Raw genomic sequence first — 93322 nt, 5'->3', positions numbered from 1 at the left:
AGCTGGGAACACCGGCGACCCGGATGGCCTTCGACGCCGAGCACGAGGCCGTGCTGGCCACCCTGGCACGGCGCGACCGGTTGGATGCGGCGATCACCGCGATGGCCGCCGACTCCCCGTTCACCCCGGTCGTGCACCGGTTGTGCTGCCTGCGCGGGATATCGACGCTGACCGGGTTCGGACTGGCCGTGGAGATCGGTGACTGGGACCGCTTCACCGGCAACACCATCGGCGCCTTCCTCGACCTGGTGCCCTCCGAGCACTCCTCCGGGGCGAGCAGAGCACAAGGGCCGATCACCAAGACCGGCAACGCCCACGCCCGCCGCCTGCTCGTGGAGGCCGCCTGGCACCACCGCCCCGCCTACCGCATCGGGGCCACCATGCGCGCCCGCTGGGACAACGCCCCGGCCGCGGCCCGGGCCCGAGGCGACGCCGGCAACCGCCGGCTGCACGAACGCTGGGTGCGGATGCTCGAGCGCAAGAAGCGACCCACCGTGGCTAATGTGGCCATCGCACGGGAGCTGGCCGGGTGGTGCTGGTCCCTGGCGGTGATGGAGGACTGATCCGCCACCCCTGAGCTGGTCCCTCGACGCTGATCCTCAGGCAGCGCGTGGAGCGATCCGCGATACACCTATGAGCAGCCCCGCAGTGCCCTGTTGCGGTGCGACGCTCGATGCTAGACACGCGGTCCGCTCCAGCCGAACACCGTCCTGCGGTACCCAACCCGCGCATATCAGTCTGACCGCGCGTCGCCACCGACACCCTTGCCGGACCAGTGCCGAGACGGACCAAGAAGAGGCGCCGCCCGGAAGCCATCCGGACGGCGCCTCACCCTGCCCTCTTGACAGGAAACCCCTACATATCAGGTGTACTGGCCCGCGACGGCGGGTGCCCCCGGTGCGCCGGGGGCACCCGATCTCATTGCCGGGAACGTCTACAATACGGCCTCGTCCTCAGCCCGCCATGCCAGGTCGGCCGCGGCCCGAAGAGCCAGCACGGCGGCCCTCGTCCACGTCTCCGAAGTGTCCGCAGCTCGCTCCGGAGAAGGCCCTACTGCCCGTAGAATAGCCGGTCGAAGACCGCCCGTGCCTTGCGGGTGGTGCGCAGGTAGTCCTCCTCGAGCTGTGCGGCCCCACCGTGCGGGTAGCCGCACCAGCGGGCCACCGCCTCCAGGTCCGCCCGCTTGGCCGGCAGCACGTCCGAGCTGCGCCCGGTGCGCAGCACGTTGCCGTTGCGCGCGGCCGTGGCCAGCCGCCACGCGGCCGTCAGCGCCGACGCGTCCTCGGCGGTGATCAGGCCCGCCCGCTCCGCCGCCCGCAGCGCGCCGAGGGTGCTCGTGGTGCGCAGCCCCTCGACCCGGTGCGCGTGCTGGAGCTGCAGCGTCTGCACGAGCCACTCGACATCGGAGAGGCTCCCGCGGCCCAGCTTGAGGTGGCGCGACGGGTCCGCGCCGCGGGGCAGCCGCTCGTTCTCCACGCGGGCCTTCATCCGCCGGATCTCCAGGAGCCGGCGCTCGGGGAACTCCTCGGGGTAGCGGTGCCGGTCCACCACGCGCCGGAACGCGGCGGCGAGGTCGTCGCTGCCGGCCAGCGGCAGGGCCCGCAGGAGGGCCTGGAACTCCCAGGTCTCGGCCCAGCGCGAGTAGTACTCGGCGTAGGAGGCCACGGAGCGGACCATGGGCCCCTGCTTGCCCTCGGGCCGCAGGTCGTTGTCGATCTCCAGCACCCGCTCCGCCACGATGGGCGGGGTGCACGGGGCCTTGAGCAGCTGGACCATGCGCTGCAGCAGCGTCTCGGCCTGCTTCCGGGCCTGGTCCGGGTCGGCGTCGTCCACGGGCTCGTAGACGTACATGACGTCGGCGTCCGATCCGTAGCCGATCTCCCGTCCGCCCTGCCGGCCCATGGCGACGACGAGGACGTCGGCGAGCCGGCCCTGCTGACCGTAGACCTCCCGCTCCGCGACGTGCAGGGCGCCGAGGATGCAGGCGCGGTCGATGTCGGACAGCGCCGCGACGACCTGCTCGACGTCGAGCAGCCCGGAGGTGTCCGCGAGCGCCACCCGCAGCTCCTCACGGCGGCGGATCAGCCGGATCATCCGCATGGCCTCGCCGGACTCCGGGTGGCGGGCCATCTGGGAGCGAATCTCGGTCCACAGCGTCTCGAACGGGACCGGGCGCAGGGCCTCGTCGTCGCCGAGCCAGGCCGTGGCCTCCGGGGAGTTCTCCAGCAGGTCCGCGACGTAGCGGGAGCTGGAGAGGATCTGGCACAGCCGTTCGGCGGCGGCGTTGGAGTCCCGCAGCAGGCGCAGGAACCACGGGGTGGTGCCCAGGGACTCGGACAGCCGGCGGAAGCCGAGCAGCCCGGCGTCGGCGTCGACCCCGTCCGCGAACCAGGAGAGCAGGACGGGCAGCAGCGTGCGCAGGATCTCGGCGCGCCGGCTCACGCCGCGGGTGAGCGCCTCGATGTGGCGCACCGCGGCCTTGGGGTCGCGGTAGCCCAGGGCGGCGAGCCGGTCCCGCACGGACTCGTCGGAGAGCCGCGTGTCGGTGTCGGGCAGGTGCGCGAGGGCGGCGAGCAGGGGGCGGTAGAAGATCCGCTCGTGCATGCCGCGGACGTCGCGCTTGATCCGGCGCCAGTCCTCGAGCAGCTGGTCCGCGGAGGGCCGGGCGGTGTCGGCGGCCCCGCGCACGGAGCGGGCGATCACCGTGAGCTCGCGCTCGTCCTTCGGCATCAGGTGGGTGCGGCGCAGCCGGAACAGCTGGATCCGGTGCTCGAGCAGGCGCAGCCAGCGGTAGTGGGCGTGGAAGCGCTCGCTGTCGGCCCGCCCGATGTAGCCGCCCTCGGACAGGGCCGCGAGGGAGTCCGTGGTGGCCTGCGTGCGGACCCGCTCGTCCGTGCGCCCGTGCACGAGCTGGAGCAGCTGGACGGTGAACTCGACGTCGCGCAGCCCGCCCGGCCCCAGCTTGATCTGCCGCTCCCGCTCGGCCCCCGGGATGTTGTCCGTGACCCGGCGACGCATGGCCTGGACCGACTCCACGAAGTTCTCCCGCGCCGAGCTGCGCCACACGAACGGCTCGATGGCCTCCCGGTAGGACCGGCCCAGCTCGGGGTCCCCGGCGATGGGGCGGGCCTTGAGCAGGGCCTGGAACTCCCAGGACTCGGCCCAGCGCTCGTAGTAGCGCACGTGGGACTCCAGGGTCCGCACGAGCGGGCCGTCCTTGCCCTCGGGGCGCAGGTTCGTGTCCAGCTCCCACAGCGGGGGCTCGCCGCCCCGGGCCATGATCGCCCGGGCGGTGCCGGCGGCCAGGGCCGTGGCGATGCCGCCGGCCTCGGTGGGGTCGAGGGGCGCCTCCCCCTCGGGGTCGTCGACGGCCATGACGTGGACGACGTCGACGTCGGAGATGTAGTTGAGCTCACGGGCCCCGCACTTGCCCATCCCGATCACGGCGAGCCGGACCCGGTCCACGCTCGCGGCCGGCCACGTGCCGGCCGCCTCCGCCCGGGCGACGGCGAGCGCGGCGTCCACGGCGGCGCCGGCGAGGTCCGCCAGCTGCCGGCCGACGGCGGGCATGTGGTCGACGGGGTGCACGGCGCCGACGTCGCGGATGGCGATCCGGGCCAGCTCCCGCCGGTAGGCGGTGCGCAGGGCGCTGTAGGCGTCGTCGCCGGTGCCCGAGGCCACGGGGGTGCGGGCAGTGGGGTCTGCGCCCACCGCGACCAGCAGGTGGGCGCGCAGCTCCTCGGCGGGGATCTCGTCGGGCTCGGCAGCGGCCGGCTCCGCGAGCAGGTCCAGGTGCTCGGGCCGGCGCAGCAGGAACTCCCCGAGAGCCTCGGAGGCCCCCAGCAGCCGGAACATCGTCTCGGACTCGTCCGTACCGGCGTTGATCCGCCCGGCCAGCTCCGGGGCGCGCTCCAGCAGCCGGACGGTGAGCTGCAGGGCGACGTCGGGCGAGGCGGCCAGGGCGAGGCCCTCGAGCAGCCGGTCCCGGTCCACCTCCTCCAGCTCGGCGAAGCCGAGCCAGCGCTGGGCGTTGCGGGTGTCGGCGAAGCCGACCTTGATCAGCCGGCCGGAGGCGACTGCCTCGTCGGCCGACGGCGCGTGCTGGGGAGGATGGGTCATGGCGCGGTCCGTCCGGGGGTGTCGGGCACGGGTGAAGGGCGCGCGGCCCGCCCGCGGGCGGGCCGCCGGCGGCTCAGAGGATGCCGAGGTTGTTCTTCAGCTCGAAGTGGGTGACCACCCGGCGGTAGTCGTTCCAGTCGCGGCGCTTGTTGCGCAGGAAGTAGTCGAAGACCTGCTCGCCGAGCAGCTCGGCCATGAACTCCGACTCCTCGGTCTCGCGGATGGCGTCGTACAGGCTCGAGGGCAGCGGGTTGTGCCCCAGGGCGCGGCGCTCCGCGGAGCTCATCGCGGCGACGTCGTCCATCTCCACCGGCGGCAGCTCGTACTCGTTCTCGATGCCCTTGAGCCCCGCCGCGAGGAGGGCGGCGTAGGAGAGGTAGGGGTTGGTGGCCGAGTCGATGCCGCGGTACTCGATCCGGGCCGCCTGCACCTTGTCCGGCTTGGACAGGGGCACGCGCACCAGCGCGGAGCGGTTGTTGTGCCCCCAGGAGAGGTAGGAGGGTGCCTCTCCCCCGCCCCACAGGCGCTTGTAGGAGTTGACGAACTGGTTGGTGACCGACGTGAACTCGGGGGCGTGGCGGAGGATGCCCGCGATGAAGTGGCGGGCCGTGCGGGAGAGCCGGAACTCGGAGCCGGCCTCGAAGAAGGCGTTGGTGTCCCCCTCGAACAGGGAGAAGTGGGTGTGCATCCCGGAGCCGGGGTGGTCCGTGAACGGCTTGGGCATGAAGGTCGCGTAGAGGCCCTGGGAGAGGGCGACCTCCTTGATGACCGTGCGGAAGGTCATGATGTTGTCCGCCGTCTGGAGGGCGTCCGCGTAGCGCAGGTCGATCTCGTTCTGGCCGGGGCCGGCCTCGTGGTGGGAGAACTCCACCGAGATCCCCACGGACTCGAGCATGTTGACGGCCTTGCGGCGGAAGTCCTGCACCACGCCGCCGGGGACGTGGTCGAAGTAGCCCTCGTGGTCGACCGGCACCGGCTGGCCGTCCTCGTCGAGGTCCGGGGACTTCAGGAGGTAGAACTCGATCTCCGGGGCCGTGTAGCAGGTGAAGCCCATGTCGGAGGCCTTGTCCAGGACCCGGCCGAGGACGCCCCGGGGGTCGGAGGCGGAGGGCTCGCCGTCGGGGGTGAGGATGCTGCAGAACATCCGGGCCGTGGGCTCCGTCTCCCCGCGCCACGGCAGGATCTGGAACGTGGAGGGGTCGGGCTGCAGCAGCATGTCCGACTCGGACACCCGGGACAGGCCCTCGATGGAGGAGCCGTCGAAGCCGAGGCCCTCGTCGAACGCGGCCTCCACCTCGGCCGGGGCCAGCGCCACGGACTTGAGGGCGCCGACGACGTCCGTGAACCACATGCGGACGAAGCGGACGTCGCGCTCCTCGATGGTCCTGAGGACGAACTCCTGCTGACGGTCCATGGTCTTCTTTCCTCGTCTTCCTGCCCTGCCGTGCCGGCCCGCCCGCGCGCCGTGCCGCCCGCAGACTCACCCTGTCCCACTCACTCTAACGTGCGCCCCGGCACCGCCCGCCGGGGCGTGCGCGGACGCGGCCGCTAGGCTGGGGACCATGACCCAGCAGCCCCAGGATCCCCCGCGCCCGCAGCCGGGCGCCCTCGACGTGCGGCGGGTCCGCACGCACCACCTGCTCGAGGCGAAGCGCCGCGGCGAGCGGTTCACCATGCTCACCTCCTACGACGCCCTGACGGCCGCCGTCTTCGACGCGGCGGGGGTGGACACGCTGCTGGTGGGCGACTCCGCGGGCAACAACGTCCTGGGCTACCCCACCACGATCCCCGTCACCGTCGACGAGTTGCTCCCGCTGTGCCGGGCCGTCGCCGGGGCGGCCGAGCGCGCCCTCGTCGTCGTCGACCTCCCCTTCGGCTCCTACGAGGCCTCCCCGGAGCAGGCGGTCGGCACCGCCGTGCGCTTCCTCAAGGAGGGCGGCGCCCACGCGGTCAAGCTCGAGGGCGGCGCCTGGTTCGCCCCGCACGTCCGGGCGATGACGCAGGCGGGGGTGCCCGTGGTGGGCCACCTCGGCTTCACCCCGCAGAGCGAGCACGCCCTGGGCGGCTACCGGGTGCAGGGCCGCGGCGACGCCGCGCAGGCGCTGGTCGAGGACGCCCTCGCGCTCCAGGAGGCCGGGGCCTTCTGCGTCCTCATGGAGATGGTGCCGGCCGAGACCGCCGCCGCCGTGGACGCCGCGCTCGAGGTCCCCACCATCGGCATCGGCGCGGGCGCCGGCACCACGGGCCAGGTGCTGGTGTGGCAGGACATGCTGGGGCTGCGCCGCGGCAGGATGCCGCGGTTCGTGCGCCAGTACGCGGACCTCCACGGCGTGGTCACCGACGCGGTGGGCCGCTACGTGGCGGACGTGCGGGAGGGCCGCTTCCCGGGCCCCGAGCACAGCTTCTGAGCCGCCCCTGGTCCGTCCCCGCAGCCGTCCCTGCCGGGGCGGGCCTCCTCCGGAGCGGCCACGCCGCCGGGCGGGCTCAGCCCTCCTCGTAGGCGCGGTCCTCGTCGTCCCACTTCTTGGACCGCTCCGCCGCGATCTGGAGCGCTCGCTGCGCCTCCTCGCGGGTCGCGTACGGGCCGAGCAGCTTCCGGTAGTCGGACTGGGGCCCCTCCTCCACCTGGTGCGTGTAGGTGTTGAACCAGAACTCGCCCATGCCGTCTCCTTCCCTCGTCGCGGCCTGACCGCGCCGGTCCTGTGACCGCCCGCGGGGACCGGGACCGGTCCCCGGCGCGTTAGGGTAGATCCTAGGCCCGAACCGGCTCGAACGGGGCCGGGCGCACCCGATCCAGGAGGTCCTGACCCCCGTGCCCACGCACAACCGACCCGCCACCGCCCCCGGCAGCACCGCCCCCGAGGGGGCCCTCGCCCCCGGCGCGCTCACCCCGCCGCTCCCGGTGCCGACCTCGATCCCCCGCCCCGAGTACGTGGGCCGCGACGAGCCCGACGAGGGCCGCGGCGGCAACGTCTACACGCCCGAGGAGATCGAGCACATCCGGGAGGCCGGCCGCATCGCCGCCCGCGCGCTCCGGCTGGCGGGCCAGGCCGCCGTGCCGGGCACCACCACCGACGAGCTGGACCGGATCGCCCACGAGTACCTGTGCGACCACGGGGCCTACCCGTCGCCGCTGGGCTACCGGGGCTTCCCCAAGTCCATCTGCACGTCCCTCAACGAGGTCATCTGCCACGGCATCCCGGACTCGACCGTCCTGGAGGACGGCGACATCGTCAACCTCGACGTCACCGCCTACAAGGGCGGCTTCCACGGCGACACGAACGCGACGTTCCTCGTGGGCGAGGTCGACGAGGAGTCGCGCCTGCTCGTCGAGCGCACCGAGGAGGCCCTCAACCGGGCGATCAAGGCGGTCCGGCCCGGCCGGGAGATCAACGTCATCGGCCGGGTCATCGAGAAGTACGCCAAGCGCTTCGGCTACGGCGTGGTCCGGGACTTCACCGGTCACGGCGTGGGCCGCGAGTTCCACTCCGGGCTGATCGTCCCCCACTACGACGCCGCGCCGTCCTACGCGACCGTCATGGTCCCCGGCATGGTCTTCACCATCGAGCCCATGCTCACCCTGGGCACCATCGAGTGGGACCAGTGGGACGACGACTGGACCGTGACCACCCGGGACCGCCGCCGCACCGCCCAGTTCGAGCACACGCTGGCCGTGACCGAGGACGGCGTGGACGTGCTGACCCTGCCGTAGACTGCCCACTGATCAACAGACTGCCCACTGATCATCCGACCACGGCCCCGAGAGGACCGCCCCATGACCTCACCAGACCGCACCGCCTTGGACGTCCCCAGCCGCCGGATCATCGGCGTCGACTTCGGGGGCACCGGCACCAAGGGCGGCATCGTGGACCTGGACACGGGAGAGCTCGTCGGCGAGCGCTTCCGCATCCCCACCCCGAAGCCGGCGACCCCCGAGGCCGTGGCCGACGTCGTCGAGCAGATCGTGGCGGAGCTGCAGTCCCGGCCGGAGGCGCCGGAGGCCAACTCCCCCGTGGGCATCGTCTTCCCCGCGATCATCAAGGAGGGCGTCGCGCTGTCCGCGGCGAACATCGACAAGTCCTGGATCGGCACGAACGTCGACGAGCTGATGACCGAGCGGCTGGGCCGGCCCGTGGAGGCCCTCAACGACGCCGACGCCGCCGGGCTGGCCGAGGCCGTCTACGGCGCGGGCCGCGGCGTGAAGGGCCTCGTCATCGTCATCACCCTGGGCACGGGCATCGGCTCCGCGCTGATCCTCAACGGCCAGCTCGTGCCCAACGCCGAGCTCGGCCACCTCGAGATCGACGGCCACGACGCCGAGACCCGTGCCTCCGCCGCCGCCCGCGAGCGCGAGCAGCTGCCCTGGAAGAAGTGGGCGACCAAGCGGCTGCAGCGCTACTTCAGCCACGTGGAGTTCCTGTTCTCCCCCAACCTGTTCGTCGTGGGCGGCGGGGTCTCCAAGAACGCGGACAAGTTCCTGCCGTACCTCGACCTGCGCACCCCGGTGGAGGTCGCCCAGCTGCGCAACAACGCCGGCATCGTGGGCGCGGCCCTGTGGGCCGGCACCCCGCACGCCCCGGAGAGCTGAGCCGCACCGTTCCCACGACGACGCCCCGGTCGCCTTCCGTACGGAAGGGGACCGGGGCGTCGTCGTTGATGCGTGGGTGCGGCGTCGGTGCAGCGCCCGGGGCCGAGGAGCAGGAACCCGCCCCGGGTTGCGGGCGGAAGGTTCCGGGCAGAAAAAACCCGCTGAGAGCCGCGGCTTCCCCTCCGCGGCCCCCAGCGGGAGCTTGTTGCGTTCCCCACTGTACGGGCACTCCCTGCCGGCGGCAAGAGGTCCGGGCGGAAAAATCGGCCCGTCCCGGCCGGGACGGGCCGCTGGATCAGAGCAGTCGCGGCTGGGAGACGCCCTCGGCGGCCTTGCCCCGGGGGCGGCGGCCGGAGCGCTTGCGCGTCCCCGGCCCCGGCGGGTCCGCGACGGCCGGGATCGTCTGCTGCCCCGTCTGCTCGGCCTGCTGCTGGCGCAGCAGGTCGATGGCCTCCTCGAAGTCGGACAGCCCGGCGAACGCCTGGTAGACGCTCGCGAAGCGCAGGTAGGCGACCACGTCCAGCCGGCGCAGCGGGGCGAGGATCGCCAGGCCCACCTCGTGGGCCTCGATCTCGGCGGCGCCCATGGCCCGGATCGTCTCCTCGACCTCCTGGGCGAGCATGGCGAGGTCGTCCTCGCTCACCGGCCGGCCCTGGCAGGCCTTGCGGACCCCGTTGACGATCTTCTGCCGGTCGAAGGGCTCGGTGACCCCGGAGCGCTTGATCACCGAGATCGTGGTGGTCTCGAGGGTCGTGAACCGGCGCCCGCACTCCGAGCACTGGCGGCGGCGGCGGATGGCCGTCCCGTCGTCCGTGGTGCGGCTGTCGACGACGCGGGAGTCGTTGTGACGGCAGAACGGGCAGTGCACGCCTGATCAGCCTCCGGTGCGGATCGTGATGGCGCGGCCGTGGGCGGGCAGGTCCTCGGACTGCGCGACGGCCACGATGTCGTCGCCGATCTGCGCGAGGGCGTCGCGGGAGTACTCCACGATCTGCACGGCCTTCAGGAAGGACGTGGTGGACAGGCCCTGGGCGTGCACGGCCGTGCCGCCGGTGGGCAGCACGTGGTTGGACCCGGCGGCGTAGTCGCCCAGCGGGACCGGGCTGTACGGGCCGAGGAAGATCGCGCCGGCGTTGCGCACGCGGGCGGCGACCTCCTGCGGGTCGGCGGTGTGGATCTCGAGGTGCTCCGCCGCGTAGGCGTCCGCGACGGCGACCGAGGCGTCGAGGTCGTCGGTGAGCACCACCCCGGACTGGGGGCCGGAGAGCGCGGTCGTGATCCGCTCCCGGTGCTTGGTCAGCGGGACCTGCACCGCGAGCTCCGCCGCCACGCGCTCGGCGAGGGCGGGCGAGTGCGTGATGAGCACGGAGCCGGCGGCCGGGTCGTGCTCCGCCTGGGAGATGAGGTCGGCGGCCACGTAGGCGGGGTCGGCGGTGTCGTCGGCGAGGACGGCGATCTCGGTGGTCCCGGCCTCGGCGTCGACGCCCACCACGGAGCGCAGCAGGCGCTTGGCCGTGGCCACGTACACGTTGCCCGGGCCGGTCACGGTGTCCACCGGCTCCAGCACGTCGTCGCCGTCCGTCACGCCGTGGGCCATGGCGGCCAGGGACTGCGCCCCGCCGATCGCCCAGACCTCGTCCACGCCCAGCAGGCCGGCCGCGGCGAGGATGGTGGGGTGGGGCAGGCCGCCGAACTCCTTCTGCGGCGGGCTGCACAGCACGACCGAGCCGACCCCGGCGGCCTGGGCGGGCACGACGTTCATGATCACGGACGAGGGGTAGACCGCCAGCCCGCCGGGCACGTAGAGGCCGGCGCGGCGCAGCGGGGTCCACCGGTGGACGAGCACGGCGCCGGGGGCGACCTCGATCCGGGCGTCCGCCGGGCGCTGGGCCTCCGCGAAGGCGCGGGTGCGCTCGATCGCGGTCTCGAGCCCGTGCCGCACGGCGGGGTCCAGGGCCTCGACGGCCCGGCGGATCTCGGCCGGGTCCACGCGCAGCCGATCCTGCACCACGCCGTCGAAGCGCTGGGCGTAGCGGCGCAGGGCGGCGGCGCCCTCCGTGCGCACGGCCTCGATGATCTCCTCGACGGCGCGCTGGGCGGACTCGAGCGACTGCGGGCTCTGCCGGGGCACGACGGCCCGGAGCTCGGACCAGGACAGGTGCCGGCCGCGGAGGTCGATCGTGCGCAGGGCGGGTGTCGTGGTCGTCTCAGCTGTAGTCACGACATCCATGGTATTCCACCCCGGGCCCCCGGCGCGGCCCGGCCGCTGCGCCCGCCGGATCGGCTAGACCTCCAGGCAGGTGGGCCCGAGCAGCACCTTGAGGTCCCCGAACAGGGCGGGCGAGGGGTTCACCCGCAGGTCGGGGCCCAGGCGCAGGACCTGCACCTTCTGCCGGGTCTCCAGGTGGATCCGGACCTCGGAGTCCCCGCGGTGGTTGCGCAGCACCGCGCCGATCTCCTTGACCGTCTCCTCCGTGGCCCGGAACTCGGGCAGGGCGATGAGCACCGGCCCGTTGTGCCCGTCCTCGGAGAGCTCGGGCACGGTGAGCTCCTGCGCGGAGATCGTCACCGACCCGTCGTCCCGGCGCTGCAGCCGGCCCTTGATCACGCACACGAGGTCCTCGGCGAGCACCCCGGCGATGGGGGCGTAGGCCTTCCCGAAGAACATCACCTCGATCGAGCCGGTCCGGTCCTCCAGCTCCACCCGGGCGTAGGCGTTGCCGGAGGTCTTGGCGATCCGCCGGGACAGGGACGTGATCATGCCGGCGACGGTGACCACGGCGCCGTCGGGCCGCCCGTCCTCCCCCAGCAGCGGCTGGATGGAGGTGTCGGCGTACTGGCCCAGCGCCTCGTCGAGGCCGCGCAGCGGGTGGTCGGAGACGTAGAGGCCGAGCATCTCCCGCTCGAAGGCGAGCAGGTCCTTGCGGTCCCACTCGGGGACGTCCGGGACGGCGACGGTGAGGGACGTGGTGGGGTCGTCGTCCGCGCCCATCCCCCCGAACAGGTCGAACTGGCCGGCGGCCTCCTGCCGCTTCACCGCCACCGTGGCGTCGACGGCCTCCTCGTGGCACAGCACCAGCCCGCGGCGGGTGTGGCCGAGGCGGTCGAAGGCGCCGGCCTTGACCAGGGACTCGATGGTGCGCTTGTTGCACACGACCGCGGGCACCTTGGCCAGGAAGTCGTTGAAGGTGGTGAACGCGCCCTTCTCCTCGCGGGCCTCCACCATGGCGGTCACCACGTTCGCGCCCACGTTGCGCACCGCGCCCATGCCGAAGCGGATGTCGGTGCCCACCGGGGTGAAGTTCAGGGCCGACTCGTTCACGTCCGGCGGGAGCACCGTGATGCCCATGCGCCGGCACTCGGTGAGGTAGAGGGCCAGCTTGTCCTTGTCGTCGCCCACCGAGGTGAGCAGCGCGGCCATGTACTCGGCCGGGTAGTGCGCCTTGAGGTACGCCGTCCAGTAGGACACGAGGCCGTACGCCGCGGAGTGGGCCTTGTTGAACGCGTAGTCCGAGAACGGCAGGAGGATGTCCCAGAGGGCCTTGATCGCGCCCTCCGAGTAGCCGCGCTCCGACATCCCCCCGTGGAAGCCCTTGTACTGCTTGTCCAGCTCGGACTTCTTCTTCTTGCCCATGGCGCGGCGGAGGATGTCCGCCTGGCCGAGCGAGAACCCGGCGACCTTCTGCGCGATCGCCATGACCTGCTCCTGGTAGACGATCAGGCCGTAGGTCGTGTTCAGGATCTCGGCGAGCGGCTCCTCGAGCTCCGGGTGGATCGGCGTGATCTCCTGCTGGCCGGTCTTGCGCAGGGCGTAGTTGGTGTGCGAGTTCGCGCCCATCGGCCCGGGCCGGTACAGGGCGATGACCGCGGAGATGTCCTCGAAGTTGTCCGGGCGCATCATCTTCAGCAGCTGGCGCATGGGCCCGCCGTCGAGCTGGAACACGCCGAGGGTGTCGCCGCGGGCCAGGAGCTCGTACGAGGGCATGTCGTCCAGTTCCAGGTGCTCCAGGTCCAGCACGAAGCCGTCCTGGTTGAGCTGGATGTTCTCGAGGGCGTCCGAGATGATCGTGAGGTTGCGCAGCCCCAGGAAGTCCATCTTGATCAGCCCGAGCCCCTCGCACGTGGGGTAGTCGAACTGGGTGATGATCTGCCCGTCCTGCTCGCGGCGCATGATCGGGATGATGTCGATCAGCGGGTGCGAGGACATGATGACGCCGGCGGCGTGCACGCCCCACTGCCGCTTGAGCCCCTCGAGGCCCTGGGCGGTCTCGAAGATCTTCTTGGCCTCGGGGTCCTGGCCGAGGATCTCCCGCAGCTCCTCGGCCTCGCCGTGGCGCTTGGCCTTCTCGTCGTAGACGTCCTTGAGGGAGATGCCCTTGCCCATGACGTCCGGCGGCATGGCCTTGGTGAGCTTCTCGCCCATGGAGAAGGGGTAGCCGAGCACGCGGGAGGAGTCCTTCAGGGCCTGCTTCGCCTTGATGGTGCCGTAGGTGACGATCATGGCCACGCGCTCGTCGCCGTACTTCTCGGTGACGTAGTGGATCACCTCGGAGCGGCGGCGGTCGTCGAAGTCGACGTCGAAGTCGGGCATCGAGACGCGGTCCGGGTTGAGGAAGCGCTCGAAGATCAGCCCGTGCTCCAGCGGGTTCAGCTCGGTGATGCGCATCGCGTACGCGACCATGGACCCGGCGCCGGAGCCGCGGCCGGGGCCGACGCGGATCCCGTTGTTCTTCGCCCAGTTGATGAAGTCGGCCACCACCAGGAAGTAGCCGGGGAAGCCCATCTGGATGATGATGCCCTTCTCGTACTCGGCCTGCTTCCGCACGTCGTCGGGGATGCCCCCGGGGAAGCGGTAGTGCAGGCCCTTCTCCACCTCCTCGACGAACCACGAGGTCTCGTCGTGGCCCTCGGGGGTCGGGAAGCGCGGCATGTAGTTGGCGGAGGTGTCGAACTCGACCTGGCAGCGCTCGGCGATCTCCAGGGTGTTGTCGCAGGCCTCCGGGAAGTCCCGGAACAGCTCGCGCATCTCGGCCGGGGACTTCAGGTAGAACTCGTCGGCGTCGAACTTGAAGCGCTTCGGGTCCGCCAGGGTCGAGCCGGACTGCACGCACAGCAGCGCCGCGTGGGACTTCGCGTCCTCGGCGTGGGTGTAGTGCAGGTCGTTGGTGGCGACCAGCGGGAGGCCGAGGTCCTTGGCCAGCCTCAGCAGGTCGCTCGTGACGTTCTTCTCGATGGCCAGGCCGTGGTCCATCAGCTCGCAGAAGTAGTTCTCGGCGCCGAAGATGTCCCGGAACTCCGCGGCCGCCTCCCGGGCCTCCTGGTACTGGCCCAGGCGCAGCCGGGTCTGGACCTCGCCCGACGGGCAGCCGGTGGTCGCGATGAGGCCCTTGCCGTACTGGTTGAGCAGCTCCCGGTCCATGCGCGGCTTGTACAGCTGGCCCTCCAGCGAGGCGAGCGAGGAGGCGCGGAACAGGTTCTGCATGCCCTCCGTGCTCTGCGCCAGCAGCGTCATGTGCGTGTACGCGCCGCCGCCGGAGACGTCGTCGCGGCCGCCGTCGGCGAACTTCACGCGCGAGCGGTCGGAGCGGGCGGTGCCGGGGGTGACGTAGGCCTCCACGCCGATGATGGGCTTGATCCCGGCCGCGTTGGCCTTGTTCCAGAAGTCGAAGGCGCCGAACACGTAGCCGTGGTCGGTGGTCGCCAGGGACGTCATGCCCATCTCGTGGCACGCCTCGAACAGGTCGTCGAGGCGCGCCGCACCGTCGAGCATCGAGTACTCGGTGTGCACGTGCAGGTGGGTGAAGCTCTTCTTGCCGGTCGCCGTCGTCACCCGTCCAGTGTAGTCGCCCGCACCGACCGGGCCGCCGGGCCCGCGGGCGCCCCCGTCAGGCCGGGCCGCCGTCCCGCAGGGTCTCCAGGGCGAACGCGAGGTCCGGCGGGTAGGGGCTCTCGAACTCGACCGGCTCCCCCGTCCCGGGGTGCTCGAAGCCCAGCCGCTTGGCGTGCAACCACTGGCGGGTGAGGCCCAGGCCCGCGGACAGCGCCGGGTCCGCGCCGTAGGTGAGGTCCCCGCAGCACGGGTGGCGCAGGGCCGCGAAGTGCACGCGGATCTGGTGGGTGCGCCCGGTCTCCAGGAGCACCTCCACGAGCGCGGCGCGGCCGAACGCCTCGAGCACCTCGTAGTGCGTCACGGCCGGGCGCCCGCCGTCGACCACCGCGAAGCGCCAGTCGTAGCCCGGGTGGCGGCCGATGGGCGCGTCGATCGTGCCGCGCAGGGGGTCGGGCAGGCCCTGGACCACCGTGTGGTAGACCTTCGTGACCGTGCGCTCCTTGAAGGCGCGCTTGAGCAGCGTGTAGGCGCGCTCCGTGCGGGCGACCACCATCAGCCCGGACGTCCCGACGTCGAGCCGGTGGACGACGCCCTTCCGCTCCGGAGCGCCCGAGGTCGTGATGGCGATCCCGGCCCCGGCCAGGGCGCCGACGACCGTCGGGCCCTTCCACCCCGGGGACGGGTGCGCGGCGACCCCCGGCGGCTTGTCGATGACGACGATGTCGTCGTCCAGGTGCACCACGCGGAAGTCCTCGACCACCTGGGGCACGATCTGCGACGGGTCCTCGGGGACGGGCACGTGCACGGTGAGGGTCTGGGAGGCCTCCACGCGGAAGGACTTGGCGACCGGGCGGTCCCGGTGCAGCACGAGGCCCTCGGCGCACAGCCCCGCGGCCACGGACCGGGAGAGGCCGGTGAGGGCCGCCACGGCGGCGTCCACGCGCTGGCCCTCGAGCTCCGCGGGCACGGTGAAGCGCTCCTCGACGTGCGTCGGCTCAGCCACGGTGGTCTCCCTCCCTGCGCTCGGCGGCGGGGGCCGCGTCCTGCTCGCCGGTCCCCGCACTGTTCCCCGCGCCGTCCCGGGCGCCGTCCCGGTCCCGGTCGCCGTCCCGGTCCCGGCTGCGGGTGCCGTCAGGCTCCCGGCCGAGGAGGGTGAGGAGGACGATGAGCGAGACGCCGGTCACCACGCCGCAGTCGGCGAGGTTGAAGATCGCGAAGCGCGGCACGGCGATGAAGTCCACCACGTGGCCGACCCCGAAGCCGGGCTCCCGCAGCAGCCGGTCGGTGAGGTTGCCGAGCGCGCCGCCGAGCACCAGGCCGAGGGCGAGCGCCCACGCCGCGGAGCGGACCCGGCGCAGGACCAGGACGATCACGACGGAGACCACGGCCATGACCAGGGTGAACACCCAGGTGATGCTCTCGCCGAGGGAGAACGCCGCCCCGGGGTTGCGGATGAACTGCCACCACAGCAGGCCGTCGACGACCGGCACCACCTGCCCCAGCTCCATGGTGGACACGACCCACCACTTGGTCAGCTGGTCCAGGGCGTAGACGAGCACGGCGGCGGCCGCGGCGAGCCACACGGCGCCGCGACGGGGCGCCGGCGGCGGGGCCGCCTCCGCAGGGGCTTCTGGATGCTCGCTCATGCTCTCCTCGGTCGACCGGGTCGGGATGCGGGGCCGCTCGGGGCCCCGCACCATGGTGCCACGCGCCGGACCGCGTCCGCCGCGCGGGGCGGACGGGACGGGGCGGGACGACGACGGAGGGACCGGCACGTGGCCGGTCCCTCCGTCGGACGCCGCTCGGCGTGCTGGTGCGGCGAGGGCGCTCAGGCCTGCTCGGCCGGCGCCGGTGCCGGCGCCAGGGACGGGACGGTGTCGAGCTCCAGGAGCTGCTCGTTGATGAAGTTCTTGAGGTTGGCGCGGTAGTCCTTCTCGAAGGTGCGCAGCCCGGAGACGCGGGTCTCGAGCTCGGCCTCCTCCTCCTGCAGCGCCGCGAGGGTCTCCTCGCGGGTGCGCCGCGCGTCGGCCACGAGCTCCTCGGCCTGGGCGCGCCCCTCGGCGACGAGGCGGTCGCGCTCGGCGGTGCCCTCGGCGACGTAGTCGTCGTGCAGCTTCTGGGCCATGGCGAGCACGCCGGCGGCCGACTGCGCGGCGCCGCCGACGGGGGCAGCCTCGGCGGGAGCCGCGGTGACGCCCTCGGCCGGGGTGGTCTCCACGGCAGTGGCAGGCTCCTGGACGGGAGCGACGACGGTCTCGGCGGGCGCCTCGGCGAGGCCCGGCTCGGAGACCGGCGAGGGGGTGGTGTCCCGGGGCGCGACCGGACGTCCCGCGGCCTCGAGCTGCTGCTTGAGGTCCGCGTTCTCCTGGTTCAGGCGGCGCAGCTCCACGACGATCTCGTCGAGGAAGTCGTCGACCTCGTCCTGGTCGTAGCCCTCCCGGAACTTGGTGGGCTGGAACCGCTTGTTGATGACGTCTTCGGGGGTCAGGGCCATGGGTGCTTCACTCCTTGTCCAGGGGCCGGCGCGGCGGCGGGGGCCGGCCGGTTACAGGTTACAGTGTGGCCCCCGCGGGGGCCGGGGATCAGACCAGCATCGTCCGGACGATGCTCCGGATGATGCTGATCGCGAAGATCAGGATCAGGAACCCGAGGTCCAGGGCGATCCCGCCGAAGCGCAGCGGCGGCACGAGCCGGCGCAGGAGCTTCATGGGCGGGTCGGTGATCGTGTAGACGACCGAGGCCGCGACGAGCGCGGCGCCGCGGGGCCGCCAGTTGCGCGCGAACATCTGGATCCAGTCGAGGACCAGGCGCGCGAGGAGGGCCACGTACACCAGGTGCAGGGCCAGGTAGAGCACGGAGAGCAGCAGCTCCATGGGGAGACCTCAGTCCTCCTGGTCGTCGTCGGCCCCGTCGGCCTCGTCGCCGCCGGCGGGGTGGCCGACGACCTCCACGTAGGACGGGGTGAGCAGGAAGACCTTGCCGGTCACGCGCTCGATGGATCCGTGGAGGGCGAAGACGAGCCCGGCGGAGAAGTCGACCAGGCGCTTGGCCTCGGCGTCCCCCATGTCCGAGACGTTCATGATGACGGGAGTGCCTTCCCGGAACGCCTCGCCGATCGACTTCGCGTCGTTGTAGGAGCGGGGGTGGACCGTGGTGATGGTGCGCAAGGTCGAGCTGTCCTCTCGAGAGCTGGAGGCGCGTTTGATGGGGGTGACGGGCGCCCGGTACTCGGCCGGCCGGCGGGGCACGGCGACGGCCGTGGACTCCTGCGCGCGGGTCTCGCGCGGTTCCTCGCGCACCACGGCGGAGGAGCGCTGCTCCTCGCGATCGGGGGCGTCGTCGTAGTCCTCGTCCGTCTCGGCGAGGCCGAGATAGATCATGGTGCGGCGCAACGCTCCGGCCATGTGCTCTCCTTGACTGTTCTGTGCGGATGTCGGCGGTGGGGGAAGGTCCAAGATCCTCGGCCCGCGCGCCTCGGGTGGTGCGGGAGGCGCGGCCGGGCCGTCCACCAAGCTATCGTACGGGCGGCCGGGGGCCGAGGACATCCGAGCCGACGCGCACGTGCGTGGCCCCGTGGTCCACGGCCTCCTCCAGGTCCTGGCTCATGCCCGCGGACACGGCCGTGGCGTCCGGCAGGGACGCCCGGAGCCGCTGCGAGATCTCGTGGAGGCGCTCGAAGGCGGGCCCCGGCGGGGCGCCCAGCGGGGCGACCGCCATGACCCCGCCCGCGCGCAGGCCCTCCGTGGCGGCGATCTGCTCGGCGAGGCGCAGGACGTCCTCGGGCAGGGCGCCGCCGCGGTGCTCCTCGGCGTCCAGCGAGACCTGCACGAGGCAGGTGAGGTCCGCCGCGGCGCAGGGGCCCGGCTCGGCCTCCCCCGCGGCCATGGCCTCCCGGTGGCGCTGCACGGCCCGGCCGAGGGCGGTGACGAGCGAGGCGCGGTCCACGGAGTGCACCCACGAGGCGTAGCGGACGACCGACTTCGCCTTGTTGGACTGGAGCTGGCCGATGAAGTGCCAGTCGAGGGGCCCGTCCACGAGACCTCGGACCTCGAAGGCCTTGGCGGCGGCCTCCTGGTCCCGGTTCTCACCCACGTCGGTGACGCCGAGCCGGTGCAGGCGCACGACGTCGGCGGCGGGGAAGAACTTGGTGACGGCGATCAGCCGCGGCACGCCCGACCCGGTCGTGCGGCGGGCGGCGGCGGCCTCGATCCGGGCGCGGACGCGCTCGAGGGCCGCGGCCAGCTCCCGCGTCCGCGGGTCCTGGTCGGCGGGGCCGGGCAGCGCCGGGCCCGGGGCGCCGCTCACGCGTCGCCCTCCGTGCCGCCGGCGCGCCACACGAGCCCCACGATCCGCCCGGAGCCGGGATCGCGGCGGTGCGAGGAGAGCCTCTCGTTCTCGTGGGTGCACGCGGGCCCCGGGGAGCCGTCGGGGTCGGCGAGGGCGACGCCGAGGGAGCCGAGCCGCTCCCGCGCGCCGGCCCGGAGGTCCAGCGCGGGGGTGCCCCACGAGGTGGTGGCCGCCACGGCCGGGATCCGCCGCGCGGACTCCTCCCGCATGGTCTCGGGCACCTCGTAGCAGGCCCCGCAGATGGAGGGGCCGATCCACGCGGTGACGTCCTGCGCCCCGCGGTGCCGCAGCCGCTCGACCGCGCGCTCGAGCACGCCGTCGAGCAGGCCCCTCCGGCCTGCGTGGGCCACGCCGGTGACGGGGCCCACCGGACCCTCGCCCACGAGGACGACGGGCACGCAGTCGGCGACCATCACCGCCAGGGGTGCGCCGGTCACGGAGACGGCGGCGTCCGCCCTGGGGGTCGCCGGCCGGACGGGGTCGTCCGCGTCGACGACGTCGGTGCCGTGCACCTGGTCGAGGAACAGCAGCGAGCCGCCGGGCACGCCCATGGCCTGCTCCAGCGCGGCCCGCCGGGCCCGCACCGCGGCGGGGTCGTCGCCGGTGTGCAGGGCCAGGTTGCCGGCCCCGCGGTGGGTGAACGCCACGCGCACGCCCTGCCCGACCTCTTCGTGCCACCAGAACACCGTGCTCCGCCTCCTGTTGCGCCGTCACCGGCCGTGCTCGTCTGCCGGCCGTGCTCGTCTGCCGGCCGTACTCGTCTGCCGGCCGTGCTGTCACCGGCCGTGCTGTCGTGGACCCTGCCGTCACGGGCCGCGCGTGCTCCAGCCGCCCCCGCGGGGGCGGCGCTTAATGCACCCGGGGGCGGGCGCGGTGCTCCGCGCCCGCCCCCGGGAGGGACCTCACTTCAGGAAGTCGGGGAAGTCCAGCGCGTCCTTGCGGGCGGCGCCGGCCGGGGCGCCGGTCTCGGCCTCGGCGGGCAGGTCCACGTCGAACCCGGCGTCGTCCGGGACGTCGTCGTTGGCGGCCGGCTGCGACCACTTCTGCTGGGCCGAGGGCTGCGCGAAGGCCGGGGCGCCGCCGCGCTGCGGGGAGCGGCCCACGCCGGCGGGCTGGGCCGCGCCGGAGCCGAAGGCCGCTCGGGTGGTGGCGGCCTGCTGGGCTGCGGCGTTGGTGTTGTTGGCGTTGGTCTCGGGGCTCACCGAGTCGAAGCCGGCGGCGATGACGGTCACGCGGGCCTGGTCGCCCAGGGCGTCGTCGATGACGGCGCCGAAGATGATGTTGGCCTCGGGGTGGGCCACCTCCTGCACCAGGCGGGCGGCCTCGTTGATCTCGAACAGCCCGAGGTCGGACCCGCCCTGGATGGACAGCAGCACGCCGTGCGCGCCGTCGATGGAGGCCTCCAGCAGCGGGGAGGCGATGGCGAGCTCGGCGGCCTTGACCGCGCGGTCCTCGCCCTGCGCCGAGCCGATGCCCATGAGGGCGGAGCCGGCGCCCTGCATGACGGACTTGACGTCCGCGAAGTCGAGGTTGATCAGCCCGGGGGTGGTGATCAGGTCGGTGATCCCCTGCACGCCGGACAGGAGCACCTGGTCCGCGGACTTGAAGGCGTCGAGCATGGAGACGTTGCGGTCCGAGATGGACAGCAGCCGGTCGTTCGGGATGACGATCAGGGTGTCGACCTCGTCGCGGAGGGTCTCGATCCCGTTCTCGGCCTGGTTCGAGCGGCGACGGCCCTCGAAGGTGAAGGGCCGGGTGACCACGCCGATGGTCAGGGCGCCCAGGGAGCGGGCGATGCGGGCCACGACGGGCGCGCCGCCCGTGCCGGTGCCGCCGCCCTCGCCGGCGGTGACGAAGACCATGTCCGCCCCCTTGAGGACCTCCTCGATCTCCTCGTGGTGGTCCTCGGCGGCCTGGCGCCCGACGTCGGGGTTGGCGCCCGCGCCGAGCCCGCGGGTCAGCTCGCGGCCGACGTCGAGCTTGACGTCGGCGTCGCTCATCAGCAGGGCCTGCGCGTCCGTGTTGATCGCGATGAACTCGACGCCGCGCAGACCCTCCTCGATCATCCGATTGACGGCGTTGACGCCGCCGCCGCCGATTCCGACGACCTTGATGACGGCCAAGTAGTTCTGGGGGGTGGAGGAGTCCATGGGTACCTAACTCGAGATGGTTCGGGGTCCGGGATCGCGGGCCGTACCTCGACCTTCGATCGAAGGTCGAATGTCAGGCCGTGGGCTGATCCCCGGGGAGGTTCGATGTCGGGTCAAGACTAACAACGGTCAGGACCACCTGCACGACAAGCCATACCGCTTTCGACACTTTTCGCCAAAACCGCAGGTCGTGCTGGGTTTACGGGCAACTGTCGACCTGTGGTGGAGGGTGAGGGACGTGCCGCCGGATTCAGCGCACGACGGGGCGCGTGGGGCTGGAGACGTCGTAGGTGGTGATGCCGCTGTCGGCGCCGCGGGCCTCCACGAGCTCCCGGAGCACCTGGGCCTTGAGCTCGCTGTCCTCCGCCGTCCCCCAGACGACCGTCCGGCCGTCCGTGAAGGCCAGCTCGACGGAGGAGAGGGACTCGGCGGAGGCCGAGCGGAGCTGGGCGAGGACGGACTCCGGGAGGGCGGCCAGCACGGCGGCGATCACGGCGAACCGGTCGGTCCCCAGGACCTCCCGACCGCCGGTCACCACGGGCACCCCGGCCTCCTCCGCGGAGGCCGCCGTGGTCAGCTCCACGCCCTCGGAGTCGACGACCACGAGCTCGCCGCCGTCCTCGACGGCGGCCACCGGCACCCGCTCGCGCAGCTCGACCACCAGGTGGTGCGGCGGCTCCAGGACCACCTCGATCGAGCGGACCTGCCGGATCTGCCCGACCGACTCGCGGACCTCCGCCTCGGAGATGCGGGTCAGGGGCGTCCCCCGGTAGGGCTCCAGCGCGGCCTCCACGCTGGCCGGGTCGGTGAGCTGGGCGCCCCGCACGGTGATGTCGCGGACCGCCAGGAGCGGGGAGAACAGCAGCACGCCCACCGCGAGGGCGGCCGTCAGCAGGACGGCCAGGGCGGCGCCGAGCCGCCGCCGGCGGCGCTGCGCCCGCGACGAACCGGGGAAGGCCACGACGGTGGACCCGCCGGGACGGGCGCCGACGGCCGTGGAGCCGTGCCGTGGGGGCTCGTCGGCGTCCGGGACGCGGGAGGCCGTGAGCACGCGCTCGGCGGCGCGCTGCTGGCGGTGTCGCCGCCAGGCGCTGAAGCGTCCCCCCGCGCTGGGCACCTCCTCGAGGTCGTCGGCGTCGGCCAGGGGCGAGACCTTGGACCCGTCGTTGACGCGCACCCGCACGGCGGGGAGCTCGTGCTCAGCAGCGGGCGTCCCGCCCGCCGGGTGCGCCGCGCCCGGCACGGCGGCCGCGCCGGCGCGGGGCACGCGCCCGGGCCGCTCCGGGGGCAGGCCGCCGGGCGCCGCGCCGCCATCAGCCGGGGCGCCGGCGGTCGGGGCGCCGGGCCCGGTCTGCGGCTCCTCCCCGAACAGGGGCTGGCGCGGTCGGCCGTGCCGGCTCATCAGGAGGTCCCGAGGCGGTCCACGAGGCGGGGTCCGAGCCGGGTGACGTCCCCGGCGCCCACGGTGAGCACGAGGTCGCCCGGGCGGGCCGCCCGCACGGCCTCGGCCACCGCGTCGGAGCCCTCGGGGACGTAGCGCACGTGGCCGGGGGCGCGCTCGGTGATGATCTCGCTCGTGAGCCCGGGCACCGGCTGCTCCCGGGCCGCGAAGATGTCGATGACGAGGCTCTCGTCGGCCAGCGCGAGGGCGTCGGCGAACTCCCCGGCGAACTCCCGGGTGCGGGAGAACAGGTGGGGCTGGAAGATCGCGATGACCTTGTGCTCCCCGGCGACCTCCCGGGCGGCGGTGAGCGCGGCGACGACCTCGGTGGGGTGGTGGGCGTAGTCGTCGAAGACCCGCACGCCCCGTGCCTCGCCGCGCAGGTCGAAGCGCCGCGCGGAGCCGTGGAAGCCGGCCAGGCCGCGGGCGGCGTCCGCGGGGGCCACGCCGGCCTCCAGCGCGACGCAGAAGGCCGCCGTCGCGTTCAGCACGTTGTGCAGCCCGGGCACCGCCAGCACGAGCTGCTCCTCCCGGCGGTCCGCGCCCTCGCCGAGGACGAGCGTGCTCCGGGTGCTCAGGCCGTTCGCGGGGCCGGGGACGACCCGCACGTCGGAGGCGGGGTCGGTGCCGTACGTGACGACCCTGCCGCCGGCCGCCCGGTGCCGCTCGGCCAGGCCCCGGGAGCCGGCGTCGTCCTGGCAGGCCACGAGCAGCCCGTCCTCGGACAGGGTGGCCGCGAAGTCGTCGAAGGCCGTGAAGAACGCCTCGCGGGAGGCGTAGAAGTCCAGGTGGTCGGGCTCGATGTTGGTGACGACGCCGATCCGGGGCGCGTACTTGAGGAACGAGCCGTCGGACTCGTCGGCCTCCGCCACGAACCACCGTCCCCCGCCGAGGGCCGCGTTGGAGCCCAGGTCCGCCACGTGCGCGCCGATGGCCCACGAGGGGTCGAGGCCGGCCTCCCGGAGGACCAGGGCGGCCATGGAGCTGGTGGTCGTCTTGCCGTGCGTGCCTGCGACGGCCACCACGTCGCGCCCGTGCATCGCGGCGGCGAGGCCGTCGGAGCGGTGCAGCACCCGCAGCCCGGCGGCGACGGCCGCGGCGTACTCGGGGTTGTCGGGGGTGATCGCGGTGGAGACCACCACGGTCCGGGCCCCCGCCACGTTCTCGGCGCGCTGGCCCACGAAGACCGTGGCGCCCAGCGCCTCGAGCTCCCGCAGGCCGGCGGAGTCCTGGCGGTCGGAGCCGCTCACGGGCACGCCGCGGGCGAGCATGAGGCGGGCCACGGCGGACATGCCCGCCCCGCCCATGCCGACGAAGTGGACGGCGCCCAGCTGCTCGGGCTCGATCCGGTGCTCAGCGCTCAACGGGGACCTCCTGGAGGATCAGACGGGCCAGCACGGCGTCGGCGTCCCGGACGCCGTGCGCGCGGCCGGCGGCGGCCATGGCGGCGAGCCGTTCCCGGTCGGTGGACAGGGGGTGGACGTGCTCGCGCCACCACGCGGGGGTGAAGTCGTCGTCGGCCACGAGCAGGGCGGCGCCGGCCTCCACCAGGGAGGCGGCGTTGAGCGCCTGCTCGCCGTTGCCGACGGGCAGGGGGACGAAGACGGCGGGCAGCCCGACGGCCGCGACCTCCGAGACGGTCGCGGCGCCCGCGCGCGCCACCAGCAGGTCCGCGGCGGCGTAGACGCGCTCCATGCCGTCCACGTACTCGACCTGGACGTAGCCGGGAGCGCTCAGGAGGGTGCCGTCGTCCGCGGTCAGCTGCTTGCCGCGGCCCGTGACGTGCAGGAGCTGGTAGCCGTGCTCCGCCGCCTCGGCGGCGACCTCGGCCACGGTGCGGTTCATGCTCAGGGCGCCGGAGGAGCCGCCGGTCACGACCACCGTGGGCCGCTCCGGGTCGAGCCCGAAGGAGCGGCGGGCGCCGTCGCGCAGGGCCGCCCGGTCCAGTCCGGCGATCTCCCGGCGCATGGGCATGCCCACGGTCGTGGCCCCGCGCAGGGGGGTGCCCGGGAAGGCCGTGGCCACGGTGCGCGCCCAGCGGGCGCCCACCCGGTTGGCCAGCCCGGGGCGGGCGTTGGCCTCGTGGATGACGATCGGCACGCCGCGGCGGGCGGCCGCGAGGTAGACGGGCGTGCAGACGTAGCCGCCCACGCCCACGACCACGTCGGGGCGCACGCGGTCCAGGATCTCCCCCGCCTGCCGGACCGCGCCCGCGAGCCGGGACGGCAGCCGCAGGAGGTCCACGGAGAGCCGGCGGGGCATGGGCACCCGGTCGACGAGCTCGAGGGCGAGCCCCGCCTGCGGGACCAGCCGCGTCTCCATCCCGGCGGCGGTGCCCACGGCGGTGAGGCGCGCGTCCGGCGCCTGCTCGCGCAGGGCGGCCGCGATGGCCAGCAGCGGGCTGACGTGCCCGGCGGTGCCGCCGCCGGCCAGCAGGACCGACGGCCCGGGGGCCTGGGGGGTCGGGTCGGACGATGTCATGCGCGATCCTTGCTCGGGGTGCGGGGGCGGGGGGCGCGGGCCGGGACGGGGATCCGGTGCGGCAGGCGGGTGAAGGACATGACCACGCCGACGGCGGCCAGGCTCATCAGAAGCGACGATCCACCGTAGCTGATGAACGGGAGCGGGATGCCGATGACGGGCAGCACCCCGGTGACCATGCCGATGTTGATGAACGCCTGCCCCACGAGCCACGTCACGATGCTCGCCGTGGCGATCCGGACGAAGCGGCTCCGGGCGCGCAGGATGACGCGGGCCATGGCCAGGGCCATCACGGCGAACAGGCCCAGGATCAGGAGGGCGCCGAGCAGGCCGAGCTCCTCCCCGATGATCGAGAAGATGTAGTCGTTGTGCGCCTCGGGCACGTAGTTGTACTTGAGCCGGGACTGCCCCAGGCCCACGCCCCACCAGCCGCCGGAGGCCAGCGCGTTGAGGCCCTGCTGCGCCTGGTAGCACGCGTCCGTGGCCCCGCACTCGCCGAAGAGCCAGCCGGTGATCCGGTCCACGCGGTGGGGGGCGGCCGCGACGGCCACGGCGCCGAGCAGGCCGGCGCCCGCGGCGGCGACGACGAACAGGCGCAGGGGCGCCCCCGCGAAGAACAGGGCCGCCGCGTAGATGAGGACGAACACGAGCACGGTCCCCATGTCCTCCCCCAGCATGACCATCAGGGTGGGCAGCCCGAAGCCGGCCACGGAGGGCCACAGGGCCCCGCGCCAGTTCCGCACCGCGTCGGCCTGCCGGGCGAGGACCACGGCCAGCCAGATCGCGACCGCGAGCTTGGCGGCCTCGGAGGGCTGGAAGGTCTGCCCGCCCACGAGGATCCAGTTCCGGTTGCCGTTGACGGTGCTGCCCAGTGGGGTGAACACGAGGCCCAGGAGCAGGACCGCCAGGACCAGCAGGCCGGTGGCCCCGCGGCGGTACCACTCCGTGGGCACGAAGGAGAGCCCGAACATCAGGACGACGCCCAGCCCGGCGAAGGTCGCCTGCTTGACGAAGTACGAGTACGCGGACTGCTCCGAGGAGATGGACTCCACCGCGGAGGCGGAGAGGACCATCATGATGCCGATGCCGGTGAGCAGGAGCACCGAGCCGGCGAGCGCGTAGTAGGAGTGGATGAGGGGCCCGTCCACGAGCGCCCGCCAGAACCGGCGGGCGCCGCCCAGCGAGCCGCGCGCCGCCTGCTGCAGGCCGGGCCGGTCCTGGAGGGCGGTCACGTCAGCCGCTCCACGAGGTCCGCGACCTCCTTGATGAACGCGTCGCCGCGGTGGGCGTAGGAGCGGAACTGGTCCATGGACGCCGCGGCCGGCGCCATGAGCACGGTGTCCCCCCGCTGCGCGGCCCCGTGGGCGAGGCGCACGGCCTCCGCCATCACCACGTCGCCCGCGGAGGCCTCCGCTGCGGCGGCCGTTGCTGCGGACTCCGCGGCGTCCGCTGCGGCGTCATCCGCGGCCGCGTCCTGCGCCGGGTGCAGGACGGGGACGTCCGGGGCGTGCCGGGCGAGGGCCTCGAGCAGGGAGGCGTTGTCGGTGCCGAGGAGCACGACGGTGCGCAGCCGCGCGGCGTGCCGGGCGACGAGCCGGTCGTAGGAGACGCCCTTGGACAGGCCGCCGGCGATCCACACGACGGAGTCGAAGGCGGACAGGGAGGCGTCGGCGGCGTGCGGGTTCGTGGCCTTGGAGTCGTTGATCCACATCACCCCGTGGGTGGTGGCCACCGCCTGGATGCGGTGGTCGCCGGGCTCGTAGGCGCGCAGCCCGTCGCGCACGGCCTCCGGCGGGGCGCCGGCGGCCCGGGCGAGGGCCGCGGCGGCCAGGGCGTTGGCCACGCCGTGGCGGGTGGGGATGGGGCCGGTGTCCGCGATCGAGGCGAGCTCGAGGGCGGAGCGGCGCCGGTCCTCGTGGAAGGCCCGGTCCACGAGCAGGTCCTCGACGACCCCGAGCATGCCCACGTCCGGGGTGTCGAGGGTGAAGCCGACCGCGCGGCAGCCCTCCTCGACGTCGGCCTCCTCCACCATCCGCACGGTCTCGGGCTGCTGGGCGTTGTAGACGCAGGCCGCGCGGGTGTGCTCGTAGATCCGGGACTTGTCCGCGGCGTAGTTCTCGTAGCCGCCGTGCCAGTCCACGTGGTCCTCGGCCAGGTTGAGCACCACGGACGCGAGCGGGGACATCGAGTGCGTCCAGTGCAGCTGGAAGCTGGAGAGCTCCACGGCCAGGACGTCGTACTCGACCGGCTCGCGCAGGGCGTCGAGGATCGGGGTGCCCACGTTGCCCACCGCGGCCGCGGTGAGACCGGCGGCGCGGAGCATGGCCTCGGTCATCCCCACCGTGGTCGTCTTGCCGTTGGTGCCGGTGATGCACACCCACTCGGCGGTCTTCTTCCCGGGCCGCTCGCGCACGCGCCAGGCCAGCTCGACGTCGCCCCAGATCTGGATCCCCTCGGCGGCCGCGGTGGCCGGCAGGGGGTGGGAGGGCGCGAAGCCCGGGGAGGTGACCACCAGGTCGGGGCGGGCGCCCTCGACGTCGGGGACGGCCCGGAAGGCGTCCTCCCCCAGGAGGACGTCGGCGGCGCCGACGATCCGCAGGGTGTCCGCCTTTCCCCGCGTGGTGGCGGAGTCCGTGCCGTCGACGACGACGACGCGGGCGCCCAGCTCGATCAGGGTGTCGGCGGCGGCGAAGCCGGACACGCCGATGCCGGCCACGACCACCCGCAGCCCGGCCCAGTCGGCGTCCCAGCCGGTCAGCCCGGCCAGCCGGGGGTTGTCGCGGACGGGGTTCTCGTTGCTCGCGTGGATCACTGGACCATACCTCCGTGGGAGAGCAGCCAGTCGCCGTAGAAGACGCCGAGCGCGGCCGCCACGAACAGCCCGGCGATGATCCAGAAGCGGACCACGATGGTGACCTCGTTCCAGCCCTTGAGCTCGAAGTGGTGCTGCAGCGGCGCCATCTTGAAGATGCGCTTGCCGCCGGAGAGCTTGAAGTAGCCGACCTGCAGGATGACCGAGACGGTGATGACCACGAACAGGCCGGCGATGAGCACGAGGAGCAGCTCGGTGCGGGTCAGCACCGCGAAGGCGGCGAGGCCGCCGCCGAGGCCCAGGGAGCCGGTGTCGCCCATGAAGATCTTCGCGGGGGACGTGTTCCACCACAGGAAGCCCACGAGCGCCCCGATGAGGGCGGCCGCGAGGAGGGCCAGGTCCGAGGCGTCCCGGACCTGGTAGCACACGCCCGCGCTCACGGTCCCGCAGAGGTGGGTGTTCTGCCACATGGCGATGAGCATGTAGCCGCTGAACACGAGGATGGACGCGCCGGTGGCGAGCCCGTCCAGGCCGTCGGTGAGGTTGACGGCGTTGGTGGTGGCCGTCGCGATGAGGTTGACCCAGACGATGAACAGGATCGCCCCGACCACCGGGCCCGCGAAGGCGAGGTCCAGGGCGGTGTCCCGGGTGACGGAGATCGCCGTGGACGCCGCGCTGGCGCCGTCCTCGTCGCGCACGAGCAGCACGAGCACCGCGAAGCCGGTGCCGATCAGGCCCTGCAGGACGATCTTGCCCGCGGCGCTCAGGCCCAGGTTCTGCTTCTTGGTGATCTTCTTGAAGTCGTCGACGAAGCCGACCAGCCCCATGCCGAGCATCAGCACCAGCGCCGCGAGCCCGGAGACGGTGACGCCTCCGTAGGAGGGCCACAGGAGCCCCGAGACCAGGTGCGTGAGCGCGTAGGCGAGGACGACCGAGCCGAGGATCGCCACGCCGCCCATGGTGGGGGTGCCGCGCTTGGTGTGGTGGCTCGTGGGCCCGTCGTCCCGGATGAACTGGCCGTAGCCGCGCCGGGCGAGGAACTTGATGAACGCCGGCGTGCCCAGCAGGGACAGCGCCAGCGCGAGGCCGGCCGCCATGAGGATCTGGATCATGCGCGCTCGGTCCCTTCGTGGGCGGTGCCGCCGGCGGGTCGCCCGGCGGCGTCCAGGTCCGCGTTGACGAACGGCCCGGCGGACAGCCAGTGGTCGCCGCGGGCGGGCGCGTCGTTGCCAGGGGCGGGGGCGGGACCGGTCCCGGCCGTCCCCGCGTCGGCGGCCACCCGGTCGCCCAGGACCCCCAGCCCGGAGGCGTTGGAGGACTTGAACAGGACGATGTCCCCGGGGGCCAGCTCGTGGCGCAGGATCTCGTGCGCCTCCTCGGCGGTCCCCACCCACGTGGCCTCGTTGCCCCAGGAGCCCTCGAGCTGCGCCGCGTCGTAGACCGGCCGTGCCAGCTCGCCGACCGCGATCAGCTTGGAGATGTTCAGCCGCACGACCATCCGGCCCAGGGCGTCGTGCTCCTCCACGGTGCTGTCGCCGAGCTCGAGCATGCCGCCCAGCACGGCCCAGGTCCGCCGGGGCGCGGCACCGCCGGTGCCGCGGCCCAGCTGGGCGAGGGTCTGCAGGGCGGCCCGCATGGACTGGGGGTTGGCGTTGTAGGCGTCGTTGATCACGGTCACGCCGTCGGGGCGCTCGGTGCGCTCCATCCGCCAGCGGCTGGCGGCGCCCTGGGCGTTGAGCGAGGCGGCGATCCGCTCCGGGGCCACGCCGGCCGTGAAGGCGGCGGCGGCCGCGGCGAGGAGGTTCGACACGTGGTGGTCGCCGATCAGCCGGGACGCGACCCGGTGCACGGACCCGTCCGGGAAGTGCAGGTCGAACTCGGGGTTGCCGGCGGCGCCCAGGCGCACCCCGGACGCGTGCACGCGCGCCGCGGGCACCTCGGGCAGGGCGTTCGCCGGGGACTCGCCGAAGAGCACGACGGGGGCCGCGGTGCGGCGGTGCATCTGCCGCACGGCGGCGTCGTCGTCGTTGAGCACCGCGACCCCGTCCGCGCCGAGGGACTCGACGAGCTCCCCCTTCGCCCGGGCGATGTTGGCGGTCCCGCCGAACTCCCCGGCGTGGGCGGAGCCCACGCAGAGCACGACCCCGATGTTCGGCCGGACCATCCGGCAGAGGTAGTCGATGTTGCCGATCTTCGTGGCGCCCATCTCGATGATCAGGAAGCGGGTGTCGGGCCCGGCGGTGAAGACGGTCAGCGGGACGCCGACCTCCCCGTTGTAGGAGCCCTGCGGGGCGACGGTGGGCCCCTCGGCCGAGAAGATCCCCCGGAGCAGGTCCTTGGTGGTGGTCTTGCCCACGGAGCCGGTCACGGCGATCACCTTGACCTCGTGGTCGGCGCGCAGGTGGGCGACCACCCAGGCGGCCAGCCGGCCCATCGCCTCGACCACGTCGGGGACGATCACGGAGGGGTAGACGACGCCCGCGGCGTCGGCGACCTCGCGCTCGGCCAGGGCGAGCACGGCCCCGGCGGCGAAAGCGGCGCCCACGAACTCGTGGCCGTCGGTCACCTCCCCGGGCTTGGCGACGAAGAGCGTCCCCGGGCGTGCCTCGCGGGAGTCGGTGGTCACGTGGTCGACGACGACCGCCCCGGTGTCGCCGGCGGCGCGGCCCTCCGTGATCTGCGCGATCTGTGCAGCGGTCAGTTCGATCATCGGTCCTCCCAACGGCCCTGCTGCGCGTCGGCCAGTGCGGCCCGCAGCTCTTCCCTGTCGTCCAGCGGGTGGTCCACGCCCCGGATCTCCTGGACCGTCTCGTGCCCGCGCCCGGCGACGAGCACCGAGTCCCCGGGCCGGGCCATGGCGACCGCGGCGCGGATCGCCTCCGCGCGGGGGGCGACCACCAGCACCTCGGCGGCGCGGGCGCCGGCCGCCTGCGCGGCCCGGGCGCCGGCGGCGACCTCCTCGCGGATCCCGGCGGGCTCCTCGTCGTGCGGGTCGTCGTCGGTGACGACCACGACGTCGGCGTGCCGGGCGGCGATCTCGCCCATCACGGGGCGCTTGGTGCGGTCCCGCTCCCCCGTGGCCCCGAAGACGACGATGACGCGCCCGTCGCCCTCGGGCGGCTCGACGGCGGCCAGGGCGCGGCGCAGGGCATCGGGGTTGTGCGCGAAGTCCACGACGGCGGTGGGCTCGGTCCCGATCAGCTGCATCCGGCCGGGCACGTCCGTGGTGAGCGGGTCGGTCTCGTCGAGGGCGCGCTGGACGGCGTCGAGGTCGGCCCCGGAGGCGACGACCATCAGGACGGCGAGCGCGGCGTTGGCGACGTTGAAGTCCCCGGGCAGGCCGGTGGAGACCCGCAGCGAGCGGCCGTCGCGGTGGCGCAGCACGAAGGAGTGGCCCACGCCGCGGCGGGCGACGTCGGCCAGGGTCCAGTCCGGGTCGGGCAGCGCGCCGGGGGTGAGGGCGACCGCGGCGACGCTCTCGGCGCCCAGCTCCCGGCGGGCGTGCTCGGCCGCGCGCCGTCCCCACGCGTCGTCGGCGTCCTGGACGAGGACGACGGCGCGGCGGGTGCGCTCGGGGGTGAACAGCTGCGCCTTGACGGCGAAGTACTCCTCCATCGACCCGTGCAGGTCGAGGTGGTCCTGGGTGAGGTTCGTGAAGCCCGCGACGTCGTAGCGCACCCCGTCCACGCGGTGGAACTCCAGGGCGTGGGAGGACACCTCCATGGACGCGGCGGTGATCCCGCGCTCGCGCATCAGGGCGAGCAGGGAGTGGACGTGGGGGGCCTCGGGGGTGGTCAGCCGGGAGGGGATGGACTCCTCGCCGGCGAGGATCTCGATGGTGCCGATCAGGCCGGTGCGGTGGCCCAGGGCGCGCAGGAGGGAGTTGGTGAAGTAGGTGGTGGTGGTCTTCCCGTTGGTGCCGGTGACGGCGAACAGGGTGGGGGCCGTGCCGTCCTGGGGCTGGGAGCCGTACACGCGGGCCGCGATCGCGCCCACGGCGCGGCGGGGGTCGGGGGACACGACGACGGGCAGGTCCGGGCCGGAGCCCTCCAGCAGCGCCTGCCCCTCGGCGTCGGTGAGCACGGCGACCGCGCCGGCCCGCCGGGCGTCCGCGGCGAACCGGGCCCCGTGCACGCGGGCGCCGGGCAGCGCCGCGTAGAGGTCCCCGGGGCGCGCCGCGCGGGAGTCGAGGGAGACGCCGGTGATCTCCGGGCCGGGCGCGGCGCCGGGGGCCGGGGAGCCGCCCGCGAGCCGTGCGACCTCGGCGAGGCCGAGCGGCCGGGGCCGGGCGGGGCGCAGGGTCTGCGCGTCCTGCCCCTGCGGGGCTGTTCCCTGCTGGGCTGTGGCGTCCATCAACGTCCTTCGGGGTCTCTGGTGGGCGGTCGGGTGGTCCGCCCGGGGGGAGGCGTCGAGCACCGGTGGTCCCCGGGCACGGCGATTGGCAAGTCTAGTCGCCCGGCTCGGCGGGCCGGGACGGGCTCGGGGCGGGGGCGCCGACCGGGTCGGGCGCCGGCGCGCCGGCGGGGGTGCTCTGCTCGGGCTCCTGAGCGGCGGTCTCCTGCGGCTCCGGCTCCTCCGGGCTCGTCTGCTCCGGGGTCGTCTGCTCCGGGGTCGGCTCCACGTCCGTGCGCAGCGGGATCTGCACCGGGTCCGTGGTCGAGGGCGGCACGTCGTAGTGCCGCAGCACCTGGCCCATGATCTTGCTGAACGTGCTCGAGGCGCCGATGGTCCGGACGTCGCCCTGGGGGCGCTGGAGCGTGACGGCCACGAGGTACTGGGGGTCCTCCACGGGGGCGACGCCCACGAAGGACGTGGTGTAGCCGTCGTAGCCGCCCTCGGGGCTCGGGGCCTCCGAGGTGCCGGTCTTGCCGCCCACCCGGTAGCCCTCCACGGCCGCGTCCTTGGCGCCGCCCTGGGTGACCGTGACCTCCATCATGTCGAGGACCTGCTCGGCCGTCTCCTCGGAGACCACCCGCTCCCCCTCGGGCCGCTCCGCGGGGGTGACGGTGCCGTCGGGCGCCACGACCGACTCCACGACGCGCGGCTCCACCTGCACCCCGCCGTTGCCGATGGCCTGGAAGACGGTCGCCGTGCGCAGCGGGGTCTGCGCCACGCCCTGGCCGAACAGCACGGTGTACTGCTGGCGCACGTCCCACTGGTCCGGGCCGGTGAGGATGCCCGTGGACTCGCCGGGCAGCTCGATGCCGGTGGCCTCGCCCACCCCGAACCGGCTCATCCAGTCGTGGCGCTGCTGCGGGGAGAGCTTGCTGCCGACCAGCACGGTGCCCGTGTTCATCGAGTCGGCGATGATCCCGGCGAACGTGCGGTCCTGCTGGCCATGGTCGAAGGAGTCGGTGATCTTCTGCCCGTCGATCTCCAGGAACGGGGGCACGGTGATCTCGGTCTCCGGCGTCGCGATGCCCTCCTCGACGGCGGCGGCCGCGGTGAGGATCTTCTGCGTCGAGCCGGGCTCCACGGCCTGGGTCACGGCGCGCGCGCCCAGGTCCTCGGGAGCGGCCGCGCCGATGTCGTTGGGGTCCACGGTGGAGGAGTCGGCGAGCGCGAGCACCGCCCCGTCCTCGATCCGCATCACCACGGCGGTGCCCCACTCGGCGTCGAGCTCCTCGACGCGCTCCGCGACCGCCTGCTGGGCGGCGAACTGGACGTCGCTGTCGATGGAGAGCTGCACGGAGGAGCCGTCCTGGACTGGGGTCTCCTCCGTGGGGGCCACGGGGATGCGGACCCCGTCGGCGCTGATCTCGTAGGTGCGCTGCCCGTCGGTGCCGCGCAGCAGCCCGTCCTGCGTCTGCTCGATCCCGCCGAGCGCCTCGTCGTCGCCGCCCATGAAGCCGACCACGCTGCCGGCCACGGGGCCGTTGGGGTAGATCCGGTCGGAGGCCGGCTGCCCGTAGACGTAGGGCAGGCCGAACTCGCGCACCTTGTTCCACTGCTCGGGGGTGACGCCGCGGGCCACGTACTCGAAGGGCTTGTCCCCGTCCAGCGCCTTCTTGACGTCCTCGTCCTCGAGCTCGAGGGCGTCGGCCAGCTGGTACACGGCCTGCGTGGGGGTCACGGTCTCGGTGGTGCCGTCCGCCTTGGGGCGGTCGAACTCCCGGACCATGCTCTGGTCGACCGTCACGTCGTAGCGCTGCAGCGTGCGGGCGAGCACGTTGCCGTCGGTGTCGCGGATCTCACCGCGCAGGGCGGGCACCGTCTCGGTGCGCGAGCGCTCCGCGGCGGCCGCCTCCGCCCGGCCGGCCGCGTCGAAGCCCTGCACCCACACGAGGCGCACCGCAAGGACCAGGAGCAGGGCGAGCAGGAGGGCGACCCCCACGTGGTTGCGTCCGAGGACGAACGATCCGGGGTCCTCACCGGTCGTCGTCGAGCGTGCGCGTGCCACGTGGTTGCCTCGTTCCTGGTCTGTGCCCTGGTCCCGGCGGGCGGTCCGCCGGAGTGCCCGCCGCCCCGTCCGGAGGGGGTGGCGGGGTCCCGGTCATTCGCCGGGGGTGCGCTGCTGCGGCGCGGGCAGGGACCCGCCGTCGAGCTCCGCGTCGGCGGCGGGGGCCTCGGCCTGCCGGGCCCGCTCCTCCGCGTCCTTCTCCGCCTTCTCCGCCTTCTCGCGCTCGCGGTCCTCCGCGCGGTCGGCCGCGCGGTCCGCGGCCTCGGAGCCGGTCTGGTGGGGGTGGTCGACCAGGATCTCCTGGTCCTTCTGCTCCTCCGCGGGCGCGGGGTCGCCCTCGACGGTCCCGGTAGTGAGGTCCACCGTGCCGGAGCCCTGGGCGGGGACCATGCCGAGGTCGGCGGCCATCACCGCGAGGTTCTGCGGGGCGCTGTAGAACTCCAGGTCCTGGGTGAGGGCCTCGTTCTGCTGGGTCAGCGCCTGCTCCTGGGCGCGCAGCTCCACGAGCCGGTACTGCCCGCCGGAGATCTGGATGTTGAGCACCAGGATGGACGCGAGCGCGACCACGAGGGCCACGAGGCTGAGGACCACGGTGGAGAAGCGGCGGCGCCGGGCGCGGGCCGGGACCACGGACAGCGGCGCGCGGGTGGAGCCGCCGGTGCGGGGCGCGGTGCGGGGCTCGCCCGCGGGACGGGGCGCGTCGAGCGCGCGCGCGGCGCTGCCCTCGACCGGCGGCCGGGGGCCGCGACGGGCCGCCCAGGCGCCGATCCCCGCGCGCGGGGACGCCGTCCGGGCCGGTCGTCGCTGTAGTCCGGTTCCGCTCATGCCCTGTTCCTCTGGTGTGCGTTCTGGTGTGCGTTCGGTCGGACGCGCTCCACCGCGCGCAGGCGGGCGGAGGCGGCACGGGGGTTCTCGTCGATCTCCTGCTGGGTGGGGGCCTCGGCGCCCCGGGTCAGGATCCGCAGCGTGGGCTTGTGCTCGTCGAGCTCGACGGGGAATCCCTTGGGCGCGGTGGAGGTGGCGCCGCGGGCGAAGGCCTGCTTGACGATCCTGTCCTCCAGCGAGTGGTAGCTCATCGCCACGACCCGCCCGCCGACCGGCAGGGCGTCCAGGGCGGCGGGGATCGCGCGGCGCAGGACGTCGAGCTCCTCGTTGACCTCGATGCGCAGCGCCTGGAAGGTCTGCTTGGCGGGGTGTCCCTTCCGGTGCTGGGCGCCCATCGGGACGGCCGCGCGGATGACCTCCACGAGCTCCCCCGTGGTGCGCAGCGGGGCCTGCTCCCGGCGGGCGACGATGGCGCGCGCGATCCGGCCCGCGAAGCGCTCCTCGCCCCAGTCGCGGAGGATCCGGCGCAGCTCCGTCTCGCTGTAGCCGTTGACGACGTCCTCGGCAGTGCGGGGCGCGGTGGAGTCCATCCGCATGTCCAGCGGGGCGTCGTAGGAGTACGCGAAGCCGCGCTCCCGCTCGTCGAGCTGCAGGGAGGAGACCCCGAGGTCGAACAGGACAGCGTCCGCGTGGTCCAAGCCGTGCTGGGCGAGGGCCTCGGGGATCCGGTCGTAGGTGGCGTGCACGGGGTGGAACCGGTCGCCGAAGGGGGCCAGGCGCTCGCCGGCCAGCCGGTGGGCCTGCGGGTCGCGGTCGATGCCCACGAGCTGGAGATGGGGGAACCGGCGGAGGAGGGCCTCCGAGTGCCCGCCCATCCCGAGGGTCGCGTCCACCGCGACGGCGCCGTCCTGGGCGAGGGCCGGAGCCATCAGGTCCAGGCAGCGGTCGAGCAGCACGGGAACGTGCAGCTGCTCGGCGGGGCGTTGCGCCACGGGGCCCTCTCTTCGGCGGTCGGCGGTGGGGGTCGGTCATCGGGTGCCGGCGCCGGGTCTCGACGCCGCGGTGCGGCGGCGGGCCTTCCAGGATCAGACCCCCATCCGCTGGCCGTCCCTCGAATCCGGCCTGGCTCAGGGGAAGGTGAGCCAGGACGGTGACGGCTGTGCGGCTGGAGATCTCATCCGGGAAGCGGTCCGCGGGGCGCGGCTGCGTCTCGGTCGGGTGGTCGGTCAGAAGAGCCCCGGCACCACTTCCTCGGCGGTGTCGGAGAAGGCTGCCTCCTTCTCGCTCAGGTAGTCGTTCCAGGACCCGGCGTCCCAGATCTCGGCCCGGGTGCCCGCGCCGATGAACGCGAGCTCCCGGTCGAGTCCCGCGTACTCCCGCAGCGGCGGGGGTATCGTGACTCGGCCCTGCTTGTCCGGGACCTCGTCCGAGGCGCCCGAGAGAAAGACTCGGATGTAGTCCCGGGCCTGCTTCGAGGACAGCGGCGCCGCCCTGAGCTGCTCGTGGACCCGCTCGAACTCCCGGATGCTGAACACGTAGAGGCACCGTTCCTGACCGCGGGTCAGCACCAGTCCCTCTGCGAGCTCCTCCCGGAACTTGGCCGGGAGGATCACGCGTCCCTTCTCGTCGAGACGGGGTGAGTACGTTCCGAGGAACACGCCCACCGCCTCTCCGACCCGAGAGTTCTCCCTGATCCTTCTCTGCGCCCCACTTTACTCCACTTCACTCCCCGGTCAACGAACGCGGCGCCGCCGCGCCGTGGCGCGGCGGGCGCGCCCTCCCGGAGGCCGCCGGGTCCGTGCAGGTCAGGGCGCGGGGGCCTTCCGGGGTGGGAGGTGGAGGGCGGTGGGGTGGGAGGTGGAGGGCGGTGGGGCGGGAGGTGGAGGGGCGGGCGCGGCGCTCCGCGGGGCGCCGCCGGGAGCGGACGAGAAAGGCTCCCCGGCGGGTGCCGGGGAGCCTGTCGGAGCGGGGCGTCGGTGCCCTGCGGGTGTGCTGGTGGAGGGCCGTGGAGGGGACGGGGGTCCGCCCTAGGGCTGGCCCCCGGAGTTGCGCTGGTCCCAGCGCTCCTCGAGGTTCTGCAGGAACGGCGAGGAGCGACGGGGGGTTCCGCCCTTGCCGGGCGCGCCGCCCCGGGACTTGCCGGAGCGGAGGGTCGCGACGTAGACGCCGGCGCCCATGACGACGAAGCCGAGCACGCCGAGCAGCACGGACTTGATCATCACGCCGCCCAGCAGCACGAGAAGGCCGACGACGGCGACGACGATCCCGAGGACGATGTTGCGGGTGGAGGCACCCCGGACGGCGCGGGAGCCCATGCTCGAGGCGAACCTCGGGTCGTCCGCGTGCAGCTGCTTCTCCAGCTGGGCCAGGAGCTGTTGCTCGTGCTCGGACAGTGGCACTGTATGCCTCCTCATCCCTCGTGTGCGGGCGGCCGGGCTGTTCCGGTCCCACGTGCTACAAGGATAGACCGTCGGGTGGTCATTTGGCACCGCGCCGCGGGCTGTCAACACCCTTGGAATCGGCGCCCGGATCCCGAGGCACGGGCCGCAGCAGCCGGGCGGGGCCGAGCCGGTCCGCGCCGAAGCGGGCGTGCACCCGGTCCATGGCCTGCTCGGCGGCACCCCACTCCTCCTCGCGCCCGTCGAGGCTCAGCTGGAGGGCGTCCGCCGCGGGCTCGAGCCGCTCGGCGCGCACGCCGAGGAGCCGCACGGACTGCGGCCGCTCCCCGAGCTCGTCCAGGAGGCCGCTCGCGTGCTCGAGGAGGTCGTGGGCCGAGGTGATGGGCTGGGCGAGGGTGCGCGAGCGGCTGAGGGTGGTGAAGTCCGCGTACCGCAGCTTCAGCCCGACGCGGCGGGCGCGCAGCCCCTGGCGCCGCAGCCGGGAGGCCGTGCGGTGGCTGAGCCGCAACAGGGTCTCCCGGAGCACCCGGGGGTCCTCGACGTCCTCGGCGAAGGTCTCCTCGGCGCCCACGCTCTTCTCCTCCCGCACCGGGACCACCGGACGGGGGTCCCGTCCGTTGGCCAGCTCGTGGAGGTGGTGGCCGGCGGCCGGGCCGACCACCCGTGCCAGCTGCGGGACGGGGGTGGCGGCGATGTCCCCCACGCTGCGCAGCCCGGCACCGGTCAGCGCGTCGGCCGTGCGCCGGCCGACGCCCCACAGCGCGGAGACCGGGAGCCCGGCGAGGAAGGCGGTGGTGTCCTCCGGCTGCACGAGCAGCAGGCCGTCGGGCTTGGAGCGGGTGGAGGCGATCTTCGCGACCGTCTTGTTCACCCCGATCCCCACCGACGCCGTCAGGCCCAGCTCGGCGTGCACCCGGGCGCGCAGCTGCCGGGCCATGCGCACGGGCGGGCCGAGCCGGCGGACCGCGCCGGAGACGTCGAGGAACGCCTCGTCCACGCTGATCTGCTCCACGAGGTCGGTGAGCTCGGCGAACATGGCCATCACCCGCCGCGAGTACTCCTCGTAGGCGGCGCGGTGCGGCTCGAGCAGGACCGCCCCGGGGCACAGGGCGCGGGCCCGGGCCAGCGGCATGCCGGAGCGGACCCCGAAGGCGCGGGCCTCGTAGGAGGCGGAGAGCACGACGGAGCGGTTGCCGGCGGCGGCCACGATCACGGACCGGCCCCGCAGGTGGGGCGCCCGCAGCAGCTCGACCCCCACGTAGAACATGTCCATGTCCACGTGCATGACGGCGCACGCGCGCCAGCGGGCCAGCCGGTCCCTGGGCGTCTCGGTCACCGCGTCCTCCTCCCGCTCGGGGCACAGCTTAGCCAGCGGCCCGGACATCGGTGGCGCCCGGCCGGCTCCGGCACGGGGCGGTGCCGGCGGCGGCTTCGGTAGGCTGGCCCGGACACCGGGGGCGCCCGCCGGGCCGCTCCGCCGCCGCACTCAGATCGAGGTCGACCGCCCATGACGTCCCCGCCGCTCCCGCACTCCTCCCACGCCCCCGGCGCGGCGGACCCGGCTGGACCCGGCTTCCGCGCCGAGGACGAGCGCTACGTCGGGCGGCTGCACGCCGGGCTGGAGGACTTCTTCGCCGAGCAGCGGGCGGTGCTCGACGGCATCTCGCCCGACGCCCTGCCGCTGCTGGAGGCCGTGGCCGCGCTGTCCTCCGGGGGCAAGCGCCTGCGGGCGCGGCTGTGCTACTGGGGCTGGCGGGCCGCCGGCGGCGACCCCGAGGACCCGGCCGTGGCGCTGGCGGGGGCGGCGCTCGAGCTGTTCCAGTCCGCCGCGCTGATCCACGACGACGTCATCGACCGCTCCGACACGCGGCGCGGGGCCCCCAGCGTGCACCGCCGCTTCGAGGGCCTGCACGCGCGCCACGGCTGGACGCTCGACGGGCCCGCGTTCGGGGTGGCCTCAGCGATCCTCGCCGGCGACCTGTGCCTGTCCTGGAGCGAGCAGCTCTTCGCCCGGGCCGCGGCCGCCCTGCCGGGCACGGGCCGGGCCCGCGCGGTCTTCGACCTCATGCGCTCGGAGGTCATGGTGGGCCAGTACCTGGACGTGCAGGGAGAGGTCGCGGGCGCGGGGCAGGACCGGGAGGGCGCCGTGCAGCGGGCGCTGGACGTGATCCGCTACAAGTCCGCCAAGTACTCCGTGGAGCACCCCGTGGTGCTGGGCGCCGCCCTCGCCGGGGCGCAGGAGCCCGACCTGGAGCGGTGCTCCGCGTTCGCGCTGCCGCTGGGCGAGGCCTTCCAGCTGCGCGACGACGTCCTGGGCGTCTTCGGCGACCCTGCCACGACCGGCAAGCCCGCCGGGGACGACCTGCGCGAGGGCAAGCGCACGGTCCTCGTGGGCTTCGTGCGCCGGCGCGGGAGCGAGGAGCAGATCGCCGAGCTCGAGGCGGCGCTGGGCCGTCCGGACCTCGCCGAGGAGGACGTGGAGCGGCTGCGCGGGCTCATCACGGCGTGCGGGGCCCTGCAGGCCACCGAGGAGCTCATCGACTCGCTGAGCGAGCAGGCCTTCGCCGCCCTGGAGCGCCTCGACGCGGAGCCGGTGGCCCGTGCCGCGCTGCGGGCGCTCGCGACGGCCGCGGTGCGCCGCGCCGCCTGACCCGGCGGGGGCCGGGCCCCCGCCGGAGTGCCGGATCAGGCGGCGGCGCGGCCGCCGGTCACCAGGCCAGGGCCTGGGCGCGGCGGCGGATCTCGGTCTTGCGGCCGTTGCGGAGGGCGTCGATGGGCCGGCCCGGCAGCGACTCGTCCTCGGTGAACAGCCAGGTGAGGGCCTCGAGGTCGGTGAACCCGGCGTCCCGCAGCACGGCGACCGTCCCCTTGAGGGAGTCGAGCACGCCGTCCTCGAGGAGGAACGCGGCCGGGACCCGGCGGACGTTGTCGTGCGGGTTGCGCACCGCGAGGAGGGTGCCGTCGTCGACGAGGCCGTGGACGCGGGTGACGACGAGGCCGAGCCGCTCGGCGATGTCGGGGAGCGGCAGCCACTCCTGGACGACCGCGTCCAGTCGGTCGAACTCCTCGGTGCTGATTCCGGATGTCTTCTTCACGCTCCCAGAGTGCCACGTCCGCGCCTGCCCGTGCCACGCGGGTCCTCACGGTATGCTCGACGGGCGGAGCACGCTGAGCCCTCCGCTCCTTCCCCGAATCAGCGTCAGAGAGCCTCTTCATGCCGTTTCCCCCCGACAGCGACTCGACCGACAGCGACGCCCAGCACCGCCCCGCCGATCCGCGTCCCGCCGGGTGGACGCAGCGGGCCAGGACCGGTTCCGCCGCGACCGCGGTGGCCGCCCTCGCGGCCCTCGGAGCCGGCGGCGCCGCCCACGCCGCGCCCGGGGCTCCCGTCCAGCCGGCCTCGGCGACCGTGCTCGTGGGCCAGAAGACCGCCGAGGCGCCGCGGCACACCGTCTCCCCCGGCGACTCCCTGTGGGCCCTCGCCCAGCGCCACGGCGTCGCGGTGGACGAGCTCATGCGGTGGAACGACCTCTCCGGGGCCGCCCTCCTGGTCCCGGGCCAGCAGCTCGTCCTCGCCGACCCCGGCGAGAAGGCCCCGGGGGACAGCGCGCCCGAGCACAAGGCTCCCGAGAACAGGGCGCCGGACAAGGGCGCCCCGGCCGCCCGGGAGCACACCGTCCGGCCCGGGGACTCCTTCTGGAGCATCGCGCAGCAGCACGAGGTGTCCGTGCAGCAGCTGCTCGACGCCAACGACCTCACCGTCGGCTCCCTCCTCCGGCCCGGGCAGCGCCTGACGGTGGCGGGGGCCCCCGAGGCGGTGGGCACCGCCGCCGCCCCCGCGGCGGAGCCCGAGCAGGCGGCGCCGGAACCGGACAGGGCGGAGCCCGAGCAGGCGGTCGGGGACTCGTTCCTGGGCCGCACCTACGACGACCCGGTGGTGGAGTCGGCCAACCGCCACCACGAGCAGCTGCAGTCCCGTCCCGCCCCCTCCCGCGAGGAGGTCCGGCAGATGGTGCACGACACCGCCGTGCGGATGGACGTCGACCCGTCGCTGGCGCTGGCCCACGCCTACCAGGAGTCCGGCTTCAACCACCGGGTGGTCTCCCCCGCCGACGCCGTGGGCACCATGCAGGTGATCCCGGACGCGGGCGCGTGGGCGTCCGGTCTGGTGGGCCGGGAGCTGGACCTGCTCGACGCGCAGGACAACATCACCGCCGGGGTGGCGATCATCCGCCAGCTCGGCCGCACCGCCGCGAACGGCGACATCGCCATCGCGGCGTACTACCAGGGCCTGCACGGGGTGAAGAAGTACGGCATGTACGACGACACCAAGAAGTACGTGAAGGCCGTCAAGTCCCACCGCGACCGCTTCCGGAAGTGAGCCGGGCCCGCACCAGCGTCTCCCCAGCGCCGCGGCCTAGGCTGGTCCCGTGCACCGTCCCGTCCCCGACCCCATGACCGGCACCGTCCTCGAGGACCGGTACGAGCTGGGCCCGCGGATCGCCCGCGGCGGCACGGCCGGGGTCTACCGCGCCGTGGACACCCGGCTCGAGCGGACCGTGGCCGTGAAGCTGATGCACCCGCACCTGGCCGAGGACCCCGCCGCCGCGGAGCGCTTCGTGCGGGAGGCGCGGTCCGCTGCGAAGCTGTCCCACCCCCACGTCGTCGCCGTCCTGGACCAGGGCCGCGCGCCGGACGGCGTGCCCTACCTGGTGATGGAGCACGTCGAGGGCTCCACCCTGCGCGACGTCCTGCGCCGCCGGCACCGGCTGACCCCGCGCGAGGCGCTGGACGTGATGGACGCCGTGCTGGACGGGCTCGCGGCGGCCCACCGGGCGGGTCTCGTGCACCGCGACGTCAAGCCCGAGAACGTCCTCGTCGCCGACACCGGCCGGGTGACCGTCGCGGACTTCGGCCTCACCCGCGCCGTCGACCAGCACACGACCACGGGCACCGTGCTCGGGACCGTGGGCTACGCCTCGCCGGAGCTCGTCGCGGGGCGGCGCACGGACACCCGCTCGGACGTCTACTCGGCGGGGATCGTGCTCTTCGAGCTGCTGGCCGGACGCCGCCCCTTCGAGGGCGATCCGCTGGCCGTGGCCCGGGCCCACGTGGACGGCCCCGTCCCGGATCTCCGCGCATTGGACCCCGCCGTGCCCGCCGCCCTGGCGGATCTCGTGGCCGGCGCCACCGCCCGCGCCCCGGAGGCCCGCCCGGCTGACGCCGGGGTGATGCTCGCGCAGCTGCGCGAGGCACGGGCGCTGCTGGGCCCCGAGGAGCTGGACCGGCCCCTGGCCGGGGCGCCCGCCCCGCAGGACGCCACGGAGGCCCTCGGCGTCCGCGGCGCGGCGCGCCCCCGGCCCACCACGACGCCGGGCGTCCCGGCGGGCTCCCCCGCCCACGACACTCCCGCCCCGGGGGCCGCCCCCCAGGACGCCGCCACCGAGGCGCTCGGGGCGCAGGGCCGGGCCGAGGACCGGACCCGCGTGCTGGGCGTCCGCCCCGCCGGGCCCGTGCCCGTGCCTCCTCCGGCCGGGTCCTCGGACCCGTGGCGGCCGGTCCACGAGCTGCGCCCGGCCCGGCCCCTGCGCACGGCGGCGGTCCTCGTCCTGGTGGCCCTCGCGGTGGCCGCAGCGGCCTTCCTGGGCTGGCTGATCGGCACCGGTCCCGGCGGGACGGTCGAGCTCCCGGACGTGCGGGGCGCGGGTCCCGAGCTGGCCGAGCAGTACCTCGCCGCGGCGGGGATCGAGAACGTCGCGGTGCACGAGACCAGCGATCCCGCCGCCCCGGCGGGCACGGTGATAGGCACCGAGCCCTCGGCCGCGGCGGCCGTGCGCCCCGCGGAGCAGGTCGTGCTGCTCGTGTCGACCGGCCCGGAGCGGGCGACCGTCCCGGACGTGGCCGGGCTGGACCGGGACACCGCGCACGCCCTGCTGGCCGGGGCGGGCCTCGGCGCGGGCGCCGAGACCGAGGTCTTCGGCGATGCCGCGCCCGGCACCGTCGTCGGCCAGGGGTCCCCGGCGGGCACGGACGTGCCGGCCGGCTCCGCGGTGGACCTCGAGGTCTCCGCCGGCGGGCGCCCGGACGACGTCCCCCGGGTGCTGGGCCGTCCCGCGGAGGAGGCGGTGCGGCTCCTGGAGGAGGCGGGGTTCCCGGTGCGGGTCGAGGAGGAGCTCGGCGCCCCGTTCGGCCGGGTGGTGCGCCAGACGACGGACGGGGCCGGGGTCGTGCTCACCGTCCTGTGACGGCGGGCGCGACCCCGGCCCCGGGGTGCTCGGTGCTCGGCGCTCAGCGGCGGGAGAGGTAGCCCGCCACGAGGAACGCGATCTCCAGCGACTGCATGTGGTTCAGGCGCGGGTCGCACAGCGACTCGTAGCGGTCCTCGAAGGAGGACTCGTCGACGGGGTCGGAGCCGCCCAGGCACTCGGCGACGTCGTCGCCGGTCATCTCCACGTGGATGCCGCCCGGGAACGAGCCGATCGCCTCGTGCACCTCGAAGAAGCCGCGGACCTCGTCCACGACGTCCTCGAAGTTGCGGGTCTTGTACCCGGAGGGCAGGGACACGGTGTTGCCGTGCATCGGGTCGGTGACCCACACGACCTTCGCGCCCGAGCGCTCCACGGCCTCGACCAGCGGCGGCAGCTTCTCGCGGATGTTCTTGGCGCCCATGCGGGTGATGAAGGTCAGCCGGCCGGGCTCGCGCTCCGGGTCCAGCTTGTCGATCAGCGCGAGGGCGTCGTCGCCGGTGGTCTTCGGGCCGAGCTTCACGCCGATCGGGTTGCGCAGCCGGGAGAGCAGGTCCACGTGGGCGCCGTCGAGCTCGCGGGTGCGCTCGCCGATCCACAGGAAGTGCCCGGACGTGCCGTAGGGCAGGTGGGTGCGGGAGTCGATGCGGGTGAGCGCCCGCTCGTAGTCCAGCAGCAGCGCCTCGTGGCCGGCGTAGAACTCGGTGGTCCGCAGCGCGTCGAAGTCCGCGCCGCACGCGTCCATGAACTTCACGGCCCGGTCGATCTCGCGGGCGAGGGACTCGTAGCGGGCGTGGGCGGGGTTCGTGGTGAAGCCCATGTTCCAGGCGTGCACCAGGCGCAGGTCCGCGAAGCCGCCGGTCGTGAACGCCCGGATGAGGTTCAGGGTGGAGGCGGAGGTGTTGTAGCCGCGGACCATGCGGCGCGGGTCGTGCACGCGGGACTCGGCGGTGAAGTCGAAGCCGTTGACCATCTCCCCGCGGAAGGTCGGCAGGGTCACGCCGTCCCGGGTCTCGTCGTTGGACGAGCGGGGCTTCGAGAACTGGCCGGCCATGCGGCCCATCTTCACCACGGGCATGGACGCGCCGTAGGTGAGCACCACGGCCATCTGCAGCAGGGTCTTCACGCGGGCGCTGATCCGGTCCGCGGTGGCGCCCTCGAACGTCTCGGCGCAGTCGCCGCCCTGCAGGAAGAAGGCCCGGCCGTTGGCGACCTCGGCCAGGCGGGAGCGCAGCTGGTCCACCTCGCCGGCGAAGACCAGCGGCGGGACGGCGTTGAGCTCGGCGACGGCGGGCGCGAAGTCGGGGTGGTCGTGCCACGTCGGCTGCTGGTCGGCGGCGAGGTCCCGCCACGCGTCGAGGCCCGGGTAGTCGGCCGCCGCGGGCACGGGGCCGGCGAGGTTGCGGAGGCTGTCGGGAACGGTGAAGTCGAGCATCATGTCTTCCTCGGTCTCGCCCGGGCCGGGCCCGGGCGGGGGTCAGGGTGCGGTGGTCGGTGCCGCGTCGTCCTCGTGCTCGTGCCCGGGACGGTCGCGGTGGGTGAGGGAGTCCGCGGCGTGCTTCGCGGACTGCGCTGCCGTGTGCGCGGCGGAACGGGCCCTGTCCTTCGCAGTGCCCACCATCTCGGCGGCGGCCTGCTTGGCCTCCTGGCGCTTCTGCTCGGCCAGGTGCTTCTTGTGGTCGGAGGCGTAGACGTCCACGTACACCTGGCCGGAGAGGGCCTGGATGGCGTGCACGATCTCGTCCGTGACCTCGCGGAGCAGGGCGTGCTCGTTCTGCCGCCCGGTATATCGGGAGAAGTCCAGGGGCTCGCCGAAGACGGTGGCCACGCGGGCCCGGCGCCGGGGCAGGGGCATCCGCGCGCCGATCGGCTGGACCTTGTCGGTGCCGACCATGGCGATGGGCACGACGGGGGCGCCGGTCTCGAGCGCGAGCCGTGCGACGCCGATCTTGCCCTTGTACAGCCGGCCGTCCGGGGAGCGGGTGCCCTCGGGGTAGATGCCGAGCAGCTCGCCCTCCTGGAGCTTCCGCCCGCCGGCGCTCAGGGACTTCGCGCTGGCCCGGCCGCCGGAGCGGTCCATGGGGATCTGGTTGATCGCGCGGAAGAACGCCGCCATGACGCGGCCCTTGAGGCCGGGGCCGTTGAAGTAGTCCGACTTGGCGAGGAAGAAGACCTGGCGGGGCACGGCCACGGGCATGAACACGGAGTCCGACACCGACAGGTGGTTGCTCGCGAGGATGGCCGGCCCCTGGGGCGGCACGTGCTCCAGGCCGTGGACCTCGGGGCGGAAGGCGACGTTGACCAGCGGTCCGACGACGTAGCGCTTGAGGAACATGTAGACCATGTGGGAGAGGACTCCTTCGTGCTGATCGGGACGACGCGAGGGCCCGTGCCGCTCGGACCGGATCCGGCCTCCGGTATTCTCTCACGTCCTCGCGACGCCCGGCGTCAGGGGGCCCGCCGGGCGGTCGCGGGCTGACATCATGGACGCATGGATCGTCCGAGCTCCCCCGCCGAGCCCTTCCGCTTCGCCGCCGCCGGGCCCGCCGGCGTGCTCGTCCTGCACGGCTTCACCGGCGTGCCCTTCAGCGTCCGCCCGTGGGGCCTCGCCCTGCACGAGGCGGGCGCCGAGGTCGTCGGCCCCCTCCTGCCCGGCCACGGCACCCGGTGGGAGGACCTCGCGAGCACCCGCTGGGAGCAGTGGCGGGACGCCGCCGCCGAGCAGGTGTCCGCCCTGCGGGAGCGGCACGACGTCGTCGTGGTCTGCGGCCTGTCGATGGGCGGGGCCCTGGCCCTGCACCTGGCGGCGCAGCTGCCCGTGGACGGGGTCGTGGCCCTCAACCCGGCGCTGTCCCTGGTGAGCCGCACCGCACGCCTGGCCCCCGCCCTGCACCGGGCCGTGGCCTCCGTGCCCGGGGTCGGCGACGACATCAGCCTGCCGGGGGTCACCGAGCACGCCTACCCGCGCACGCCGGTTGCCGGCGTCGCCGAGCTGGGCCGCTTCATGACCGTCACCCGCCGGATGCTCCCCGCCGTCACGGCGCCCGTAATGGTGCTGCGCTCTCAGCACGACCACGTGGTCTCGGACGCCTCCCACCACCACGTGCTGCGCCGCGCGGGCGGGGACGTGGAGCTGGTGCGCCTCGCGGAGAGCTTCCACGTGGCGACCCTCGACCGCGAGGCGGACGTGGTGCACGCCCGCTCCGCCCGCTTCGTGCGCGAGCTCGTGGCGGGGCGCAATCCCGTGACGGGACGGCCGCTCGAGCGCACCGGGGGTGCGCGGTGAGCGCCCCGCAGGGCCCGGCCGGCGGCACCGGGCCCGAGGACGAGTGGGCGCGGATCGTCGCCGACCTCGAGGACGTGCGCCGCGCCGGGGACCGGCACCTGGGCGGGCCCCGCGACTGGTCCCCGGAGGGCGGCCCCGGCGCGCCCCGGGACGCCGAGGACGCGTCGGTCGCCGGCCCGGCCGACGGGGAGCCGGCGGAGGCGCCCGACGACGACGCCCCCTACTCCCCCGACCCGGGCCCCCTCACCCAGGGGCTCAGCGGCGGCGCGCTGCTGGCGTGGACCCTGCTCGTGGGCGTGCCCGCGCTGCTCGTCGTCCTGGCGTTCCTGCCCGGCCCGCTGCCCTGGTGGGCGCTCGTCACGGGCCTGGTCGTGGTGGTGGGCGCGATCGCCCACCTGCTGCGCAGCCTGCCGGAGGAGCGCGACGAGTTCGACGACGGCGCCCGCGTCTGACGCGGTTCGCGTGAGTCGTCTCACTAGACTGGGCGCAAGAAGCTCGTCCCCCCGATCCGAGGAGACTCCCCATGCGCCACGTCGCCACCGACGCCTTCGTGGACCCGCCCCTGCACACCCGCATCACGGACTTCCTGCTGATGCAGGCCGACCGGCCGGAGGACCCGCACCTGTACACCGTGCTGTCCGCGGACGGCGCCGCCCGCGAGGTGCGCGCCCGCGAGTTCCTCGCCTCGGTGCGGGGCGTGGCCAAGGGACTGGTGGCGGCGGGCATCGGCCCCGGTGACCGGGTCGGCATCCTCAGCCGCACCCGCTACGAGTGGAGCCTGGTGGACTTCGCCGTCTGGTACGCCGGCGCGGTGCCCGTCCCGGTCTACGACTCCTCCTCGCCCCAGCAGATCGCCTGGATCATGGGCGACTCCGACGCCAAGGCCGTGTTCGTCGAGACGGAGGCCCTCGAGCAGGGCGTGCTCGAGGCCGCCCGGGAGACGCCGTTCCACGCGGCGGAGAACATCTGGCGCCTGGACGGCACGGGCTCCGACCTCGACGACCTCACCCGCGCGGGCGCGGACGTCCCCGACGAGGAGCTCGAGGCGCGCCGCACCTCCCGCGGCCTGGAGGACGTCGCCACGATCATCTACACCTCCGGGACCACCGGCCCGCCCAAGGGCTGCGAGCTCACCCACGGCAACTTCGTGCGGCTGTGCGAGAACACGGCCCTCGTGGTCGCCGACATCGTCCACCCCGGCGCCCGGACCCTGCTGTTCCTGCCGCTGGCCCACGTCTTCGCCCGCTTCGTGGAGGTCATCGCCCTCTACACCGGGACCGTCCTGGCCCACACCCCGGACGTCAAGAACCTCATGGCGGACCTGGAGTCGTTCCGCCCCACGTTCATCCTGGCGGTCCCCCGCGTGTTCGAGAAGATCTACCAGAGCGCCCGGCTCAAGTCCGAGAAGGGCGGGACGCTGAAGTCCCTGATCTTCGCGCGCGCCGCGGCCACGGCCGTCTCGTTCTCGAAGGCCCAGCAGGCCGGGCGGGTGCTGCCGCTGCTGCGGGCCCGGCACGCCCTCTACGACCGGCTGGTCTACTCGAAGCTGCGCGCCGCGATGGGCGGGGAGGTCACGCACGCCGTCTCGGGCGGCGCGGCCCTCGGCACCCGGCTGGGCCACTTCTTCAACGGGATCGGCGTGTACGTCGTCGAGGGCTACGGCCTGACGGAGACCACCGCGCCCATCGCGGTGAACACCCCGGAGGTCGGCAAGATCGGCACGGTCGGCCTGCCCCTGCCGGGAAACGAGATCCGGATCGCCGAGGACGGGGAGGTACTGGTCCGCGGCGCCCACGTGATGCGCGGCTACCACGGGCGCGAGGACCTGACCGCCGCGGCGTTCGAGGACGGCTGGTTCCGCACCGGCGACCTCGGCTCCCTCGACGAGGACGGGGCCCTGAGCATCACCGGGCGCAAGAAGGAGATCATCGTCACCGCCGGCGGCAAGAACGTGGTCCCCAACGTGCTGGAGGACCCGATCCGCGCCTCCGCCCTGGTCTCCCAGGTGATGGTCGTGGGCGACGACCGGCCCTTCGTGGCGGCGCTGATCACCCTGGACCAGGACGTGCTCCCGGCCCGGCTCGAGCTCATGGGCCTGGACCCGGCCATGCCCGTGGCCGAGGCGGCCCGGCACCCGAAGGTCGTCGAGCACGTCCAGGAGATCGTGGACCAGGCCAACAAGGCGGTCTCCCGGGCCGAGGGCATCCGGGCGTTCGAGATCCTGGACGTCGACTGGACCGAGGCCTCCGGGCACCTCACCCCGTCCATGAAGATCAAGCGGGCGAAGATCGCCCAGGACTTCGCGGACCGGATCGAGGAGATCTACTCCCGGCCCGCCCCCGAGCCGGCCCCGGCCGGCGCCGCCGAGCGGATCCGGGAGAAGCTCGCCGGCGCCCACCTGCCGGGCCGCGGCGAGGGCTGACCCGCCCGGCGGGCCTCAGCGGTGGGCCTCAGCGGCGCGCCACGAGGGCCTCGGGGGCCAGGGGCGAGTGCTCCGGGACCTCGAGGCCCAGCAGGGCGTTCTCCACGACCTCGCTCAGCGCCGGGTGGATCCAGTACTGGCCGCGGGCCATGGTGTGCGCGTCCAGGCCGAAGGACATCGCCTGCACGAGCGGCTGGATGAGCACCGACGCCTCCTCGCCGATCAGGTGCGCGCCCAGCAGCCGGCCCGTGCCCTTCTCCGCGATGAGCTTGCACAGCCCCACGTGGTCCTCCATGGCCCACCCGTAGGCGGTCGAGCCGTAGTCCTGGACCTTCGTGGTGATCTCGGTGCCGTGCTCCACCGCCCACTGCTCCGCCTCCGCCTGGGTCATCCCCACGGAGGCGATCTGCGGGCTCGTGAACACCGCGGAGGGCACGAACCGGTGGTCGGTGGCGCGCAGGCTGCCGGGGTGCATCAGGTTGTGCTGGACGGTCCGGGCCTCGGCGTTGGCCACGTGCTTGAGCTGGTAGGGCGAGCTGATGTCGCCGAGGGCCCAGACGCCCTCGGCCGGGGTGCCCCCGGCGAGCGCGCGCTGCTGCTCGTCCACGGCCAGCAGCCCGTCCTCCCGGACGTCGAGCCCGGCCGCCGCGACGTCGAGGAGGTCGGTGTTGGGCCGCCGGCCGGTGGCCACCAGCACGACGTCGGCCGGGATCTGCATCGTCAGCGTCGGGTCCTCCGGGTCGGTGAAGGTGGCGGTCACGGCGCCGTCCTCCCCCTCCGCCTCGGTCACCGAGGCCAGGGCCCAGCCCATCTCGAGCTTCCACTGCCGGGCCGCCTCCCGGGCGAAGCGCTCGGCGATCTCGGGGTCGTGGTAGCGCAGGATGCGGTGCGAGCGGTTGACCTGGGTGACCCGTGAGCCGAGGCTCGAGAAGACGTGGGCGAACTCCGCGCCGATGTAGCCGCCGCCCACGACCACCACCCGGCGGGGCAGCTCCTCGATCCGCATGACGGTGTCCGAGGTGTGCACCTGCGGCAGGTCGATGCCCGGGACCTCGGGCAGCACCGGCCGGGACCCGGCGGCGACGACGATCTGCTCGGCCGTCAGCTCCTCCCCCGAGGCCGTGCGGAGGGTCCTGGGCCCCGTGAAGCGCACGTGCTCCGCGTAGACGGTCACGTGGGGCAGCGACCGGCGGTAGTCGAGCCCGCCGCGGGAGATCGCGTCGATGCGCCCGAAGATCCGGTCCCGCATCTCCCGCCAGCGCACGCGGGTGACCTCCGCCTCGACCCCGAGCCGCTCCACCTCGCGGGCGTGCCGGGCGACGGTGGCGGGGTACGCGTACATCTTGGTGGGGATGCAGCCGACGTTCAGGCACGTGCCCCCGAACGTCCCGCCGTCCACGAGCGCCACGTCCAGGCCCTCGTAGTCCTCGGTGAGGATCGAGTTGCCGGAGCCGGAGCCGATGATGATGAGGTCGAAGTGTCGCATGGCGACCATCCTATGCGCGGCCCCCGCGGGCGCCGCTCCGGCCCTGGCGTCCCGGTGGGGGGCGGCCCTACAGTGGTCCGACCGGCAGGCGGGAGGGGCGCCGTGGAGCACGACGGGTGGCGGGCACTGGCCGTCGCGTGGGACACCTGGTGGGTCGAGCACGCCGGGACGGAGGCGCTCGCGCGGCGGCAGCGGGCCCGCCTGGCCGCGCTCGTGCGGCACGCCCGGCGGAGCTCGCCGTACTACCGCCGGCTGTACCGGGACGTCCCCGCCGACGTCGAGGACCCGCGGCTGCTGCCGCCGGTGACCAAGCGCGAGCTGATGGCCCACTTCGACGAGTGGGTGACCGACCCCGAGGTCACCCTGGAGGCGCTGCGCCGGGACTTCCTCGCCGACGGGACCATGGTCGGGCGGCTGTACCTCGGGCGGTACCGGGCGTTCACGAGCTCCGGGAGCACCGGGGTGCCGGTCGTCCTGCTGCACGACCGCTCCTCGTGGACCGTCATGAACGTCGTGGTCCGCGTGCGCGCCCGGCGGAGCCTCCTCACGGCCCGGGACCTGCCGGCCCTGCTGCGGCACGGACTGCGCGAGGCCGTGCTGGTCGCCACGGGCGGGCACTTCGGAGGGGTCGTGGTGGCGGAGGACGCCCGCCGGCGCAGCCGCCTGGTGGCCCGGCGCGTCCGCGTCCTGTCGGTGCTCAGGCCGCTGCCCGACCTCGTCGCGGAGCTCAACGCCTTTCGGCCCACGGCGCTGCTGGGGTACCCGAGCGCGATCGCGCTACTGGCGGCCGAGCAGGACGCGGGACGGCTCAGGATCGCGCCCCTGCTGGCCCTGACCTCCGGGGAGGCCCTCACCGCAGCGGCCCGCGGCCGGATCGCGGCCGCCCTGGGCTGCCGGGTCCTCGAGCAGTACTCCGCGTCCGAGGCGCCGGGGCTGGCCGTGGGGTGCCGGCACGGGACCCTCCACGTCAGCACGGACCGCTACCTGTTCGAGCCGGTCGACGAGCGGCACCGTCCCGTCCCTCCCGGGGTGGTCTCCCACACCGTCCTGGTGACCGACCTGACGAACCGCGTGCAGCCCGTGATCCGCTACGACCTCGGGGACCGGGTGCTGGTGCTGCCGCGCCCGTGCCCGTGCGGCAGCCCGCTGCCCGCGGTGCGCGTGGAGGGGCGCAGCGGCGACGTCCTCGTGTTCCGCGCGGCCGGCGGGGGGACGGTGGCGGTCCTGCCCCTGGCCCTGGGCACCGTGGTCGGGGAGACCCCCGGAGTGCGCCGGTTCCAGGCGGTCCGGACCACCCCGGAGACGCTCAGCGTCCGGCTGGACCCGGAGCCCGGCACCGACCCGGCGGCGCTCCGGGCCGCCGTGGACGCCCGGCTGCGCGCGTTCCTCGCCGAGCGGGGGCTCGGCACGGTCTCGGTGGAGCACTCCGACGAGCCGCCCCGGCCCGACCGGAGCGGGAAGTTCCACGAGGTGCGGTCGGCGTGAACGGGCCCGGGTCCTCCCGCGGGAGGACCCGGGCCCGGTCCGGGACGTGTCCGGTCAGCGGGCGGGCTCGAGCTCCAGGAGCAGGTCCCCGCCGGTGACCTGGGTGATGCCCTTGAGGGCGATCCGCTTCACGGTGCCCCCGGCGGGGGCGGTGATCGAGGCCTCCATCTTCATGGCCTCGATCGTGGCGACCTGCGCCCCGGTCTCGACGGTGTCGCCCTCGGCCACGGTCACGGTCACCGCGCCGGCGAAGGGCGCGGCCACGTGGCCGGGGTTGGCGGCGTCGGCCTTCTCGGTCTCGGGCACCGCCGAGGCCACGGACTTGTCCCGGACCTCGACCATGCGGGGCTGGCCGTTGAGGGTCACCATGACGGTGCGCATGCCCTTGTCGTCCGCCTCCGAGATCGCCTGCAGCGTGACGAGCAGCCGGACGCCCTTGCCCAGGGAGATGACGTGCTCGTGGTCGGAGGTCAGGCCGTAGAGGAAGTCGCGGGTGTGCAGCAGCGCCAGGTCGCCGTACTTGGCCCGGCTGGCCTTGAAGTCCCGGGTGGGCCCGGCGAAGAGCAGGCGATTCAGGGTGTCGCGGCGGGTCGCGGAGTCCCCGGTCAGCGCCGCCGAGTCCTCCGGGTCCAGCTCGGTGACCCCGACCTTCACGTTCCGGCCCTGCAACGCCTTGGACCGGAACGGCTCGGGCCACCCGCCCGGCGGGGTGCCGAGCTCCCCGGCCAGGAAGCTGATCACCGAGTCGGGGATGTCGAACTTCTGCGGGTTCGCCTCGAACTCGGCCGGGTCCACGCCCATGCCCACCAGCTGCAGCGCGAGGTCGCCGACGACCTTGGAGGAGGGCGTGACCTTCACCAGCCGCCCGAGCATCGCGTTGGCGGCGGTGTACATGTCCTCGATGGCCTCGAAGCGCTCCCCCAGCCCCAGGGCGATGGCCTGCTGGCGCAGGTTGGACAGCTGCCCGCCCGGGATCTCGTGCCGGTAGACCCGCCCGGTGGGGGCGGTGAGCCCGGACTCGAACGGGGCGTACATCTTGCGCACCACCTCCCAGTAGGGCTCCAGCGCGCTGGCCGCCTCCAGGGGGATGCCGGTGTCCCGCTCGGTGTCCTCGAGCGCCGCGATCAGCGCCGAGGCCGGGACCTGCGACGTGGTGCCGGCCATCGAGGCCTCGGCCACGTCCACCGCGTCCACGCCGGCGTCGATCGCGGCCATCAGCGTCGCGAGCTGGCCCCCGGCGGTGTCGTGGGTGTGCAGGTGCACCGGCAGCTCGAAGCGCTCCCGCAGCGCGGTGACGAGCTTGGCGGCGGCTCTGGGCCGCAGCAGGCCCGCCATGTCCTTGATCGCGAGCACGTGTGCGCCGGCGTCGACGCACTGCTGGGCCAGCTCCAGGTAGTAGTCGAGGGTGTAGAGGTCCTCGTCGGGGTCCAGGAGGTTGCCCGTGTAGCACAGGGCGACCTCGGCCACCGCGGTGCCGGTGGCCCGGACCGCGTCGATGGCCGGGCGCATCTGCTCGACGTCGTTGAGGGCGTCGAAGATCCGGAAGATGTCCACCCCGGTCGCCGCCGCCTCGGCCACGAACGCGTCGGTGACCTCGGTGGGGTACGGGGTGTAGCCCACGGTGTTGCGCCCGCGCAGCAGCATCTGGATCGGGATGTTGGGCATCGCCTCCCGCAGCAGCCGCAGCCGCTCCCAGGGGTCCTCGCCGAGGAAGCGCAGGGCGACGTCGTAGGTCGCCCCGCCCCAGGCCTCGACCGAGAGCAGCTGCGGGAGGGTGTGGGCGTAGGCCGGGGCCGCGGCGAGCAGGTCGCGGGTGCGCACGCGGGTCGCCAGGAGGGACTGGTGGGCGTCGCGGAACGTCGTGGACGTCACGGCCACGGCCTCCTGCTCCCGCAGGGCCTTCGCGAAGCCTTCGGGGCCCAGTTCCTGCAGCCTCTGCCGCCAGCCCGGCGGCGGGGTGTGCTCGGAGGGCCCGTCGAACGGGGACCGCAGGGGCTCGTCCTGCTTGTCGCCGGGGTAGTGGGGCAGCTTGGTGCGGGGGTCGATGCCCTCCACCCGCTCCCCGTTGGGCTTGTTCACCGTGACCTCGGCCAGCCAGGTCAGGGCCTTGGTGGCCCGGTCCCCGGAGGTCCGGGCCTCCAGCAGCTCCGGGCGGCGCTCGATGAAGTCCGTGGCCACGTTGCCGGCCAGGAACTCCGGGTCGGCGAGCACGGCCTGCAGGAACTGGATGTTGGTGGCCACCCCGCGGATGCGGAACTCGGCCAGGGCACGCTGGGAGCGGTGCACCGCGGTGGGGTAGTCGCGGCCGCGGCAGGTGAGCTTCACGAGCATCGAGTCGAAGTGCGGGGAGACCTCCGCCCCGGCGTAGACGGTGCCGCCGTCCAGGCGCACCCCGGCGCCGCCCGCGGAGCGGTAGGCGGTGATGGTGCCGACGTCGGGGCGGAACCCGTTGGCGGGGTCCTCGGTGGTGATCCGGCACTGCAGGGCCGCGCCCCGCACCGTGAGCTCCTCCTGGGCGATGCCGAGGTCCGCCAGCGTCTCGCCCGCCGCGATCCGCAGCTGGGACTGGACGAGGTCGACGTCGGTGATCTCCTCGGTCACGGTGTGCTCCACCTGGATGCGGGGGTTCATCTCGATGAACACGTGCTGCCCGGCCCGCTCCCCGGCGGTGTCGACGAGGAACTCGACGGTGCCGGCGTTGACGTAGCCCAGTTCCTTGGCAAACTTCACCGCGTCGCGGTGCAGGGCCTGGCGGATGCCCTCGTCGAGGTTCGGCGCCGGGGCGATCTCCACGACCTTCTGGTGGCGGCGCTGCAGGGAGCAGTCGCGCTCGAAGAGGTGGACGATGCTGCCCTCGTTGTCGGCGAGGATCTGCACCTCGATGTGGCGCGGGCGCAGCACCGCCTGCTCCAGGAACACCGTGGGGTCCCCGAAGGCGGTGTCGGCCTCGCGCATCGCCGCGGCCAGCGCCTCGGGCAGCGCCTCGGGGGTCTCCACCCGGCGCATCCCGCGCCCGCCGCCGCCGGCGACGGCCTTGACGAAGATCGGGAACCCGATCCCCGCCGCCTGCCCCAGCAGCTCCTCGGCGTCCGCCGAGGGCTCCGTCGAGGCCAGCGTGGGGATCCCGGCGCGCTTGGCGGCCTTCAGGGCCGCGACCTTGTTGCCGGCCAGCTCCAGGATCTCGGCCTTCGGGCCCACGAACGTGATCCCCTCCCGGGCTGCGGCGCGGGCCAGGTCCGGGTTCTCGGACAGGAAGCCGTAGCCGGGGTAGATCGCGTCCGCCCCGGACTCCTTGGCGACCCGGATGATCTCCTCGACGTCGAGGTAGGCCCGCACGGGGTGGCCCTCCTCCCCGATCTGGTAGGCCTCGTCGGCCTTCTGGCGGTGGATCGAGTTGCGGTCCTCGTACGGGAACACCGCCACGGTCTTGGCGCCGAGCTCGTACGCGGCACGGAACGCGCGGATCGCGATCTCGCCGCGGTTGGCGACCAGGATCTTGGAGAACATCTACAACCGTTCCGCACCCGGCGCGTCCGGCGGACGCCCGGGCACTCATCGTCTGGAGTCGTGCATTCATACGGACGAGGTCAGGATCGCCCCTCGTGAGCCGTGCCACAAGTCAACCACGCCGCTCCGCGGCAGTCCGTGAGGGGCGTCACACAACGGTTCGGCGCGCCGCCTCCGGGTCGGGGCACGGCCCGGTCCGGCCCCTCCCCCGCGCCGCGCCCGGGGCGGGGCCGCAGCCCGGCTAGGATGGGCGCGGACCGTGCCCGTTCCGCCGACCCCCGCTGCCCGGCGGCGGCCCGCCGTGTCCCCCCGTTTTCCCGCGAGCGAAGGGTGTCCCCTCCCGTGCAGATCGTCAGCGTCAGCAGCCTCAAGGGTGGTGTCGGCAAGTCCTCGGTGACCCTCGGGATCGCCTCGGCGGCCCTGGAGGCCGGCGTCCCGACCCTCGTGGTGGACCTCGACCCCCACGCCGACGCCACGACCGGCCTGGGCGTGCACCCGGCCCGCGGCCAGGACATCGGCGAGGTGCTCCGCCGGCCGCGGCGCGGGTCCCTCGACCGGGTGGTGATGGCCTCGGCGTGGGCCGTGCGCGAGGGCCGCGACTCGAAGTCCCTCGACGTCGCCCCCGGCTCGGCGCGCTCCTCCCACCTGGACCGCTCGGAGTACCGGGACCGGGACCTGGGCCGGCTGGAGCGGGCCCTGGCCGACGCCCGGGGCTACGACCTGGTGCTGGTGGACTGCCCGCCCACGCTCAGCGCGCTCACGCGCACCGCCTGGGCGGCGAGCGACAAGGTGCTCTCCGTCGCGGAGCCGTCCCTGTTCTCGGTGGCGGGCACCAAGCGCACGATGACCGCGATCGCCCAGTTCGAGCAGAGCCGCACCTGGGCCGTTCCGGCGGCGGGGGTGGTGGTGAACAAGGTGCGGCACTCCTCCGTGGAGCACAGGCACCGCCTGGCGGAGCTGCAGGAGCTGTTCGGGCCGCTGCTGGTGGACCCGGTCGTCCCGGACCTGCCGGTGTGGCAGCAGGCGCAGGGGGCGGCGTGGCCCATCCACCGCTGGCCGGGCGCCGAGGCGCGGGACATCTCCGGCCGCTACACGGCCATCCTGGAGGGCCTGCTCGACGCCGCGGCCTGACCGGCAGGCGCGTCAGCCCCGAGCCGGCGGACCGGGCTCAGACGGCGCTCTGGCGGCGGGCCCGCCGCGCCGAGAGCTCGTCGTCGGGAAACGGGCTCCCTTTCGGGCCCGGGGCGTCCCCGGCGTGCTCGCCCGGCATGGCCGCAAGGGTGCCCTCGACCTCCCGCCAGACGCGGCCGACGGCGATGCCGAACACGCCCTGCCCGCCCTGGACCAGGTCGATGACCTCGTGCGGGGACGTGCACGCGTAGACGCTGGCGCCGTCGCTCATCATGGTGAGCTGGGCGAGGTCCTCGACGCCGCGGGCGCGCAGCGCGCCCACCGCGGTGCGGATCTGCTGGAGGGAGACGCCGGTGTCCAGGAGCCGCTTGACGATCTTGAGCACCAGGATGTCCCGGAAGCTGTAGAGGCGCTGCGTGCCGGAGCCGGAGGCGCCGCGGACGGTGGGCTCCACGAGCCCGGTGCGCGCCCAGTAGTCCAGCTGCCGGTAGGTGATCCCGGCGGCCTTGCAGGCCGTGGGACCGCGGTAGCCGACCGACTCGTCGCGGACCACGGAGTCGTCGAACAGGACCCCCTGCGTCCCCTGGGAGGGGGGGCTGTCGGGGCCGGGCGTGGGGCCGCCGGGCTGCTCGCCGTTGCTCACGCCGCCTCCTCGCTGGTGGGTCCGGCGCTCGCGCGACCGGGCATGGATCGTCTCGACCAGGGCGCCGTTCACCCCCAGGACACCTCAAGTATAGGTCCGACGGTAGACCTCGTCCGGGGCCGGGTCAAAGACATCCGCCGGAGCGGGAGCGTGTCGGACGGGGGCCGACCGACCGGCTCAGAAGTCCTCGGGATCCACGTTGTCCAGGAAGTCCCGGAACTGCTGGACCTGGGTCTCCGGGGGCACCGGCGGCTCGTCCGGGCCGGCCTTGGGCGGCGGCTCGCGCAGCTCGCCGTCGGCGCTCATCACCAGGCCGGCCTCGTCGAGCACCGTCTCGGTGCACATGATCGGGCAGTCGGTCCGTGCGGCCAGGGCGATCGCGTCCGAGGCGCGGGAGTCCACGACCGTCCCGTCGGAGAACTCGAGGGCGGCGTGGAAGACGCCCTCGTCCACCGTGTGGATGCGCACCTGGGTCAGGGTGCGGCCGAACGCGGTGGCCACGGACAGCACGAGGTCGTGCGTGAGGGGGCGCGGCGGGTCGATGCCCTGCACGGCGAAGACGATGGACGTGGCCTCGTTCGTGCCGATCCAGATCGGCAGGTGCCGGCCGCCCTCGACCTCGCGCAGCACCACAACCGGCTGCGCGGAGGGGACGTCCATGCGGACCCCCGCGATCTCCATCAGGACCTGCTGCACGGCCATCTCAGCCCTCCACGGCGGCGCGCTCCTGGAGCGCGGCGATCTCCGACCTCACGAGGGAGGTGTGGATGGTCAGGCACAGCCCCGAGATCTCCTGGGCGCGCTCCACGGCCCGTGCCCGCGAGGCGGGGTCCCGCCGGGAGGCCAGGGGCGCCACGGCCCGCTCCACGAGGCCGAGCTCGCGGTCGGCGGCGGCCTTGAACGGGCGCAGGTGCCGAGGCTCCAGGCCGTGGGCGGTCAGGGCCAGGGCGGCGCGGGTGATGGCGAGGGCGTGGTCGTCGAAGACCCCGTCCTGCTCCCGGATCAGCCCGTAGCTCACCAGCTCGCGCACGAGCGGGACGCCGGCGCCGGTGCGGGCGGCCAGCTCCCTCAGGTTGTAGGTGCGGGCCGGGGAGACCGTGGGGGCCGTCACCGGTGCCGGGTGCTCGGGGGCGCGCCGGTCGCCGTCGGCGACGCGGGTGTCCTCGTCGGCGTCGAGCCGCTCGCGGATGACCTTCAGCGGCAGGTACCTGTCCCGCTGCATCTCCAGGATCCGGCGCAGGCGGTCGATGTCCGTGCGGGAGAACTTGCGGTAGCCGGAGGCGGTGCGGGCCGGGTGCACGAGGCCCTTGTCCTCCAGGAAGCGCAGCTTGGACGCCGTGATGCCGGGGTGGTCCCCGGCGAGCTCCTTGAGGACGGCGCTGATCCCCACCCGGGGCTCGTGCGCGACGTCGTTCCGGGGCGGGGTGGTCTCCGCGTGGTCGGTCATGGCCCCCTTCTACTGGCCCGACTGCGGGCGCAGCGAACGGTAGAACGTGAAGCGGAACTTGCCGATCTGGACCTCGTCGCCGTTGTCCAGGACGGCGCTGTCCACCCGGTCCCCGTTCACGTAGGTGCCGTTGAGGGAGCCCGAGTCGACGATCTCGAAGGTGTCGCCGCGGCGCACGAAGCGGGCGTGGCGGCGGGAGACGGTGACGTCGTCCAGGAAGATCTCGGAGGAGGGGTGGCGCCCGGCCGGCACCTCGTCCTGGTCGAGGAGGAAGCGGGAACCGGCGCCGGCGCCGTCGTGGGCGACCAGCAGGGCCGTGCGGGGCGGCAGTGCCGAGACCGCCGCGTTCTCCTCCGCCGAGAGCTTGTGGGAAGCGGCGTTCGCGAGCACCTCGGCCACGATCTGGATCGACGTGGTCTCCGGCTCTCCCATGGGTGCGTTCGTGCCGTGGCGGTGTGTGGACATCTCTTCCCTCGACTGGTGGCGTGATGGATGACGGACCTGTGGGCCCCGACCGCGCGACCGCCTGTTCGGCGGTGTCCGGGCGGCGGTCGGAGCCACCCGGTGCCATTCAGTGTACCGGGTGGGGCCGACGGGGAAGCGGCCGGGGACACGCCCCGGGCCGTGCGGGGACCGGTGCGCGACCGGCGGTCTCAGCCGAGCTGGGCCGCGTAGCCCTCGGCGTCGAGCAGGCCGGAACGGTAGTCGTCCGAGGAGGGCCGGACCTCGAAGAGCCAGCCGTCCTCGTAGGGCGAGGAGTTCACGACGGCGGGCTCGTCCTCGAGCCGCTCGTTGACCGCGACGACCTCCCCGGAGACGGGGGCGAAGATGTCGCTGACCGACTTGGTGGACTCGATCTCGCCGACGGCGGCGCCCGCCTCGACCGTCTCGCCGACCTGCGGGAGCTGGACGAAGACCACGTCTCCCAGCTCGCCCTGCGCGTGGTCGGTGATCCCGATCCGCACGGACCCCTCGGCGCCCGGGGCGGCGATCCACTCGTGCTCGGCCGTGTAGGAAAGGTCGGCGGGGATGTTGCTCATGAGTCACTCCTGGTCGTGCGGGTGCGGTCGGCTCGATTATGGCACAGGGCGGGCCGGGGACGGCCGACCCCGCGCGTCGTCTACCGGGCCCGCGACCACGCGTCGATCTCCGCGCGCAGGGCCCGCTTGCGCTCCTCCGTCGCGAAGGAGGCGTCCACGGAGTTGCGCGCCAGGGTCTCGGCCTGCTCGTCGGTGAGCCCGAGCGCGTCGCGCAGGCCCTGGAAGTTGTCGCCGACGTAGCCGCCGAAGTAGGCGGGATCGTCGGAGTTGACGCTCACGAACAGCCCCAGCTCGAGCATCCGCAGCACCGGGTGGTCGGCGAGCTCGCCGACGACGCGCAGCCGCACGTTGGAGAAGGGGCACACGGTGAGCGGCACGCGCTCCGCGACGAGCCGCTCCACGAGCGCGGGGTCCTGCAGGCACTGGATGCCGTGGTCGACGCGCTCGACCCGCAGCACGTCGAGGGCCTCCCGCACGTAGTCCGGCCCGGCCTCCTCCCCCGCGTGGGCCACGACGTGCAGGCCGGCGGCGCGGGCGCGGTCGTAGACCTCCGCGAACAGGGCGGGCGGGTGACCGACCTCGGCCGAGTCGAGGCCGATCCCGTCGATCCTCCCCAGCTGGTCCCCCAGCGACTCGAGCAGGGCCAGGGCCTCGGCGGCGGGCCGGTCGCGCAGGAAGCACATCACCAGCGTGCTGGTGATCCCGAGCTCGGCGCGGGCGGCGTCGAGGGCGGTGCGGATGCCGGTGATCACGGCCTCGACCGGGACGCCGCGGGAGACGTGCGCCTGGGGGTCGAAGAAGACGTCGACGTGGCGCAGGCCCTGCGCGGCGGCACGCCGCAGGTAGGCCGCGGTGAGGGCCTCGAAGTCCGCGGCCTCGCGCAGGACGGACATCGTGGCGTAGTAGAGGTCGAGGAAGGAGGAGAGGTCCTCGAAGTCGTACTGGCGGCGCAGCTCCTCCACCGATCCGTGCGGCAGCTCCACGCCGTTCTTCGCGGCGAGCTCGAGCGCGAGCTCCGGTTCCAGCGTGCCCTCGATGTGCAGGTGCAGCTCCGCCTTGGGCAGCGTGTACAGATCCTTCAACTCCGGTGCTCCTTCCCGGTCCGGCTCCGGGGCCGGAGCGCTCACGTCCCGAGCAGTGTATGCGCCCCTGCCGGGACCCGCCGGGGAGGTCGCCGTGGTGCTGCAGGTGCTCCTCGTCGTCCAGGTCTTCTTCATGGGCCTCGGCTGGGGAGGGTGGTCCCACTCCCTCGCGCTGCTCCAGGGGCTCGCCGGGCTGGTGCTGATCGTGTGGCCGGCGCAGCGGCGGAGGTTCGCGGCCCTCGCCGTTCCCGTGGGCTCGGCCGTCCTGACCGGGGGCCTCCTCGCCCTGGGGCTGGCGGTGTCGGCGCTGACCGAGTGCAGCGCCGCCGAGCGGGACGCGGCCGCGGAGCTGGCCGGGCCCGAGGGGCAGGAGGTGGAGCTCACCGGGAGCATGGACCAGGGGTGCTACGCGGACTTCACCACAGGTCTCTCGCGCCAGGAGCTCGCCGCGCACTACGAGCGGGAGTTCGCGGCCCACGGGTGGGAGACCGGCCCTGCCGGAGGGGTCGAGGTCGCCCGGGCACGGAAGGGCGACGTCATGGTCTTCATGGAGTGGTGGCAGGAGATGCCGGCGGATCCGCCGCGCGTCCGGCTCTCCGTGGCCGACGACGTCCCGTACCGCTGACCCGGCGCGGTCCGCGCCGGGCACGGCGAAGGCCGGTGGGCCGTGTCTCCACGGTCCACCGGCCTCGATCGGTCGGGCTGACAGGATTTGAACCTGCGACCCCTTGACCCCCAGTCAAGTGCGCTACCAAGCTGCGCCACAGCCCGATGTGCTCAGTCCGTTGCCGCCCTGAGCACTCGCATCACATTACAGCAACCTCCGGCGGAATTCATCTCGGCGGGCGGCTCAGCGCTTCCGGCTCCGCTTCTCGCGCACGCGCATGGACACCTCGATGGGGGTGCCCTCGAAGCCGAAGGTCTCCCGCAGCCGGCGGGTGATGAAGCGCCGGTAGCCGGGGTCGAGGAACCCGGTGGTGAACAGCACGAACCGCGGCGGCCGGGAGGACGCCTGGGTGCCGAAGAGGATGCGGGGCTGCTTGCCGCCGCGCACGGGGTGCGGGTGGGCGGCCACGATCTCGCCGAGGAAGGCGTTGAGCCGGCCGGTGGGGATGCGGCTGTCCCAGGACTCGAGCGCCGTCTCGAGGGCGGGCACGAGCTTGTCCTTGTGCCACCCGGTCTTCGCGGAGACGTTCACGCGCGGGGCCCAGGCCACGTGGGCGAGGTCCCGGTCGATCTCGCGCTCCAGGTAGAAGCGGCGGTCCTCGTCCATGAGGTCCCACTTGTTGAAGGCGAGCACGAGGGCCCGTCCGGAGTCGATGGCCATCTGGAGGATGCGCACGTCCTGCTCCGAGAGCACCTCGTCCGCGGCCAGCAGCACCACGGCCACCTCGGCGCGCTCCAGGGCGGCCTGGGTGCGCAGGGAGGCGTAGAAGTCGGCGCCCTGCGCCATGTGCACGCGGCGGCGGATGCCGGCGGTGTCGATGAACCGCCAGGGCTTGCCGCCGAGCTCGATCAGCTCGTCGACGGGGTCGCGCGTGGTGCCCGCGAGGGGGTCGACGACGACGCGCTCGGAGCCGGCGAGCTTGTTCAGCAGCGAGGACTTGCCCACGTTGGGCCGCCCGATCAGGGCCACGCGGCGGGGGCCGCCGGTCAGCTCGGTCTCGGCGACGGCGGAGAACTCGGGGAGCACCTCCATGACCGCGTCCAGGACGTCGGCCGCGCCGCGCCCGTGGAGGGCGGAGACGGGGTGCGGCTCCCCCATGCCGAGGGACCACAGGTAGGTGGCCTCCACCTCGAGCTGCGGGGAATCGACCTTGTTTGCGACGAGGATCACCGGCTTCTTGACCTTGCGCAGCATCTTCACGATGGCCTCGTCGGCGGCGGTCACGCCCACGGTCGCGTCCAGGACGAGCAGGACGGCGTCGGCGTACTGGACGGCCAGCTCCGCCTGCTCGGCGACCCGGGCGTTGATCCCCTTGGCGTCGAACTCCCAGCCGCCGGTGTCCACGAGGGTGAAGTTCCGCCCGTTCCACGTGGCCCGGTAGGACACGCGGTCGCGGGTCACGCCGGGGGTGTCCTCCACGACGGCCTCGCGGCGGCCGAGGATCCGGTTGACCAGGGTGGACTTGCCCACGTTGGGACGGCCCACGATCGCGAGCACGGGCGCGGGACGCCGGACCGGGGCCCGGTCCTCGCCCTCGGACCACTCGGCGAGCAGGGCCGCGTCCTCCTCGTCGAGCTCGTAGTCCTCGAGTCCGGCCCGCAGGACCTTGGCGCGCTGCTCGGCCTCGGTGTCGTCGATGGCCGCGAGGCGCTCGGCGACGTCGTCCGTGGTGCCGCCGAGGATCTCGTCCTCGTACGGGTCGTGGGCGGGGTTCTCGGGGTTGCCGGTCATGGCTGTCCTTCGCTGGGCCGGGAGCGGCCGGTCGTGGTGCGGGAAAAGGTGGGGGGCGGCCTCGCGGCCAGTCTAGGCGGGGCGTCCGGCGGCCCGGACGACGACGTCGATGACGGCCTGGACCGTCTGCTCCACGGTGAGGTCCGAGGAGTCGATGGTCACGACGCCGTCCGCGGCCTCGGTGAAGTTCACGATCGTGGAGTCCTTGGCGTCGCGGCCGACGACCTGCTGGTGGAGCTGCTCGGCGTCCGGGGTCCCGCCGTTCTGCAGGCCGCGGCGGGCCATCCGGGCCCGCTCGTCGGCGGTGAGGAGGATCCGGGCGTGGGCGTCGGGGGCCACGACGGTGGTGATGTCCCGGCCCTCGGCGACGATCCGCCGTCCGCTGCGGGCGATCACCTCCTGCTGGCGGGCCACCAGGGCGGCCCGGGCGGCAGGGTTCGTGGCCACGGCGCTGACGGACTCGGTGACGCGGGCCCCGCGGATCTCCTCGCCGACGTCGGTGCCGGCCACGAGGACCGACTCGCGGTCCGGGTCGGTGCCCTGGTCGAGGGGCAGCTCGCGGGCCGCGTCGGCCACGGCGGCGGCGTCGGCCAGGTCGACGCCGCGGTCCAGGCACCACCAGGTCAGGGCCCGGTACATCGCGCCGGTGTCGAGGTAGGCGAGGCCGAAGCGGCGGGCCACCTCCTTGGAGACGCTGGACTTCCCGGACCCGGAGGGACCGTCGACGGCGACGACCAGCTGGTCCCGCCCGCGGACGGCGCCGGCCGGCGTGCCCGCGGCGGTGTGCGCGGCGTCCGTCCCGGCGCCGGTTCCCGTGTTCGTTCCGGTGTTCACTGCACGACCTTCCATCCGCGCTCCTGGAGCGCCTCGACGAGTTCCTTGCGGCGGTTGGGCAGGACCGAGACCTCCGCGAGGCCCACGGGCTGGCCCGGGGAGTGCTCGAGGCGCAGGTCCTCGAGGTTGACGCCGATCTCCCCGATCTCGGTGAGCAGCCGGGCGAGCTGCCCGGGGACGTCGCCCACGAGGACGGTCAGGGTCGCGAACGCGCGCGGCGCGCCGCCGTGCTTGCCCGGGATGCGGGCCTGGCCGGCGTTGCCCTCGGCGATCAGCTGGGCGATGTCCAGCCGCGCGCCCGGCGCCCGGGGCGCCTCGAGGGTGGCGATCAGCCGGTCGAGGTCCTGGCGGACCCCGTGCAGGGAGGCCACGACGGGGGCCGCGTTCGCGGAGAGGATCTGCACCCACAGGTTGGGGTCGGACGCCGCGATCCGGGTGGTGTCCCGCAGCCCCTGTCCCGCGAGCGAGAGGTGGTGGGGCGGGGTGTCCTGCAGCCGCGAGGCCAGGAGGGAGGACATGACCTGCGGCAGGTGGGAGATCAGCGCCACCGTGGCGTCGTGCTCGCGGGCGTCCATGAACGTGACGGTCGCCCCGAGGTCCACGGCGAGGTTCTTCGCCGCCGCGAGCGCGGCCGGCGAGGACCGCCCCGAGTCGCACACGACCCACGGCATCGAGGTGAACAGCTCGCCGCGGGCGGCGACGGGCCCGGACTTCTCCCGCCCGGCCATCGGGTGGGTGCCCACGTACCGGGTGAGGTCCGCGCCCTGGGCGCGGACCTCCTCGAGCACCGACTCCTTGACGGAGGCGATGTCCACGACCACGGCGCCCGGGTGGGCGCGCAGCGCCTCGACCACGGTCTGCGCGGTGACGTCGGGCGGGGTGGCGACGACGACGAGGGCCGGCTCCGGCACCCGGCCCTCCCCCGCCGCGCGGCAGGAGCGGCCGGCGCCGATGTCCTGGGCCACGGCCTCGGCGGTCGGCGAGGAGTCCCGCAGCCAGACCTCCACGCCGAGGTGGCGCAGGCCCAGCCCGATGCTGGCGCCGAGCAGGCCGGCGCCGATCACGAGGACCGGGCCGGCGGTGGCGGCGGGCGTGGGGGTCTCCGTCACGGGGCCTCCCTACATCCCGACCGAGGCGAGGAGGTGCCCGACCTCGGTCCTGGAGAGCTTGCGGATCGTGCCCTGGCGCTGGTCCCCGATCCGGATGGGGCCCACCTGGGTGCGCACGAGCTTCTCGACGGGGTGGCCGACGGCCTCGAAGAGCCGCCGGACGATGCGGTTGCGCCCGGAGTGCAGGACGACCTCGACCAGGATGTGGCCGGGGGTGGAGTCCACGAGCCGGAAGGAGTCGACGGAGGCCATGCCGTCCTCGAGCTGGATGCCGGCCTTCATGGCCGCGCCGACGCCCTTCTCCATGGGCCCGCGCACCTGCACGAGGTACGTCTTGGGCACCTCGTAGGAGGGGTGGGTGAGCCGGTTGGTGAGCTCGCCGTCGTTGGTCAGCAGCAGCAGGCCCTCGGTCTCCACGTCGAGCCGGCCCACGTGGAAGACGCGCTCGTTCTTGCGGTGGTCCAGGTAGTCCGCGACGCACGGGCGGCCCTCGGGGTCCTCCATGGTGGACAGGACGCCCTCGGGCTTGTTGAACGCGTAGTAGACGAGGTTCTCGTCGAGCTGGACGCGGATGCCGTCCACGTGGATCTCCGCGGTGGCGGGGTCCACCCGCACCCCGAGCTCGGTGACGGTCTCGCCGTTGACCTGCACGCGCCCGGCCTCGATCATCTCCTCGCACACGCGGCGCGAGGCCACGCCGGCCTGGGCCATGAGCTTCTGCAGGCGCACGCCGTCGGGGTCGTGCTGGTCGAGCCGGTCGACCGGCGGGTTGGTGGGCCGGCGCTTGCGGTGCGGCGGGCGCCAGGGCGTGGCCGGCATGCGGCGGGCGCTCCGCTCGGAGGACGCGAAGGGACGGGGGCCCTGGTCCTGCGCGGCGCCGGGGCCCTTGGCCGCGGCGGGGCCCTTGCCGGCCCCGCCCCTGCCGCCCGCGGCGCCCTTGGTGCCGAAGGAGCCCTTGGCCCCGCCGGCGCGTGCCGAGCCCTTGGCCCCGCCGGCGCCTGCCGAGCCCTTGGGCCCGTAGGAGCCCTTGGCTCCGCCGGCGCCCTTGGCGGAGCCGGCCGCGCCGCGGCCGGTCTGCCCGCCGGAGGCCTTGCGGGCGCCCTGGGCGCCGGGACCGCGGCGTCCGCCGGGCCCGGGGCGTCCGGATGATGATCGTGAAGTGGCCATGGTGGTGTCTCAGTCCTCGTAGTCGTCGAGTTGGTCGATGCCCGGCAGGTGGGGGGCGATCTCGGGGAGTTCGTCGAGCGAGCCGATGCCCATCTTCTCCAGGAAGAACGCTGTGGTGCCGTAGAGCACGGCGCCGGACTCGCCGTCCCGCTCGAGCTCTCGGACGAGCCCGCGCTGCACGAGGGTGCGCACCACGCCGTCGACGTTCACCCCGCGGATCGCGGAGATCCGTCCTCGGCTCACGGGCTGGCGGTACGCCACGACGGCCAGTGTCTCCAGGGCCGCCTGGGACAACCGGGCGGTCTGTCCCTCCGCGACGAACGCGGAGACGACAGGGGCGAACTCGCTGCGGGAGTAGATCCGCCACCCCGCGCCGGTGCTGCGCAGCTCGAAGCCGCGCGGCTCCAACGTTCCATCATACCCCGGATCCGCGGGTCGTCCGTCGTACTCGGCGCGCAGCCGGTCGAGGACCCGCTGGACGGAGGCCACGGGCACCACCAGGGCGGCGGCGAGCGCGTGCTCGCCGACGGGCTCGTCGGCGGCCATCAGGATCGCCTCCACGGCCGCCTTCAGCCCGCCGGGCAGCGCCTCGACGTCGGGCCCGACCGGGTCCTCGCGGTCCGGGGCGCTCACGCGGGGACCCCCGCCGGGAGCGGTGCCGGGAGGGGCTCGGGGGCGTCGTCGGCGAGCCGGTCGGCGCTCCACCCGGCGTCCCCGCCGGTCCACAGGACGGTGAGCTCCCCGAGGGGGCCCTCCTGGACGAGGTCGACGACGGCGTCGCGGTACATCTCCAGCAGCGCGAGGAAGCGCACGACCACCACGAGCATGGACGCCGCGTCGGCGACGAGGCCGCGGAACCCGTGCGGCCGCCCGTCCGCGAGGACGCCGGCGAGGACCTCGGCCTCGTCGCGCACGGTCACGGCCGCCCCGTGCAGGTGGTCGACGCCCACCTCGGCCGGGGCCCCGGGCCTGGCCTCGAGCACGGCGCGGGCGATCCGGGCGAACTGCCCGGGGGTGGTGCGCCAGTCGAGCTCGGGGAGGGCGGCGGCCGCCTCCGGGTCCAGCGGCACGGAGCGGGGGAAGCGCGCGGACTCGGCGCGCAGGCGCTCGTCGAGGATCCCGGCCACCTCCTTGAAGGCCTTGTACTGGAGCAGCCGGGCGAAGAGCAGGTCGCGGGCCTCGAGCAGGGCGACGTCCTCCTCGTCGTCGACCTCCCCCCGCGGGAGCAGCCGGGCGGCCTTGAGGTCGAGCAGGGTCGCGGCGACCACCAGGAACTCGCTGGCCTCGTCGAGGGCGCGGGCGGAGCCGACCTCCTGCAGGGCGCGCGCGTACTGCAGGAACTCGTCGGTCACCGTGGCCAGCGCGACCTGGGTGATGTCCATCTCGTGCTTGGCGATCAGCGAGAGCAGGACCTCGAAGGGCCCGGCGAAGTTCTCGAGCCGCACGGCGAAGCCCCCGGGTCCGTCGGACACCGGGAGCTCCTCGGGGTGCATCAGGGCGCGCCGCCGCGCGAGATCAGCTCCCGCGCCAGCCGGCGGTAGGACTCGGCGCCCTGGTGGGCCGTGGCGAAGGAGAGGATGGGCTCGGCGGCGACCGTGGCGTCGGGGAACTTCACCGTGCGCTTGATGACCGTGTCGAAGACCTTGTCCCCGAACGCGTCGACGATGCGGGCCATGACCTCCCGGGAGTGCAGGGTCCGGGAGTCGAACATGGTGGCGAGCACCCCGTCGATCTGCAGCCGCGGGTTGAGCCGGTCCTGCACCTTCTCGATGGAGTCCACGAGCAGGGCCACGGCGCGCAGGGCGAAGAACTCCGCGATGAGCGGGATGATCACGCCGTGGGCGGCGGTGAGGGCGTTGACGGTCAGCAGTCCCAGGGACGGCTGGCAGTCGATGATGATGACGTCGTAGTGCTCCTCGACCTTGCGCAGCGCGGAGGCCAGGACCTGCTCGCGGGCGACCTCGGTGACGAGCTGCACCTCGGCGGCGGAGAGGTCGATGTTGGCGGGCAGGAGGTCGACGTTCTCGACGTCGGTCTCCTGGACCACGTCCCAGACGTCCACGCTGCGGTCCATCATCACGTTGTAGACGGTCAGCTCGAGCTCGTGCGGGTTCGCCCCGAGCCCCGCGGAGAGCGCGCCCTGGGGGTCGAAGTCCACGAGCAGCACCTTGCGGCCCAGCTCCGCGAGGGCGGCGCCCAGGTTGATCGTGGACGTGGTCTTGCCGACGCCGCCCTTCTGGTTGACCATCGCGATGATCCGCGCGGGCCCGTGCTCGGTCAGCTCGGGGGGTTCCGGGAAGCTGCGGGCGGGTCGGCCGGTGAGACCCACGTCCCCCGCCGCGCCCTCGCCCGTCCCGGGGATCCTCTCGTCGCTTCGCTGGGTCACTCGTGGCACCGCTCTTTCGTTGGTAGGCGGGCCGTCCCGGGCACGCGGGCGGCCCGGGGCCGGTCCGGCCTGGGGTTTTCCTGGACTCGATCAGCTACCAGGGTACCGCCGCCGCCTGCCCGCCCCCGAATCCCGCGGGGACCGCGCGGCCCGAGGGATTCGGGGGCGGCCCGGAACGGCGGGAGCCGCCCGCGCCCGTCGGCGCCGGGCGGGGCACCGCGGGCGCGGGCCCCTCGACGCGGAGGACGGGACGGTCAGTGGGCCCGGCCCGCCGGGACGGCGGCGTCGACCACCTGCTCGGCCGCCTTCTCCTGGGTGACCGGGGCCTCGTGGTGGTGCGCGGTCATGGTGGTCTCGTCGAACTTGTCGTCGCCGGAGAGCACCCGCTCGACCTGGACCAGGTCCAGCTCGCGGGTCCACTTGCCGATCAGCAGCGTGGCCACGGCGTTGCCGGTGAAGTTGGTCAGGGCGCGAGCCTCGGACATGAACCGGTCGATGCCCACGATGATGCCCACGCCGTCCACGAGGTCGGGGCGGTGCGACTGCAGGCCGCCGGCCAGGGTCGCGAGCCCGGCGCCGGTGACGCCCGCGGCGCCCTTGGAGGCGATGATCATGAACACCAGCAGCGACACCTGCTCGCCGATGGCCAGCGGCGAGCCCATGGCCGAGGCCACGAACAGCGCGGCCATGGTCAGGTAGATGGCGGTGCCGTCGAGGTTGAAGGAGTAGCCCGTCGGGACGGTCACGCCGACCACCGGCTTGGAGACGCCCACGTGCTCCATCTTGGCGATCAGCCGCGGCAGGGCGGCCTCGGAGGAGGAGGTGGAGAAGATCAGCAGGTACTCACGGGCCAGGTACTTCATGAGCCGGAAGATGTTCACGCCGGTGACCAGCTTCAGCAGCCCGCCCAGGACCACGACGATGAAGAGGATGCAGGTGACGTAGAAGGCGATCATCAGGGTGGCCATGGACACGATGGCCTGCACGCCGGTCTCCCCGACGACGCCGGCGATGGCGCCGAAGGCGCCGATCGGCGCCACCCACATCACCATGATCAGGATCCGGAAGACCAGCGCCTGGATGTAGGAGACGGCCTTGAGCACCGGCTTGCCGGACTCGCCCATCTGCTGCAGGGCGAAGCCCACGATCAGGGCCACGAAGAGGGTCTGCAGGATGTTGCCCTCGGTCAGCGAGGACAGCAGCGTGGTGGGGATGATGCCCAGCAGGAAGCCGACCGTCCCCTCGCCCTCGCTGTGGCCGCCGGTCGGGACCTCGTACTCGGAGCCCTGGAGGTTCAGGCCCTCACCGGGGTGGATGAGGTTGCCGACGACGAGCCCGATGGCCAGGGCCACGGTGGACATGGCCATGAAGTAGGCCAGGGCCAGTCCGCCGACCTTGCCGACGGTGGCGGCCTTGGCGATGGAGCCGACGCCCAGGACGATGGTGCAGAAGATGATGGGGGCGATCATCATCTTGATCAGCGCGATGAACGCCGTGCCCACGGGCTTGAGCGACTGGGCGAAGTCGGGGGCCACGAGGCCCAGCACGGCGCCGGCGACGACGGCGACGATCACGAAGATGTACAGGTAGTGCGTCCTGTCCTTCTTCTGCTTGGCGGGCCGCTGCGGCTCGACGGGTTCCCTGGCGACGGTGGTCATGCTTCTCCTCCGGGACGGTGGTTCGGTGGGACGTGCGCGGCCCCGGGTGCTCCGGGCTGCTGTGACGAGTCTCACCGCGGCACCGGCGCCGTGTCGCGTTGTGGTCATAATGGTCGTGACGCGGACCACAGACGCGCGTCACCGCACGGGAGGAGGGGCGCCGGCATGTCTCTGGCCAGGCGTTTCCTCGTGCTGCAGCTCGCGGTGGTCCTGCTGGTCACCGTGGCCGTCTCCCTGGTGCTCTTCGCGCACGAGCGGGACGCGGTCCTCGAGCGCGCCGAGGCCCAGACCCGGATGGCGAGCACGGCCCTCGCCGACGACCCCTACGTGCTGCAGGCCGCGCTCTCCGCGGACCCCACCACCGACCTGCAGCCGCTCACGGACCGGCTGCTGGCGGACACGGACCTCGACTTCGTGACGATCATGGCCCCGGACGGCACCCGGTGGACCCACCCCGTGCCCACCTCCGTGGGCGAGCCGTACCGCGGGGACCGGTCCCACGCCCTCGCCGGGGAGATCTGGACCAGCACCGAGCGGGGCACCCTCGGCCCGTCCGTGCGCACGATCGCCCCCGTCCGGGACGAGGACGGGGCGGTGGTGGCGCTCGTGGCCACGGGCGTCCTGCTCGACGCCCTGTCCCAGCGGGCGCTCGCCCAGCTGCCGGCCGTGCTGCTGGTCGGGGGGCTGCTGCTGGCCGCGTCCTCCGTCGTGGCCTGGCTGATGGCCAGGTACCTGGACGCCGCCACCCACGGCTGGGGGCCCGAGGAGCTCGCCCACGTGCACGCCCTGCACGACGCCGTCCTCAACGAGGCCACCGAGGGCCTCCTCCTCGTCGACGCCGACCGGCGGGTGCAGGTCGCCAACGCCCGGGCGCGCGAGCTGCTGGGCCTGCCGGCCCCGGGACCCGGCCAGGGCCCGGGGCGGCCCGCCCCGTCGGTCGCCGCGCTGGGCCTGCCCGAGGCGCTGGAGGCCGTGCTCCTGTCCGGGGCCGCCGTGCACGAGCAATGGGTCGTGGTCGGCGAGCGCACCCTCATCGTCTCGGCGCTGCCGGTGCGCGGCGGGACCGCGCGGCGGGGCATGGTGGTGATCCTGCGGGACCACACGGAGATCTCCCGGCTCTCCGGCGAGCTGCGGACCGCCACCACGATGGCCGCCGCGCTGCGGGCGCAGACCCACGAGCACGCCAACCGCATGCACACCGTGGTCTCCCTGCTGGAGCTCGGGCGCACCGGCGAGGCCCTGGACTTCGCCTCCGTCGACCTGGAGCGGACCCGCGGGCTGTCCGAGGACCTGGTCGAGCGCCTCGACGACCCCTTCCTCGCCGCCCTGCTCGTGGGCAAGACCGCGGCCGCGCACGAGCGCGGGGTGGAGCTCCACGTGGAGGTCGGCCCCGGCGTGCCGCGCCTGCCGGTCTCCCCCGCCGACCTCGTGACCCTGGTGGGCAACCTCGTGGACAACGCCGTCGAGGCGGCGGCGGCCAACGCCGCCCGGGTCCGCCCCGTCGTCGAGGTGGAGATCGCCCGGGCGGACGGGGCCGGGGACGGGGAGGCCGCCGGGGCCGTGACGATCACGGTCGCCGACACCGGGATGGGCGTCCCCGAGGACCTGGCCCGCGACATCTACGACCTCGGCGTCACCACGAAGGAGGCGGGCCCGGAGGGCCGCGGGGTCGGGCTCCACCTGGTCCGGGAGGTCGTCGCCCGGTGGGGCGCCCGCCTGGAGCACGCCAACGACGGCGGAGCGGTGTTCACCGTGACGGTCCCCGTGCCCGCCGCCGGCTCCCCGGGAGCCCCCGCGTGACGGGGGCCGTCCGCGTCCTCGTCGTCGACGACGAGCCGCTCACCGCCGCGTCCCACGCCGAGTACGTCCGCCGCTCCCCCGGCTTCGAGGTGGCCGCGACCGCCGTGTCCGGGCGCACCGCCGTGCAGGCCGTCCAGGCGGCGCGCCGGGCCGGGCGCCCCGTGGACCTCGTGCTGCTCGACGTCAACCTCCCGGACATGTCCGGCCTGGACGTCGCCCGCACCCTGCGCGCCCGGGGCGAGTCCGTGGACCTCCTCGTGGTCACGGCCCACCGCGACGTGGCGACGGTGCGGGAGGCGACGACCCTCGGCGTCGTCGGCTACCTCATCAAGCCCTTCACCTACGCCGTGTTCGAGGACAAGCTCGCCGCGTACCGGCGCTACCGGGGGCTGCTGGGCCGGGGCGGATCGGTCGGCCAGGAGGAGGTGGACCGCGCGTTCGCGGCGCTCGGCGAGAGCACCCGGCCGGCCGTCCCGAAGGGACTGTCCCCCACGACGCTCGACGCCGTCACGCAGCTGGTCCGCGCCGGCGGGTGGCTCTCCGCCGGGGAGGTCGCCGAACGCAGCACCCTGTCCCGGGTGACGGCCCGCCGCTACCTGGAGCACCTGGCCGACCGGGGGCTGGTGCACCGGCGCTCCCGCTACGGCACGCCCGGCCGCCCGGAGCTCGAGTACGGCTGGGCCGGTCAGGACGTCTCCCCCGCGCGCTGAGCGTGCGCGCCGTTCCCGTGCACCGGAGCCGGCGCACCGGACCCGCCCGGCCGCTGCCGGGCGGGCGGCGCAGTCAGGCGGGGCGGTCCGCGTCGGCGTCCGAGGCGGAGACCAGGCCGATCGCCGCCTCGGGGGTGGCGATCCGGAAGCTGAAGCTCTGCTCCAGGTAGAGGTGCACGGCGTCGCCCTCGTGCCGGTCGTAGCCCACGGAGAGGTCCTGGCCGGACTCGAACAGAAAGTCCCCGCCGCGCAGGCTCAGCACCACGCCCCCGTGGACCCCCGGCGCCCAGACGACGGGTCCGTCCTCGAGGATCTTGCGGACGTGGTCCCACATCGGGTACCCGCCGTGCTCGGCCGTCTCGATCACCTTGGCATAGGCGGCCGAGCCCAGGACGAGCGCGTAGGGCCCGCCCACGCCGTTCTCCAGGAGGGTGGTCACGGCCAGGGCGACCCGCTGGGGGTAGTCCTCGAAGTCGGGCACCCGCGGCACCGGAGGATGCGGGGACGCCGGGACGATGCCGGGAACACCGGCCTCCTCCCAGCCGTGGAAGATCGCCTGGTTCTCGGCCACGGCCATCCGGTGCGCGGCCCGGGCCAGGTCCCCCAGGTCCCGGTCGGCCGCCCCGCGGTCGGCGTCGAAGAGCTCCTGGCGGGAGACCGTGAACGGGACCCGGGCCTCGACGAGCGGCAGCACGCGCCGCCGCCGGGCCTCCAGGCCGTCGGCGGCGGCCAGGGCCTCGGTGCGGCCCAGGTTCGTGGCCGAGTGGGTCCAGCCGAGCGGGCCGGCGAAGTCCACGACCCGGCGGGCGGCGAGCGCCGGCGCCAGGCGGGTGCGCGCCTCCTCGTCGATCATGGCCCACGCGCCGTCCGGGAGCGGAGCCAGGGAGCGCAGCAGGTGGTCCCGTGCCACGGTCACCGCCCCCTCAGCGAGCCGATGCCGAGGGAGGACCCCGTGCCGGTGCCCGCCTCCGCCTCGCCGGTCGCGGCCTCGGCCGCCTCGCCGTGCGCGACGATGTCCCCGTCACGGAAGAGGACGCCGGCGGCGATCTCCCGCCACCGGGGCTTGCGCCGGAACAGGAACTCCAGCTCCATGCAGAAGTGCTTGTACTCCTCGCCCAGGGAGTCGAGCATGACGGCGCGGGCCGACTCGTCCCGCTCCAGGTCGAGCCGCTGCTCGTACCACCCGATGGCCTGCGCCTCCTCCGTGAGGTTGGCGCACATCCGGGCGAACGTCCGGGTCTCCTCGGACAGCTCGTCCGGAGGCTCGTGGTACTGGTCGAACCCCATGTCTGCTCCTCCCCCGAGGGCGTGGTGCGGTGCCGGGCGGTCCGGTCCGGGCACGGACCGGTGCGGCCCAAAGTACTCCTGATCGGCCCCGGTGAGCGGCGGGGGCGGTGCGCCGGGGCGAACTGTCACGGGTTCGTTGCCGTGCGTCGGAGCGTTACCGCACGCGCGGCGGGCGCAGCACCTCCTGGAGGGCGTCGAGCACGGAGGAGTCCTCGATGGTGGAGGGCACCGTGTACTGCTCCCCGTCGGCCATCTGCCGCATCGTCTTGCGCAGGATCTTGCCCGACCGAGTCTTGGGCAGGCCCTCCACGACCGCGACGTCCTTGAAGTCCGCGACCGCCCCGATGCGCTCCCGGACGAGGGCCACGAGTTCCGCCCTCAGCCGGTCCTCGGGGACGTCCACCCCGGCCTTGAGCACCACGTATCCGGCCGGGCGCTGCCCCTTGAGCGGGTCCGCCACGCCGATCACGGCGCACTCGGCGACGGCGGGGTGGGAGGCCAGCACCTGCTCCATCGCGCCGGTGGAGAGGCGGTGGCCCGAGACGTTGATGACGTCGTCCGTGCGGCCCATGACGTACACGTAGCCGTCCTCGTCGACGTAGCCGGAGTCGCCGGTCGCGTAGTAGCCCGGGAACGCGCTGAGGTAGGAGTCCACGTAGCGCCGGTCGTCCCCCCACAGGGTGGTCAGGGTGCCCGGCGGCAGGGGCAGGCGCAGGGCGATGTTGCCCTCCTCGCCCGGCCCCAGGGGCTGTCCGAGCGGGTCGAGGATCTCGACCCTGTAGCCGGGCACCGGCACGGACGGCGACCCCGCCTTGAGGGGCAGGCGCTCGATCCCGAACGGGTTGGCGCAGATCGCCCACCCGGTCTCCGTCTGCCACCAGTGGTCCACCACCGGCACGCCCAGGACGTCCGACGCCCAGCCGTACGTCTCCGGGTCCAGGCGCTCGCCGGCCACGAAGAGGGTCCGGAGGGAGCCGATGTCGTGCCGGCGGACGAGCTCGCCCTCCGGGTCCGCGCGGCGGATCGCGCGCAGGGCCGTGGGGGCGGTGAACAGCACCTTGACCCGGTGCTCCTCGACGCGCTGCCAGAACGCGCCGGCGTCCGGGGTGCCCACCGGCTTGCCCTCGTAGAGGACGGTCGTCGCCCCGGCCAGCAGCGGGCCGTAGACGATGTAGGAGTGGCCCACGACCCACCCCACGTCGGAGGCAGTCCACATCACCTCCCCGGGGCCGACGTCGTAGATGTTGCGCATGGACCAGGTCAGGGCCACCGCGTGCCCCCCGTTGTCCCGCACCACGCCCTTCGGCGTGCCGGTCGTGCCGGAGGTGTAGAGGACGTACAGCGGGTCGGTCGCCGCGACCGGCGCCGGAGCGGCGGGCTCGGCCCCCTCGAGGGCCTCCGCCCACGTGTGCCAGTCGACGGCGGGCTGCCCGTCCCGCCCGGCGCGCCCCCGGGCGTCCTCGACGGTGGTCTCGAAGCCCTCGCGCTCGTGCACCACCACCGCGGCCGGCTCGTGCTGTGCGATCCGCAGCGCCTCCTCGATCGCGGGGAGGTACTCGATCCGCCGCTTGGGCTCCACGCCGCCGGTCGTGGTCACCACGACCACCGGCCGCGAGTCGTCGATGCGGCTCGCCAGCTCCCGGGGCGCGAAGCCCCCGAAGACCACGGAGTGCACGGCGCCCAGCCGGGCGCACGCGAGCATGGCCACCGCGGCCTGGGGGATCATCGGCAGGTAGACGAGCACCCGGTCCCCCTTCCCCACCCCCAGGGCGGCGAGCGCCCCGGCGAACAGGGCCACCTCCTCGAGCAGCCGCGCGTAGCTGAAGCTCTCCCGGACGCCCAGGACCGCCGAGTCGTAGATCAGCGCGGTGCGCTCGCCGTGGCCGGCCTCGACGTGGCGGTCCAGGGCGTTGTAGCACGTGTTGAGCCGCCCGTCGGGGAACCAGCGGTAGAGCGGCGCCGCCGACTCGTCGAGGGCCACGGTGGGCTCCCGGACCCAGTCCACGGCGCGCGCGGCGTCCAGCCAGAACCCTGCCGGGTCCTGGACGCTGCGGCGGTAGACCTCCGCGTAGCCCTCCGTCCGCTGCTCCGTGGTGCCCTCGGATGCGTGCTGGTCACTGCTCATGGTTCCTCCCGGGCTGCGTGCCGCCGGTCGCCGGCGCTGCTCTTGTCCGCCAATCTAGTGGTGCAGGTCACACACGACAAGGGCAATGTATACATTGGTCACCGACGACAAAAGAAACCCACCAGAGGCCTCGCCCGCCCTGGGGTTTTGTGTATACACTGTCGGCACACTGTGACCCCGATCACCCGCCGACCAGGACAGGGCGCGACGGGGTCCCCCGAGGACGCGAAGGAGGGAGCCGTGCGAGCCAGCGACCGCGCGTACGAGGCCCTTCGGGCGGATATCGTCGAGTGGCGCCTGCTCCCCGGGCAGGTGCTCGGGGAGGTCGAGCAGTCGGAGCGCTTCGGCATCTCCCGCACGCCCATCCGCGAGGCGCTGAGCCGGCTCACCGCCGACGGTCTCGCAGAGGCGCACCGCGGCCGCGGCGTCGTCGTCTCCCAGGTCTCCCTCGATGACGTCCGGGCCCTCTTCGAGCTGCGGGAGGCGCTGGACTGCCAGGCGGCCAAGCTCGCGGCCCGGCGCCGGGACGCGACGCTCTTCGAGGGGCTCGCGGCCGAGCTCGAGGAGGTCGTGGCCCAGCTCCACGGCCCGGGCACGGACCGGGCCGGGTACTACGAGCTCGTGGAGCGGATGGACCGGGCCATCGACGACGCCGGCGCCAACCCGTACCTCACGGCCGCGCAGCGCTCCCTGCGCCTGCACCTGGCCCGGGTCCGCAAGCTCTCCCGCACCAACCCCGAGCGCCTGGCGCGCGCCGCCGCCGAGCACGCCCAGATCGCCCGTGCCATCGCCGAGGGCTCCGAGGAGCTCGCCGAGGCCGCGACCCGCGTGCACCTGGCGAACTCGCTGCAGGCCGTCCTCACGACCCCCGTCCGCGAGTGGGTCGACCCCGCGCCACCGCTCCGGCCCGCGCCTCCGCTGGAGGCCGCCGGCTGAGCCCGGCCCCCACCGGCCGCCCCGCATCCCACCCCCGACCACCGTCTCCCACGAGAGGAAGTTCCATGACCGTCATCCACCAGGTGCGCGTCCACCCGTCCAAGGACAACCTGCCCCGCGAGGAGCAGCTGGCCTACAAGATGGCGCAGGTCGCCGCGGATCCCGTCGAGGTGACCCCCGAGGTGACCGAGATGGTGATCAACCGGGTCCTGGACAACGCCTCGGTGGCGATCGCCTCCCTGAACCGGGACCCGATCGTCTCGGCGCGGGACCAGGCGCTGGCCCACGCGCCCACCCCGGGCGGCACCGGCTCGAGCCTCTACGGCGTGGACGCCGCGGTCCGGAAGGTCTCCCCCGAGTGGGCGGCGTGGGCCAACGGCGTGGCCGTGCGCGAGCTCGACTACCACGACACGTTCCTGGCCGCCGAGTACTCCCACCCCGGGGACAACATCCCCCCGATCCTGGCCGTGGCCCAGCACGTCGGGGCCACCGGCCGCGACCTGGTGCGCGGGATCGCCACCGGCTACGAGCTGCAGGTGGACCTGGTGAAGGCCATCTGCCTGCACAAGCACAAGATCGACCACGTCGCCCACCTCGGCCCGTCCGCGGCCGCCGGGATCGGCACCCTGCTGGGCCTCGACGTGGAGACGATCTTCCACGCCATCGGCCAGGGCCTGCACACCACCACCGCCACCCGCCAGTCGCGCAAGGGCGAGATCTCCACCTGGAAGGCCCACGCCCCGGCCTTCGCCGGGAAGATGGCCGTGGAGGCCGTCGACCGCGCGATGCGCGGGCAGACCTCCCCCACCCCGATCTACGAGGGCGAGGACGGTGTCATCGCCTGGCTGCTGGACGGGCCCGACGCCTGCTACGAGGTCCCGCTGCCCGCCCCGGGCGAGGCCAAGGCCGCGATCCTGGACACCTACACCAAGGAGCACTCCGCCGAGTACCAGGCCCAGGCCTGGATCGACCTGGCCCGCAAGCTGCACCGCGAGCGCCCCGAGCTGGCCGACCCGTCGAGGATCGAGCGGATCGTGCTGCACACCTCCCACCACACCCACTACGTCATCGGCTCCGGGGCGAACGATCCCCAGAAGTACGACCCGACGGCCACCCGGGAGACCCTCGACCACTCGATCCCCTACATCTTCACCGTGGCGCTGCAGGACGGCGCCTGGGACCACGTGGGCTCCTACGCCCCCGAGCGGGCGGGGCGCCCCGACACGGTGGACCTGTGGCAGAAGGTGACCACCGCCGAGGACGCGGAGTGGACCCGTCGCTACCACTCCCTGGACCCGGCCGAGAAGGCCTTCGGGGGACGGGCCGCGATCACCCTGGCGGACGGGTCCACCGTGGTCGAGGAGATCGCCGTGGCCGACGCCCACCCGCTGGGGGCCCGGCCCTTCGCCCGCCCCCAGTACGTGGCCAAGCTGCGCACCCTGGCCGAGGGGATCGTGGCCGACGAGGAGCTGGACCGCTTCATCAGCGCGGCCGAGAACCTCCCGGACCTGGGCGCCGGCGAGCTCGACGCCCTCAACGTCACCGCGGGCATCACGCTGCGCACCGGAACGAAGGGAATCTTCTAGGCCATGCTGTTCTCCACCACCACACCGGAGGCCAAGCGGATCGCCCTGCGCGAGATGCTGGCCGGGCCGACGATCGTGCAGTTCCCCGGCGCGTACACCCCGCTGTCCACCCGGCTCATCCAGGAGCAGGGCTTCGACGGCGTCTACATCTCCGGGGCCGTGCTCGCCAACGAGCTCGGCTTCCCCGACATCGGGCTGACGTCGCTGACCGAGGTCGCCGCCCGTGCCGGGCAGATCGCCCGGATCACGGACCTCCCGGCCCTCGTGGACGCGGACACCGGCTTCGGCGAGCCCATGAACGTGGCCCGCACCGTCCAGGAGCTCGAGAACGCGGGCCTGGCCGGGTGCCACATCGAGGACCAGTTCAACCCCAAGCGCTGCGGCCACCTCGACGGCAAGAACGTCGTGGACCTGGCCACCGCGACCAAGCGGATCCGGGCCGCCGCCGAGGCCCGCCGGGACGCGAACTTCCTGGTCATGGCCCGCACCGACATCCGCGGCACCGACGGGCTCGCCGCGGCCACCGACCGGGCGAAGGCCCTGGTGGACGCCGGGGCCGACGCGATCTTCCCCGAGGCGATGGCCGACCTCTCCGAGTTCGAGGCCATGCGGAGTGCTGTGGACGTGCCGATCCTGGCGAACATGACCGAGTTCGGGAAGTCCCAGCTGTTCACCGCGGACCAGTTGCAGGAGGTGGGCGTGAACATGATCATCTACCCCGTGACGCTGATGCGCTCCGCCCTGGGCGCCATGGAGCGGGTGCTGCAGACCATCCGCGCCGACCGCACCCAGGAAGCCGCCGTGCCGGACATGCTCACCCGCGCCCGGCTCTACGAACTCGTCGACTACAACGGCTACAACCAGTTCGACTCGTCCGTCTTCGACTTCGAGGTCCCCGGCCTGCACCGCTGAACCGACCACCCACCAGCCACCCGAAGGAGCCCACCATGACCGACACCCAGACCGAGGTCCACAAGGGCCTGGCCGGCGTCGTCGCCGACTACACGGCCGTCTCCAAGGTCAACCCCGAGACCAACTCCCTGCTCTACCGCGGCTACCCCGTCCAGGAGCTCGCCGCGAACTGCTCGTTCGAGCAGGTCGCCCTGCTGCTGTGGAACGGCGAGCTGCCGGACGAGGCGCAGCTGGCCGAGTTCACGGCCCGGGAGCGGGCCCACCGGGCGCTGACGCCGGAGTTGAAGGCGATCATCGACGCCCTGCCCACCACCTGCCACCCCATGGACGTGTGCCGCACCGCCGCATCCGTGCTGGGCGCGCAGGACCCCGAGGCGGAGGACTCCTCCCCCGAGGCGAATCTGCGCAAGGCGCAGAAGCTGTTCGCCGCGATGCCCGCGGTGATCTGCTACGACCAGCGCCGCCGGCGCGGCCAGGACGTCGTGCCCCCGCGCGAGGACCTCGGCTACTCCGCGAACTTCCTCTGGATGGCCTTCGGCGAGGAGGCCGTCCCCGAGGTCGTCGAGGCGTTCAACGTGTCGATGATCCTCTACGCCGAGCACTCCTTCAACGCCTCCACCTTCACGGCGCGGGTGGTCACCTCCACGCTGTCCGATCTCCACTCGGCGGTCACCGCGGCCATCGGGGCGCTCAAGGGCCCGCTGCACGGCGGGGCCAACGAGGCCGTCATGCACACCTTCGAGGAGCTGGGGATCCGCCCGGACGAGCCCGCCGAGGACGCCGAGAAGCGCGCCAAGGCGTGGATGGACGAGGCCCTGGCGGCCAAGAAGAAGGTCATGGGCTTCGGCCACCGCGTGTACAAGCACGGCGACTCCAGGGTGCCCACCATGAAGGCGGCGCTGGACCGGATGATCGCCCACTACGGCCGGCCTGAGCTGCTGGGCCTGTACAACGGGCTGGAGAAGTCCATGGACGAGGCCAAGGGCATCAAGCCGAACCTCGACTACCCCGCCGGGCCCACCTACTGGCTCATGGGCTTCGACATCGCCACCTTCACCCCGCTGTTCGTGGCCGCCCGGATCACGGGCTGGACCGCCCACGTCATGGAGCAGGTCGCGTCCAACTCCCTGATCCGCCCGCTCTCCGAGTACAACGGGCCCGCCGAGCGGCACCTGTAGAACGCGCGCCCGGACGGCTGCACGGGGGCGGATCGGCGGCCGGAGTCCCGTCGGGCCGTCATCCCGTCCGGCCGGGGTGACGGCGCCGGTCAGCGGAAGGCGGGGTGACCCGGCCAGGGGGTGTGCGGGGGCCGGAGGGAGCCGAAGTCCCCGGAGCGGGCGGCGTGGGCCGCGAGCAGTCCCACCACCGCGGCGGGCGAGTTGAGCCGCCCGTCGAGCACCGCCTGCACGGCGCCGTCGAGCGGGACCCACGCGCCGTGGATCTCGGCCTCCTCGCCGTCGCGCTCGTGCCGCTCGTCCTCGGGGACGTCGCTCAGCCCCCGGGCCAGGAAGATGCGGTTGGCCTCGGAGGAGGAGCCGGGGCTGTTGTGGAAGTCCACCAGGACGTTCCACTGCTCGGCGCGCAGGTCGGCCTCCTCGGCCAGCTCGCGCTGGGCGGCGGCGACCGGATCCTCCCCGTGGACGTCGAGCAGCCCCGCGGGGATCTCCCACATGGTCATCCCCACCGGGCGACGGTACTGGTTGATGAGCAGCACCTCGTCGCGCTCGTTGAGCACGAGCACGGACACGGCGCCCGGGTGGGTGATGTAGTCCCGGCGCAGGGTGTCCGCGCCCTCGGAGAGCTCGAACTCGTCGCGCTGCACGTTCCAGATGTATCCCTCGTAGACCGTCTCGGACGCGAGCGTCCGCCGGTCGCTGGTCCGGTCGGAGAGCTGCTCGGGGGCGAGGTGGCGGATGTCCATGGGGTCCTCTCGGGTCGGCCGGGCGGGGCGGCGGCGGGGTGGAGACGGGTCGGGAAGGGGCCGGGAGGGGGCGGGGTCGGGAAGCTCCCGGGACGGCGCAGGCGCCGGTCCCGTGGGGGACGCGGCGCCTGCGCGGAAGTGCCCGTGCCGGGACGGGCTCAGCGGCCCTGGGCCCGGCGGCGCTCCAGCGCCGCCTTGACCAGACCGTCGAAGAGCGGGTGCGGGCGCGTCGGGCGGGACATCAGCTCGGGGTGCGCCTGGGTGCCCACGTAGTAGGGGTGCACCTCGCGCGGCAGCTCCACGAACTCCACGAGGGTGCCGTTCGGCGAGGTCCCGGAGATCACGAGCCCGGCCTCCCCGAGGCGGTCGCGGTACTCGTTGTTGACCTCGTAGCGGTGGCGGTGGCGCTCCTTGACCTGGGTGGAGCCGTAGGCCTCGGCGACGACGGAGCCCTCGAGCAGCTTCGCGTCGTAGAGGCCCAGGCGCATGGTGCCGCCGAGGTCCCCGGCGCCGTCCACGAACTGCTTCTGCTCCTCCATGGTCGCGATGATGGGGAACTCGGTGTCCGGCTCGAACTCGGTCGAGGACGCTCCCGCCAGGCCCAGCTCGGTGCGCGCGTACTCGATCACCATGCACTGCAGGCCGAGGCAGAGGCCCAGCGTGGGGATGCCCTGCTCCCGGGCGAACCGGAGGGCGCCGAGCTTGCCCTCGATCCCGCGGATGCCGAAGCCGCCGGGGACGCAGACCGCGTCGACGTCGCCGAGCTCGCGCTGGGCGCCCTCCGGCGTCTCGCACAGGTCGGAGGCGACCCACTTGAGCTTCACGCGGGCGTCGTTGGCGAAGCCGCCGGCGCGCAGCGCCTCGGAGACCGACAGGTAGGCGTCGGGCAGGTCGATGTACTTGCCGACCATGGCGATGGTCACGAAGTGCGCCGGCTCGTGGACGGCGTGGAGCAGCCGGTCCCACTGGGCCAGGTCCGCGTCCTGGTAGTCGAGGCCCAGGTAGTCGAGGATGTAGGTGTCCAGGCCCTGCGAGTGCAGGGTCTTGGGGATGTCGTAGATGCTCGGGGCGTCCGGGCAGGAGATCACGGCGTCGTGGTCGACGTCGCAGGCGTTGCCGATCTTGCGCAGCATCGCGTCGGGGACCTGCCGGTCGGAGCGCAGCACGAGCGCGTCCGGCTGGATGCCGAGGCCGCGCAGCGTGGCCACGGAGTGCTGCGTCGGCTTGGTCTTGAGCTCGCCCGAGGGCCCGATGTACGGGATCAGCGAGACGTGCAGGTAGAACACGTTGCGCCGGCCCACGTCCCGGCGCACCTGGCGGGCCGCCTCGATGAACGGCTGGGACTCGATGTCGCCGACCGTGCCGCCGATCTCGGTGATGATGATGTCCGGCCGGTCCTCGCCCTGCGCGCGGCGGCGCATGCGGCTCTTCAGCTCGTCGGTGATGTGCGGGATGACCTGGACGGTGTCGCCCAGGTACTCCCCGCGGCGCTCCTTGGCGATCACCGTGGAGTACACCTGGCCGGTGGTCACGTTCGCGGAGGCGTCGAGGTTCTCGTCGAGGAACCGCTCGTAGTGCCCGATGTCCAGGTCCGTCTCGGCGCCGTCGTCGGTCACGAAGACCTCGCCGTGCTGGAAGGGGTTCATGGTGCCGGGATCGACGTTGAGGTACGGATCCAGTTTCTGCATCGTCACGGACAGGCCGCGGGCCCGCAGCAGCATGCCCAGGGAGGAGGCGGTCAGGCCCTTGCCGAGGGAGGAGGCGACACCGCCCGTCACGAAGATCTGGCGGGTGACCTTCTCGGGTCGCTGGTTTTCGGTCTGCTGTGCGCCGGCCTCGTGGGCGGCTTCGTATGCATTCACCACGGAATTCGACCCTATCATTTCTGGTCCTCACGGACACCGGTTGCGTGCGTCAGATCACCGCGACGGGGCGGCACGTCAGATCACCGCGTCGCGGACGAGCTCGCGGGCGTGCTCGCGCGCCGCGGCGGAGTCCTCGTGGCCGGCGAGCATGCGGGCCAGCTCCACGACGCGCTCCTCCTCGTCCAGCACGCGGACGTCGCTGACCGTGGAGTCCCCGCTCTTGGTGACGAGCACGTGCTGGTCCGCGAACGCGGCGACCTGCGGCAGGTGCGTCACCACGAGCACCTGGACGTGCTGGGCCAGCATCTTCAGACGACGACCGATCTCCACGGCGGCCTTGCCGCCCACGCCGGAGTCGACCTCGTCGAAGACGAACGTGGGGACGGGGTCCACCGCGGCGAGGACCACCTCGATGGCCAGCATGAGGCGGGACAGCTCGCCGCCCGAGGCGCCCTTGCCCAGGGGGCGGGGCGCCGCGGCGGCGTGCGGCTTGAGCAGGAACGCGATCTCGTCGCGCCCGTGGCCGGTGAACTCCTCCGTGGGCTCCACCTCGATGACGAGGGAGGCGTTGGGCATCGCGAGGGCCGTGAGCTCCTCGCTGACCGCCTCGGAGAGCCGGTGGGCGGCGGCGCGGCGCCGCTCGGTCATCCGCCCCGCCAGCTCGACCAGCTCCCCGTGCAGCCGGCCGAGCCGGGCCCGCAGCTCCTGCTCCCGGGCGGGGTCGTCGGTCAGCTCGTCGAGCCGGGCCCGCGAGCGCTCCGCCCACTCCAGGACCTCGTCGACGGTGGCCCCGTACTTGCGGGTGAGGGACTTGAGCTTGGCCCGGCGGGCCTCGACCTCGGCGAGGCGGGCGGGGCCCTCCTCGTCGAGCCCGGAGGCGTAGCCGGAGAGGTCGGCGGCGATGTCGTTGACGAGCACGGCCAGCTCGGCCACGCGGCCGGTGAGCTCCTCGAGCTCGCGGTCGGAGCCGGCCTCCTGGTCGAGGGCGCGGTGCGCGACGGCGATCAGGGTGGTCGCGTCGGCGGTGTCGCCCTCGGCGAACTCCCCGCCGCTGAGGGCGGCGTGGGCGGTCAGGGCGGCGGCGCGCAGCTGCTCCAGGTTGGTGAGCTTCTGGCTCTCCTGGTCCAGGCGCTCGTCCTCCCCCGGCTGCGGGTCCACGGCGTCGATCTCCTCGAGGGCGCCCTGCAGGGTCTGGGCCTCGAGGGCGCGCTCGCGGCCGTGCTCGGTGACCTCGCGCAGGGTCTGCTGCACGGAGCGGTACTCGGCCAGCAGCTGCCGGTAGCGGTCCAGCTCCGCGGCCAGCTCCGGCCCGGCGTACTGGTCGAGGGCGTGGCGCTGGGCGGCGGGCGACTTGAGCCGCAGCTGGTCCGACTGGCCGTGCACCGCCACGAGCGACTGGCCCACGGCGGACAGGGCCCCCACCGGCGCGGAGCGGCCGCCCACGTGGGCGCGGCTGCGCCCCTCGGCGGTCACGGTCCGCGCCAGGGTGATGAGGGCCTCCTGGCGGTCCCCGACGTCCTCGACGTCGACGGCGCCGCCCGCGTCCTCCACGAGCGCGGCGGCCGAGTGGTCGGCGGACACGCGGACGACGGCCTCGGCGACGGCCTTCGGCGCTCCGGACCGGACGGCGCCGGGGTCCGCGCGGTTGCCGAGCAGCATCCCGAGGGCGGTGACCACCATGGTCTTGCCCGCACCGGTCTCTCCGGAGAGGATGCTCAGCCCCGGGCCCAGGGGCAGGACGGCGTCGGTGATGACGCCGAGGTCGTGGATGTGGATCTCCTCGATCATTCAGTCGGCCTCCGCGGTCTCGTCCCGGGTCTCGACGGGGTCGGCGTCCGGGTCGTGGGGCATCTCGTGGCCCACCGTGGACTTGGGCAGCTCGTCCGTGGTTGCCGGGGGCTCCGCGGCGCGGACGGTGGGCAGCGCGGTGGTGCGCGCCAGGAGGGCCTCCTGCGGGGGGACCGGCCCGCGCCACCCGGAAGTGGGCAGCTCGAACTTCTTGACGAGCCGCTCGGAGAAGGGGGTGCGGTGCATGCGGGCCAGGTTCACCGCCTTCGGCGAGCGCACCGCCTCGATGCGGGACCCCGGCGGGAGGTCCGTGGTGCGGCGGCCGTCGCACCACAGCACGCCGCGGGCGTCCGTGCGGGTGAGGACCTCGACCGCCATCATGGAGTTCGGGGAGATGACCAGCGGCCGGGCGAACAGGGCGTGGGCGCTCAGCGGCACCATGAGCAGCGCCTCGACCTCGGGCCAGACGACCGGCCCGCCGGCGGAGAACGCGTAGGCGGTGGAGCCGGTGGGGGTCGCGAGGACCACGCCGTCGCAGCCGAAGGTGCTCAGGGGGCGCCGGTCCACCTCGATGACCACCTCGATCATCTTCTCGCGGTTGCCCTTCTCCACCGAGGCCTCGTTGAGGGCCCAGGTGTGCAGGACCTTCTTCTGGTCCTGCCACACGGTGATGTCGAGGGCCATCCGCTGCTCGACCGTGTACCGGCCGTCGACGATGGCCTCCACGGACTGGGCGAGGTCGGAGCGTTCGCTCTCCGCCAGGAAGCCCACGTGGCCGAGGTTCACGCCCAGCAGCGGGGTGTCCACGCTGCGGACCAGCTCGGCGGCGCGCAGGATGGAGCCGTCGCCGCCGAGGACCATGACGAGCTCGATCTCGCGCAGGGACACGTCCTCCTCGATGACCTCCACCGGGGCGAGCGGCTCGGAGTCCTCCTGGAGGGCCTCGAGGTCCGACCGGGAGATCACCGGGACCAGGCCCGCCTCGTGCAGCTGCTGGCAGGACTCCCGTGCGGCGTCCTTGGCCTCCCGGCGGCCCGTGTGGGCCATGACCAGAATCTTCCTGCTCACAGGTCCTCCCGTCCTCCACGCTCGGTGCACGCGGGCGTCGTCGTCGGCGGAAACGGCCGGTGGCGCGCGCGGGGCCCGGGGCCCGGGCGCCGCTCCCCACCCTACGCGAGGGCGGGGACGTTCAGAGCGCCTCCCCGTCCCTGCGGCACCACAGGAAGAACTCGTGGTTGCCGCCCTGCCCGGGCAGCGGGCTGCGCTCCCGGCCGAGGACGGTGAGCCCGTGCGCGCGGGCCGCGGCGGCCACCGCGTCGACGGCGCGCGAGCGCTCCGCCTCGCTGGTCACCACCCCGGTGCGGGCCAGCCGGTCGGCGCCCACCTCGAACTGGGGCTTCACCATGAGCACCAGGTCCCCGCCGGGCACGGTGGCCCCCGCGAGCGGGCCCACGACCAGGGTGAGGGAGATGAAGGACAGGTCGCACACGGTCAGATCGGCCGGCCCGCCGATGTCCTCCGGGCGCATCCAGCGCACGTTCATGCCCTCGAACACCCGCACCCGCGGGTCCTCCCGCAGCGACGGGACGAGCTGGCCGTGCCCGACGTCCACGGCCACGACCTCCCGGGCGCCGGCCCGCAGCAGCACGTCGGTGAAGCCGCCCGTGGACGCCCCTGCGTCCAGGCAGCGCTTGCCCGCCACCGTGATCGCCGGGAACGCGGCGAGGGCCCCCGCGAGCTTGTGCCCGGCCCGGCTCACGTAGTCCGGCACCTCCGCGGGGCGGACCTCCAGGGCGTCGCCGGGGTCGACGCGGACGGACGGCTTCGTCGCCGGGCGGCCGTTCACGGCCACGCGGCCCTCGGCGATCCAGCGGGCCGCGACCGTCCGGGACCTGGCCAGGCCGCGGGCGGTCAGCTCCTGGTCCAGGCGCGCGCTCATCCGGCCGGGTCCTCCCCCGTGCCGTGATCCGTGCCGTGATCCGTGCCGTGATCCGTGCCGTGGCCCGCGTCCTGTCCCTCGTCCTGGGCCCGGGCCGGGTCGGCTCCGGTCCGCGGGAGCAGCCCGGACGGGACCGTGCCGGGCTCGGCGTTGAGCTCGGCGACGAGCGCGGCGTGCACGGCCTCGTAGCGGGCGGCGTGCTCCGCCACGGGCGCACCGGCGAGCCCGGCGGCTCCGGCCAGCACGGCGTCGACCCGGGCGTGGCCCGTGGGCCGCAGCTCCGGCGCCCCGTCCGCGGATCCCTCCGCCGGGTGGTCGCTCACCGGCCGTCCTCCCACTCGATCGCCGACGGCGCCGTGGCCGCCCGTGCGTCCGGGTGGGCCGCCCACCACGCCGCGCAGGCCGCGCGCCAGGCGTCCAGGTCCTCGTGCCGGCCCCGCACGCGCAGGACGTCGCCGTCCGTCTCCGCGGCCGCCGCCCCGCAGGTCGCGGCGTGGCCGGCCCCGGCCGGGGCGAGCGCGATGCCGGGGTACGGCTCGAACAGCCCGTCCAGCGTCCTCACCAGGTACGTGGGGCGCTCGGCCGCGCGGGCGGCGAGCACGGTGCGCACCGTGTCCACACCGGTGAGGACGACGACGGTGGCGAAGCCCGCGGCGTTGCCGCCGAGGATGTCGGTGTCCAGCCGGTCGCCCACCACCAGGGGCCGGGCGCTGCCCACCCGCCCGGCGGCCGTCCGGAAGATCGGCGCCTCCGGCTTGCCGGCGACCTCCGGGACGCGGCCGGTCGCCGTCGCCACGGCGGCCACCAGCGTCCCGTTGCCGGGGGCGAGCCCCCGGGCCTGCGGGATGGTGAGGTCGGTGTTCGTCGCGACCCACAGGACGTCCGGGTCGGACAGCGTGTAGGTCGCCTCGGCGAGCGCCGCCCACCCCAGCCCGGGGTCGAACCCCTGGATCACGGCGCGGGGGGCGTCGTCCTGGGCCCGCACCGGCAGCAGGCCGGCGTCCTCCACGACGTCGGACAGCGCCTGGGAGCCCGTGATCAGCACCGGCGTCCCCGCGGGCAGCCGCTCCGCGAGCAGGACGGCCGCGGCCTGGGCGGAGCTGACCACGTCCTCCGGCCCCGCGGGCACGCCCAGCTCCGTCAGGTGCGCCGCGACGGTCGCGACGGAGCGGGACGCGTTGTTCGTCACGTAGACCACGGGAACGCCGTCGGCCGAGATCCGGCCCAGGTTCTCCGGGGCGCCCGGAATCGCGTGGGGTCCCGCGTAGACGACGCCGTCGAGATCGCTCAGGACGGCGTCGAAGCGGTCGAGGAGCCGCTCAGCCATGCTGCGGATCGTGCTGCTCGTCCTCGTCGGCGGCGTCCTCGTGGGGGGCCTCCTCGGCGAGGTCGGCGTCGTCGTCGGGGTCCAGGTCGCCCTCGGAGCCGTCCTCGAAGTCGCCCTCGAAGTCGTCGTCGGGGTCCAGGTCCTCCTCCAGGCCCTCGTCCAGGACGTCGTCGGACTCGTCGTCCGTGTGGTCCTCCGGCCCGCCGGACGTCTCGGCCTTGGCGGAGGGTTCAGCGGAGGGCTCGGCCATGGTGGTGCCCACGGTCTCCGCCGGGCTGTCGGCGGCGTGCTCCTGCCGGTCCGGGTCGGCGAGGGGGATGCCCTCCTCGGCCGGCTCGGGCTCCTCGCCCACGAGGTCGAAGATCTCAGGCTCCGCGAACTGGCCCGTGCCGAGGGCCGCCTCGGCCACCACGGCTTGGCGGTCCCAGGCCAGCGCCTCGCGGTCCCGGCCCACCCCGCGCAGCGCCTCGGCGTACGCACGGAACAGGCGGGGGCTGTATGAGAAGCCTCGGTTCCGGTCGAGCTGCGGGATGGTCAGCGCGTCGACGGCGCCCTGGGCGTCGCCCTGGTCCCGGCGCATGCCCGCCAGGACGATGGCCAGCTCCACCTTCTCGCCCGGCTCCAGGCTCTGCGCGGCCTCGGACGTGGCGAGCTCGGCCGCCTTGTCGAGCCGGCCGAGGGCCCGCTCGCAGTCGACCATGAGCGGGAGGTGGACCTCCGACCCGGTCATCCGACGGTAGGTCCGCAGCTCCTTGAGCGCCAGCCCGTAGTCCCCGGCCTCGTAGGCCGCGACGCCGGTGGCCTCCCGCACCGCGGCGATGCGTCCGCCGCGGCGTCCGGCGGCCTGCGCGTGCTCCAGCGCGAGCTCCGGGTCGTCCAGCAGGTAGCGGCCCGTCATGACCAGGTGCTTGGCCACGGCGTCGGCGTTGCGCGGTTCGAGGGCGCCCAGCTGGGCGCGCGTCGGCTTATCGAGCTCCCGGCCCGTGATGTCCTCGTCGATCTCGGGCGCCCGGTGACGGTGGGTCGAGACATCGGCCCGGTCGTAAGCAGGACGGTCGTGGGCGGGACGGTCGTAGGCAGGGCGGTCCCGGTAGCCGCCGGGCCGCTCGTCGCGGCGGCCCGCGCCGTAGCCGCCCCGGCTCTCGCCGCGGCGGTCGTCCCGGCGATCATCACGACGGTCATCCGGACGGCCGCCGCCGAAGCCACCGCGGCGGTCGTCGCGGCGGTCGCCGCCGTAGCCACCCCGGCCCTGGCCCGGGCGGTCGTCCCGGCGGGGCGGGTACCCCTCACGACGGTTCTCGCCCTCGCGACGGGGCCCGCGGTCCCCGTCCCGGAAGTCCCGGCGGTTGTCCTGGCCCGGCCGGTCGTCGCGGCGGCCCGCGCCGTAGCCGCCGCGGCTGTCGCCGCGCCGGTCGTCACGGCGGTCGCTGCCGAAACCACCACGGCGCTCGTCGCGCTGATCGCCCCTGTAGCCGCCACGGCTCTCGCCGCGGTTCTCGTCGCGGCGGTCGACGCCGTAGCCACCCCGGCCCTGACCCGGGCGGTCGTCCCGGCGCCCCCCACCGAAACCGCCACGGCCCTCACCGCGACGGTCGTCACGGCGGTCGCCGCCGAAACCACCACGGCGCTCGTCGCGCTGATCGCCCCTGTAGCCGCCACGGCTCTCGCCGCGGTTCTCGTCGCGGTTCTCGTCGCGGCGGTCACCGCCGTAGCCACCCCGGCCCTGACCCGGGCGGTCGTCCCGGCGGGGCGGGTACCCCTCACGACGGTTCTCGCCCTCGCGACGGGGCGCGCGGTCCCCGTCCCGGAAGTCCCGGCGGTTGTTCTGGCCGGGCCGGTCGTCGCGGCGGCCCGCGCCGTAGCCACCGCGGCTCTCGCCGCGGTTGTCGCCACGGCCCTCGCCGCGACGGTCGTCACGGCGGTCGCCGCCAAAACCACTCCGGCGCTCGTCCCGCTGATCGCCCCTGTAGCCACCGCCGCCCTGACCCGGGCGGTCGTCCCTGCGCCCCCCGCCGAAACCGCCACGGTTCACACCGCGGTCGTCGCGACGGCGATCGCCCTCGGCGGGCCTGCCGCCGTCGCCGCCGGATCTGGCCTGACCCCCCGTGCGACCGCCGGTGGAGCGGTCGCCGTCGCGGGCATCCCGCGAGAAGCTGCGGCGGTTGTCGTCGAACCGGCGCCGGGGCGCCCCGTTCGAGCTGTCGCCGTCGCGTCCGGCACCTGCGCCGGACCGACGGGCACCGGAACTGCCGTTCCGGTGCTCGTCCTGTGAACCGTGCTGGGAAGACTCGGACACGTACCGCTCCTCTGTGCCGTCCGGAAGCGGTCGGCGCTCGTGGATGTCGACGGTGACCGCGCTGCGGCCCGCCGTTTGATCGTCCCTCATTCTATAAGCAGGCCCCGCCGGACCCGCCCCGGTCATGAGCACCTCCGCAGGGACCGATAATGGGCCAATGACCAAAAAACCCTTCACGTCGCACCTGCTGGTGCGCGTGCTCATCGGCATCGTGCTGGGCATCGCCTGCGGGCTGTTCTTCCCGGAGCCGCTCGCCCGCGTGTTCCTCACGTTCAACGGCGTCTTCAGCACATTCCTCGGCTTCCTCATCCCGTTGCTGATCCTGGGGCTCGTCACCCCCGCCATCGCGGACCTCGGCCGGGGCGCCGGGAAGTGGCTCGGCGTCACCGCTGCCGTCGCGTACGGGTCCACCGTCTTCGCGGGAGTGATCGCCTTCCTCGTCGCCCGGGGAAGCTACCCGTGGCTGCTCGGGGGCGAGCAGGACGTGGCCGCCCTGGCCAATCCGGAGGAGGGTGCCCTCACGGGCTACTTCGCCCTGGAGATGGAGCCGGTCTTCGGCGTCATGACCGCTCTCGTGCTGTCCTTCTGCCTGGGCGTGGGGATCACGCTCATCCCGGGCGACACCCTCCACAAGACCATGGACGACCTTCGCCGCATCATCATGCGCATCGTCGAGTTCGTGATCATCCCCCTGCTCCCGCTCTACATCTTCGGCATGTTCATGAACCTCACCATGAACGGCCAAATCCTCACCGTGATCAGCACCTTCCTCAAGGTCATGGTGGTCGCTCTCGTCCTGTCGATCGTGCTCCTGCTCGTCCAGTACGGCCTTGCCGGCGCCTATGCCCGACGCAACCCGTTCGCCCTGCTCAAGAACATGCTCCCGGCGTACGTCACGGCCCTCGGCACCTCCTCCTCCGCCGCGACGATCCCGGTGACCCTCCGGTGCACGGAGGCCAACGGGGTCAGCAAGCCGGTGGCCGGCTTCACGATCCCGCTGTGCGCGACCATCCACCTGTCCGGCTCCACGATGAAGATCGTCCTGTTCTCCCTCGCGATCATGACGATCACGGGCATGCCCATCGACAACCTGTCCTATCTGGGGTTCGTCCTGATGCTCGGGGTCACCATGATCGCCGCCCCGGGCGTGCCGGGCGGTGCCATCATGGCGGCCGTGGGGGTGCTCCAGGGGATGCTGGGCTTCGACGAGACGGCCATCGCCCTCATGATCGCCACGTACATCGCCATCGACTCCTTCGGCACGGCGACCAACGTGACCGGTGACGGTGCGATCGCCGTGGTCATGGACAAGCTCGTCGGCCGGGGCCGCGGGACTCCTCAGACCGATACGGCCTATGCCGACGAGGCCGCTCCGTCGGACGAGACCGTCCTCTCCCGCTGACCGTGCCGCGCTGAGGCCCCGGATACGAGGAAGGCCCCGACCACATGGTCGGGGCCTTCCTCGTATCCGGATGGACAGCGACAGTGCTATTCGCCGACGGCCCAGAACAGCTGCGTCAGCATGTCCCGCGGATCGTCCCCGGGATGCGGCTCGGTCACGTACACCTCCCACAGAGGCGTCCGCAGCTCCAGGTGCTGTTCCTCCGCCCATGCCTGCAGACGCTCCCAGGACGTGCCGAGCTGCTCGTAGTTCCCGTGGTGCATCAGAGTCGCCGCCCGCGTCGCAGGCACCCGGCTCGCGACGACGGCGCCTGTGGGCGTGACGGGTTCCGCCACGGGAAAGCCCACCTCGAGGTCCACGAGCGTGCCGGGAACGGAGCGGTACAGGGACAGCGCTGGTCCCGTCGGCGTGATCTCCCCGCGGCTCATCCGATCCCCCAGTTCGTGGAAGGCTGCGTCGAAGAACGGCCGGACCTCGGCCATGGGGACCTTGCCGAGGACCACCGCGATGGGCTGCTCCGGAACGTCGACGACCCTGGGGCCGTCCTCTGGCCGGCCGGTGGTGTCCGTGCTGTCGGTGCTGTGCATGTGCTCATTCTCCGCCGCACGACAGCCAGAGGCTACGGCCGGTGAGGAATGCGTCGGTTAAATGCGGGGAGCCCCCGCACCGTGTGGTGCGGGGGCTCGACCCTGGGTGTGGTCCGGCGGTGT

At 73.9% G+C, this 93322-nt stretch carries 79 protein-coding genes, 1 tRNA gene and 1 pseudogene; 21 read left to right on the top strand and 60 right to left on the bottom strand.

Annotated elements, in window-relative coordinates:
• On the top strand, positions 1 to 563 hold a 563-nt coding region (locus IEW07_RS14105), incomplete at its 5' end, for a transposase (protein ID WP_188538325.1).
• 487 nt (positions 564 to 1050) lie between these two features.
• On the opposite strand, the gene IEW07_RS14100 is transcribed toward IEW07_RS14105, so the two are convergent.
• Both IEW07_RS14100 and glnA read right to left on the bottom strand, forming a co-directional pair.
• The gene (locus IEW07_RS14100) at positions 1051 to 4119 is read right to left on the bottom strand and encodes a bifunctional [glutamine synthetase] adenylyltransferase/[glutamine synthetase]-adenylyl-L-tyrosine phosphorylase (protein WP_188538324.1); all 3069 of its coding nucleotides are present in this window, start codon (positions 4117 to 4119) and stop codon (positions 1051 to 1053) included.
• Positions 4120 to 4192: 73 nt separating this feature from the next.
• Entirely contained in the window at positions 4193 to 5533 is a 1341-nt protein-coding gene (gene glnA, locus IEW07_RS14095) for a type I glutamate--ammonia ligase (RefSeq protein WP_188538323.1), read from the bottom strand.
• Between the two features lie 148 nt (positions 5534 to 5681).
• Here glnA and panB point away from each other — a divergent pair, with 148 nt between their 5' ends.
• Entirely contained in the window at positions 5682 to 6527 is an 846-nt protein-coding gene (panB, locus tag IEW07_RS14090; RefSeq protein ID WP_188538322.1) for a 3-methyl-2-oxobutanoate hydroxymethyltransferase, read from the top strand.
• 76 nt (positions 6528 to 6603) lie between these two features.
• On the opposite strand, the gene IEW07_RS14085 is transcribed toward panB, so the two are convergent.
• On the bottom strand, positions 6604 to 6780 hold the full coding sequence (locus IEW07_RS14085; RefSeq protein ID WP_188538321.1) for an SPOR domain-containing protein: 177 nt from the start codon (positions 6778 to 6780) through the stop codon (positions 6604 to 6606).
• A gap of 151 nt (positions 6781 to 6931) precedes the next feature.
• On the opposite strand from IEW07_RS14085, the gene map reads away from it, so the two are divergent.
• Together map and ppgK are read left to right on the top strand one after the other, a co-directional pair.
• Positions 6932 to 7831, top strand: coding sequence for a type I methionyl aminopeptidase (gene map / locus IEW07_RS14080; protein ID WP_188538319.1), 900 nt, complete (start codon positions 6932 to 6934; stop codon positions 7829 to 7831).
• Positions 7832 to 7894: 63 nt separating this feature from the next.
• Positions 7895 to 8707, top strand: a complete 813-nt coding sequence (gene ppgK / locus IEW07_RS14075) for a polyphosphate--glucose phosphotransferase (protein WP_188538317.1) — start codon at positions 7895 to 7897, stop codon at positions 8705 to 8707.
• Between the two features lie 295 nt (positions 8708 to 9002).
• Here ppgK and nrdR read toward each other — a convergent pair whose 3' ends face one another.
• From nrdR to dinB, 25 genes and pseudogenes are all read right to left on the bottom strand, one after another.
• A complete protein-coding gene (gene nrdR / locus IEW07_RS14070) occupies positions 9003 to 9575 on the bottom strand; it encodes a transcriptional regulator NrdR (RefSeq protein ID WP_188538314.1) in 573 nt (190 codons plus the stop codon).
• Positions 9576 to 9581: 6 nt separating this feature from the next.
• Positions 9582 to 10937, bottom strand: coding sequence for a histidinol dehydrogenase (gene hisD / locus IEW07_RS14065; protein ID WP_188538313.1), 1356 nt, complete (start codon positions 10935 to 10937; stop codon positions 9582 to 9584).
• 54 nt (positions 10938 to 10991) lie between these two features.
• Positions 10992 to 14537, bottom strand: a complete 3546-nt coding sequence (gene dnaE / locus IEW07_RS14060) for a DNA polymerase III subunit alpha (protein ID WP_188538311.1) — start codon at positions 14535 to 14537, stop codon at positions 10992 to 10994.
• A gap of 55 nt (positions 14538 to 14592) precedes the next feature.
• Positions 14593 to 15540 (bottom strand): RluA family pseudouridine synthase, encoded by a 948-nt coding sequence (locus IEW07_RS14055; protein ID WP_188538309.1) that lies wholly within the window; start codon positions 15538 to 15540, stop codon positions 14593 to 14595.
• Positions 15533 to 16183: a signal peptidase II gene (gene lspA / locus IEW07_RS14050; RefSeq protein WP_188538307.1), complete on the bottom strand. Its 651-nt coding sequence runs from the start codon at positions 16181 to 16183 to the stop codon at positions 15533 to 15535. Before lspA ends, IEW07_RS14055 begins: the two co-directional genes overlap by 8 nt.
• Before the next feature lie 182 nt (positions 16184 to 16365).
• Positions 16366 to 17031 carry a DivIVA domain-containing protein gene (locus IEW07_RS14045; protein WP_188538305.1) on the bottom strand — a complete coding sequence of 222 codons (666 nt, stop codon included), beginning with the start codon at positions 17029 to 17031 and terminating at the stop codon, positions 16366 to 16368.
• An 88-nt stretch (positions 17032 to 17119) separates the two neighbouring features.
• Positions 17120 to 17410 carry a YggT family protein gene (locus tag IEW07_RS14040; protein ID WP_188538302.1) on the bottom strand — a complete coding sequence of 97 codons (291 nt, stop codon included), beginning with the start codon at positions 17408 to 17410 and terminating at the stop codon, positions 17120 to 17122.
• A 9-nt stretch (positions 17411 to 17419) separates the two neighbouring features.
• Complete coding sequence (locus IEW07_RS14035; RefSeq protein WP_188538301.1) at positions 17420 to 17941, bottom strand: cell division protein SepF; 522 nt, start codon at positions 17939 to 17941, stop codon at positions 17420 to 17422.
• A 109-nt stretch (positions 17942 to 18050) separates the two neighbouring features.
• Positions 18051 to 18842 (bottom strand): YggS family pyridoxal phosphate-dependent enzyme, encoded by a 792-nt coding sequence (locus tag IEW07_RS14030; protein WP_229741860.1) that lies wholly within the window; start codon positions 18840 to 18842, stop codon positions 18051 to 18053.
• Positions 18839 to 19570 (bottom strand): purine nucleoside phosphorylase YfiH/LACC1 family protein, encoded by a 732-nt coding sequence (locus tag IEW07_RS14025; protein WP_188538298.1) that lies wholly within the window; start codon positions 19568 to 19570, stop codon positions 18839 to 18841. Before IEW07_RS14025 ends, IEW07_RS14030 begins: the two co-directional genes overlap by 4 nt.
• A gap of 216 nt (positions 19571 to 19786) precedes the next feature.
• The gene (gene ftsZ, locus IEW07_RS14020) at positions 19787 to 21034 is read right to left on the bottom strand and encodes a cell division protein FtsZ (protein ID WP_188538297.1); all 1248 of its coding nucleotides are present in this window, start codon (positions 21032 to 21034) and stop codon (positions 19787 to 19789) included.
• A gap of 250 nt (positions 21035 to 21284) precedes the next feature.
• Positions 21285 to 22436 (bottom strand): cell division protein FtsQ/DivIB, encoded by a 1152-nt coding sequence (locus IEW07_RS14015; RefSeq protein ID WP_188538295.1) that lies wholly within the window; start codon positions 22434 to 22436, stop codon positions 21285 to 21287.
• Entirely contained in the window at positions 22436 to 23839 is a 1404-nt protein-coding gene (gene murC / locus IEW07_RS14010; protein WP_188538293.1) for a UDP-N-acetylmuramate--L-alanine ligase, read from the bottom strand. Before murC ends, IEW07_RS14015 begins: the two co-directional genes overlap by 1 nt.
• Complete coding sequence (gene murG / locus IEW07_RS14005; protein WP_188538292.1) at positions 23829 to 24956, bottom strand: undecaprenyldiphospho-muramoylpentapeptide beta-N-acetylglucosaminyltransferase; 1128 nt, start codon at positions 24954 to 24956, stop codon at positions 23829 to 23831. Before murG ends, murC begins: the two co-directional genes overlap by 11 nt.
• Positions 24953 to 26188: a putative lipid II flippase FtsW gene (ftsW, locus tag IEW07_RS14000; protein ID WP_188538290.1), complete on the bottom strand. Its 1236-nt coding sequence runs from the start codon at positions 26186 to 26188 to the stop codon at positions 24953 to 24955. Before ftsW ends, murG begins: the two co-directional genes overlap by 4 nt.
• Positions 26185 to 27768: a UDP-N-acetylmuramoyl-L-alanine--D-glutamate ligase gene (gene murD / locus IEW07_RS13995; RefSeq protein WP_188538288.1), complete on the bottom strand. Its 1584-nt coding sequence runs from the start codon at positions 27766 to 27768 to the stop codon at positions 26185 to 26187. Before murD ends, ftsW begins: the two co-directional genes overlap by 4 nt.
• Positions 27765 to 28880, bottom strand: a complete 1116-nt coding sequence (gene mraY, locus IEW07_RS13990) for a phospho-N-acetylmuramoyl-pentapeptide-transferase (protein WP_188538286.1) — start codon at positions 28878 to 28880, stop codon at positions 27765 to 27767. Before mraY ends, murD begins: the two co-directional genes overlap by 4 nt.
• Positions 28877 to 30478 (bottom strand): UDP-N-acetylmuramoyl-tripeptide--D-alanyl-D-alanine ligase, encoded by a 1602-nt coding sequence (locus IEW07_RS13985; protein WP_188538284.1) that lies wholly within the window; start codon positions 30476 to 30478, stop codon positions 28877 to 28879. The genes mraY and IEW07_RS13985 overlap by 4 nt, the downstream gene beginning before the upstream one ends.
• Positions 30475 to 32121 (bottom strand): UDP-N-acetylmuramoyl-L-alanyl-D-glutamate--2,6-diaminopimelate ligase, encoded by a 1647-nt coding sequence (locus tag IEW07_RS13980; RefSeq protein ID WP_188538282.1) that lies wholly within the window; start codon positions 32119 to 32121, stop codon positions 30475 to 30477. The genes IEW07_RS13985 and IEW07_RS13980 overlap by 4 nt, the downstream gene beginning before the upstream one ends.
• Before the next feature lie 94 nt (positions 32122 to 32215).
• Positions 32216 to 34168, bottom strand: a complete 1953-nt coding sequence (locus IEW07_RS13975; RefSeq protein WP_188538280.1) for a peptidoglycan D,D-transpeptidase FtsI family protein — start codon at positions 34166 to 34168, stop codon at positions 32216 to 32218.
• Between the two features lie 93 nt (positions 34169 to 34261).
• Complete coding sequence (gene ftsL / locus IEW07_RS13970; RefSeq protein WP_188538278.1) at positions 34262 to 34993, bottom strand: cell division protein FtsL; 732 nt, start codon at positions 34991 to 34993, stop codon at positions 34262 to 34264.
• Positions 34990 to 36110 (bottom strand): annotated as a pseudogene (rsmH, locus tag IEW07_RS13965) (16S rRNA (cytosine(1402)-N(4))-methyltransferase RsmH). Before rsmH ends, ftsL begins: the two are co-directional and overlap by 4 nt.
• Positions 36111 to 36219: 109 nt before the next feature.
• Complete coding sequence (mraZ, locus tag IEW07_RS13960) at positions 36220 to 36651, bottom strand: division/cell wall cluster transcriptional repressor MraZ (protein ID WP_188538274.1); 432 nt, start codon at positions 36649 to 36651, stop codon at positions 36220 to 36222.
• A gap of 369 nt (positions 36652 to 37020) precedes the next feature.
• Positions 37021 to 37392, bottom strand: coding sequence for an SCO2097 family morphological protein (locus IEW07_RS13955; RefSeq protein ID WP_188538272.1), 372 nt, complete (start codon positions 37390 to 37392; stop codon positions 37021 to 37023).
• A gap of 79 nt (positions 37393 to 37471) precedes the next feature.
• On the bottom strand, positions 37472 to 38728 hold the full coding sequence (gene dinB, locus IEW07_RS13950) for a DNA polymerase IV (protein ID WP_229741859.1): 1257 nt from the start codon (positions 38726 to 38728) through the stop codon (positions 37472 to 37474).
• Positions 38729 to 38899: 171 nt separating this feature from the next.
• Here dinB and IEW07_RS13945 point away from each other — a divergent pair, with 171 nt between their 5' ends.
• Complete coding sequence (locus IEW07_RS13945; RefSeq protein WP_188538261.1) at positions 38900 to 40042, top strand: polyprenyl synthetase family protein; 1143 nt, start codon at positions 38900 to 38902, stop codon at positions 40040 to 40042.
• Between the two features lie 58 nt (positions 40043 to 40100).
• Here IEW07_RS13945 and IEW07_RS13940 read toward each other — a convergent pair whose 3' ends face one another.
• On the bottom strand, positions 40101 to 40487 hold the full coding sequence (locus tag IEW07_RS13940; protein WP_188538259.1) for an Rv2175c family DNA-binding protein: 387 nt from the start codon (positions 40485 to 40487) through the stop codon (positions 40101 to 40103).
• Positions 40488 to 40606: 119 nt separating this feature from the next.
• Between IEW07_RS13940 and IEW07_RS13935 the strand changes: the two genes are divergently transcribed.
• Positions 40607 to 41773 carry a LysM peptidoglycan-binding domain-containing protein gene (locus IEW07_RS13935; protein WP_188538258.1) on the top strand — a complete coding sequence of 389 codons (1167 nt, stop codon included), beginning with the start codon at positions 40607 to 40609 and terminating at the stop codon, positions 41771 to 41773.
• A 49-nt stretch (positions 41774 to 41822) separates the two neighbouring features.
• Positions 41823 to 43637 (top strand): Stk1 family PASTA domain-containing Ser/Thr kinase, encoded by a 1815-nt coding sequence (gene pknB / locus IEW07_RS13930; RefSeq protein WP_188538256.1) that lies wholly within the window; start codon positions 41823 to 41825, stop codon positions 43635 to 43637.
• 43 nt (positions 43638 to 43680) lie between these two features.
• Here the strand turns inward: pknB and IEW07_RS13925 are convergent, their stop codons facing one another.
• Both IEW07_RS13925 and IEW07_RS13920 read right to left on the bottom strand, forming a co-directional pair.
• Positions 43681 to 45075 (bottom strand): class II 3-deoxy-7-phosphoheptulonate synthase, encoded by a 1395-nt coding sequence (locus IEW07_RS13925; protein ID WP_188538254.1) that lies wholly within the window; start codon positions 45073 to 45075, stop codon positions 43681 to 43683.
• A gap of 39 nt (positions 45076 to 45114) precedes the next feature.
• Entirely contained in the window at positions 45115 to 45981 is an 867-nt protein-coding gene (locus IEW07_RS13920; RefSeq protein ID WP_188538252.1) for a lysophospholipid acyltransferase family protein, read from the bottom strand.
• Between the two features lie 147 nt (positions 45982 to 46128).
• Between IEW07_RS13920 and IEW07_RS13915 the strand changes: the two genes are divergently transcribed.
• The 3 genes from IEW07_RS13915 to IEW07_RS13905 all read left to right on the top strand — a co-directional run bounded on the left by IEW07_RS13915 (position 46129) and on the right by IEW07_RS13905 (position 49345).
• Positions 46129 to 46923: an alpha/beta hydrolase gene (locus IEW07_RS13915; RefSeq protein ID WP_188538250.1), complete on the top strand. Its 795-nt coding sequence runs from the start codon at positions 46129 to 46131 to the stop codon at positions 46921 to 46923.
• Positions 46920 to 47375 (top strand): hypothetical protein, encoded by a 456-nt coding sequence (locus IEW07_RS13910; RefSeq protein WP_188538248.1) that lies wholly within the window; start codon positions 46920 to 46922, stop codon positions 47373 to 47375. The genes IEW07_RS13915 and IEW07_RS13910 overlap by 4 nt, the downstream gene beginning before the upstream one ends.
• 71 nt (positions 47376 to 47446) lie before the next feature.
• Positions 47447 to 49345: an AMP-dependent synthetase/ligase gene (locus IEW07_RS13905; RefSeq protein ID WP_188538246.1), complete on the top strand. Its 1899-nt coding sequence runs from the start codon at positions 47447 to 47449 to the stop codon at positions 49343 to 49345.
• Positions 49346 to 49373: 28 nt separating this feature from the next.
• Here IEW07_RS13905 and IEW07_RS13900 read toward each other — a convergent pair whose 3' ends face one another.
• The gene (locus tag IEW07_RS13900) at positions 49374 to 50831 is read right to left on the bottom strand and encodes a mycothione reductase (protein WP_188538244.1); all 1458 of its coding nucleotides are present in this window, start codon (positions 50829 to 50831) and stop codon (positions 49374 to 49376) included.
• A gap of 102 nt (positions 50832 to 50933) precedes the next feature.
• Between IEW07_RS13900 and IEW07_RS13895 the strand changes: the two genes are divergently transcribed.
• On the top strand, positions 50934 to 52316 hold the full coding sequence (locus IEW07_RS13895) for a phenylacetate--CoA ligase family protein (protein ID WP_229741858.1): 1383 nt from the start codon (positions 50934 to 50936) through the stop codon (positions 52314 to 52316).
• Between the two features lie 54 nt (positions 52317 to 52370).
• On the opposite strand, the gene IEW07_RS13890 is transcribed toward IEW07_RS13895, so the two are convergent.
• On the bottom strand, positions 52371 to 55823 hold the full coding sequence (locus IEW07_RS13890) for a pyruvate carboxylase (protein ID WP_188538242.1): 3453 nt from the start codon (positions 55821 to 55823) through the stop codon (positions 52371 to 52373).
• Between the two features lie 342 nt (positions 55824 to 56165).
• Here IEW07_RS13890 and IEW07_RS13885 point away from each other — a divergent pair, with 342 nt between their 5' ends.
• Entirely contained in the window at positions 56166 to 56954 is a 789-nt protein-coding gene (locus IEW07_RS13885; protein ID WP_188538240.1) for a ParA family protein, read from the top strand.
• Positions 56955 to 56991: 37 nt separating this feature from the next.
• Here the strand turns inward: IEW07_RS13885 and IEW07_RS13880 are convergent, their stop codons facing one another.
• The 6 genes from IEW07_RS13880 to IEW07_RS13855 form a co-directional block, all read right to left on the bottom strand.
• Complete coding sequence (locus IEW07_RS13880; protein ID WP_188538238.1) at positions 56992 to 57597, bottom strand: MerR family transcriptional regulator; 606 nt, start codon at positions 57595 to 57597, stop codon at positions 56992 to 56994.
• Between the two features lie 177 nt (positions 57598 to 57774).
• Positions 57775 to 58299: a bifunctional nuclease family protein gene (locus IEW07_RS13875; protein ID WP_188538236.1), complete on the bottom strand. Its 525-nt coding sequence runs from the start codon at positions 58297 to 58299 to the stop codon at positions 57775 to 57777.
• A 1-nt stretch (position 58300) separates the two neighbouring features.
• A complete protein-coding gene (ftsR, locus tag IEW07_RS13870; RefSeq protein WP_188538234.1) occupies positions 58301 to 59044 on the bottom strand; it encodes a transcriptional regulator FtsR in 744 nt (247 codons plus the stop codon).
• 9 nt (positions 59045 to 59053) lie between these two features.
• On the bottom strand, positions 59054 to 59476 hold the full coding sequence (locus tag IEW07_RS13865; RefSeq protein ID WP_229741857.1) for an FHA domain-containing protein: 423 nt from the start codon (positions 59474 to 59476) through the stop codon (positions 59054 to 59056).
• Between the two features lie 221 nt (positions 59477 to 59697).
• The gene (gene gcvH / locus IEW07_RS13860) at positions 59698 to 60084 is read right to left on the bottom strand and encodes a glycine cleavage system protein GcvH (RefSeq protein WP_188538230.1); all 387 of its coding nucleotides are present in this window, start codon (positions 60082 to 60084) and stop codon (positions 59698 to 59700) included.
• An 80-nt stretch (positions 60085 to 60164) separates the two neighbouring features.
• Positions 60165 to 61166, bottom strand: coding sequence for an adenosine deaminase (locus IEW07_RS13855; protein ID WP_229741856.1), 1002 nt, complete (start codon positions 61164 to 61166; stop codon positions 60165 to 60167).
• 55 nt (positions 61167 to 61221) lie between these two features.
• Here IEW07_RS13855 and IEW07_RS13850 point away from each other — a divergent pair, with 55 nt between their 5' ends.
• Complete coding sequence (locus IEW07_RS13850) at positions 61222 to 61791, top strand: hypothetical protein (RefSeq protein ID WP_188538329.1); 570 nt, start codon at positions 61222 to 61224, stop codon at positions 61789 to 61791.
• Between the two features lie 72 nt (positions 61792 to 61863).
• Here IEW07_RS13850 and IEW07_RS13845 read toward each other — a convergent pair.
• From IEW07_RS13845 to IEW07_RS13805, 9 genes are all read right to left on the bottom strand, one after another.
• A tRNA-Pro gene (locus IEW07_RS13845) sits at positions 61864 to 61937 on the bottom strand.
• 79 nt (positions 61938 to 62016) lie between these two features.
• Positions 62017 to 63564: a ribosome biogenesis GTPase Der gene (gene der, locus IEW07_RS13840; RefSeq protein ID WP_188538226.1), complete on the bottom strand. Its 1548-nt coding sequence runs from the start codon at positions 63562 to 63564 to the stop codon at positions 62017 to 62019.
• A 72-nt stretch (positions 63565 to 63636) separates the two neighbouring features.
• A complete protein-coding gene (gene cmk / locus IEW07_RS13835) occupies positions 63637 to 64398 on the bottom strand; it encodes a (d)CMP kinase (RefSeq protein ID WP_371870234.1) in 762 nt (253 codons plus the stop codon).
• Complete coding sequence (locus IEW07_RS13830) at positions 64395 to 65507, bottom strand: prephenate dehydrogenase (RefSeq protein ID WP_188538222.1); 1113 nt, start codon at positions 65505 to 65507, stop codon at positions 64395 to 64397. Before IEW07_RS13830 ends, cmk begins: the two co-directional genes overlap by 4 nt.
• Before the next feature lie 9 nt (positions 65508 to 65516).
• Positions 65517 to 66674 carry a pseudouridine synthase gene (locus tag IEW07_RS13825; protein WP_188538220.1) on the bottom strand — a complete coding sequence of 386 codons (1158 nt, stop codon included), beginning with the start codon at positions 66672 to 66674 and terminating at the stop codon, positions 65517 to 65519.
• A gap of 9 nt (positions 66675 to 66683) precedes the next feature.
• The gene (gene scpB / locus IEW07_RS13820; RefSeq protein WP_188538218.1) at positions 66684 to 67307 is read right to left on the bottom strand and encodes an SMC-Scp complex subunit ScpB; all 624 of its coding nucleotides are present in this window, start codon (positions 67305 to 67307) and stop codon (positions 66684 to 66686) included.
• Positions 67304 to 68167 carry a segregation and condensation protein A gene (locus tag IEW07_RS13815; protein WP_188538216.1) on the bottom strand — a complete coding sequence of 288 codons (864 nt, stop codon included), beginning with the start codon at positions 68165 to 68167 and terminating at the stop codon, positions 67304 to 67306. The genes scpB and IEW07_RS13815 overlap by 4 nt, the downstream gene beginning before the upstream one ends.
• Positions 68167 to 69060 carry a ParA family protein gene (locus IEW07_RS13810; RefSeq protein WP_188538214.1) on the bottom strand — a complete coding sequence of 298 codons (894 nt, stop codon included), beginning with the start codon at positions 69058 to 69060 and terminating at the stop codon, positions 68167 to 68169. The genes IEW07_RS13815 and IEW07_RS13810 overlap by 1 nt, the downstream gene beginning before the upstream one ends.
• 254 nt (positions 69061 to 69314) lie before the next feature.
• Positions 69315 to 70718 carry a cation:dicarboxylate symporter family transporter gene (locus IEW07_RS13805; protein WP_229741855.1) on the bottom strand — a complete coding sequence of 468 codons (1404 nt, stop codon included), beginning with the start codon at positions 70716 to 70718 and terminating at the stop codon, positions 69315 to 69317.
• A gap of 165 nt (positions 70719 to 70883) precedes the next feature.
• On the opposite strand from IEW07_RS13805, the gene IEW07_RS13800 reads away from it, so the two are divergent.
• Both IEW07_RS13800 and IEW07_RS13795 read left to right on the top strand, forming a co-directional pair.
• On the top strand, positions 70884 to 72518 hold the full coding sequence (locus IEW07_RS13800) for a sensor histidine kinase (protein WP_188538211.1): 1635 nt from the start codon (positions 70884 to 70886) through the stop codon (positions 72516 to 72518).
• Positions 72515 to 73228 (top strand): response regulator, encoded by a 714-nt coding sequence (locus IEW07_RS13795; RefSeq protein WP_188538210.1) that lies wholly within the window; start codon positions 72515 to 72517, stop codon positions 73226 to 73228. The genes IEW07_RS13800 and IEW07_RS13795 overlap by 4 nt, the downstream gene beginning before the upstream one ends.
• A gap of 73 nt (positions 73229 to 73301) precedes the next feature.
• On the opposite strand, the gene IEW07_RS13790 is transcribed toward IEW07_RS13795, so the two are convergent.
• From IEW07_RS13790 to IEW07_RS13780, 3 genes are all read right to left on the bottom strand, one after another.
• Positions 73302 to 74138 carry a family 1 encapsulin nanocompartment shell protein gene (locus IEW07_RS13790; RefSeq protein ID WP_188538208.1) on the bottom strand — a complete coding sequence of 279 codons (837 nt, stop codon included), beginning with the start codon at positions 74136 to 74138 and terminating at the stop codon, positions 73302 to 73304.
• Positions 74139 to 74140: 2 nt separating this feature from the next.
• Positions 74141 to 74515, bottom strand: coding sequence for a ferritin family protein (locus IEW07_RS13785; RefSeq protein ID WP_188538206.1), 375 nt, complete (start codon positions 74513 to 74515; stop codon positions 74141 to 74143).
• Between the two features lie 154 nt (positions 74516 to 74669).
• Positions 74670 to 76640: an AMP-binding protein gene (locus IEW07_RS13780; protein ID WP_188538204.1), complete on the bottom strand. Its 1971-nt coding sequence runs from the start codon at positions 76638 to 76640 to the stop codon at positions 74670 to 74672.
• A 240-nt stretch (positions 76641 to 76880) separates the two neighbouring features.
• On the opposite strand from IEW07_RS13780, the gene IEW07_RS13775 reads away from it, so the two are divergent.
• The 4 genes from IEW07_RS13775 to IEW07_RS13760 all read left to right on the top strand — a co-directional run bounded on the left by IEW07_RS13775 (position 76881) and on the right by IEW07_RS13760 (position 81252).
• On the top strand, positions 76881 to 77576 hold the full coding sequence (locus IEW07_RS13775; protein ID WP_188538202.1) for a GntR family transcriptional regulator: 696 nt from the start codon (positions 76881 to 76883) through the stop codon (positions 77574 to 77576).
• A gap of 65 nt (positions 77577 to 77641) precedes the next feature.
• Positions 77642 to 79162, top strand: a complete 1521-nt coding sequence (locus IEW07_RS13770) for an MmgE/PrpD family protein (protein WP_188538200.1) — start codon at positions 77642 to 77644, stop codon at positions 79160 to 79162.
• A gap of 3 nt (positions 79163 to 79165) precedes the next feature.
• On the top strand, positions 79166 to 80074 hold the full coding sequence (gene prpB, locus IEW07_RS13765; RefSeq protein ID WP_188538199.1) for a methylisocitrate lyase: 909 nt from the start codon (positions 79166 to 79168) through the stop codon (positions 80072 to 80074).
• Positions 80075 to 80109: 35 nt separating this feature from the next.
• Entirely contained in the window at positions 80110 to 81252 is a 1143-nt protein-coding gene (locus IEW07_RS13760; protein WP_188538197.1) for a bifunctional 2-methylcitrate synthase/citrate synthase, read from the top strand.
• An 89-nt stretch (positions 81253 to 81341) separates the two neighbouring features.
• Here the strand turns inward: IEW07_RS13760 and IEW07_RS13755 are convergent, their stop codons facing one another.
• From IEW07_RS13755 to IEW07_RS13720, 8 genes are all read right to left on the bottom strand, one after another.
• Complete coding sequence (locus IEW07_RS13755; protein ID WP_188538179.1) at positions 81342 to 81995, bottom strand: NUDIX domain-containing protein; 654 nt, start codon at positions 81993 to 81995, stop codon at positions 81342 to 81344.
• Between the two features lie 158 nt (positions 81996 to 82153).
• On the bottom strand, positions 82154 to 83878 hold the full coding sequence (gene pyrG / locus IEW07_RS13750) for a CTP synthase (RefSeq protein WP_371870233.1): 1725 nt from the start codon (positions 83876 to 83878) through the stop codon (positions 82154 to 82156).
• A gap of 57 nt (positions 83879 to 83935) precedes the next feature.
• Positions 83936 to 85648, bottom strand: coding sequence for a DNA repair protein RecN (gene recN, locus IEW07_RS13745; protein WP_188538177.1), 1713 nt, complete (start codon positions 85646 to 85648; stop codon positions 83936 to 83938).
• On the bottom strand, positions 85649 to 86716 hold the full coding sequence (locus IEW07_RS13740; RefSeq protein WP_188538175.1) for an NAD kinase: 1068 nt from the start codon (positions 86714 to 86716) through the stop codon (positions 85649 to 85651).
• Between the two features lie 121 nt (positions 86717 to 86837).
• Positions 86838 to 87587, bottom strand: coding sequence for a TlyA family RNA methyltransferase (locus IEW07_RS13735; RefSeq protein WP_188538173.1), 750 nt, complete (start codon positions 87585 to 87587; stop codon positions 86838 to 86840).
• Positions 87584 to 87910, bottom strand: a complete 327-nt coding sequence (locus tag IEW07_RS13730; protein ID WP_188538171.1) for a hypothetical protein — start codon at positions 87908 to 87910, stop codon at positions 87584 to 87586. Before IEW07_RS13730 ends, IEW07_RS13735 begins: the two co-directional genes overlap by 4 nt.
• Positions 87907 to 88914 carry an HAD-IIA family hydrolase gene (locus IEW07_RS13725; RefSeq protein WP_188538169.1) on the bottom strand — a complete coding sequence of 336 codons (1008 nt, stop codon included), beginning with the start codon at positions 88912 to 88914 and terminating at the stop codon, positions 87907 to 87909. The genes IEW07_RS13730 and IEW07_RS13725 overlap by 4 nt, the downstream gene beginning before the upstream one ends.
• Positions 88907 to 89830: a tetratricopeptide repeat protein gene (locus IEW07_RS13720; RefSeq protein WP_188538167.1), complete on the bottom strand. Its 924-nt coding sequence runs from the start codon at positions 89828 to 89830 to the stop codon at positions 88907 to 88909. Before IEW07_RS13720 ends, IEW07_RS13725 begins: the two co-directional genes overlap by 8 nt.
• A gap of 141 nt (positions 89831 to 89971) precedes the next feature.
• On the opposite strand from IEW07_RS13720, the gene IEW07_RS13715 reads away from it, so the two are divergent.
• Positions 89972 to 91186 carry a hypothetical protein gene (locus IEW07_RS13715; RefSeq protein WP_188538165.1) on the top strand — a complete coding sequence of 405 codons (1215 nt, stop codon included), beginning with the start codon at positions 89972 to 89974 and terminating at the stop codon, positions 91184 to 91186.
• Positions 91187 to 91367: 181 nt separating this feature from the next.
• Positions 91368 to 92612 (top strand): dicarboxylate/amino acid:cation symporter, encoded by a 1245-nt coding sequence (locus IEW07_RS13710; protein WP_188538163.1) that lies wholly within the window; start codon positions 91368 to 91370, stop codon positions 92610 to 92612.
• 86 nt (positions 92613 to 92698) lie between these two features.
• Here IEW07_RS13710 and IEW07_RS13705 read toward each other — a convergent pair whose 3' ends face one another.
• Entirely contained in the window at positions 92699 to 93199 is a 501-nt protein-coding gene (locus IEW07_RS13705) for a GyrI-like domain-containing protein (protein WP_188538161.1), read from the bottom strand.
• Positions 93200 to 93322 lie beyond the last annotated feature (123 nt).

Origin of the sequence: Kocuria dechangensis (assembly GCF_014636775.1) — a bacterium.
Lineage (GTDB): Bacteria > Actinomycetota > Actinomycetes > Actinomycetales > Micrococcaceae > Kocuria > Kocuria dechangensis.
This window is presented reverse-complemented; position numbering and strand designations above follow the sequence as displayed.

Excerpts from the sequence above, each read along its gene's own strand:
- IEW07_RS14100 (WP_188538324.1), bottom strand. The coding sequence starts at position 4,119 with ATGACCCATCCTCCCCAGCACGCGCCGTCGGCCGACGAGGCAGTCGCC.
- glnA (WP_188538323.1), bottom strand. The coding sequence starts at position 5,533 with ATGGACCGTCAGCAGGAGTTCGTCCTCAGGACCATCGAGGAGCGCGAC.
- panB (WP_188538322.1), top strand. The coding sequence starts at position 5,682 with ATGACCCAGCAGCCCCAGGATCCCCCGCGCCCGCAGCCGGGCGCCCTC.
- IEW07_RS14085 (WP_188538321.1), bottom strand. The coding sequence starts at position 6,780 with ATGGGCGAGTTCTGGTTCAACACCTACACGCACCAGGTGGAGGAGGGG.
- ppgK (WP_188538317.1), top strand. The coding sequence starts at position 7,895 with ATGACCTCACCAGACCGCACCGCCTTGGACGTCCCCAGCCGCCGGATC.
- hisD (WP_188538313.1), bottom strand. The coding sequence starts at position 10,937 with ATGGATGTCGTGACTACAGCTGAGACGACCACGACACCCGCCCTGCGC.
- lspA (WP_188538307.1), bottom strand. The coding sequence starts at position 16,183 with ATGAGCGAGCATCCAGAAGCCCCTGCGGAGGCGGCCCCGCCGCCGGCG.
- IEW07_RS14045 (WP_188538305.1), bottom strand. The coding sequence starts at position 17,031 with ATGGCCCTGACCCCCGAAGACGTCATCAACAAGCGGTTCCAGCCCACC.
- IEW07_RS14040 (WP_188538302.1), bottom strand. The coding sequence starts at position 17,410 with ATGGAGCTGCTGCTCTCCGTGCTCTACCTGGCCCTGCACCTGGTGTAC.
- IEW07_RS14035 (WP_188538301.1), bottom strand. The coding sequence starts at position 17,941 with ATGGCCGGAGCGTTGCGCCGCACCATGATCTATCTCGGCCTCGCCGAG.
- ftsZ (WP_188538297.1), bottom strand. The coding sequence starts at position 21,034 with ATGGACTCCTCCACCCCCCAGAACTACTTGGCCGTCATCAAGGTCGTC.
- IEW07_RS14015 (WP_188538295.1), bottom strand. The coding sequence starts at position 22,436 with ATGAGCCGGCACGGCCGACCGCGCCAGCCCCTGTTCGGGGAGGAGCCG.
- murG (WP_188538292.1), bottom strand. The coding sequence starts at position 24,956 with ATGACATCGTCCGACCCGACCCCCCAGGCCCCCGGGCCGTCGGTCCTG.
- mraY (WP_188538286.1), bottom strand. The coding sequence starts at position 28,880 with ATGATCCAGATCCTCATGGCGGCCGGCCTCGCGCTGGCGCTGTCCCTG.
- IEW07_RS13985 (WP_188538284.1), bottom strand. The coding sequence starts at position 30,478 with ATGATCGAACTGACCGCTGCACAGATCGCGCAGATCACGGAGGGCCGC.
- IEW07_RS13980 (WP_188538282.1), bottom strand. The coding sequence starts at position 32,121 with ATGGACGCCACAGCCCAGCAGGGAACAGCCCCGCAGGGGCAGGACGCG.
- ftsL (WP_188538278.1), bottom strand. The coding sequence starts at position 34,993 with ATGAGCGGAACCGGACTACAGCGACGACCGGCCCGGACGGCGTCCCCG.
- IEW07_RS13945 (WP_188538261.1), top strand. The coding sequence starts at position 38,900 with ATGACGTCCCCGCCGCTCCCGCACTCCTCCCACGCCCCCGGCGCGGCG.
- IEW07_RS13935 (WP_188538258.1), top strand. The coding sequence starts at position 40,607 with ATGCCGTTTCCCCCCGACAGCGACTCGACCGACAGCGACGCCCAGCAC.
- IEW07_RS13925 (WP_188538254.1), bottom strand. The coding sequence starts at position 45,075 with ATGATGCTCGACTTCACCGTTCCCGACAGCCTCCGCAACCTCGCCGGC.
- IEW07_RS13920 (WP_188538252.1), bottom strand. The coding sequence starts at position 45,981 with ATGGTCTACATGTTCCTCAAGCGCTACGTCGTCGGACCGCTGGTCAAC.
- IEW07_RS13915 (WP_188538250.1), top strand. The coding sequence starts at position 46,129 with ATGGATCGTCCGAGCTCCCCCGCCGAGCCCTTCCGCTTCGCCGCCGCC.
- IEW07_RS13905 (WP_188538246.1), top strand. The coding sequence starts at position 47,447 with ATGCGCCACGTCGCCACCGACGCCTTCGTGGACCCGCCCCTGCACACC.
- IEW07_RS13900 (WP_188538244.1), bottom strand. The coding sequence starts at position 50,831 with ATGCGACACTTCGACCTCATCATCATCGGCTCCGGCTCCGGCAACTCG.
- IEW07_RS13890 (WP_188538242.1), bottom strand. The coding sequence starts at position 55,823 with ATGTTCTCCAAGATCCTGGTCGCCAACCGCGGCGAGATCGCGATCCGC.
- IEW07_RS13875 (WP_188538236.1), bottom strand. The coding sequence starts at position 58,299 with ATGGCCGTGCAGCAGGTCCTGATGGAGATCGCGGGGGTCCGCATGGAC.
- ftsR (WP_188538234.1), bottom strand. The coding sequence starts at position 59,044 with ATGACCGACCACGCGGAGACCACCCCGCCCCGGAACGACGTCGCGCAC.
- IEW07_RS13865 (WP_229741857.1), bottom strand. The coding sequence starts at position 59,476 with ATGGGAGAGCCGGAGACCACGTCGATCCAGATCGTGGCCGAGGTGCTC.
- gcvH (WP_188538230.1), bottom strand. The coding sequence starts at position 60,084 with ATGAGCAACATCCCCGCCGACCTTTCCTACACGGCCGAGCACGAGTGG.
- der (WP_188538226.1), bottom strand. The coding sequence starts at position 63,564 with ATGACCGGCAACCCCGAGAACCCCGCCCACGACCCGTACGAGGACGAG.
- IEW07_RS13825 (WP_188538220.1), bottom strand. The coding sequence starts at position 66,674 with ATGGCCACTTCACGATCATCATCCGGACGCCCCGGGCCCGGCGGACGC.
- IEW07_RS13815 (WP_188538216.1), bottom strand. The coding sequence starts at position 68,167 with ATGCACCCCGAGGAGCTCCCGGTGTCCGACGGACCCGGGGGCTTCGCC.
- IEW07_RS13805 (WP_229741855.1), bottom strand. The coding sequence starts at position 70,718 with ATGACCACCGTCGCCAGGGAACCCGTCGAGCCGCAGCGGCCCGCCAAG.
- IEW07_RS13800 (WP_188538211.1), top strand. The coding sequence starts at position 70,884 with ATGTCTCTGGCCAGGCGTTTCCTCGTGCTGCAGCTCGCGGTGGTCCTG.
- IEW07_RS13785 (WP_188538206.1), bottom strand. The coding sequence starts at position 74,515 with ATGGGGTTCGACCAGTACCACGAGCCTCCGGACGAGCTGTCCGAGGAG.
- IEW07_RS13780 (WP_188538204.1), bottom strand. The coding sequence starts at position 76,640 with ATGAGCAGTGACCAGCACGCATCCGAGGGCACCACGGAGCAGCGGACG.
- IEW07_RS13770 (WP_188538200.1), top strand. The coding sequence starts at position 77,642 with ATGACCGTCATCCACCAGGTGCGCGTCCACCCGTCCAAGGACAACCTG.
- prpB (WP_188538199.1), top strand. The coding sequence starts at position 79,166 with ATGCTGTTCTCCACCACCACACCGGAGGCCAAGCGGATCGCCCTGCGC.
- IEW07_RS13760 (WP_188538197.1), top strand. The coding sequence starts at position 80,110 with ATGACCGACACCCAGACCGAGGTCCACAAGGGCCTGGCCGGCGTCGTC.
- IEW07_RS13755 (WP_188538179.1), bottom strand. The coding sequence starts at position 81,995 with ATGGACATCCGCCACCTCGCCCCCGAGCAGCTCTCCGACCGGACCAGC.
- pyrG (WP_371870233.1), bottom strand. The coding sequence starts at position 83,878 with ATGATAGGGTCGAATTCCGTGGTGAATGCATACGAAGCCGCCCACGAG.
- recN (WP_188538177.1), bottom strand. The coding sequence starts at position 85,648 with ATGATCGAGGAGATCCACATCCACGACCTCGGCGTCATCACCGACGCC.
- IEW07_RS13735 (WP_188538173.1), bottom strand. The coding sequence starts at position 87,587 with ATGAGCGCGCGCCTGGACCAGGAGCTGACCGCCCGCGGCCTGGCCAGG.
- IEW07_RS13725 (WP_188538169.1), bottom strand. The coding sequence starts at position 88,914 with ATGGCTGAGCGGCTCCTCGACCGCTTCGACGCCGTCCTGAGCGATCTC.
- IEW07_RS13710 (WP_188538163.1), top strand. The coding sequence starts at position 91,368 with ATGACCAAAAAACCCTTCACGTCGCACCTGCTGGTGCGCGTGCTCATC.
- IEW07_RS13705 (WP_188538161.1), bottom strand. The coding sequence starts at position 93,199 with ATGCACAGCACCGACAGCACGGACACCACCGGCCGGCCAGAGGACGGC.